A 113,649-nucleotide genomic window follows, 5' to 3' on the forward strand; every position below is an offset into this window, starting at 1 on the left:
AAGGCCACGGCCAAGAAGACCGCGCCGGCCAAGAAGGCCACCGCCAAGAAGGCGCCCGCCAAGAAGTCGACGGCGCGCAAGACGACCGCCAAGAAGGCCACGGCCCGCAAGAAGTAGGGGCACGAGGGCACTCACGCGCCGGGCCGGACTCCCACGGGGGAGCCCGGCCCGCGTCGTGTGTCCCCGCCTTCCCGGCTGTCCCGGCTTTCCCGGCCGGTTCCGCCGGTCCTAGAACGTCTGCAGGGTCACCAGGGTGATGCGGCGCGCCTCGCCCTCGCCGTCGACCTCGATGCGCACGCGCTGGCCCGGCCGCAGCAGCCGCAGCCCGCCCGCGTCGAACGCGGGCGCCCCGAAGGGCACGGGGGTGCCGTCGTCGAGCAGCACGCTGCCGCTGCGGGTCTCGGAGTCGTACGTGTACGCGGTGGCCTGCATGGGGAGCAGCGTACTCAGTCCGCGATGAGCAGCCGGGCCGCGGCCGCCGCGGTGCGCGGCCCCACGCCGAGCGCGAAGGCGGCCCGCAGGTCCTCGCCGGTGTCCACGTCCTGCCGTACGGAATCGACTCCGGCGAGTCGGAGTTCCACCGCTCCGGACGCCGCGTGCCGGGCCCGTGAGGCCGTACCGAACGCGGGGCGCAATTCCGTTCCGGCCTTCGCGCACAGCAGCGTCGTGCCGATTCCCGCGGCATCCGGCATGAATGCGCGGGGAAATGCGGCGGCCTCGTCGAGGGCACGCGCCAATTCCGGCGGGCGCAGGGCCGGCAGATCGGCGTTCAGGGCCGCGACGGGAGCCTCGGGGCGTTCGGCGCGCACCAGGGCCGCGCCGTGGGCCAGAGCGGCGTTGAGGCCGCCACCGGGGGCGTCGGGGACGACGCGGGCGCCCAGCGCCACCAGCTCGCGGCGCGCGAGGGCGTCGTCCGTGACGACCGCCACATCCCGCACCGCCGGGCACGCGAGCACCGCGGCCACGGTGTCCTGCGCGAACGCCAGGGCCAGGCCGGGGCGCAGCCCCTCACCGGAGGCGGCGGCGAGCCTGCTCTTGGCGCGCGCCAGCGGTTTCAGGGGGATGACCAGGGTCCACTGCACGGGCGCTCCGTCCTTCGCGTCGCGCCCATTGTGACCTGCTGAGGGGCCGGGACGCGGGGGAGCGGGGAGGGGGTGGTGCGCGGGGTCCGCACACAGGAGCGGTGGCGGAAGTCGGGTGGGCGTACGGTGTTCTCGACAGACCGGCAGCCTGGGGCGACACTTGTGCGGCCGAACAGGCTCATGGAGGAAGGTGTCCGCGTGTCCCGCCGCAGAATCGGCTTCTGGTACCGCCTTGCGGCGGTGATTGCAAAACCGCCGCTGGTGGTTCTGTTCAAGCGGGACTGGCGAGGAATGGAGCACATTCCTGCTGATGGTGGATTCATCACCGCGGTCAATCACAACTCCCATATCGACCCGTTCTCGTACGCGCACTTCCAGTACAACACCGGACGAGTGCCGCGTTTCCTGGCAAAGGACGGCCTTTTCAAGGGCGGTTTCGTCGCCAAGGTCATGAAGGGCACGGGCCAGATCCCGGTCTACCGCGAGACCACGAACGCGCTCGACGCCTTCCGTGCCGCGGTCGACGCCATCGAGCGCGGCGAGTGCGTCGCCTTCTACCCCGAGGGCACCCTCACCAGGGACCCCGACATGTGGCCGATGACGGCCAAGTCCGGGGCCGCGCGGGTCGCCCTGAAGACCCAGTGCCCGGTGATCCCCGTCGCCCAGTGGGGCGCCAACCTCGCGCTCGCGCCGTACAGCAAGAAGCCCTCCTTCTTCCCGCGCAAGACCCTCCAGGTGAAGGCGGGCCCGCCCGTCGACCTGTCGCGCTTCTACGGCAAGGAGCCGACGGCCGAGGTGCTGCGCGAGGTGACCGAGGCCATCATGGCCGCGATCACCGAACTCCTGGAGGAGGTCCGGGGCGAGAAGGCCCCCGAGACGCCGTACGACCCCCGCAGGGCGCGGCGGGAACAGCGACGCAAGGCAGCCGCCCGCAGCGCCGCGCAGGGCACGGCAGAGAGCACCCCAGAGAGCACCCCGGAGGACAGCAAGTGACGAACCCCGTGAACTCGGCGGGCCGCGTGAAGGCCGCCGTCTTCGGAACGGGCTCCTGGGGTACGGCCTTCGGCATGGTGCTCGCCGACGCGGGCTGCGACGTCACCCTGTGGGGCCGCCGCGCCGAACTCGTCGACGCAGTCAACTCCACGCGGACCAACCCGGACTACCTCCCCGGCGTCGCGCTCCCCGAGAACCTGCGGGCGACCACCGACCCCGCGGAGGCCGCCGCGGACGCCGACTTCACGGTGCTCGCCGTGCCCTCGCAGACGCTGCGCGGGAACCTCGCCGCATGGGCGCCGCTGCTGACCCCGCGAACCGTGCTCGTCTCCCTCATGAAGGGCGTCGAACTGGGCTCCGCGATGCGGATGAGCGAAGTGATCGAGGACGTCACCAAGGTCGCCGCGGACCGCGTCGCCGTCGTCACCGGGCCCAACCTCGCCCGCGAGATCGCCGCACGGCAGCCCGCCGCCGCCGTGGTGGCCTGCCGGGACGAGGCCATCGCCCGGCGCCTTCAGACGGCCTGCCACACGCCGTACTTCCGCCCGTACACCAACACCGACGTGGTGGGCTGCGAGCTCGGCGGGGCGGTCAAGAACGTCATCGGCCTCGCCGTCGGCATCGCGGACGGCATGGGCCTCGGCGACAACGCCAAGGGCTCGCTCATCACCCGCGGCCTCGCCGAGACCACCCGGCTCGGGCTCGCCATGGGCGCCGACCCGCTGACGTTCTCCGGACTCGCGGGGCTGGGCGACCTGGTGGCGACCTGTTCGTCGCCGCTGTCGCGCAACCACACCTTCGGCACCAACCTCGGCAAGGGCATGACCCTGCAGGAGACCATCGCGGTCACCAAGCAGACCGCCGAGGGCGTCAAGTCCTGCCAGTCCGTGCTGGATCTGGCCCGCAGGCACGGCGTCGACATGCCGATCACGGAGACGGTCGTCGGCATCGTGCACGAGGGCACGCCCCCCGTGGTCGCCCTCAAGGACCTCATGTCGCGCAGCGCCAAGCCCGAACGCCGCTGACGCCAGGCCTGACTCCGCACGGGCCAGCGGGTACCCTCAACGCGATATGAGCAGCGAGAACCTCCCCCAGAGCCCTGAGCCGCGCCCCGAGCCGAGCTCTGGGCAGCCGCTCCGCAAGCCGCGCGTGGCCGTCGTGTTCGGCGGCCGCAGCTCGGAGCACGGCATCTCCGTCGTCACGGCCGGCGCCATCCTCGGCGCCATCGACCGCACCAAGTACGACGTCCTGCCGATCGGCATCACCACGGACGGCCGTTGGGCGCTGACGGCCGACGAGCCCGAGCGGATGGCCATCGCCGACCGCAGGATGCCGAACGTCACCGAACTCGCCGACTCCGTGGAGGGCGGCGTCGTCCTGCCGGTCGACCCCGGCAACCGCGAGGTCGTCTACAGCGAGCCGGGCTCCGTGCCCAAGGCGCTCGGCGAGGTCGACGTCGTCTTCCCGATGCTGCACGGCCCCTACGGAGAGGACGGCACCCTCCAGGGGCTGCTCGAACTCTCCGGAGTGCCCTATGTGGGCTCCGGTGTCCTCGCCTCGGCCGTCGGCCAGGACAAGGACTACATGAAGCGGGTGTTCGCCTCCTTCGGGCTGAACGTCGGCCCGTACCTGGTGATCCGCCCCCGCGAGTGGCGCCAGGACGAGGCGGGCGCGCGGCAGCGCATCGCCGACTTCGCCGGTGAGCACGGCTGGCCGCTGTTCATCAAGCCCGCGCGCGCGGGCTCCTCGATCGGCATCACGAAGGTCGACTCCTTCGACGGCCTGGACGAGGCGATCGCCGAGGCGCAGCGCCACGACCCCAAGATCCTCGTCGAGGCGCTGCTGCGCGGCCGCGAGATCGAGTGCGGCGTCCTGGAGTTCGAGGACGGCCCGCGGGCGAGCGTCCCGGCCGAGATCCCGCCGGTGCAGACGCACGACTACTACGACTTCGAGGCCAAGTACATCGACTCGACGCCCGGCATCGTGCCGGCGCCGCTGACGCCCGAGGAGACCGCCGAGATCCAGCGGCTCGCGGTCGAGGCGTTCGAGGCGGCGTCCTGCGAGGGCCTGGTGCGCGCGGACTTCTTCCTCACCGAGGACGGCCGGTTCGTGATCAACGAGATCAACACGATGCCGGGCTTCACGCCCATCTCGATGTACCCGCAGATGTGGGAGAAGAGCGGCGTCGGCTACGCGGAGCTGGTGGACCGGCTCATCCAGTCGGCCCTGAACCGCTCCACGGGGCTGCGCTAGCGCGGGCCCGGGAGGCTCTAGGCGATCCCAGTGGGGATCGTCCTCCTGACGGGGGCGGCGAAGTCCGTGAGCGGGCCGAGGCCGTCCCCGGCCCGCTCCTCGGGCAGCGTCACCTCCACGTAAGCGAGCCGTGCCCCGGTGGTGAAGGTGTAGGAGCCGTCGTCGCGCTTCTGCAGGAGCCAGGCGACGCCGTTCACCTTCACGCTGTTCTGCGCGGCGTAGTCGGGGTCGATCATCTCCGGGGGCCGCGGCACACCGCAGCGCAGTATGATCGCCGGGTCTCCCCACCCGGCGGTCAGGTCCGACGTCGGCGCCGGATCGGTGCGCTCCAGCCCGTCGACTTCCCGCGGAAGGTGTTCGTGCAGATCCCGGCAGAGTCCGGCGGTCTTCGCGTCCGGGGAAGGAACCGCCACCGACGCCCCGTCGTCCGTAGAGGAGCAGGCTGTCGTGATCAACAGCGCGAGAGCGGACGTTCCCATGAGGAGGCGGCGCCGGCGACGGGGGATGTTCACCGGGCCAGGGTAGACGGGGGCTACAAGTGCACGACCGGGCAGGTCAGGGTTCGGGTGATGCCGTCCACTTGCTGGACCCTGGCGACCACCATGCGGCCGAGTTCGTCCACCGTGTCCGCCTGGGCGCGCACGATGACATCGTAGGGTCCGGTCACGTCCTCGGCCTGGATCACTCCAGCGATCTTGCCGATCAGCTCGGCGACGGTCGACGCCTTGCCGACCTCTGTCTGGATCAGGATGTACGCCTGTACCACGGAACCTCCAGGGCGGCCACGAGGATCATGTGGGGAGAAGGGACGCCACGGTACCGCGTCGCCGCTCGTCGCGGGGAGACCCGGGGGACCTGTGGCGCGCACATCGTGGTGGACGAAAAAGAGAAGCGGACGGTCATATCGACCGTACCGACGACAGACACGGCTCGCGACCGGGGGCCGCGCAGCGCGAAAGGGCATGGTGAGACTCGGTGAAGGGATCCGTGGGCGAGTTGGGGGAGTTCGGGCTCATCAGGGAGCTCACCTCGCGGCTCACCTCCACTCCGGCCGTACGGCTCGGCCCGGGGGATGACGCCGCGGTCGTGTCCGCTCCGGACCGCAGGGTCGTGGCGAGCACCGACATCCTCCTGGAGGGGCGGCACTTCCGCCGCGACTGGTCCACCGCGTACGACGTGGGCCGCAAGGCCGCCGCGCAGAACCTCGCCGACATCGCGGCCATGGGCGCCGTGCCGACCGCGCTGCTGCTCGGCCTGGTCGTCCCCGCCGAACTCCCCGCGAGCTGGCCCACCGAGCTGATGGACGGCCTCAGGGACGAGTGCCAGGTCGCGGGCGCCGCCGTGGTCGGCGGTGACGTCGTACGGGGCGACACCATCACCGTCGCGATCACCGCCCTCGGCGATCTGCGCAACCACGAACCGGTCACCCGCGCGGGCGCCCAGCCCGGCGACGTCGTCGCCGTGACCGGCTGGCTCGGCTGGTCCGCCGCCGGACACGCGGTGCTCTCCCGCGGCTTCCGCTCGCCGCGCGCCTTCGTGGAGGCCCATCGCAGGCCCGAGCCGCCGTACCACGCGGGCCCCGCGGCGGCCGGCCTCGGCGCGACCTCCATGACGGACGTCAGCGACGGCCTGATCGCCGACCTCGGGCACATCGCCGAGTCCAGCAAGGTGCGCATCGACATCCGCTCGGGAGATGTCGACGTGCCCTCGCAGATGAACGACATCGGGCAGGCCGTCGGCGTCGACCCGCTGCAGTGGGTGCTCAACGGCGGCGAGGACCACGCGATCGTGGCGACGTTCCCGCCGGACGTGAAGCTGCCCGCCCGCTGGAAGGTCATCGGCGAGGTGCTCAACCCCTCGGCGCTGCCCCAGGTGACCGTGGACGGCGCCCCCTGGACCAGCAAGGGCTGGGACCACTTCGGGGACAACGGGGACGCGGAGTGAGCGCGCCGCCGCGGGTCCTGACCGTCGCCGGGTCCGACTCCGGCGGCGGCGCCGGCATCCAGGCCGACCTGAAGACGATGCTCGCCCTGGGGACGCACGGCATGAGCGTCGTCACCGCCGTGACCGCACAGAACTCCCAAGGCGTCCAGGGCTTCTGGGAGCTTCCGGCGGAGGCGGTGCGGGCGCAGTACCGCAGCGTCGTCGACGACATCGGCGTCCAGGCCGTGAAGACCGGCATGCTCGCCTCGGCGGAACTGGTCGAGACGGTCGCGGACTTGCTCGCGGGCACGGACGCGCCGACGGTCGTCGACCCCGTCGGCGTCTCCAAGCACGGCGACTCGCTGCTCGCGGCGTCCGCGCTGGACTCCCTGCGCACCCGGCTGCTGCCGGTCGCCACCGTCGCCACGCCCAACCTCGACGAGGTGGCCCAACTCACCGGCATCGAGGTCGAATCGGAGGACGGGCTGCGACGCGCGGCGGACGCCGTCCTCGCGTACGGCCCCCGGTGGGTGCTCATCAAGGGCGGCCATCTGCGCGGCGACGCCGTGGACCTGCTCACCGACGGCTCCGAGGAGCACGTGCTGCGCGCGCCGCGCCACGACAACCGCCACACGCACGGCACGGGCTGCACCCTCGCCAGCGCCGTCGCCGCGCAGCTCGCCAAGGGACAGGACGTCCCGGAGGCGGTGGCGGCCGCCAAGGAGTACGTCACCGGGGCGATCGCCGCCGGGTTCGCACTCGGCGCCGGGATCGGGCCCGTGGACCACGGGTGGCGGTTCGCTCAGCCGTAGTCCTTGAGCGTGAGGCCGCTCGCCGCCCGGTCCGTCAGCCTCTTGAAGAGGCCGGCCAGCGGGCGGGAGCCGAGCAGACGGTACGCCCGGTCACGGCTGCGGATCTTCCGCCCGGTCGGCGGGGCGAGGAAGGGGCCGACGCGGTCCGAGGACTTCTGGCAGTTCCTGGCGTAGGCGCGGATCTCCGCCTCGTACGCGGCGAACCCGGCCCGGTGGTCGCCGCCCGCGGCCGCGAGCTCGCCGGCCAGGACGTACGCGGACACCAGGGCGGTGCCGGTCCCGATGCCGCCCATCGTGGCGCCGTACCCGGCGTCGCCGAGCAGCGCCACACGGCCCTGTGAGAGCCGGTCGACGTGGATCTGCGCGATGGCGTCGAAGTACAGGTCCGCGGCGCTCTCCAGGCCCGCCAGGGCCGTGGCGGCATGCTTCCACGCCAGACCGGCGAAGCGCTCCGCGAGGATCTCCTTGCGCCGGGCGGTGCCGTGCCGGTGGTGGTCGTCGCGGTCGGAGCCGAAGACGAGGACGACGCCCGCCCTGGTGGGGTCGCCGCCGTAGTTGTTGATCATCATGCTGCGGCCGGGCTCGGTGTAGATGCGGGCGGTGCGGTCGAGGCCGAGGTAATTGGGGATGCCGAAGGCCGCCACGTAGTGGCCGAGGTGGCGCAGGTACCGCGACTCGTCGCCGAAGACCAGGCGGCGGGTGCGGGAGTGCAGTCCGTCGGCGCCGACGACGAGGTCGAAACGGCGGGGCGCGCCCTGCTCGAAGGTTACGTCGACGCCTTCGGAGTCCTCGGTCAGCGAGGCGACGGAGTCCGCGAAGACGTACTCCACGTCGGCGCGGGTGCGCTCGTACAGGATCCGGGAGAGGTCGCCGCGGAGGATCTCCACGTCGCCGCTCATGAAGAACGCGGGCAGGTCCACCCGGTCCCGGTCGTCGGCCGCGACCACCGTCTGGCGGCCCATGTGTGTCTGGCGCCGGTGCACCTCGTCCCAGATGCCGGTGCGGCGCAGCACGGTGCGGTGCGTCGCGCCCCGGAAGTCGACGGCGAAGCCGCCCTCGCGCAGGGCGGGCGCCTTCTCGACGACGGTGACGCGGGCTCCGTACCGGGCCAGCCACAGGGCGAGCGCGGGTCCCGCGACGCCGGCGCCGGAGACCAGGACGGCCAGGTGGGCGAGGGGGCGGTCCGGGGTGGTGGGCGCGGGCGCCGTGCGGGGTGTCGGGTGAGGCGCTGTGCTGCCCCTCATGCGATGTGCCGTGCTGTCCGGCATGCGTTCTGTCATGCCGGGAGCTTCGGGGCGGCCGCTTACCGTACGCCTACCGTTCGCTGACCGCCGCCGCCCGCAGGGTCCGCCCCTGCTCGTAGGCCTCTGCGTACGCCGCGGGGGAGAGCCGTGCGCGGGCCGCCTCCTCCACGGGTACGACGTCGGGGTCGCCGGCGATCAGGAGGCCGCGCAGTCCGTGGGCGGCGCCCAGGAGCCGGGCGGCCTCCTCCGGATCCGCGGCCACGGCCGACGACGCCAACGCCTCGGCCACCTCCGCCAGTTCACCGCTGTCCGACACACGGGCGCCGCCGCCCGATGCCCGTACGTCGGCGCCGAAGGCCGAACCGCGGGCCTGCTCGAACCGGTCGGCGGCTTCCCGCGCGCGGGACTCGGCGAGCGCGGCGCGGCCGAGGCCGATCAGGATCCGCACCCGCTCCGCGCGGCTGAACCAGTTGGCGGCGCACGCCTGAAGAGCCGCGTCGTAGTGCACGCGCGCGCGTGCCGTGTCACCGGAGAGCCGGGCCACGTCGCCGAGCCCGCGCCGCGCGGTCGCCACCTTGTCGGGGATGCCGACGGCACGCGCGAGGGAGGCGGAGCGCGTGTAGTGGGCCGCCGCCGCCTCCAGGTCACCCCCGTGCAGCAGGACCGTGGCGCGCCGGTGCAGCAGGTCCGCGGTCTCCTCGGGCGCCGCCAACTCCCGTACGTGGACGAGACCTTCGTCGAGCAGCTCCAGGGCCCGCGCCCGGTCGCCCCGCCAGTCGGCGAACATGCCGAGCGGATCCAGGCAGTTGGCCATGCCCCAGCGGTCACCCGTCGTCCGGAAACCGGCGAGGGCACGCGCGAAGGCCGCCTCGGCCGCGTCCGCGCGGCCCGCGAACAGCTCCTGGAACCCGAGCCCGAGGTCCAGGAGGGCCGTCCCCCACGGGTCCGCGCCGACCTGGGCCCGCATCTGGTCCCGCATGGCCCGCGCGGGACCGCCGGCGATGGACCAGAGCACTACCAGGACGGGCAGCCGCAGCGGCCGTACGAGCGTGCCGAGCAGGCCGTCCGCGCGGGCGACGCGGGCGGGTTCGGCCGGGTCGGCGCCGTCCCCCGCGACGGTGTTGATCAGGCAGAGCAGGTACTCCTCGAAGAGGCCGTCCGGCGGTTCGGGGCCCACCGCCGCCAGCAACTCGACGGCGAGCGCGGTCCGCTCCCCGTACCGCCCGCGCAGCCGCCAGAACCAGGAGAGCGCGGCCATCAGGCGCAGCCCGTCGTGCGGTGCCGCGCGGGTCAGATGGCGCAGCGCGGCGTCCTGGTTCGGCTGCTCGGTGTTGAGCCGGGCCAGCCAGGGCAGCTGCCCGCCGCCGCGCAGCCGCGGCTCGGCCCGCTCGGCCAGGCGCAGGAAGTACGCGGCGTGCGCGTCCCGCAGCCGGTCCTCCTCGCCCGCGTCGGCGAGCTGGCGGGCGCAGTACGCGTGGATGGTCCGCAGCATGGCGTAGCGTCCCTCGACCACGTCGAGGAACGACTTCTCCGTGAGGGAGGCGAGCAGGTCCTCCGGGCGCCGGACCCCGCAGACCGCCTCGACGGCGTCGGAGGTGGCCCCTCCGGAGAAGACGGTCAGCCGCCGGGCGAGCTCCCGCTCCTCGGCGTCGAGCAGCTCCCAGCTCCACTCCACGACCGCGTGCAGCGTGCGGTGCCGGGGCGCCTTGGTGCGGTCCCCGCGCGAGAGCAGCCGGAAACGGTCGCCGATGCGGGCCGCGAGCTCGTCCAGGGTGAGGGTGCGCAGCCGGGCGGCGGCCAGCTCGATGGCGAGCGGCAACCCGTCGAGCGCCGCGCAGATCTCCTCGGTCAGCCGCCGGGCGTGCGCGTCCCGAGGGAGCGCCCGGTCGGGCCGTACGGCGGCCGCCCGGTCCGCGAAGAGCCGGGCGGCGGGCCCGGCGGCCAGCGGCGGCACCGGCCACAGCACCTCACCGGTGATCCCGAGCCCTTCCCGGCCGGTGGCGAGGACCCGCACCCGCGGGCAGGCGGCGAGCAGCAGCCCGGTGACCTGGGCGGCGTCGTCCACGAGGTGCTCGCAGTTGTCCAGGACGAGCAGCAGCTCCCGGTCGCGCAGCGCGGACAGCAGCCGCTCCGTGGCGTCGACGCCGTGCGGGTGGAAGCCGTCGCGCACGCCCAGGGCGGCGAGGACCGCGTGCGCCACCCGGGAGCCGTCGGCGAGCGGCGCCAGCTCCACGAAGCAGACGTCCAACAGCGGCCGGGCCACCTCGACGGCGAACCGCGTCTTGCCCGCGCCGCCGGGACCCGTGAGCGTGACCAGGCGCTCCTCGGACAGCAGCGCGCCGATCCGCGCGAGCGCCCCCTCACGCCCGACGAACCGCGTCAGCTGCGCGGGCACACCCCGCTGCCTGGCCGGTTCGCGGCCCCTCAGCAGCTCCAGGTGGAGCGCGGCGAGCTCCGGGGAGGGATCGGTGCCGAGCGCGTCCGCGAGGGCGTGCCGCGCCTCCTCGTACGCGGTGAGCGCCTCCGCGGGCCGCCCGCCCGCGTGCAGCGCCCGCATCAGCTGCCCGTGGAGCCGCTCGCTGAGCGGATGCCGGGCGAGCAGCCCGCGCACCTCCGGCACCAGCTCGGCGCCGCCGCCCAGCGCCAGCTCCGCCTCGACGCGGTCCTGCACGGCCGCGAGGCGCAGCTCGTCGAGGCGGACGAGGAGGGGCCCGGCCTCCGGCAGATCCACGAGAGCGGGCCCGCGCCACAGCCCGAGCGCCTCCCGCAGCAGAGCGGCGGCCCGCGCGGGGTCCCCGGCGTCCAGCGCCTCGCGTCCCGCGCGGGCCAGGCGCTCGAAGCGGTGCAGGTCCACGGCGCCGGGGGAGACGGCGAGGCGGTAGCCGCCGGGCGCGGCCTCGATGGCGAGGCCGAGCCGCCGCCGCAGCCGGGAGATCTGGGACTGCAGCGCGTTCGCGGCGCCGGCGGGCGGCTCGTCGCCGTAGAGCCCGTCGGTCAGCCGCCGTACGGAGACGGCGCGGCCCGCGTCCAGGAGCAGCAGGGTGAGGAGCGCGCGGGGGCGCGGCCCGCCCGGGTCCAGCGGGGTGCCGTCCGGGGCGCGGACGTCGAGCGGGCCGAGGATGCCGAAGCGCATCCGTCAGATTCTGGCAGCACGGCGGCCGGGGCCCGGTCCGCGCGTACGGGCAGACGAAAGAGCCGGCCCCCCTAGGGGGACCGGCTCTTTCAGCAACCAGCTAGGTGGCCGCGCTGACGTCAGCGCGAGACCTTGCCGGCCTTGATGCACGAGGTGCAGGCGTTGAGGCGCTTCGGCGTCCCGCTCACCACGGCACGCACACGCTGGATGTTCGGGTTCCAGCGACGGGGCGTACGGCGGTGCGAGTGCGAGATGTTGTTGCCGAAGCCCGGCCCCTTGCCGCAGACGTCGCAGTTGGCAGCCACGGGTCACTCCAAAGACTTCAGATGCACTTACGGTTAATCCCGGCATGCCGGGATCAGTGCAATGATCGGAGTGGCGTTGCCAGGAGGAATGGCCCGATGTGTATCGGGCAACCGGAGCAGCATACAACGACTGCTTCGATAGAACGAAACTACCACGGACGGCCCGGCCCCCGCCCCGGAGCCCGTGTTCACCCGGGGTCTACGCTGCGTCCATTCCGGATGGTCAAGGAGGCGAACAGGTGCCGCAGAACCTCGACGCGGTCGCGGTGCGCGCCTGGTCCCGACTGGCTCTGGACGCCCTCGGCAGGGCCCGCGAGGAGATCGACGCCATCAACGTCTACCCGGTCGCCGACGGGGACACCGGGACGAACCTCTACCTGACCGTGGAATCCGCCTCACAGGCGGTCGACGCGGCGTTCACGGGCCACGAACCCGCCCTGCCCTCGCTCGCCGAGACGGTGCGCGCGATGGCGCACGGGGCGCTCCTGGGGGCCCGGGGCAACTCCGGGACCATCCTGTCGCAGCTGCTGCGCGGGATGGCGCAGGTCATCGGTGGAGCCGAGGGTGATCCGGACGGCCGGCCCCGGGCCGGGGGTGAGGGAGATCACGCCGACGGCCGGGTCCTGGAGCGCGCGCTGCGCCGGGCCGCCGAATCCGCCTACCAGGCGGTCGCCCACCCCGTGGAGGGCACGGTCCTGACGGTGGCTACCGCCGCGGCCGACGCGGCCACCGCCGCCACCACCGACGGTGCCGGTGCCGGTGCCGACGACTGCGAGGTGGTGGCCCGGGCGGCGTACGAGGGGGCCCGCGCGGCTCTGGACGCGACGCCCGGGCAGCTCGCGGTGCTCGGCCGCGCCGGGGTCGTGGACGCAGGCGGCCGGGGGCTCGTGGCGGTCCTCGGCGCGCTCGTGGCCGCCCTCTCGGGCGAGACGGTGACCCGCAGGAGCGAAACGCACACCCGCGCGGAAGCCGCCAGGCACACGCGCGTGGAAGCCGCCCCGCCCGCACGCGCCGAAGCCGTCGAACCCACCTCCGCGGACGCGGAAGCCGTCGAGTGCGACGAACCGTCCGGCGACACCGGCGGCCCCGCCTTCGAGGTGATCTACCTCCTGGAAGCCGACGACGCCGCCGTGACCCGGCTGCGGGCCCGCCTCGACCGGCTCGGCGACTCGCTCGTCGTGGTCGGCGGCGACGGCCTCTGGAACGTCCACGTCCATGTCGACGACGCGGGAGCGGCCGTCGAGGCGGGCGTGGAGGCGGGCCGCCCGCACCGGATCCGGATCACCCACTTCGGGGTGGGCGACGCCCACACCACCGCGCAGCCGCCCCGGGAGCGCACACAGCGGGGCATCGTCGCCGTCGTACCCGGAGAGGGCCTCGTCGAGCTCTATGGCGAGGCCGGTGCGACCACTGTGCACGCGCGCGCGGGGGAGCCGCCCGCCAGCGGCGAGCTCGTGGAAGCGATCCGGCGGGCGCACGCACGCGAGGTCGTCCTGCTGCCGAACGACGCCGAGCTGCGCCACACCGCGGCCGCCGCCGCGGAACAGGCCCGCACGGAGGGCGTACGGGTCGCGCTGATCCCCACCCGCTCCGCGGTCCAGGGCATCGCGGCGCTCGCCGTGCACGAACCGGACCGGCGCTTCGACGAGGACGTCGTCGCCATGACGTCGGCGGCTGGCGCGACCCGGTACGGCGAACTGGCCGTCGCCGAGCGGCAGTCCTGGACCATGGCGGGCATCTGCCAGGCCGGCGACGTGCTCGGCCTGATCGACGGCGACGTCGCCGTGATCGGCTCCGAGGCGGCCCGCACCGCGGCCTCCGTCCTCGACCGGATGCTGTCCGCGGGCGGCGAGATGGTCACGCTGGTCCTCGGCGACTCCGTGCCCGACGCCGTCGCCGAGCACCTGGAGAAGCACGTGCGCGAGACGTACCTGGCCGTCGACACCGTCGTCTACCGCGGCGGCCGCCAGTCCCAGCTGATGCTGATCGGCGTCGAGTAGCGCCCGGACCGGCCGCCGCGGGACCCGTGCCGGACCCGTGCCGGGCGCGGATCCGGGGGACGTCACACGGATTGTCAGTGGCGTGGTGTGCAATGGATCTCGTGCCCGCGCTCGAAGAACCCCTGAAGAAAGTGGTCGGTCCCGCCACCGCGAAGGTGATGGCCGAGCACCTCGGCCTGCACACGGTCGGCGACCTCCTGCACCACTACCCCCGGCGGTACGCGGAGCGCGGCGAGCTCACCCGCCTCGCCGACCTCCCGCTGGACGAGCACGTCACGGTGGTCGCCCAGGTCGCGAGCGCACGCATCCTGAAGTTCAACGGCGGCCGGGGCCAGCGCCTGGAAGTCAGCATCACCGACGGCAGCGGCCAGCTCCAGCTCGTCTTCTTCGGCCGCGGCATCCACAAGCCGCACAAGGACCTGCTGCCCGGCACCCGGGCGATGTTCGCCGGCAAGGTGTCGGTCTTCAACCGCAAGATGCAGCTGGCCCACCCGGCGTACGAACTGCTGCGCGCCGAGGGCGACGAGGTGGGCGAGGCCGTCGGCTCCTGGGCCGGCGCCCTGCTGCCGATCTACCCGGCCACCGCCAAGCTGGAGTCCTGGAAGATCGCCAAGTCCGTCGACATGGTGCTGCCCAGCGCCCAGGAGGCCGCGGACCCGCTGCCGCCCGCCCTGCGCGACGGCCGCGGCCTCATCCCGCTCACCGAGGCCCTGCTCAAGATCCACCGGCCGCACTCGAAGGCCGACATCGCCGCCTCCCGCGACCGGCTGAAGTGGGACGAGGCCTTCGTCCTCCAGGTCGCCCTCGCCCGGCGGCGGTACGCGGACGCGCAACTGCCCGCCGTGGCCCGCAGGCCCAAGGAGGACGGCCTCCTCAAGGCCTTCGACGCCAAGCTGCCGTTCACCCTCACCGAGGGCCAGCAGAAGGTCTCCCAGGAGATCTTCGACGACCTCGCGACCGAACACCCGATGCACCGCCTCCTCCAGGGCGAGGTCGGATCGGGCAAGACGATGGTGGCCCTGCGCGCCATGCTCGCCGTGGTCGACGCGGGCGGGCAGGCCGCCATGCTCGCGCCCACCGAGGTCCTCGCCCAGCAACACCACCGCTCCATCGTGGAGATGATGGGCGAGCTCGCCCAGGGCGGCATGCTGGGCGGCGCCGAGCAGGCCACCAAGGTCACGCTGCTCACCGGCTCCATGGGCGTCGCCGCCCGCCGCCAGGCCCTGCTCGACCTGGTCACCGGCGAGGCCGGCATCGTCATCGGCACCCACGCCCTGATCGAGGACAAGGTGCAGTTCCACGACCTCGGCCTGGTCGTCGTCGACGAACAGCACCGCTTCGGCGTCGAGCAGCGCGACGCCCTGCGCGGCAAGGGCAAACAGCCGCCGCACCTCCTGGTCATGACGGCCACCCCCATCCCGCGCACGGTCGCGATGACCGTCTTCGGCGACCTGGAGACCTCGGTCCTCGACCAGCTCCCGGCGGGCCGCTCACCCATCGCCAGCCACGTCGTCCCCGCCCAGGACAAGCCGCACTTCCTCGCCCGCGCGTGGGAGCGCGTGCGCGAGGAGGTGGAGAAGGGCCACCAGGCGTACGTGGTCTGCCCGCGCATCGGCGACGGGGAGGACGAGCCCAAGAAGTCCGGCGCGGGCAAGAGCGCGGGCAAGAAGAAGTCGGCCGAGGACAAGGCCGAGGAGGAGGCCACCGCGGAGAAGCGGCCCCCGCTCGCCGTGCTGGACGTCGCCGAGCAGCTCGCGCACGGCCCCCTGCGGGGCCTGGAGGTGGAGGTCCTGCACGGGCGCATGCAGCCCGACGACAAGGACGCGGTGATGCGCCGCTTCGCCGCCGGGGAGACCCAGGTCCTGGTCGCGACGACGGTCATCGAGGTGGGGGTGAACGTACCGAACGCCACCGCCATGGTGATCATGGACGCCGACCGCTTCGGCGTCTCCCAGCTGCACCAGCTCCGCGGCCGCGTCGGCCGCGGTTCCGCCCCCGGCCTCTGCCTCCTGGTCACCGACATGCCCGAGGCGAGCCCGGCCCGCGCCCGCCTCGGCGCCGTCGCCGCCACCCTCGACGGCTTCGAGCTCTCCCGCATCGACCTGGAGCAGCGCCGCGAGGGCGACGTACTCGGGCAGGCCCAGTCCGGCGTCCGCTCCAGCCTGCGCATGCTCGCCGTCATCGAGGACGAGGAGATCATCGCCGCCGCCCGCGAAGAAGCGGTCGCCGTGGTCGCCGACGACCCCGAGCTGGAGCGCCTGCCGGCCCTGCGCACCGCCCTGGACGCCCTGCTCGACGCGGAGCGCGAGCAGTACCTCGACAAGGGCTGACGCCGCCGTACGCCATATCGTGGAATGACCACCGTCCAGCCAAAGGAACCAGATGACCCGCGTGATCGCCGGCGCCGCCGGCGGACGCCGCCTGACCGTCCCGCCGGGCAACGGCACCCGCCCCACGTCCGACCGCGCGCGCGAGGGCCTCTTCTCCACCTGGCAGGCCCTCCAGGGCACGCTCGACGGGACCCGCGTCCTGGACCTCTACGCGGGCTCCGGAGCCGTCGGCCTGGAGGCGCTCTCCCGCGGCGCCGCGCACACCCTGCTCGTCGAGGCGGACGCCAGGGCGGCGCGCACCATCAGGGAGAACGTGCAGGCGGTCGGTCTGCCCGGCGCCGAGGTCCGGGCGGGCAAAGCCGCCCAGATCATCCAGGGAGGGGCCCCCGCCACCCCGTACGACCTGGTCTTCCTCGATCCGCCGTACGCCGTCGGCGACGACGATCTTCGGGAGATCCTGCTCACACTCCGCTCGGGGGGCTGGCTCACGGACGACGCGCTCGTCACCGTTGAACGCAGTACAAGAGGCGGGGAATTCGGCTGGCCGGAGGGTTTCGAACCCCTCAGGTCCCGTCGCTACGGCGAGGGGACGTTTTGGTACGGTCGCGCCGCCTCTACGTGCGACGACCCAAGCGTCGCGCCATGACCGGACCGGAGAGCGAGGGACTCACGTTGCGCCGCGCCGTATGTCCGGGGTCTTTCGACCCCATCACCAATGGACACCTCGACATCATCGCCCGCGCCTCCAAGCTGTACGACGTGGTGCACGTCGCGGTGATGATCAACCAGTCGAAGAAGGGCCTCTTCGAGATCGACGAGCGGATCGAGCTGATCCGCGAGGTCACCGCCGACTTCGGCAACGTCGAGGTGGAGGCCTTCCACGGCCTGCTCGTCGACTTCTGCAAGCAGCGTGACATCCCGGCCATCGTCAAGGGTCTGCGCGCGGTCAGCGACTTCGACTACGAGCTCCAGATGGCCCAGATGAACAACGGCCTCTCGGGCGTCGAGACCCTCTTCGTGCCGACCAACCCCACTTACAGCTTCCTCTCCTCCTCGCTGGTGAAGGAGGTCGCGGCATGGGGCGGCGACGTCGCCCACCTGCTGCCGCCGGTCGTGCACGAGGCCCTGGTCGAACGCCTGGGCAAGAAGTGACGCGCACGCCGATCCACTGACGGCCCGTCACCCGGTGTCGGGCGGGCACCCGCTGGCCTTACAGTCGTCCCGTCCGTCTCCCAACCAGCTGTAGAGAGTGGCGAGCACACGGTGGACGTGCAGAAGAAGATCGACGAGATCGTGCAGGCGGTCGGCAGCGCCCGGTCCATGCCCATGTCGGCCTCGTGCGTGGTCAACCGCGCCGATCTGCTCTCGATGCTCGAAGAGGTGCGCCAGGCCCTGCCGGGGTCCCTGGCGCAGGCCCAGGAGCTCATCGGCGGCCGCGAACAGCTGGTCGAGCAGGCCCGCCAGGAGGCGGAGCGGATCATCGAGACCGCGCACGCCGAACGCGGCTCCCTGATCTCCGACACGGAGGTCGCCCGCCGCTCCCAGGGCGAGGCCGACCGCATCCTCGCCGAGGCCCGCCAGGCCGCCGAGGAGGTCCGCGGCGAGGCCGACGACTACGTGGACGGCAAGCTCGCCAACTTCGAGGTCGTCCTCACCAAGACCCTCGGCTCGGTGGGCCGCGGCCGCGAGAAGCTGCTCGGCGCCGGCCCCGGCCTGGACGAGAACGGCTACGAGGACGAGGACGCCCCCGAGCGCAGCCACGACCCCGAGACGCTGCGCCGCAACGCCGACGCGTACGTGGACGCCAAGCTCGGCGCCTTCGAGGCGGTCCTCGCCAAGACCCTGGAGGCCGTCGGCCGCGGCCGCCAGACCCTGCACGGCCGGGCCCCCGCCGACGAGCTCGGCACCCTGGGCGACGCCGCCACCGCCCAGGGCCACACCACCGACGCCGAGTACCTCGCGGACCTCGCGGGACCCGCGCCCGCCGCGGAGCCCGTACCGCAGCAGCCCGCGCAGGCCCCGCCGGTCCCGGCCCAGCAGCCCTACGCGCCCCCGCAGCAGCAGCCCGACCCCTACGGGTACCAGGACCAGTACGCGTACCAGCAGCCGTACGGCCAGCAGGACCCGTACGGCTACCAGCAGCAGCACGACCAGTACGGCTATCCGCAGCAGGGCTACGACCAGCAGCCGCAGCACGCCCAGCACCAGGATCCGCACCAGGACCCGCACCAGAGCGGGCAGCACCACGGGCAGCCGCAGCCGCAGCCGGCCGTGCTCGACGAGACCAGCCTCTTCGACACCACCATGATCAGCGCCGAGCAGCTGCGGGCGTACGAGCAAGGGCGATAGCGCACGTCAGGGGTGCCTCCCGGCCGGATTGGGCCGAGAGCGGAAGGTCAAGTATCCTGGCTCTTCGGTCGCGCATACGTCCGCGATCCCGGCTGCCCACCCGAGCGGCATGTTGCGGCATCGGTGTGGCGGCCCCCCTTTGAACTTCCCGGATTCGACAGCAGGAGAAGCCCTGAGCACGCGCCTCGACCACCGAAACCCCCTCGTGTTCGACACACACGAGCTGGGGCGGCGTCCTGGTGCCATGCAGCGGCTGACCCGTGAGATCGAGGCGCCCGGCCCGCCGAGCGCCCTCGGTATCGAAGGGGTCATCGGAGTGCCGCAGGGCGCCCCGGTCCAGCTGGAGATCCGCCTCGAGTCGGTCATGGAAGGGGTGCTTGTCACAGGCACCGCCCGTGCATCGGCCGAGGGGGAGTGCGTAAGGTGTCTGGAGCCGCTCGAGCTGGAGCTCGACGCGGACTTCCAGGAGATGTTCTCGTACCCTGACGCCGACGACCGGGGCCGCACCGCGGAACCGGCCGACGACGCCGGGGAATCCCCAGAGGACGAGGACAGGCTCTACCTCGAGGACGGCATGTTCGACCTCGAGCCCGTGCTGCGTGATGCGGTGGTGCTCGCACTGCCGATGCAGCCGGTGTGCCAGGACGACTGTCCGGGCCTGTGCTCCCAGTGCGGGGTGCGGCTCGCGGACGACCCGGACCACCACCATGACGCCGTCGACATCCGTTGGGCGGCTTTGCAGGGACTCGCTGGCACCATCCAGGACGGCGAGAAGGACGAGATGAGCGGCGCCGAAGCGGAAGCGGGCGTCGACGAGAAGCAGGAGAAGTAGCCGTGGCTGTTCCGAAGCGGAAGATGTCGCGCAGCAACACGCGCCACCGCCGGTCGCAGTGGAAGGCTGCGGTCCCCACCCTGGTTTCGTGTGAGCGTTGCCAGGAGCCCAAGCAGCAGCACATCGCGTGCCCGAGCTGCGGCACCTACAACAAGCGCCAGGTCCTCGAGGTCTGAGCGGCTGGTGAGAGGCACCGTGTCTAGCCCCAAGAAGGCGGAAGACGCCAAGAAATTGGCGGAGACAACGGCCTCGTCCCACACGCTTCTGGAAGGGCGGCTCGGGTACAAGCTCGAGTCCGCCCTTCTGGTGCGCGCGCTGACCCACCGTTCGTACGCGTACGAGAACGGCGGTCTGCCGACGAACGAGCGGCTCGAGTTCCTCGGGGACTCGGTGCTCGGTCTCGTCGTCACGGACACGCTCTACCGCACCCACCCCGACCTGCCCGAAGGCCAGCTGGCCAAGTTGCGGGCCGCGGTGGTCAATTCGCGTGCGCTGGCGGAGGTCAGTCGCGGCCTCGAACTCGGCTCCTTCATCCGGCTCGGCCGGGGCGAAGAGGGCACGGGTGGCCGGGACAAGGCATCCATCCTCGCCGACACCCTTGAAGCGGTGATCGGCGCGGTCTATCTGGACCAGGGTCTGGACGCGGCGGGTGAGCTGGTGCACCGGCTCTTCGACCCGCTGATCGAAAAGTCCTCGAACCTGGGCGCGGGCCTGGACTGGAAGACCAGTCTGCAGGAGCTCACCGCGACCGAGAGCCTCGGCGTGCCCGAGTACCTCGTCACGGAGAGCGGCCCCGACCACGAGAAGACCTTTACTGCTGCCGCCCGCGTCGGAGGCGTCTCGTACGGCACCGGCACCGGCCGCAGCAAGAAGGAAGCGGAGCAGCAGGCCGCTGAGTCCGCGTGGCGCGCCATCCGTGCCGCCGCGGACGAGCGGATCAAGGCGGCCGAGGCCGCCGCTGCCGCACAGTCCGAGGGGATCGCCGACACCCCCTCGGTCTGACGGCCGCCCATCCTTCGGTGCCGGCCGCCCTCTTCACGGGGGTGGCCGGCACTGTGCTTTCCCGAACGCCCGGCCCCCCGGGGCCGGCCTGCCCTTCCCCTGCGTCCCCCGGAGCGGACCATGCCCGAGCTGCCCGAAGTCGAAGTTGTCCGGCGCGGTCTGGAGCGCTGGGTCAGCGGTCGGCTCATCGGTGAGGTGCAGGTGCTGCATGCCCGTGCGGTACGGCGGCACGTGGCCGGCGGCGAGGACTTCGCAGCCCGGCTGACCGGGCACCGGATGGGGCTCGCGCAGCGGCGCGGCAAGTATCTGTGGCTGCCGCTCGCCGACTCCGCGCAGTCGGTCCTGGCCCATCTGGGCATGAGCGGCCAGCTCTTGGTCCAGCCCCAAGAGGCCCCGGACGAGAAGCACTTGCGGATCCGGATGCGGTTCGCGGACGCACAGGGCACCGAGCTCCGCTTCGTCGATCAGCGCACCTTCGGCGGGCTCTCGCTGCACGACAACACCGCCGACGGGCTCCCGGACGTCATCGCGCACATCGCCCGCGACCCGCTGGACGAGGCGTTCGACGACGACGCCTTCCACCGTGCGCTGCGCGCCCGGCGTACGACGATCAAACGGGCCCTGCTCGACCAGTCGTTGATCAGCGGCGTCGGCAACATCTACGCGGACGAGGCCCTTTGGCGGTCGCGGCTGCACTACGAGCGGCCCACCGGCACCTTCACCCGGCCGCGCACGGCCGAACTCCTCGGCCACGTACGGGACGTGATGAACGCGGCGCTCGCCGTCGGCGGCACCAGCTTCGACAGCCTCTACGTCAACGTGAACGGCGAGTCCGGCTACTTCGACCGGTCGCTGGACGCCTACGGCCGGGAGGACGAGCCGTGCCGCCGCTGCGGCACCGCGATGCGCCGCCGCCCCTGGATGAACCGGTCCAGCTACTTCTGCCCGCGCTGTCAGCGGCCGCCGCGCGCCTCGTCGTAACGCTCACGGGCCGCGAGCACCTCGTCCTGCCGGCCCTCCACGCAGTGGATCAGGGCCAGGAGCCGCTCGGCGATCTCGCGGCCCAGCGGGGTGAGGCGGTACTCCACGTGCGGCGGGTTGGTCGGGCGTGCGTCGCGGTGCACCAGCCCGTCGCGCTCCAGCGCGTGCAGGGTCTGGGAGAGCATCTTCTCGCTGACGCCGTCGACGCGGCGGCGCAGTTCGTTGAAGCGGAACGTGCTGTCGTGCAGCGCGCCGAGGGTGAGTGCTCCCCAGCGTCCGGTGACGTGCTCCAGCGTGCCGCGCGAGGGGCACTGCCGGGAGAACACGTCGTACGCCAGGTCGGAGGGGTCTGCCATACCGCCACCTTACGGGCGCGCAGCGCTTTCGAATAGTTAGCGCAGCCCCGGCCGGGACACGAGGCCGTGGATCAGAAGCCGAAGTCCTGCGTCCACCACGGGCCGCCCGGCGCGAAGTGCGCGCCGACGCCGATGGTCTTGTAGTCGCAGTTGAGGATGTTGGCGCGGTGGCCGGCGCTGTTCATCCAGGAGTCCATGACGGCCCGGGCGTCGGCCTGCCCGCGGGCGATGTTCTCCCCGCCCAGGTTGGAGATGCCGGCCTTCTCGGCGCGGTCCCACGGCGTCGCGCCGTCCGGGTCGGTGTGGTCGAAGAAGTCCCGCGCGGCCATGTCCGCGCTGAAGTCCCCGGCCAGATCCGCGAGCCGGTCGTCCGCCTCCACCGGCCGGCAGCCGGCCTTGGCCCGCTCCTGGTTGACCAGGGTGATCACTTCGGCCTCGGCCTTGGCCTCGTCGGAGCCCGCCGAGGAGGGCGCGCTCGCCGAGGGAGCCTGCGGCTTCTCCTCCGGCGTACGGGCGGGGGCCGGCGCCGACTTCTCGGGGGCCTTCGGCTTCGGGGCCGGGGACGACGGCTTCTCGGAGGGCGTCTTCGACGGCTTCGGATCGGCCTTGGACGGTGTCGGCGTCGGCTTCGGCGCGGGGGAGCGCTCGGTGTCACGGCTCGGCGAGGGCTCGGCGCGCCCGGCGTCACTGCTACGCCCGCCCTGGCCGTCCACCTCGGTCGGCGCGGCCGCGGAGCGCACCTTGCCGGAGTCGCCACCGCCGCCCAGCTGGAAGGTGTCACCGCCCGGGAGCACGCCCGCGGCGACCGCGACGGCACCCATCGCGACGGCGGCGGAGACCCCGAGCAGGCCCGCGCGGACCGGGGTGGAGGCGCGGCCCTTGCGGCGGTGCGACACCGTCCCCGGGTGGTTCTCCGGGGTGGTGGCGGCCGGTCCTGCGGCGGCCTGCCCAGCGCCGGAGCGTCGGTGGCGACCCATCTCCTGGCCTTTCGTCCTTTACGATCAACGTGCGACTCACCCATATGAGTGAGGCTCATCGAGTCGGGACTGTACGCGATGGCGCATGGGGACGAAGTGCTCACTGTGCAATTGGCCGGTTAGCGTGCACCCATGAACGAAGACGTACGACTCACCGCCTGGGTGCGCGGACGCGTGCAGGCCGTGGGATTCCGCTGGTTCACGCGGGCCAAGGCGCTCGAGATCGGCGGCCTGAGTGGTTTTGCTCTCAATCTGGAGGACGGCCGCGTCCAGGTCGTCGCCGAAGGCCCCCGGGCCGGCTGCCAGAAGCTGCTCGACTGGCTCCGCGAGGGCGACACACCCGGGCGGGTCGACGGAGTCACCGAGATCTGGGACACACCACGTGGCATATACGAGACCTTCGCCATCCGGTGAGGTGACCCGGACGGACGCGCGGGGACGGAGCCGCCACGGGGCGGGAGCAGTGTCGCGGGCAACTGCCTGGGGCAGAAAAAGCCTGGTGGTTGCCAAGAACGCCTTGTCGTGGCAGGCTCCGCAGGTAAGGATGATCTCCACGCCCCCAGGGCCCCGCAGGAGAAGCAGCGCCGCCCGTTCCGGGGCCGCGCGCCCCCGGGTCGCCCGCCAATACGGGGCGTGATCGTGTTGACCGTCAAACTTTTTGGTGAGACTCTGGAAGCCCCGCGCACCTTAGCTGTTTGGCATGTGAGAACGGCCAGCACGACCAGCAGAACAATGAGTGCCAAGCACCGCGGGTGCGATTCCCTCACGACCCACCACCGCTTCGGTCGGTCACTCATTGTGGAGGACCATCCATCATGGCAAAGGCGCTTCTCGGTTACGTCGGCGGCAGCGACCCGCGACTCCTCGCCGAGATGCGACGGCTCCAGCAGCGCGTCCAGGACCTGGAATCCGAGCTCGTTCGGATCCAGGCGGAGAATGACGCGCTCGCGGCTGCCGCTTCTCACGAATCGCTCCTGGAGAGCATCGACGTACCCCAGGCGGAGCCTGCGCTCACCTGACCCCTATCGATCACGACATCACAGGGCCTCGGAGCTTGTACGACCCTGCTGATGCGGCCCTGCTGAGCAATTCGGACCAGGCTGTCCGTGACAGCCGCTTGTTCCAAGATCTGCAAGGGACGCTACGGCGTCCCTTCTTTCTTTGCTCCCCCGAACGTCACGCCGCTTCCTTTACCGTCTGATGTGCCCTGCACCTTCATGGGTGAAACGGCCAGTGAAAGGTAGAGTCCGACGGCGTGCACCTCAAGGCCCTGACCCTGCGCGGTTTCAAATCCTTCGCGTCGGCCACGACGCTGAAGTTCGAACCGGGCATCACCTGCGTCGTCGGTCCCAACGGTTCCGGCAAGTCCAACGTCGTGGACGCGCTCAGCTGGGTCATGGGCGAGCAGGGCGCCAAGTCGCTGCGCGGCGGCAAGATGGAGGACGTCATCTTCGCCGGCACCACCGGGCGGCCCCCGCTCGGCCGCGCCGAGGTGTCCCTCACCATCGACAACTCCGACGGCGCCCTGCCCATCGAGTACGCCGAGGTCACCATCACGCGGATCATGTTCCGCAACGGCGGCAGCGAGTACCAGATCAACGGCGACACCTGCCGCCTCCTGGACATCCAGGAACTGCTCTCCGACTCCGGCATCGGCCGCGAGATGCACGTCATCGTCGGGCAGGGCCAGCTCGACGGCGTGCTGCACGCCGACCCGATGGGGCGGCGCGCGTTCATCGAGGAGGCCGCGGGCGTCCTCAAGCACCGCAAGCGCAAGGAGAAGGCGCTCCGCAAGCTCGACGCGATGCAGGCCAACCTCGCGCGCGTGCAGGACCTCACCGACGAACTGCGCCGCCAGCTCAAGCCGCTGGGCCGGCAGGCCGCCGTCGCCCGCCGGGCCGCCGTCATCCAGGCCGACCTGCGCGACGTCCGGCTGCGACTGCTCGCCGACGACCTCGTGACGCTGCGGGACGCGCTGAACGCGGAGGTCGCCGACGAGGCCGCGCTCAAGGAGCGCAAGGAGGGCGCCGAGGCCGAGCTGAAGGCCGCCCTGCACCGCGAGGCGCAGTTGGAGGAGGAGGTGCGCCGCCTCACCCCGCGGCTCCAGCGCGCCCAGCAGACCTGGTACGAACTCTCCCAGCTCGCCGAGCGGGTGCGCGGCACCGTCTCGCTGGCCGACGCCCGGGTCAAGAGCGCCACCGCCGCGCCTCCCGAGGAGCGGCGCGGGCGCGACCCGGAGGACATGGAGCGCGAGGCCGCCCGGATCCGCGAGCAGGAGGCCGAGCTCGAAGCCGCGCTGGAGGCCGCCGAGCACGCCCTGGACGACACCGTCGCCCACCGCGCCGAACTCGAACGGCAGCTGGCGGTCGAGGAGCGCCGGCTCAAGGACGTGGCGCGGGCCATCGCCGACCGGCGCGAAGGGCTCGCCCGGCTGCACGGGCAGGTCAACGCGGCCCGTTCGCGGGCGGCGTCCGCCCGCGCCGAGATCGACCGGCTCGCCCTGGCGCGGGACGAGGCCGCCGAGCGCGCCGTCGCCGCCCAGGAGGAGTACGAGCAGCTGAAGGCCGAGGTCGACGGGCTCGACGCGGACGACGCGGAGCTCGGCGAGCGGCACGACGCGGCGAAGCGGGACCTCGCCGAGGCCGAGGCCGCGCTCACCGCGGCGCGCGAGGCGGCGACCGCCGCCGAACGCAAGCGGGCCGCGGTCGCCGCCCGGCACGACGCCCTCGCGCTCGGACTGCGGCGCAAGGACGGCACCGGCGCGTTGATCGCCGCCAAGGAGCAGCTCACCGGGGTGCTCGGGCCCGCCGCGGGGCTGCTCACCGTGGCGCCCGGTTACGAGGTGCCGGTCGCGGCCGCGCTCGGCGCCTGCGCCGACGCCGTCGCGGTGAGCGGTCCGAGCACCGCCGCCGAGGCCATCCGGCTGCTGCGCAAACAGGACGCGGGCCGGGCGGCACTGTTGCTGGGCGGCGCCCCCGACGACGTACGGCCGCCGCGTTCCGACGGGCCGCCGCACGTCGCCGATCTCGTGCGCGGCCCCGAGGAGCTGATGCCCGCCGTGCGGCGGCTGCTGCGCGGGATCGTCGCCGTCGGCTCGCTGGAGGACGCCGAGGATCTGGTCTACGCGCACCCGGAGTTGACGGCCGTCACCGCCGAAGGGGACCTGCTCGGGGCGCACTTCGCCCAAGGCGGCTCCGCGGGCGCGCCGAGTCTGCTCGAAGTGCAGGCGTCCGTCGACGAGGCCGCCGCGGAGCTGGAGCAACTCGCGGCGCAGTGCGATGAGTTGGCAGCGGCGCAGCAGGGTGCGGGGGAGCGGCGCAAGGAATGTGCCGCGCTCGTCGAGGAGTTGGGGGAGCGGCGCAGGGCCGCCGACCGGGAGAAGTCGTCCGTCGCCCAGCAGTTGGGGCGGCTCGCCGGGCAGGCGCGGGGTGCCGCCGGGGAGGCCGAGCGCAGCACCGCGGCCGCGGGCCGGGCGCAGGACGCGCTGGACCGGGCCGTCGAGGAGGCCGAGGAGCTCGCCGAGCGGCTCGCCGTCGCCGAGGAGGCGTCCCCCGCCGGAGAAGAGGAGGAGCCCGACACCTCCGTACGCGACCGGCTCGCCGCCGACGGGGCCAACGCGCGGCAGACCGAGATGGAGGCCCGGCTCCAGGCACGCACCCACGAGGAGCGGGTGAAGGCGCTGGCCGGCCGCGCGGACTCCCTGGACCGCGCCGCGCGCGCCGAACGCGAGGCACGCGCGCGTGCCGAGCAGCGCAGGGCGCGGCTGCGCCACGAGGCCGCGGTCGCCGAGGCCGTCGCGTCCGGCGGGCGGCAGCTGCTCGCGCACGTCGAGGTCTCCCTCGTACGGGCCGATACGGAGCGGACCGCGGCCGAGCGGGCCAAGGAGGTACGGGAGCGGGATCTGGTCGCTGAGCGCGGCCGGGGCAGGGACCTCAAGGGCGAGCTCGACAAATTGACTGATTCAGTTCACCGCGGCGAGGTACTAGGTGCCGAGAAGCGGCTGCGGATCGAGCAGCTGGAGGCCAAGGCACTGGAGGAGCTCGGTGTGGAACCGGCGGGGCTCGTGGCCGACTACGGCCCGGATCAGCTCGTGCCGCCCCCGCCCGCCGCCGAGGGCGACGAGCGGCCCGACGACCCCGACGACCCGCGCAACAGGCCGGTGCCGTTCGTCCGCGCCGAGCAGGAGAAGCGGCTCAGGTCAGCCGAACGGGCGTATCAGCAGCTCGGAAAGGTGAACCCGCTGGCTCTTGAGGAGTTCGCGGCGCTGGAGGAACGCCACAAGTTCCTGAGCGAGCAGCTCGAAGACCTGAAGAAGACCCGGACCGACCTCCTCCAGGTGGTGAAGGAGGTCGACGAACGGGTCGAGCAGGTCTTCACCGAGGCGTACCACGACACGGCCCGCGAGTTCGAGGGCGTCTTCTCCCGGCTCTTCCCCGGCGGCGAGGGGCGGCTGATCCTGACCGACCCCGCCAACATGCTGACCACCGGCGTGGACGTCGAGGCCAGGCCGCCCGGCAAGAAGGTCAAGCGGCTCTCCCTGCTCTCCGGCGGCGAGCGGTCGCTGACGGCCGTGGCGCTGCTCGTGTCGATCTTCAAGGCGCGGCCCAGCCCGTTCTACGTGATGGACGAGGTCGAGGCGGCGCTCGACGACACCAACCTGCAGCGGCTGATCCGCATCATGCAGGAGCTGCAGGAGGCCTCGCAGCTCATCGTGATCACGCACCAGAAGCGCACGATGGAGGTCGCCGACGCGCTGTACGGGGTCTCGATGCAGGGCGACGGCGTCTCGAAGGTGATCAGCCAGCGCCTGCGGTAGGCGCGCGCGTGCCGCCGTCGGAAGCGTTCGCGCCGCCGGTCGGGCTTTCTTGATCACTTCAATACTTGAACGAGCGAAGCCTCAGAGTGCCCTCAAATTCACAGCAGTCCCCCTATTGACTTCGAAACTTGAAGGCATAGTCTCTGCAACGTTGCTTTTACCTTCAGGTGGTGGGCGGCGTGAAGTTGTGCGCCACTTGAAGAGCTCGCCCCCACCCCCGGCAACGCTGCCGGTGGCCCGAGGAGTACACGTGACCAGCACATCGCAGGCGCCTCAGTCCGGAGCCAGAGAGGCCCACCCGGACCATCTGGGACATGTCATCTTCATTACGGCGGCAGCCGCGATGGGTGGCTTCCTCTTCGGTTACGACAGTTCGGTGATCAACGGCGCGACCGTCGCGATCCAGCACCGCTTCGACGTCAACGCCAACATGCTCGGCTGGATCATCGCGACCGCGCTGCTCGGCTGCGCCGTCGGTGCCGCGGTGGCCGGACGCATCGCCGACCGCATCGGCCGCATCCGCTGCATGCAGATCGCCGCCGTCCTCTTCGCGGCCAGTGCCATCGGCTCCTCGCTGCCCTTCGCGGCCTGGGACCTCACCGTGTGGCGCCTCATCGGCGGCATCGGCATCGGCATGGCCTCGGTGATCGGTCCGGCCTACATCGCCGAGGTCGCGCCGCCCGCCTACCGCGGCCGGCTCGCCTCGTTCCAGCAGGCCGCCATCGTCATCGGCATCGCCGTCTCCCAGCTGGTCAACTGGGGCATCCTGAACATGGCCGACGGCGACCAGCGCGGCAAGCTGGGCGGCCTGGAGGCCTGGCAGTGGATGCTCGGCGTCATGGTCATCCCGGCCCTCATCTACGGGCTGCTGTCCTTCATCATCCCCGAGTCGCCGCGCTTCCTGATCTCGGCCGGACGGCACTCCGAGGCCAAGAAGGTGCTGGGCGAGGTCGAGGGCACCACCATCGACCTGGACGCCCGCGTCGACGAGATCGAGCGGGGCCTGCACCGCGAGCACAAGCCGTCGTTCAGGGACCTGCTCGGCAAGGTCGGCTTCCTGCCGATCGTCTGGATCGGCATCGGGCTCTCGGTCTTCCAGCAGCTCGTCGGCATCAACGTGATCTTCTACTACTCGAACCAGCTGTGGCAGTCGATCGGCAAGGACCCGTCCAGCTCGTTCCTGTACTCGTTCGAGACGTCGATCGTGAACATCATCGGCACGGTCATCGCGATGATCTTCGTCGACCGCATCGGCCGCAAGCCGCTGGCGATCATCGGCTCCGCGGGCATGGCGGCCGCCCTGTTCACCATGGCCTGGGCCTTCTCGTACAAGACCGGCTCCGGTGACAACGTCTCGCTGCCGAACGCTCAGGGCCTGACCGCGATCATCGCCGCCAACGCCTTCGTGCTCTTCTTCGCCCTGTCCTGGGGCGTGGTCGTCTGGGTGCTGCTCGGCGAGATCTTCCCCAACCGGATCCGCGCCGCCGCGCTCGGTGTGGCCGCCTCCGCGCAGTGGCTCGCCAACTTCGCGATCACCAAGACCTTCCCGAGCATGTCCGAGTGGTCGCTGACCGGCTCGTACATCATCTACGGCGCCTTCGCCGCCATCTCGATCCCCTTCGTCATGAAGTTCGTCAAGGAGACGAAGGGCAAGGCCCTGGAGGAGATGGGCTAAACCCCCGCTGCCCCCTCCTCTTCAGGAAGCTGCCCCGGCTGACGGACCCGTGAGTTCTCACTTGTCCTTGAGCCGGGGCAGTACGTTTTCGCAGAAGTGGTGCAGGCTGCGCCAGCCCTCGTCGACGGGCATCCCGCCGGAGAGCGGATGCAGGACCAGGCTGCTCGCGCCGTTCTGTGCGTACGCCACGCACGCGTCGGGCGTCAGGATGCGGTAGACGCCCTCGGCGCGCAGCTCGTCCACCGTCGTGGCCGCCGACCTCACCGCCGAGCGGATGTCCTTGGACTGCCAGGAGGCGTACGTACGCGCCTCGTGCAGGAAGTGTTCACCGTGTTCGGCCCAGGTGCGGTCGGGGTCGTCGGCGATGTGCAGGAGCGGGGTCTCGGCGGCGGGCATCATCGTCCAGCCCTCGGTGCCGTGCTCCGCGAGCTGCGCGGTGTAGTACGCCTCCAGCTCGGGCAGGTGCGCGCTCGGGAAGAACGGCAGGCCGAGCCGGGCCGCGCGGCGGGCCGCCGCCTTCGACGAGCCGCCGACCAGGAGCAGCGGGTGCGGCTGGGTGAAGGGGCGCGGCGTGACCCGCACCGTCCGGCCGCGGAAGTCGAAGGGCTCGCCCGTCCAGGCCCGCAACAGGGTCTCCAGGAGCTCGTCCTGCAGCTGTCCGCGGCGCTTCCAGTCGACCCCCGCCTGCTCGTACTCCTCGGGCCGGTAGCCGATCCCCGCGACCGTGACCAGGCGTCCCGCGCTCAGCAGGTCGAGGACGGCGATGTCCTCGGCGAGCCGGAGCGGGTCGTGCAGCGGGCCGATCACCGCCGACACCGTCACCGCAATGCGCCGGGTCGCGCCGAAGACGGCGCCCGCGAAGGTGAACGGCGAGGAGATCCAGTTGTTCGGGGCGCCGTGGTGCTCCTCGGTCTGGACGGTGGAGATGCCGCGGTCGTCGGCGTAGGCGGCCATCTCCAGGGCGGCCCGGTAGCGCTCGCTCAGGGAGGCGGGTGTGGCCGCGGGATCGACGAGGTTGAACCGTACGACTGTGGTGGGCATGAGAACGTCCCCCTTCACCGTGCGCGGGCTGCGGCGAAGGGGGACGTTAGTTGACGTTGCGTCAGATGGGTAGCCTCGTACGGGAGTCGGATCGACCGGGGTGGGGCCGGTCCGGGCCCGGCGGGGTGCGGGTCAGGCGGAGACCAGCTCGGTGTCGCCCTCGCCGGTGCCGGCCGCGGCGTCCCGCTCGACCAGCGGGGTCTTCGGCAGGAGCGCGTACAACGCGGCGGCGATGACGATCGTGGTCAGCCAGCCGAGCCCGTGGCGGCCGATCCAGGACGTGGCGAGCGGGCCGCTGAACCAGTCGACCTTGGTGAAGAGCAGGCCGGCCACCAGGGCGATCGCCCACGCCGTCATGGCCTGCCAGGCGAAGCCGGCCTTGTACCAGTAGGCGCTGGTGCGCTTGGTGTCCATCAGGGCCTCGCCGTCGTACGTCTTGCGGCGCAGCATGTCGATGCCGAAGACGCCGATCCAGGCGGAGAAGGCGACCGCGAGCAGGGTGAGGAAGGAGATGAACGAGCCCATGAAGCTCGTCGCCACGTTCATCAGGATGTAGCCGAAGATCAGGCTGATGACCGCGTTCACGCTGACCGCCCACGCGCGCGGGACCTTGATGCCGAGCGTCATGGCGGTGAAGCCCGCGGAGTACATCGACATCGAGTTGATCAGCAGCATGCCGATGAGCGCCATCAGCAGGTACGGCACCGCGATCCACATCGGCAGCAGTGCGCCGAGGAAGGAGACCGGGTCCTGCGCCGAGGAGAGCTTCGGGTCGGAGACCGCCATGACCGCGCCCATCAGGACCATCGGGACGACGACGATGCCGGCGCCGCCGATGGCGTGGCCGATGAGCGGCTTGTTCGAGGCGTTGCGCGGGAGGTAGCGGGTGAAGTCGGGGCCGGTGGGGACCCAGCTGATGCCGCCGGCGGCGATCGTGCCGACGCCCGCGACCATCATCGCGGTCGAGCCCGCGGGCTTGTCGAAGACGGCGGACCAGTCGGTCTCGGCGATCAGGTAGACCAGTACGAGCACGCTGAACGCGCCGAAGGCGTACGTCGACCAGGTGCTGCAGATGTGCAGGATCTTGCGGCCGAGGCCACTGATCAGGAAGGTGCAGCTGACGAACCCGATCAGGGTGACCACGGTCAGCCAGGTGCTCGACTCCACGCCGAAGCAGATGTTCAGGACCGTGATGATCGCGTACGCGCCGGTCACCGCGTTGATCGTCTCCCAGCCCCAGCGGGCGACCCAGATCAGCGCGCCCGGGAAGAGGTTGCCGCGCTGGCCGAAGACCGCGCGGGAGAGCGTCATGCCCGGGGAGCCGCCGCGCTTGCCGGCGATGGAGATCAGGCCGACCATGCCGTAGCTCAGCAGGGGCGAGACGAGCGCGACGACGAGGACCTGCCAGATGTTCAGGCCGTTGGAGACGATCAGGCCCGCACCCATGGTGAGCAGCAGAACGCTGATGTTGGCCGCTACCCAGGTGGGGAAGAGCTCACGGGTACGGCCCGTGCGCTCGGCGTCCGGTACGGGCTCGAGGCCGCGCGTCTCGAGGGCGCCTTCGGTTTCGGCGGTGGTGCTGCTCATGGGGGTGGGTCCGTGCCTCTCGCTCGGATCGCAACGCTGCGGTCCGTCGGTGGGGGTGATCGCGATGGACTCTACGCGCGTTGATGCGGAGACCTCCATCGTACTTTAGTCCGAGTAGTGCCCTCGTTGGGCATATGTTCTTTGGAGGAAGGCACGAAAAGGGCTGCTTTTGCGAGGTCGGCCGGGGTGGGGCGGACACTCTCTTGTGGTTACCCGGGAACTGCTGGAGAGTGACGGGCGACCTGCGAGAACGCCCTGTCGACGACCGAGGAATCCCATGGTGACCAAGCAACACCTCAAGGGCCTGCCCGAGGACGCCGACCTGCGGCGCGCGGACTCGCTGGCGCGGGAGATCTTCTCGGACGTCGCCAACAAATGGGCGCTGCTGATCATCGAGGCGCTCGGCGCGCGCACCCTGCGCTTCAGCGAACTGCGCGACGAGGTCGAGGGCGTCAGCCACAAGATGCTCACCCAGAACCTGCGCATGCTGGAGCGCAACGGCCTGGTCGACCGGAAGGTGTACCCCACCGTGCCGCCGAAGGTGGAGTACACCCTCACCGGGCCGGGCCGGGGGCTGCTCGCCGCGGTCGACGTCATCTGTGACTGGACCCACCGTCACCTCGGTCACATCGAGGGCGCGCGCGACCGCTTCGACACCTGAGCGAGCCGTCCGCCGGCGGCGCCTCGTGGAGCCCCCGGCCCGCTCGTACCGCCGTGTGGAGCGGGGCCGAAGGGGTAGGGGGTCGAAGGTGCGGCGGGCCGCCCCGGCGCCGCGCCGCCGTGCGCGCCTCGTCACGGTCCGCACTTCTGCGAATCCCCGCCTTTCATGGCCGATACTGGACGGGTTATGGAAATCGTCATCCTTGCTGTAGTCATCGCCGTGGTCGTGCTCGGCGCGCTCGGCGGGCTCGTGATCGGCAGCCGCAAGAAGAAGCAGCTGCCTCCGAAGTCCCCGTCCACCGCGCCCACCATCACCGCCCCTCCCGCCGAACCGAAGGTCGGCGAAGAGGCCGAGACGCCGCGCGACGAACCGCGCCGCACGATCGAGGAGGTGGAACTCCCGCTCGTCGAGCCGTCGGCCACGGCCCCGGTCGTCGTCGAGGAGCCGGCCGCGCCGGAGATCGAGACCCCCGAGCCCGCCGCCGGCCGCATGGTCCGGCTGCGCACCCGGCTCTCCCGCTCGCAGAACGCGCTCGGCAAGGGACTGCTCACGCTGCTGTCCCGCGAGCACCTCGACGAGGACACCTGGGAGGAGATCGAGGACACGCTGCTGACCGCGGACGTCGGCGTCGCGCCCACCCAGGAGCTCGTCGAGCGGCTGCGCGAGCGCGTCCGCGTGCTCGGCACCCGCACGCCGGACGAGCTGCGCACCCTGCTCCGCGAGGAGCTCCTGACGCTCGTCGGCGCGGACCTCGACCGCACCGTGAAGACCGAGTCCGGCCTGGAGACGCCGGGCATCGTGATGGTCGTCGGGGTCAACGGCACCGGCAAGACCACCACCACCGGCAAGCTCGCGCGCGTCCTCGTCGCCGACGGCCGCTCGGTCGTCCTCGGCGCCGCCGACACCTTCCGCGCCGCCGCCGCCGACCAGTTGCAGACCTGGGGCGAGCGCGTCGGCGCCCGCACGGTCCGCGGCCCCGAGGGCGGCGACCCCGCGTCGATCGCCTTCGACGCGGTCAAGGAGGGCATCGCGGACGGCGCGGACGTCGTCCTCATCGACACCGCGGGCCGGCTGCACACCAAGACCGGCCTCATGGACGAGCTCGGCAAGGTCAAGCGGGTCGTCGAGAAGCACGCCCCGCTGGACGAGGTACTGCTCGTCCTCGACGCCACCACCGGGCAGAACGGCCTGGTGCAGGCGCGGGTCTTCGCCGAGGTCGTCGACATCACCGGCATCGTCCTGACGAAGCTGGACGGCACCGCCAAGGGCGGCATCGTCGTCGCCGTCCAGCGGGAGCTGGGCGTGCCGGTCAAGCTGGTGGGTCTCGGCGAGGGCGCGGACGACCTGGCGCCGTTCGAGCCGGAGGCGTTCGTCGACGCGCTCATCGGGGACTGACGCACCCCTCGGGGGCGGGGCTTCGCCTGCCGCCCACGGCGTACGGACGCGGTACGGAAGCGGTACGGACGCGGTACGGACGCGCACAGTAGGCAAAGGGCCCCCTCGCACGGTGCAGGTGCGAGGGGGCCCTTCGCGGTCCCGAGGTGTACGGCCTCTACGGCGCGCGCCAAGCGGGCGCGCGGGCTAGGCCGGCGAGCGGTGCGCCCAGTACGCCAGGGTGCCCAGCACGAGCCGGGCCTGGGGCGGGTTCGTCGCCGTGTCCAGCGCGGGGGAGCGGAGCCAGCGGACCGGGCCGAGGCCGCCGCGGTCGGACGGCGGCGCCGTGATGTGCGTGCCGGGGCCCAGGCCGCGCAGGTCGAGGGCGGCGTCGTCCCAGCCCATCCGGTAGAGCAGCTGGGGGAGTTCGGCCGCGGCGCCCGGCGCGACGAAGAACTGCGCCCGGCCGTCCGGAGTGACCGCCACCGGCCCGAGGGGGAGCCCCATCCGCTCCAGGCGGACCAGGGCGCGCCGCCCCGCCGCTTCCGCCACCTCGATCACGTCGAACGCGCGCCCGACCGGCAGCAGCACGGCGGCACCGGGGAACTCCGCCCAGGCATCGGCCACCGCGTCGAGCGTGGCCCCGGCGGGGACCTCCGGGGCGAAGGCCAGCGGATGGGCGCCGGGCGTGGCGCAGTCGGCGTCACCGCACGAGCAGGCGCCGTCCAGGGCCCGGGCGCCGGGCACCACGTCCCAGCCCCACAGCCCGGTGTACTCCGCCACCGAGATGCACTCCGAGGCGCGGCCGCGCCGCCGTGATCCGGTCCGGGGCCGGTCGGTTCCCCGGATGCCGCCGATCGTGAAGCCCATGCCCCCTCCAACGGGTCGAGCGCGTCGTGGTTACGTGACGGAATCGGATCGTGGCCCACACTTCTGAAGACGGCGCTCGGTGGATTCACGGGTGGTGCGACCGGCGTCATGCGCCCCGGTGCGCTCCGCTGCGCCCACTTTCGTTCGTCCTATGTCAAGTGAATCGCTTGTGGCGGCCCGGGAGTTCATTCGAAGGGGTGGCGAATGGTGGCGTTTCCGGGATCGCCCTCGCGGGAGGGGTGATCGTAGGATTACTTTCGGTACATGGCCCTGGGAGTTCGAGCACTCGTGGGTATGCCGGAGGCAAGTCGGTTTCCTGTTCGACGGGTGACATTCTCCGGACGGACCGCCGCAGGACGCGGCATTCTGTTAGGGCTTGGCGTGGACAACGCACAAGTGGCTTGAGGGATGGGGGCGTTCCAGTGGGCGGCAACGGCGGAGGCGGCGCGAACGCTGAGAAGCGCCCGAACGAGATGCTCACGTCGTGGTTCGTGCGCAGCGGCTGGTCGAAGGGCGAGCTGGCGCGCCAAGTGAACCGCAGAGCGCGGCAGTTGGGCGCGCACCACATTTCCACGGACACCTCACGGGTGCGCCGCTGGCTGGACGGCGAGAATCCGCGCGAGCCGATTCCCCGCATCCTCTCCGAGCTGTTCTCCGAGCGGTTCGGCTGCGTCGTCGCCGTCGAGGACCTGGGCCTGCGCGCCGCGCACCGCACCCCCGCCTCCTCCGGCGTCGACCTGCCCTGGACCGGACCGCAGACGGTCGCGCTCATCAGCGAGTTCTCGCGCAGCGACCTGATGCTCGCCCGGCGGGGCTTCCTCGGCACCTCGCTCGCGCTCTCCGCGGGACCCGCCCTCATCGAGCCGATGCAGCGCTGGCTGGTCCCCCCGCAGTCCACCGCGCCGCCGCCGGAGGCCGACCCCGGATCCGCCCAGCGCCGCACGTCCCGGCTCTCCAAGCCCGAGCTCGACCTGCTCGAGTCCACCACGGTGATGTTCCGCCAGTGGGACGCCCAGTGCGGGGGAGGGCTCCGGCGCAAGGCCGTCGTCGGGCAACTGCACGAGGTGACGGACCTGCTGCAGGAGCCCCAGCCCGAGTCCACCTCCCGGCGCCTGTTCAAGGTCGCGGGCGAACTGGCCGAGCTGGCCGGGTGGATGAGCTACGACGTGGGCCTCCAGCCCACCGCCCAGAAGTACTTCGTCCTCGCCCTGCACGCCGCGAAGGAAGCCGGCGAGAAGCCCCTCGGGTCGTACATCCTCTCCAGCATGAGCCGCCAGATGATCCACCTCGGCCGGCCCGACGACGCGCTCGAACTCGTCCACCTCGCGCAGTACGGCAGCCGGGACTGCGCCAGCCCGCGCACCCAGGCCATGCTGTATGCGATGGAGGCCCGGGCCTACGCCAGCATGGGCCAGCCCGGCAAGTGCAAACGGGCCGTGCGGATGGCCGAGGACTCCTTCGCCGACGCCGAGGACTTCGGCGGCCCCGAGCCGGACTGGATCCGCTTCTTCTCCGAGGCCGAGCTGAACGGCGAGAACGCCCACTCCTACCGCGACCTGGCCTACGTGGCGGGCCGCAGCCCGACCTACGCCTCGCTCGCCGAACCCGTCATGGACCGCGCGGTGGAGCTCTTCGAGCGCGACGCCGAGCACCAGCGTTCGTACGCGCTGAACCTCATCGGCATGGCCACCGTGCACCTGCTCCAGCGCGAGCCCGAGCAGAGCACGGTCCTCGCCGGACAGGCCCTCGACATCGCCAAGAAGGTGCGGTCCGAGCGGGTCAACACCCGCCTGCGCAAGACCGTCGACACGGCCGTCCGGGACTTCGGGGACGTCGCCGAGGTCGTGGAGATCACCGAACGGCTCGCCATCGAGATGCCGGAGACCGCGGAGGCGGGCTGACCACCGGCACGACCGGCCCCGGCCGCGGCAGGACCATCCCGAACAGCCCGACTCGGCTCCCCCATGCCAGGTCATCCGGATGGCCGCCGCGGCCGGTTCTCGTGCGCCCCACCGGGGCGGCATCCGCACCCGCCGCGACCCGGCAGTTCATGACCGCGTAACACGCACGACCTCTTCGTCACTGCGGCGAAACACCGAGGGGCGCCCGCCGAAACGGCGCTGCGCCAATGTCTGGCCCACGACCGGCCCACAGCCCCGCGCTCCCCGAGCGGGGGCCCCTCGGCTCCGCACCCGCCTCGCCCGCACGGGCCGCATACGACGACGAGGAGACGCCGATGCCCCCAGGCATCACGATCGCCGCAGACGCCCCCGAGCTGTCTGCCGCCAACACCGGGTTCATGCTCATCTGCTCCGCCCTGGTGATGCTCATGACGCCGGGACTCGCCTTCTTCTACGGAGGCATGGTCCGCGTCAAGAGCACCCTGAACATGCTGATGATGAGCTTCATCAGCCTGGGGATCGTCACCCTTCTCTGGGTGCTCTACGGCTTCTCCGCCGCGTTCGGCACCGACCACGGCGGCCTCGTCGGCTGGGACGGCGACTACGTGGGGCTCAGCGGCCTCGGCATCAACCAGCTCTGGGACGGCTACACCATCCCCGTCTACGTCTTCGCCGTCTTCCAGCTGATGTTCGCGGTCATCACCCCGGCGCTGATCAGCGGCGCCCTCGCGGACCGCGTGAAGTTCTCGGCCTGGGCGCTGTTCATCGCCCTGTGGGCCACCGTCGTGTACTTCCCCGTCGCGCACTGGGTGTGGGGCGCGGGCGGCTGGGCCTTCGAGCTCGGCGTCATCGACTTCGCGGGCGGCACGGCCGTGCACATCAACGCCGGTGCCGCGGCGCTCGGCGTGATCCTCGTCATCGGCAAGCGCGTCGGCTTCAAGAAGGACCCGATGCGGCCGCACTCACTGCCGCTCGTGATGCTCGGCGCGGCCCTGCTGTGGTTCGGCTGGTTCGGCTTCAACGCCGGCTCGTGGCTGGGCAACGACGACGGCGTGGGCGCGCTCATGTTCGTCAACACGCAGGTCGCCACCGCCGCCGCCATGCTCGCCTGGCTCGGCTACGAAAAGCTCCGGCACGGCGCGTGCACCACGCTGGGCGCCGCCTCCGGCGCCGTCGCCGGGCTCGTCGCCATCACCCCGTCCGGCGGCTCCTGCTCGCCGCTCGGCGCCATCGCGATCGGGGCCGTCGCCGGCCTGCTGTGCGCCATGGCCGTCGGGCTCAAGTTCCGGTTCGGGTACGACGACTCGCTCGACGTCGTCGGCGTCCACCTGGTCGGCGGCGTCGTCGGATCCGTCCTCGTCGGCTTCTTCGCCACCGGCGGCGGGCAGTCGAAGGCGCAGGGCCTCTTCTACGGGGGCGGCCTCGACCAGCTGTGGAAGCAGCTCGCGGGGGTCGGCGCCGTCCTCGCGTACTCCCTGGTCGCCTCCGCGCTGCTCGCCCTCCTCATCGACAGGACGCTCGGGATGCGGGTCGCCGAGGACGACGAGGTCACCGGCATCGACCAGGTCGAACACGCCGAGACCGCCTACGACTTCGGCGGGGCGGGCGGCGGAACGGTCGGGCGTACGGCGGTGCCCGCCCCGCTCACGGACGGCGCCGGCGGCCTCGGCGGCACGGGAACCCAGGCTCAGGGCCACACGAACAAGAAGGTGGACGCATGAAGCTCATCACCGCGGTGGTCAAGCCGCACCGGCTCGACGAGATCAAGGAGGCGCTGCAGGCCTTCGGCGTCCACGGCCTGACCGTCACCGAGGCCAGCGGCTACGGACGGCAGCGCGGACACACCGAGGTCTACCGGGGGGCCGAGTACACCGTCGACCTCGTGCCGAAGATCCGTATCGAGGTCCTCGTCGGCGACGACGACGCCGAACAGCTCCTGGAGGTCGTGGTGAAGTCCGCCCGTACGGGGAAGATCGGGGACGGCAAGGTGTGGAGCGTGCCGGTCGACACGGCCGTCCGGGTGCGCACGGGGGAGCGCGGCCCCGACGCGCTGTGAGGCACGGGCGCCGGTGAGGGCGGCGCGCGGAACGAAACCGGGGGGCGGGGCGGGGCGGGACGGAACGGAACTGTGCGGGACCGAACGGGAGCTGCTGGGTGACGAGTGTGGACGCATCGACCGAGACGACACCGGAGGACTCCGGATCCGGCGGCTACGCGGCGGCCCGGCTGCGGCTCCTCCACGAGGAGTCGCGGTCCGGGCCGCCGCGCCGTGCCGCGCTCGCCGACCTCACCGACGAGTGGCTGGCCGGGCTCTTCTCGGCCGGCGCCCCCGCGGGCGCACCGCGGGGCGCCGCGCTCGTCGCGGTGGGCGGTTACGGACGGAGCGAACTGTCGCCGCGCAGCGACCTCGACCTGCTCCTGCTGCACGACGGCACGGCGGACGGCGCGGAGGTCGCGGCGCTCGCCGACCGCCTCTGGTACCCCGTCTGGGACCTCGGCATCGCCCTCGACCACTCCGTGCGGACGCCCGCGGAGGCCAGGAAGACCGCGGGCGAGGACCTCAAGGTGCACCTCGGGCTCCTCGACGCCCGCCACGTCGCCGGGGACCCGGCGCTGACCGCCGCGCTGCGCACGGACGTGTTCGCCGACTGGCGCGACCAGGCGGTGCGTCGCCTGCCCGAGCTGCGCGAACTGTGCGAGGAACGGGCCGAGCGGCAGGGCGAGTTGAGCCATCTCCTCGAACCCGACCTCAAGGAGGCCAGGGGCGGACTGCGCGACGCCACCGCGCTGCGGGCCGTCGCCGCCTCCTGGCTCGCCGACGCGCCCCGCGAGGGTCTCGCCGACGCCCGCGGGCAGCTCCTCGACGTGCGGGACGCGCTGCACCTGGCGACCGGCCGGGCCACCGACCGGCTCGCCCTCCAGGAGCAGGACCAGGTCGCCGCCGGACTGGGGCTGCTCGACGCCGACACCCTGCTGCGGCAGGTGTACGAGGCGGCGCGCGTCGTCGCGTACGCCGGTGACGTCACCTGGCGTGAGGTCGGGCGCGTGCTGCGGGCGCGGGCCGGGCGGCCGCGGCTGCGGGCCATGCTCGGCGGCCGGACCGGGGCAGGCGTACGGCGCGGGGGCGACGCCGGCGCCGAGAGGTCCCCGCTGGCCGAAGGGGTCGTCGAGCAGGAAGGCGAGGCGGTGCTCGCCCGGGCGGCCCGACCCGAGCGGGACCCCGTCCTGCCGCTGCGGGCCGCCGCGGCCGCCGCGCAGGCCGGCCTCCCGCTGTCCCTGCACGCCGTGCGCCGGCTGGCCGCCACGACGCGGCCGCTGCCCACGCCGTGGCCCGCGGAGGCGCGCGAGCAGCTCGTGACACTACTGGGCGCGGGGCGGCCGACCGTCGAGGTGTGGGAGGCGCTGGAGGCCGAGGGGCTGATCACGCGGATGCTGCCGGACTGGGAGCGGGTGCGGTGCCGTCCGCAGCGCAACGCCGTCCACACGTGGACGGTCGACCGCCACCTCGTGGAGACGGCGGTACGGGCCGCCGACCTCACCCGGCGGGTGGGGCGGCCCGACCTGCTGCTCGTGGCCGCGCTGCTGCACGACATCGGGAAGGGGTGGCCCGGGGACCACTCCGTGGCCGGGGAGGTCATCGCGCGGGACGTCGCGGCGCGGATCGGCTTCGACGCGGGCGATGTGGCGGTCGTCGCGTGTCTGGTCCGGCACCATCTCCTCCTGGTGGAGACGGCGACCCGGCGCGACCTCGACGATCCGGCGACGGTACGCGGCGTGGCCGAGGCGGTGGGCTCCGTCGGGACGCTGGAGCTGCTGCACGCGCTGACCGAGGCGGACGCGCTGGCCACCGGGCCGGCGGCCTGGTCGGCGTGGCGGGGTTCGCTGGTCGCGGATCTGGTCGAGCGGGTGGCGGGGGCGCTGAGCGGGGACGCGCCGGTGGAGCCGGAGCGGGAGGAGGCGGCGCCGACCGCGGAGCAGGAGCGGCTGGTGGTGGAGGCCTTCCGGACCAGCGGTCCCGTGGTGGGGCTGCGGGCGGAGGGCGGGGAAGCGCAGGCCGAGGGCGGCGCGGGGGCCGAGCCGCTCGGTGCGGAGCTGACGGTCGCCGTGCGGGATCAGCCGGGTGTGCTGGCGGCGGTGGCCGGGGTGCTGGCGGTGCACCGGCTGACGGTACGGGCGGCGGAGTTGCGGGAGGTGGGGGTGCCGTTGCCGTCGGGTGCGTCCGCCGGCGCGGAGTCGGTCCTGCTGCTGAGCTGGCGGGTCGCGGCGGAGTACGGGTCGCTGCCGCAGGTGACGCGGTTGCGGGCGGATCTGGCGCGGGCGCTGGACGGGGCGCTGGACATCGAGGCGCGGCTGGCGGAACGGGAGGCGGCGTACCCGCGCCGGCGCGGGACGGTGGCGCCGCCGGCGCGGGTGACGGTGGCGCGGGCGGGGTCGCGCTCGGCGACGGTGATCGAGGTGCGGGCCCGGGACGTGCCGGGGCTGCTGCACCGGATCGGGCGGGCGCTGGAGGCGGCGGGGGTGCGGGTGCGCAGTGCGCATGTGTCGACGCTGGGGGCGAACGCGGTGGACGCGTTCTATGTGACGGGGGTGGACGGGGCGCCGCTGGCGGGGGAGCGGGCCGCGGGTGTGGCGAGGGAGGTGGAGGGGGCGTTGCGGGGGCCGGCGGGGGCGTCTTAGGAGGGGGTCGCACGCCTCGGGGGACGCCCCCGCGTCGCGGGGTGGGCAGGAGGTGTCCACCGCGCACCGGCGGGGCTGTCGTGACCGTAGAGGGGAGACCGGGAAGCCCGAGGGACGGACAAGTCCGCCCACAGCCCCGGGCACCCGTGGGCGACCGATACTCTGGAAGGCGACCTGTCCCCTTTTCCCCGACCCGAGGATTCGCGACCGCCGTGTTCGATACTCTCTCCGACCGCCTCGCAGCGACATTCAAGAACCTCCGGGGCAAGGGCCGCCTGTCCGAGGCGGACATCGACGCCACGGCCCGCGAGATCCGCATCGCCCTGCTCGAGGCGGACGTCGCCCTGCCCGTCGTCCGCGCCTTCATCAAGCAGGTCAAGGAGCGCGCGGCCGGTGCCGAGGTCTCCCAGGCCCTCAACCCCGCCCAGCAGGTCATCAAGATCGTCAACGAGGAGCTCATCGGTATCCTCGGCGGTGAGACCCGACGCCTGCGGTTCGCCAAGACCGGCCCGACCGTCATCATGCTGGCGGGTCTGCAGGGTGCCGGTAAGACGACCCTCGCGGGCAAGCTCGGCCTCTGGCTGAAGGCGCAGGGCCACGCGCCGCTGCTCGTCGCCTGCGACCTCCAGCGCCCCAACGCCGTCAACCAGCTGAGCGTCGTCGCGGAGCGCGCCGGCGTCGGCGTCTACGCGCCCCAGCCGGGCAACGGCGTCGGTGACCCGGTCCAGGTGGCCAAGGACTCGATCGAGTTCGCCAAGACCAAGCAGTACGACGTGGTCATCGTCGACACCGCGGGCCGCCTCGGCATCGACCAGGAGCTGATGCGGCAGGCCGCGGACATCCGCGACGCCGTCAGCCCGGACGAGGTCCTCTTCGTCGTCGACGCCATGATCGGTCAGGACGCGGTCAACACGGCCGAGGCCTTCCGGGACGGCGTCGGCTTCGACGGCGTCGTGCTCTCCAAGCTCGACGGTGACGCCCGCGGTGGTGCCGCGCTGTCGATCGCGCAGGTCACCGGGCGCCAGATCATGTTCGCCTCGAACGGCGAGAAGCTGGACGAGTTCGACGCGTTCCACCCGGACCGCATGGCGTCCCGCATCCTCGGCATGGGCGACATGCTCACGCTGATCGAGAAGGCCGAGCAGACCTTCTCGCAGCAAGAGGCCGAGAAGATGGCCTCGAAGCTCGCCTCCAAGAAGGGGCAGGACTTCACGCTCGACGACTTCCTGGCCCAGATGGAGCAGGTCAGGAAGATGGGCAGCATCAGCAAGCTGCTCGGCATGATGCCCGGCATGGGGCAGATCAAGGATCAGATCAACAATCTGGACGAGCGGGACGTGGACCGTACCGCCGCCATCATCAAGTCGATGACGCCCGCCGAGCGTCAGGAGCCGACGATCCTCAACGGCTCGCGCCGCGCCCGTATCGCCAAGGGCTCCGGCGTCGACGTCAGCGCCGTGAAGAACCTCGTGGAGCGGTTCTTCGAGGCCCGCAAGATGATGTCCCGCATGGCCCAGGGCGGCGGCATGCCGGGTATGCCCGGGCTGCCGGGCATGGGCGGCGGCCCCGGCAAGCAGAAGAAGAAGCAGAAGCAGGCCAAGGGCAAGCGGAAGTCGGGCAACCCGATGAAGCGCAAGCAGGAGGAGCAGGAGGAGGCCGCCCGGCGCGAGCAGGCGGCTCAGGCCGGCGGCGCCTTCGGCCTCCCCGGCGGACAGCCCGGCAAGGACTTCGAGCTGCCGGACGAGTTCAAGAAGTTCATGGGCTGAGACCGGTCCGTGGGTCCCGCCGGTGCGCGGGAACCGTCGTGTCGTACGGGTGTGGGGCGTCCCTCCGGGAGGGACGCCCCGCGGCGTTCTGCCGCCGGGAGCAGCGGGTGCCCCTGCCGTACTTCTGACGTAACGTCCGGATATGAGCAACCCCGTGCCGCCGCGCCGGACGCCCGACCGGCCGTGGCGATCCGAGGGCGCGCCGCCGCCCGCCCCCACTCCGCCGCCGAGGAAGAAGATGCCGGGCGGCTGGGGAAGCCTCATCCTGACGGCGCTGATCGTCTACCTCATCGCCAACCTCGTCCTGTCCTTCTTCAACGACGGGGACGAGCCGACGATCTCGTACACGGAGTTCAGCAAGCAGGTCGACGCCGGCAACGTCACCAAGATCTACTCCAAGGGCGACGCGATCCAGGGGCAGCTCAAGAAGGAGCAGCCCAAGCCGGACGGCGACTCGGGGAAGTACACCAAGTTCACCACCCAGCGGCCCGCCTTCGCCGACGACAAGCTCTGGGACGACCTGACCGAGCACAAGGTCACGGTCACCGCCGAACCCGTGGTGCAGGAGCGCAGCTTCCTCTCCAACCTGCTCATCTCACTCGCCCCGATGCTGCTGCTCGTGGTGCTGTGGATCTTCATCGCCCGGCGGATGCGCGCCGGAATGGGCGGCGCCGGCGGCATGCTCGGGCGCAAGACGCCGCCCAAGCCGGTCGAACTGGAACCGGGTGGCCGGCGGACCACCTTCGAGGACGTGGCGGGCATCGACGAGGTCGAGGGTGAGCTCAACGACGTCGTCGACTTCCTGAAGAACCCCGACGCCTATCGCAGGATGGGCGCCAAGATGCCTCGCGGCGTGCTGCTCGCGGGCCCGCCCGGCACCGGCAAGACGCTGCTCGCGCGCGCCGTCGCGGGCGAGGCCGGCGTGCCCTTCTTCTCGGCCTCCGCCTCGGAGTTCATCGAAATGATCGTGGGCGTGGGCGCCTCGCGCGTACGGGAACTCTTCGCCGAGGCCCGCAAGGTCGCGCCGTCGATCGTCTTCATCGACGAGATCGACACCATCGGGCGCGCCCGCGGCGGCGGCAGCGGCATGGGCGGCCACGACGAGCGCGAGCAGACGCTGAACCAGATCCTCACCGAGATGGACGGCTTCTCCGGCGTGGAAGGCGTCATCGTGCTCGCCGCCACCAACCGCGCCGACGTCCTCGACCCCGCCCTCACCCGGCCCGGCCGCTTCGACCGCGTCGTCAACGTCTCGCCGCCCGACCGCGGCGGCCGCGAGGCCATCCTCAAGATCCACACGCGGTCCATCCCCCTGGCCGACGACGTCGACCTCGCCCAGGTCGCCCGTACGACACCGGGCATGACCGGCGCGGAACTCGCCAACCTCGCCAACGAGGCCGCCCTCGTGGCCGTCAAGCGCAAGCAGCACGCCGTCACCCAGTCCGACCTCTCCGAGGCCATGGAGAAGGTGCAGCTCGGCGCCGAGCGGCCGCTCGTGATGCCGCAGGACGAGCGCAGGCGCACCGCGTACCACGAGAGCGGCCACGCCCTGCTCGGCATGTTGCAGCCCGGCGCCGACCCGGTCCGCAAGATCACCATCGTCCCGCGCGGGCGCGCGCTCGGCGTCACGCTCTCCACCCCGGACTCCGACAAGTACGCCTACACCGAGGAGTACCTCCGCGGTCGCATCATCGGCGCCCTAGGGGGCATGGCCGCCGAACACGTCGTCTACGGAGTCATCACCACCGGCGCCGAGAACGACCTGGAGCAGGTCACCAACATCGCCCGCGGCATGGTCGGCCGCTGGGGGATGAGCGAGCTCGTCGGCCGCCTCTCCGCCCTGCCGAGCGACGCCCAGCAGGCGTACGGGCTCGCGGCCGCCCCCGGCACCCTCGACACCATCGACGGCGAGATGCGGCGGATCGTCGACGAGTGCTACGAGAGCGCCTGCCGGCAACTGCGCGAACACCGGGACCAACTGGACGCGCTGGCGGCGGCCTTGCTGGAGAACGAGACCCTGGAGGAGGCGCAGGCGTACCGGGTGGCGGGCATCACGCGGATGGCCAAGCAGGACGGCTGACGCCCGGACGGGGCTGGGCCCGACGGCCTTGGGCGGGGTTCTAAAGGACGCGGGCGATCAGGTAGCGGAAGATGTTCGGCATCCAGACGGTCCCGTCCCCGCGCCGATGCGGATGGAGCGCCTCCGTCAGCTCCTTGTCGACCTGCGCCTGGTCCGTCGCGCGTATCGCCGCGTCGAACAGCCCCGTCGACAGCAGCCCGCGCGCCGCGCTCGCCACGTCCGCGTACCCGAAGGGACAGGCCACCCGGCCCGAACCGTCCGGCCTGAGCCCGGCCCGGTGGGCCACCTCCTCCAGGTCGTCCCGGAGCGCGGGACGCCAGCTGCCGGTGCTCCGCAGGGGGTCGGCGAGCTTCGTCGCCACCCGCAGCACGGAGGACGTCGCACAGCGCTCCGGCGGCCCCCAGCCGACGAGCACCACCGGGCTGCCGTGCCCGGCGAGCGGCGCCGCCGCCTCCAGGAGGTCGGACAGCCCTTCGGAGTCACCGGCCGTGCACCCGATCGGCTGGAAGGCGGTGACGAGGTTGTACGTGGGCAGCTCCGAGTCCGCCGCGTTCGCGGGACCTCCTTCGACCAGGCGGGCGTCGGCGCGCGCGCGTGCGTCCTCCGCGGTGTCCGACAGCAGGCGTTCGCGCGCGAGAGCGAGCCGTTCGGGCTGCGCCGGGTCGACGCCGGTGACCCCGGCCCCGCGCGAGGCCGCCATCAGCAGGGCGAGTCCGGAGCCGCAGCCGAGGCTGAGCAGCCGGGACCCTGTGCCTACTTCGAGCCGTTCGTACACCGCTTCATAGAGCGGGACCAGCATCCGTTCCTGGATCTCCGCCCAGTCACGCGCGCGTGCACACCGGTCCACACGGGGCGCTGTGCCCGCGTGGGGGAGGTGCGTCTGCACGAGTGTTGGTGTCATCGAAAGCGCCCCAATCCAACGAGAGTTAAGTGCCGTGCCGGAATCCAACGGTTCATCCGCCCCCGTGCAGTGCGCTCGCACTCCCCCCGTATGCCAGAGAACTCCGCATCCGTCGTGGAGTCCAGGGGTTGTGTGGGGTTGTGTGCCAATGCTTGCGTGCCACCGTCGTGCGCCCCTGTGGAGGAAAAGGGTTCCCCCTCCCGCGAGGCCCGCCCCTACCATGCGCGCCATGCCCAAGACACCCGTGCTCACGCCCCGGGCGGACGATTTTCCGCGCTGGTACCAGGACCTGATCCACAAGGCCGAGCTGGCCGACAACGGGCCGGTGCGCGGCACCATGGTGATCCGACCGTATGGGTACGGCCTGTGGGAGCGGATGCAGCAGGACATGGACGCCCGCATCAAGGCGACGGGTACCCAGAACGCGTACTTCCCCCTCCTCATCCCGCAGTCGTACCTGACGAAGGAGGCGGAGCACGTCGAGGGCTTCGCCCCGGAGCTCGCCGTCGTCACCCACGGCGGCGGCAAGGAGCTGGAGGAACCGGTCGTCATCCGTCCCACCTCGGAGACGATCGTCAACGAGTACTTCTCCAAGTGGGTGCAGAGCTACCGCGACCTGCCGCTGCTGATCAACCAGTGGGCCAACGTGGTCCGCTGGGAGATGCGCCCGCGCCTGTTCCTGCGCACGTCGGAGTTCCTGTGGCAGGAGGGCCACACCGCCCACGCGACGTACGAGGAGGCCCGCGACTTCGCCGCCCGCATCCACCGCGACGTCTACGGCGACTTCATGCGCGACGTCCTCGCCATGGACTTCGTACTGGGCCGCAAGACCGCCAAGGAGCGCTTCGCCGGCGCCGTCAACACCCTCACCCTCGAAGGCATGATGGGCGACGGCAAGGCCCTCCAGCTCGGCACCAGCCACGAGCTCGGGCAGAACTTCGCCCGCGCCTTCGATATCCGGTACCTCTCCAGGGAGGGCAGCCAGGAGCTGGTCTGGCAGACCTCCTGGGGCAGTACGACGCGGATGGTCGGCGCCCTGGTGATGATGCACGGCGACGACAGCGGCCTGCGCGTGCCGCCCCGGCTCGCGCCCGTCCAGGTGGTCGTCATCGCGGTGAAGGGCGACGACGCGGTGCTCGCCGAGGTCCACGAGATCGGCCGGAGGCTGACGGCCGCGGGCGTCCGCGTCCAGGTCGACGACCGCGTCGACGTCCCCTTCGGGCGGCGGGTCGTGGACTGGGAGCTCAAGGGCGTTCCCGTACGCGTCGAGGTCGGCCCGCGCGACCTGGAGCACGGCACCGCCGTGCTGGCCCGCCGCATCCCCGGCCAGGACAAGCAGCCGGTCGCCCTGGACGCCCTCGCCGGCCTGCTGCCCACCTTCCTCGAGGAGGACCAGGCGCTGCTCCTGAGCCAGGCCAGGGCCCGCCGCGAGTCCCGTACGGCGGACGTCGGCACCGTCGAGGAGGCGGTGGAGGCCACCGCCGCCGGCGGCTGGGCGCGGCTGCCGTGGGCCGCGCTGGGTGAGGAAGGCGAGGCCAGGCTGGCCGAGCACGCCGTCACCGTACGGTGTCTGGTCGCCGCGGACGGGGCGGTGCCGGAGGCCGACGACGCCCCGGGTAACGTCGCTCTCGTGGCCCGCTCCTACTGAGGGACGCGGCGCCGCGTCCGGCGCACACCCCCGGACCGTCCGCCCGTCCGCGCACCATGCGCCCCGGCGTGAGGACATGACCTACGCGCTGGGGCGTACGCGCCACTACGTACCGGCTTGGTGTGAGCTGTGAGGCTTCTCCGCAGATCAGCGCACCCGCCCTCGTCTTGACGCATCAACGGCAACTGACGGGTACGTGCAAATTATTTGGGATGCCCCGGAATGGAACCCCGAGGGCACTCGGCTCGTTGTCACGACGTGAGCACGACACCACCTGTTCTCGCCGCAGAGCTGGCACAGGCGTGGGCCGACATTCAGCGGCACCACCCCGAGCTGCCCGACCTTGCCGCGCCCGAATCCCTGATCGGAGAGTCGTCGTCCGCCTGTGGCGCCGAGCTCTCCTTCGAGCGACTGCTGCACGAAGCAGTCCATGGCATCGCCGCCTCGCGCGGCGTACGCGACACCTCACGTGCCGGCCGATACCACAACCGCAGATTCCTCTCGATCGCCGAGGAGCTGGGCCTGGACCACCCCGAGGAACCGCATCCCAGCAGCGGCTTCTCGCTGGTCACGCTCAACCCCGAGGCCAAGAAGCGCTACCGCCCGACGATCGAACGCCTCCAGCGCGCGCTGAAGGCACACACCGCGGCGACGACGGCGGACACCGCGCGCAGCTTCCGTGGGCCGGCCGCACGGCACGGCTCCTCCGGGGGCGGCGTGCGCGTGAAGGCGGTCTGCGACTGCGGGCGCAACGTCCGCGTGGTCCCGTCGGTGCTCGCGCAGGCGCCGATCATGTGCGGCGGCTGCGGCAAGCCGTTCCGCATCCCCGACGTGGTCGGTGTGGGCGTGGGCTGAGCAGGCTCGGGGCGTCCGGACCGGGTTCGGGCGCCCCGCCGACGTATGGCACAATGGCTAGCTGTACTCGACAGTCGCACAGGACCCCTCTCTCCTCCGGCTGACGCGTCCATCGGGCACTCGAGTACCGCAACCCCACGCGGCATCACTGTTGTGCCCACCCACGTCAAGACCAGGAGACACCACTCCCGTGGCAGTCAAGATCAAGCTGAAGCGTCTGGGCAAGATCCGTTCGCCTCACTACCGCATCGTCGTCGCCGACTCCCGTACCCGCCGTGACGGCCGGGCCATCGAGGAGATCGGCCTGTACCACCCGGTGCAGAACCCCTCGCGCATCGAGGTCAACTCGGAGCGTGCCCAGTACTGGCTGTCCGTCGGCGCCCAGCCGACCGAGCCGGTCATGGCCATCCTGAAGCTCACCGGTGACTGGCAGAAGCACAAGGGCCTGCCCGCCCCGGCGCCGCTGAAGGTCGCCGAGCCCAAGGACAAGCGCGCCGCGTTCGAGGCCTTCACCAAGGGTCTCGAGGGCGACGACGCCAAGGGCGAAGCCATCACCCAGAAGGCCAAGAAGTCGGACAAGAAGGCGGACGAGGCCGAAGCCGCGTCCACCGAGTCCGCCGAGGCCTGAGCATGCTCGAGGAGGCTCTCGAGCACCTCGTGAAGGGCATCGTCGACAACCCCGACGACGTGCAGGTGGCCTCGCGCAACCTGCGCCGCGGGCGCGTACTCGAGGTCCGGGTCCACCCCGACGACCTCGGCAAGGTGATCGGTCGCAACGGCCGCACCGCGCGCGCCCTGCGTACGGTCGTGGGCGCCATCGGTGGCCGCGGCGTCCGCGTCGACCTCGTCGACGTGGACCAGGTTCGCTGAACCACAGCAGCACCGGCTCGGGCCGGGGAGGGCTCCAGGGCCTTCCCCGGCCCGTAGTCGTTGGATGAGGAGAAACGCAGTGCAGTTGGTAGTCGCCCGTATCGGCCGTGCCCACGGCATCAAGGGCGAGGTCACCGTCGAGGTCCGCACCGACGAGCCGGAGCTGCGGCTCGGCCCGGGCGCCGTCCTCGCCACCGACCCCGCCGCCACCGGCCCGCTGACCATCGAGACCGGCCGGGTGCACAGCGGCCGCCTCCTGCTGCGCTTCGAGGGCGTGCGTGACCGCACCGGCGCCGAGGCGCTCCGCAACACCCTGCTGATCGCCGAGGTGGACCCCGAAGAACTCCCCGAGGAAGAGGACGAGTTCTACGACCACCAGCTCATGGACCTCGACGTGGTCACCACGGACGGCACCGAGGTCGGCCGCATCACCGAGATCTCGCACCTGCCCTCCCAGGACCTCTTCATCGTGGAGCGGCCCGACGGCAGCGAGGTGATGGTCCCCTTCGTCGCGGAGATCGTCGTCGAGGTCGACCTGGAGGAGCAGAAGGCCGTCATCGACCCGCCGCCCGGGCTCATCGACGACCGCGCCGAGGTCGCCTCCACGCGGGACGAGGCGTAATGCGGCTGGACGTCGTCACGATCTTCCCGGAGTACCTGGAACCGCTGAACGTCTCCCTCGTGGGCAAGGCACGCGCGCGCGGACAGCTCGACGTCCGGGTGCACGACCTCAGGGAGTGGACGTACGACCGGCACAACACGGTCGACGACACCCCCTACGGCGGCGGCCCCGGCATGGTCATGAAGACCGACCCCTGGGGCGCGGCCCTCGACGACGTGCTCGCCGAGGGGTACGAGGCGGGGGCCCACGGGCCCGTACTGGTCGTCCCCACGCCCAGCGGCCGCCCCTTCACCCAGGAACTGGCCGTGGAGCTCTCCGAGCGCCCCTGGCTGGTCTTCACGCCCGCGCGCTACGAGGGCATCGACCGCCGCGTCACCGACGAGTACGCGACCCGCATGCCCGTCTACGAGGTCTCCATCGGCGACTACGTCCTCGCGGGCGGGGAAGCCGCCGTCCTCGTCGTCACGGAGGCCGTGGCCCGGCTGCTGCCCGGCGTGCTGGGCAACGCCGAGTCCCACCAGGACGACTCCTTCGCCCCCGGCGCCATGGCCAACCTCCTGGAGGGGCCGGTCTACACCAAGCCTCCCGAGTGGCGCGGGCACGGCATCCCCGACGTCCTGCTCAGCGGCCACCACGGCAAGATCGCGCGCTGGCGGCGGGACGAGGCGCTGCGCCGCACCGTCCGCAACAGGCCCGACCTCATCGAGCGGTGCGACCCCGGGGCCTTCGACAAGAAGGATCGCGAGATGCTCTCGATCCTGGGGTGGCGGCCGGGTCCGGACGGCCGATTTGGGCGAGACCCCGAGGCCATGGAAGAATAGGCCGCTGCTGTACGTCCAGCGTGCGCCCCTGCCACAGGGGGAATGACGCCCGCCCGACGCGATCAGCTACCGAATCCTCATCTCCCCGTACCGCTGATGACCTGTGGCATCAGTGAAGAAAGCAGACGATCATGGCTAACCTGCTCGACTCCGTCGACAGCGCGTCGCTGCGCAGCGACGTCCCCGCGTTCCGCCCGGGTGACACCGTCAACGTCCACGTCCGCGTCATCGAGGGCAACCGCTCCCGTGTGCAGCAGTTCAAGGGCGTAGTCATCCGCCGCCAGGGTGCCGGCGTGCGCGAGACCTTCACGGTCCGCAAGGTCTCCTTCTCCGTCGGCGTGGAGCGCACCTTCCCGGTGCACACCCCGATCGTCGAGAAGATCGAGCTCGTCACCCGCGGTGACGTGCGTCGCGCGAAGCTGTACTACCTCCGTGAGCTGCGCGGCAAGGCCGCGAAGATCAAGGAGAAGCGCGAGCGCTGAGCTCCCGCACGGGTCCACAGCGGAGCCGGATAACATCTGGCCCCGATGGACACCGAAGCACAGCACACGGAGCGCGACCGCTCCTCCCCACCCTCCGGCTCCGGAGACGTCCCGCACGTCGCCGAGGCAGCCGAGGAGCCGGAGGAACGGTCGCGCTCCGTTCTTGCGTGGCTGACCGACCGGCTGCCGGGCGGCGGACTCACCCTGACGTTCCTGCTGTGCGTGGGCATCCTGCTCCTCGTCGGCACCTTCGTGATGCAGCCCTTCCAGATTCCGAGCGGCTCGATGGAGCCCGCCTTCCGCTCCGGGGACCGGGTGCTCGTCAACAAGTTGGCGTACCGTTTCGGTTCCGAGCCGCAGCGGGGTGACGCGGTCGTCTTCGACGGGAACGGCTACTTCGGGGACGCCGACTACATCAAGCGGGTCGTGGGCACAGGGGGAGACCGGGTGGTCTGCTGCGACGATCGGGGGAGGATCAAGGTGAACGGCGAGCCCGTCGACGAGCCGTACCTCTACCCCGGCAACGCGCCCTCCCAGGTGCCCTTCGACGTCGTCGTCCCCGAGGACAGTCTCTTCCTCCTCGGCGACCACCGCAGCGACTCCCGGGACTCCCGGGACCACCTCGGCGAGCCGGGCGGCGGCATGATCCCGGTCGACGAGGTCATCGGCAGGGCCGACTGGATCGCCTGGCCGATCGGCCACTGGACCTCCCTGGAGCGGCCCGACAGCTACGCGCGCGTGCCGGACCCGGGCGGCGCGCATGGGTAACCGCGGACGGACACGCGCCTCCGGCCACCGGGCGGACACCCGGCTGCCCACCGGATCGAGGCCCACCGACGGACCCGTCCTGCCCGGCCGTGCCGACCGGCGCAAGCTCGCGCGGAAGGTCAAGCGGCGCAGACGACGCTCGGCGATCAAGGAAGTGCCGCTGCTCATAGGCGTGGCGCTGCTGATAGCCCTGGTCCTCAAGACCTTCCTGGTGCAGGCCTTCGTGATCCCGTCGGGCTCCATGGAGCAGACGATCCGCATCGGCGACCGGGTCCTGGTCGACAAGCTCACCCCGTGGTTCGGCTCGAAGCCGGAGCGCGGCGACGTCGTCGTCTTCAAGGACCCCGGCAACTGGCTCGAAGAGGAACAGGGCAAGAAGAAGGACGACCCGGTGGTCGTCAAGCAGCTCAAGGAGGGCCTGACCCAGATCGGTCTGCTGCCGTCCGACAGCGAACGGGACCTGATCAAGCGCGTGGTCGGCGTCGGTGGTGACACCGTCAAGTGTTGCGACAAGAACGGCAAGGTCACCGTCAACGGCGTCCCCTTGGACGAGCCGTACATCCACCCCGGGGACAAGCCGTCGGCCTTCGCGTTCGAGGTGAAGGTCCCCGAAGGCCGCCTCTTCATGCTGGGCGACCACCGCAGCGACTCGGCCGACTCCCGTTTCCACCGCACCGAGAAGTTCCACGGCACCGTCTCCGAGGACCAGGTGGTCGGGCGCGCGATGGTCATCGCCTGGCCCTTCGGCCACTGGCGCAAACTGGAGGAGCCGGAGACGTACGCGTCGGTACCCGACGCGCGTACGGCGTCGGACACCGTCACAGGTGCGTCGCATAGGGTGGCCCCCGGCGATCGATATGGATTGATCCGGCTCCCGACCCCTGCGGAACTCCCGCTCGTTATGGGAGTGGTGGGCCTGCATCGCATCTGGGGCAGGCAGCGGCACGGACTGAGGAGTGGATGTGGGGGATTTGGCGGTCGGCGCACGATCCGGACACGAGGGGCCCGAGGAGCGGCCGGAGCGATCCGACGAGCCGGGCGTCGCGGCCGCAGAGGGCGGTGCCACCCCCGGGAATGACGCCGCGGCCGGCGACGGCGCGGCGGACGAGCGGGACGGCAAGCGGCAGAAGAAGCCCCGCTCCTTCTGGAAGGAGCTTCCGCTCCTCATCGGTATCGCCCTGGTCCTGGCACTGGTCATCAAGACCTTCCTGGTCCAGGCGTTCTCGATCCCGTCGGACTCGATGCAGAACACGCTGCAGCAGGGCGACCGCGTCCTGGTCGACAAGCTGACGCCGTGGTTCGGCTCCGAGCCCGAGCGCGGCGAGGTCGTCGTCTTCAAGGACCCCGGCCACTGGCTGGACGGCGAGCCCACGCCGGATCCGAACGCGGTCCAGCGGGTCCTCGGCTGGGTCGGCCTGATGCCGTCCGCCGACGAGAAGGACCTCATCAAGCGCGTCATCGCCGTCGGCGGCGACACCGTGGAGTGCAAGGGCACCGGCCCGGTGAAGGTCAACGGCAAGGCGCTGAACGAGCCGTACGTCTTCGCGGGCAACACCCCCTGCAGCGTCGACGACCAGGGCGGCCAGTTCAAGGTGACGGTACCCAAGGGCAAAATCTGGGTCATGGGTGACCACCGGCAGAACTCCCTGGACTCCCGCTACCACCAGAACCAGCCCGGCGGCGGCGCCGTCCCGGTGGACAACGTCGTGGGCCGCGCCATCGTGATCGCCTGGCCGCCCACCCGCTGGGCGACCCTGCCCAAGCCGGACACCTTCGACCAGCCCGGCATCAACGCGCTCTCCAGCGCGGCGCCGGCCGCGCTCGGACTGGCCGGGGCCGTCCCGCTGGTGCTGTGGCGCAGGCGTCGGCTCACGGTGGCGGCCGCGCGCGACGCGAGGGTTTCTGACGGCAGTACCGCCGGGTAGGGTGCCGTCCCAGATCGCCGATCTTCCGCCGTCCGTACCGACGCGGCGGGGTCGTCTCCACAACGGGGGAGCACTGGGATGAGCAGGACACGTCGTACGGAAGAGGGCCACGGACGGCTCGGCAGCGTGCTGTCGGGTGTCGCCGTGGCCCTCGGCTGTGTGCTCTTCCTCGGAGGTTTCGCCTGGGGCGCCGTCCAGTACCAGCCGTACACCGTCCCCACGGGCTCCATGACGCCGACGATCGGCTCGGGTGACCGGGTGCTCGCGCAGCGGATAGACGGTGACGACGTGCGCCGCGGTGACGTCGTCGTCTTCAAGCAGAAGACCTGGGGCGACCTGCCGATGGTCAAGCGCGTCGTCGGCATAGGCGGCGACAAGGTGGCCTGCTGCAAGGACGGCAAGCTGACCGTCAACGGCAAGGAGATCGCAGAACCGTATCTCCCCGAGGGCCAGGGTGCCGCCGCCACCGGAATCCCCACCACCACGGTCCCCGAGGGCCACCTGTTCCTGCTCGGCGACGAGCGCAGCGGGTCCCTGGACTCCAGCGTGCACCTGGAGGACTCCCAGCACGGCTCGGTGCCGCGCAGCGCGGTGCGGGCGCGGGTCGACGCGGTGGCCTGGCCGATGGACGAGTTCGGCATGCTGGAGCGCCCCAAGGGCTTCGCGGACATGCCGGGGGGTCTCTCCGAGCCCGGCCCGCTGACCCTGGTGGTGAGCGCGATCGTGGCGGGCATGGTGCTGGTCCTGGGCGGTGCGGCGTACGGACCGGTGGCCAAGGTCCTGGGCCGCCGGCGCGGCAAGGACCGCACGCGGGAGACCGCCGGTGCCGTCTGAGGACGCGGCGGCCGGGAGGACCGCGCTCCCCGGGGAGGCCGGGGCATCCCTGGCGGGGCGGCCGCTGCGCCGGGTCGCGCGGGTGGTCCTGCTCGATCCGGACGACCGCGTCCTGTTGCTGCACGGCCACGAGCCCGGGGACGTGACGGACGACTGGTGGTTCACGCCCGGCGGCGGTCTGGAGGGCGCCGAGACGCGGGAGCAGGCGGCCCTGCGCGAGCTGCGGGAGGAGACGGGGATCACCGAGGTCGAACTCGGCCCCGTCCTGTGGCGGCGGGTCTGCTCGTTCCCCTTCGCGGGGCGGCGGTGGGACCAGGACGAGTGGTACTACCGGGCGCGCACGGCACAGACGGAGACCGTCGCCGAGGGCCTCACGGAGCTGGAAAGGCGCAGTGTCGCCGGAGCTCGTTGGTGGACGTGCCGAGAACTGACCGAGGCTCATGAGACGGTGTACCCGACCAGGCTCGCCGAGCTGCTTCGCAGACTGCTCGACGAGGGGCCCCCGGATCGGCCCGAGATCCTCGGCACGGAAATCGTGTAGGGGTTCGCGGGACTGACGCACAATAGGGGGACGCACGGCTGAAGGGGAACATGCCATGAGCGCCGAGGACCTCGAGAAGTACGAGACCGAGATGGAGCTGAAGCTCTACCGGGAGTACCGCGATGTCGTCGGTCTGTTCAAATACGTGATCGAGACCGAGCGGCGTTTCTACCTCACCAACGACTACGAGATGCAGGTGCACTCGGTCCAGGGCGAGGTCTTCTTCGAGGTGTCCATGGCGGACGCCTGGGTGTGGGACATGTACCGGCCCGCTCGGTTCGTCAAGCAGGTGCGAGTGCTCACGTTCAAGGACGTGAACATCGAGGAGCTCAACAAGAGCGATCTCGAGCTGCCGAGCAGCTAGCCGGCCGACGGGGCGCGGGGGATTTCACTCGCGGGGGTGGCGGAGTTTTCCACAACCGGTGAGTTGTGCACCAAGATCCAATAGGGATCGGCCGGTGCGTGACGGTGGGTGCCGGAGGTGGTGCCGACATGAACGCACGGGGAGCGATCGGCAGGTACGGCGAGGATCTGGCCGCGAGGCGGCTGGTCGAGTCGGGGATGACGGTTCTGGAGCGCAATTGGCGCGCGGGCAGAACCGGTGAGATCGACATCGTGGCCATGGACGGCGAGGCCCTGGTCGTCTGCGAGGTCAAGACGCGCAGGGCGGCCGGGCCGGGCGCCGTGCCGTTCGAGCATCCGATGGCGGCCGTGGGCCGGATCAAGGCCGAGCGGCTGCGCAGGCTCGCCGAGCGGTGGATCGAGGAGCGCGGCGGCCCACCGCCCGGCGGCGTCCGCATCGACTTGGTCGGCGTCCTGATCCCGCGGCGCGGGGTCCCCGTGGTCGAGCACGCGCGGGGGGTGGCCTGAGATGGGCTTCGCGCGTACGTGTTCCGTCGCCCTGGTCGGCGTCGAGGGCGTCGTCGTCGAGGTGCAGGCCGATCTGGAGCCAGGTGTCGCGGCGTTCACCCTGGTCGGGCTGCCGGACAAGAGCCTGAGCGAGAGCCGCGACCGGGTCAGGGCCGCCGTGGTCAACTCGGGCGGTGAATGGCCGCAGAAGAAGCTCACGGTCGGGCTCAGCCCCGCGTCGGTGCCGAAGGGTGGCAGCGGCTTCGACCTCGCGGTCGCCTGCGCCGTCCTCGGGGCCGCGGAGCGGATCGACCCCAAGGTCCTCGCCGACATCGTGATGATCGGGGAGCTCGGTCTGGACGGCCGGGTGCGGCCGGTCCGCGGAGTGCTGCCGGCCGTCCTCGCGGCGGCCGACGCGGGGTACGAACAGGTGGTCGTCCCCGAGTGCACGGCCGCGGAGGCGGCGCTGGTCCCCGGCGTCTCCGTCCTCGGTGTGCGCAGCCTGCGCCAGCTCATCGCGGTGCTCACCGACGAGCCGGTGCCGGAGGAGGAGCCGGACCAGACCGGGCGACCGGATCCGATGCTCGCCGGACTCTGTGTCCCCGGCACCGGTATCGGCACAGGGCTGGGCGAGGCCTTCGACGACGCCCACGCGCTGGACCTCGCCGACGTCGTCGGCCAGGCCTCGGCCCGGACGGCCGTCGAGGTCGCCGCGGCAGGCGCGCACCACCTCTTCCTGCAAGGACCACCGGGAGCCGGCAAGACGATGCTCGCGGAGCGGCTGCCCGCCGTCCTGCCCCGGCTGACCCGGGAGGAGTCCCTGGAGGTCACCGCGGTCCACTCGGTGGCCGGCATGCTGCCCCCGGGCAGGCCCCTGGTGGACGTCGCGCCGTACTGCGCGCCGCACCACTCCGCGACGATGCAGTCCCTCGTGGGCGGCGGCAAGGGAATCGCGCGGCCGGGAGCGGTGTCCCTCGCTCACAGAGGAGTGCTTTTTCTCGACGAGGCTCCTGAATTCAGCACCCAGACCCTGGACTCCCTGCGCCAGCCCCTCGAAGCGGGCCACGTGGTGATCGCGCGGAGCGCGGGGGTGGTGCGGCTGCCCGCGAAGTTCCTGATGGTGCTCGCCGCCAACCCCTGCCCGTGCGGCAGGCACACCCTGCTGGGCGACGGCTGCGAATGCCCGCCCGCCGTCATCCGCCGCTACCAGGCCCGCCTCTCGGGCCCGCTGCTCGACCGCGTCGACCTGAAGGTCGAGGTGGAGGCCGTCACCCGCTCCGAGCTTGCCGGGTACGGCACCCGCGGGGAGTCCACCCGGACCGTCGCCGACCGGGTGCGCGCCGCGCGGGAGAGGGCGGCGGCCCGGCTGGCCGGGACGGGCTGGCGGACCAACAGCGAGGTCCCCGGCCATGCGCTCCGCACCCGCTGGCCCGCCGCTCCCGGCGCGATGGACGCGGCCGAGCTGGACCTGGAGCGGGGCTTCTTGACCGCCCGCGGCCTGGACCGTGTTCTGCGGGTGGCCTGGACCGTCGCGGACCTGGCGGGACGCGACCGGCCCGACGCGCAGGACGTCGCCCTGGCCCTGCAACTGCGGACGGGCATCTCGCGCGGCGTGCCGATGGTGATCGGGGCGGCGACATGAAGGGTGAGCCGTCGGAGGGGGAGCGGCTCGCCCGGATCGCGCTGACGCGGGTGCTGGAACCGGGGGACACGACCGGTGGGCGCTGGTTGCGCGAGGTCGGGGCCGAAGAGGTGCTGCGCCGGCTCGGCGGTGCCGACGAGCGGCTGCCGGGGGCGAGCGCGCGACGGTGGGAGGGGTTACGGGCGAGGGCGGCCAAGGCGCGGCCGGAGCGGGACCTGGCTTCGGTGCGGGATGTCGGGGGGAGGTTCGTCTGCCCGGGGGACGCGGAGTGGCCGGCGACCCTGGACGACCTGGGGGACGCGCGGCCGGTCGGGCTCTGGGTGCGGGGGCGGCCGTCGCTGCGGATGTGGGGGCTGCGTTCGGTGGCCGTCGTGGGGGCGCGGGCCTGTACGCAGTACGGCGCGCACATGGCGGCCGGGCTCGCCGCGGGGCTCGCGGAGCGCGGCTGGGTCGTGATCTCCGGCGGGGCGTACGGCGTGGACGGGGCCGCGCACCGTGGGGCGCTGGGGGCCGGCGGTGCCACTGTGGCCGTGCTCGCCTGCGGCGTCGACCGGGCCTATCCGCGCGGGCACACCGAACTGATCGACAGGATCGCGGAACAGGGGCTGGTCGTCGGCGAGTTGCCGCCGGGAGAGCATCCGACGCCGAGCAGATTCATCCTGCGGAACAGGGTGATCGCGGCGTTGACCCGGGGGACAGTGGTGGTGGAGGCCGCGTACCGCAGCGGGGCGCTCGCCACGGCGCGCAGCGCTCAGGAGTTGGGGCGCTTCACCATGGGGGTGCCCGGGCCCGCGACCAGCGGGCTGTCGGCCGGGGTGCATGAACTGCTGCGGGGTGACGGTGTGCTGGTGACCGACGCCGCCGAAGTCGTGGAGCTGGTCGGCGACATGGGGGAGCTGGCGCCGGTCAGACGAGGGCCCGTCGTGCCGCGTGACCTGCTCGGTCCCGGTGTGCAGCGCGTCCTGGCCGCGCTGCCCGCGCGGGGTCGGGTGGCGGTACGGGATGTGGCGGTCGGCGCCGCGACCACCGAGGATGACGCGGTCGGGCGGCTGTACGAGCTTCAGTCGTTGGGGTTCGTCGAACGACACGGCGACGGCTGGCAGTTGACACGCCAGGTGAATCCGCCCGTGTCGGCCGACGAAGAGGGTTCGTGACCGAGCGTGTTCCGCCGGACGGATGACCCCCGACAACCTTGGGAAATCAGGCAGTTGATAGACCGGGACAGTCACGCTGAGCGATCGATCGCACACTCCGAGGCGTCAAGCGGAACGTATCTGCGCACGCGCGATCCCATACTCTTCGCACACTGCGACAGTTCAGTCACGCTACGCTCACGAGGATTCCGGCACGGACAGGCAATCAGGCGGACGACCTCATTCACCCCACGCACACTCCCCACCGCACCGACTCGAGCGACACCGGCGCCCCCACCGGCTCGCGCGACCTCCCCGAACCCCGCGACCCCACCGGTTCCCGCGACCTCCCCGGTCCGCGCGACCGCACGGGATCCCCCGACCTCACCAGTTCACGGCAGAACGGCTCAAGGCGACGAATGCCCCAGCACACCTCAGGGTCCGACCGGGCAGCGGTTCCCCCCGCCGCCCGTAGCGGCGAGCAGGAGCGGCCCCCCGCGCCCTCGTCGCTGGACGAGCTGTGGCGTTCGTACAAGGAGACGGGTGACGGGCGGCTTCGGGAGCAGCTGATCCTGCACTACTCACCGCTGGTGAAGTACGTGGCGGGGCGGGTCAGCGTGGGTCTGCCGCCCAACGTGGAGCAGGCCGACTTCGTCTCGTCCGGGGTGTTCGGGCTGATCGACGCGATCGAGAAGTTCGACATCGAGCGCTCCATCAAGTTCGAGACGTACGCGATCACCCGCATCCGCGGGGCGATGATCGACGAACTGCGGGCGCTCGACTGGATCCCCCGGTCCGTACGGCAGAAGGCGCGCAACGTGGAGCGGGCCTACGCCACCCTGGAGGCGCAGCTGCGGCGTACTCCCTCCGAGGGGGAGGTCGCCGCGGAGATGGGCATCGCGCTGGAGGAACTGCACGCGGTTTTCAGCCAGTTGTCGCTGGCGAACGTGGTGGCCCTGGAGGAGCTGCTGCACGTCGGCGGCGAGGGCGGCGACCGGCTCAGCCTGATGGACACGCTCGAGGACCACGCGGCTGACAACCCCGTGGAGGTGGCCGAGGACCGGGAGCTGCGGCGGCTGCTGGCCCGGGCGATCAACACCCTGCCGGAGCGCGAGAAGACCGTCGTCACGCTCTACTACTACGAGGGCCTCACCCTCGCCGAGATCGGCAACGTCCTCGGGGTGACCGAGAGCCGGGTGAGCCAGATCCACACGAAATCCGTGTTGCAGCTGCGGGCGAAGCTGGCGAGTTTTGGACGCTGACCTCGCTGAATCGTCCCTGCCCCGGTCGGTGCGCGCACGGTGGCGGCTCCCGTGCGCGGCGCCCCGTCCGTAAGGTGGAGCCGTGCCAAGGATTCGAGCGGCCTCAGTGGCCGAGCACCGGTCGATGCAGCGCGGCGCCCTGCTGGACGCCGCGCGTTCCCTGCTGTCCGAAGGCGGTACGGAGGCGCTGACCTTCCCCGCTCTCGCCGAGCGCACCGGGCTGGCCCGGTCGTCCGTGTACGAGTACTTCCGGTCGCGGGCAGCCGTGGTGGAAGAGCTGTGTGAGGTCGACTTCCCCGTCTGGGCGGCGGAGGTGTCGGCGGCGATGGAGCGCGCGGAGTCGGCCGAGGGCAAGGTCGAGGCGTATGTGCGGCGGCAGCTGGCCCTGGTGGGGGACCGGCGCCACCGCGCCGTGGTCGCCATCTCCGCGAGCGAGCTCGACGCGGGGGCCCGGGAGAAGATCCGTGCCGCGCACGGCGGGCTCATCGCGATGATCGTCGAGGCGCTCGCGAGCCTGGGGCACGAGCAGCCCCGGATGGCGGCGATGCTGCTGCAGGGGATCGTGGACGCCGCGGTGCGGCGGATCGAGCTGGGTGCCGCAGAGGACCCCACCGCCATCACCGAGGCGGCCGTGGCCATGGCTCTTCGGGGCGTCCGGGGCTGAGGCCTCGTCCGCCGGTGTGCACCGGCAGCAGCCGGGACGGGCCGTGGTGCCGCAGTCGGGGGGACAGCAGGCTCAGCGGGTCCAGATAGGTGCCTGCCCTGCGCAGGCCCCAGTGCAGACAGCTTCCCGGGCAGTGTCCCGTCGGGAACTCCAGGGTGCCCACCACCTCGCCGGCCGCCACCCGCGCTCCCTTCTTCAGCGACGCCGACCTCCGCACCGGCTCGTACGTCGTGCGCAGCGGCGGGTCGCCCGTGCCGTCCAGCTCCACCGAGACCACACCCCGGCCCGCCACCCGCCCCGCGAAGGCGATCCGGCCCGCGGCCACCGCCCGTACCGGACCGCCCGGTGGCGCGGTGAGATCCACGCCGCGGTGGCCCGCGCCGTACGGCGTCGCGGGCGGGTCCCAGGCGCGGACGACCGGCGGGCGGGTTCCGACCGGCCAGACGGTGGCCGACGGCGCGGGCACGGGCGGTGCCGCACGCGGGGTGAGGACGGTCGCGAGCAGGGCTGCCAGCGCGGGCAGCAACAGTTCCAGGCGCATGCGAGAACCGTCCTCCACCCGGCTCCGCCGTGGGGATCATGGTCCGGATCTGTGGACGGCCGGGCGGTTGTGGACAACGCCGTCACCCGGTCGTGGGCGGCAGGGCGGGCTCCCGGGCGGCAGCGCGGCGGCCGACCGTACGGCGGCGTCACCTGCCACCCCGTGGGTCCCGTACACTTCTGGTGGCGATCCGGGTCACCGGGTCGACTTCGCACGCCCCGCCACCTGGCCATGAAAAAGCCGGTGTCAGCGCCCCTCGGTCCCTCGTGGGCAAGGCGCACTGCGGGCGTCAGGCGCGAGTGCCGTCCGGCACACGCGGCACAACCGAGATTCTCAAGGAGAACGGCCATGGCCGTCGTCACGATGCGGGAGCTGCTGGAAAGCGGCGTCCACTTCGGTCACCAGACCCGTCGTTGGAACCCGAAGATGAAGCGCTTCATCTTCACGGAGCGCAACGGCATCTACATCATCGACCTGCTCCAGTCGCTGTCGTACATCGACCGCGCCTACGAGTTCGTCAAGGAGACCGTCGCCCACGGCGGCACGGTCATGTTCGTCGGCACGAAGAAGCAGGCGCAGGAGGCCATCGCGGAGCAGGCCACCCGCGTCGGCATGCCTTACGTCAACCAGCGCTGGCTGGGCGGCATGCTCACCAACTTCTCGACCGTCTACAAGCGTCTGCAGCGCCTCAAGGAGCTCGAGCAGATCGACTTCGAGGACGTCGCCGCTTCCGGTCTGACCAAGAAGGAGCTTCTCGTGCTCTCGCGCGAGAAGGCCAAGCTGGAGAAGACCCTCGGTGGTATCCGCGAGATGCAGAAGGTGCCCAGCGCCGTCTGGATCGTGGACACCAAGAAGGAGCACATCGCGGTCGGTGAGGCCCGGAAGCTCAACATCCCGGTCGTCGCCATCCTCGACACCAACTGCGACCCCGACGAGGTCGACTACAAGATCCCGGGCAACGACGACGCGATCCGCTCCGTCACCCTGCTCACCCGCGTGATCGCCGACGCCGTCGCCGAGGGCCTCATCGCCCGTTCCGGCGTTGCCACCGGTGACTCCAAGCCGGGCGAGAAGGCCCAGGGCGAGCCGCTGGCCGAGTGGGAGCGCGACCTGCTCGAGGGCGAGAAGAAGGCGGACTCCGAGGAGGCCAAGGCCGAGGAGCCGAAGGCCGCCGAGGCCGAGGCCGAGGTTCAGAAGTCCGCCGAGACGGAGAAGGCCGCCGACGCCGAGCAGGCCGAGGCCCCCGCCGCCGCGGACGCCGAGCAGGCCTGACCTCAGGTTCGGTAAGTGACGGCGGGGGCCCGATCGGCCCCCGCCGTTCACCCGTAGACCTTCGTAGATCTTTCAGACTCCGAGAGAGAAATTTCGATCATGGCGAACTACACCGCCGCTGACGTCAAGAAGCTCCGTGAGCTCACGGGCGCCGGCATGATGGACTGCAAGAAGGCGCTCGACGAGGCCGAGGGCGACGTCGACAAGGCCGTCGAGGCGCTCCGCATCAAGGGCCAGAAGGGCGTCGCCAAGCGCGAGGGCCGCTCCGCCGAGAACGGCGCCGTGGTCTCCCTCATCGCCGACGACAACACCTCCGGTGTCATCGTCGAGCTGAAGTGCGAGACGGACTTCGTCGCCAAGGGCGACAAGTTCCAGGCCGTCGCGAACAACCTCGCCGCCCACATCGCCAAGACCTCCCCGGCCGACCTCGAGGCGCTGCTCGCCTCCGAGATCGAGGCCGGCAAGACCGTCCAGGCGTACGTCGACGAGGCCAACGCCAACCTCGGCGAGAAGATCGTCCTGGACCGCTTCGCGCAGTTCTCCGGCGCCTACGTCTCCGCGTACATGCACCGCACGATGCCCGACCTGCCCCCGCAGATCGGTGTCCTCGTCGAGCTCGACAAGGCCGACGCCGACGTGGCCAAGGGCATCGCCCAGCACATCGCCGCCTTCGCGCCGAAGTACCTCTCCCGCGAGGACGTCCCGGCGGACGTCGTCGAGTCGGAGCGTCGTGTCGCCGAGGAGACCACGCGCGCCGAGGGCAAGCCCGAGGCCGCCCTCCCGAAGATCGTCGAGGGTCGCGTCAACGGCTTCTTCAAGGAGGCCACCCTCCTCGGTCAGCCGTACGCGCTGGACAACAAGAAGTCGGTCGAGAAGGTTCTCGCCGAGGCCGGTGTCACCCTGAAGCGCTTCTCGCGCATCAAGGTCGGCATCTGAGTCCGTACCGCGATCGACGGTAGACCCCGCTAGGGTCGACAGCGGTCGCCCGCGCACGGTCCTCGTGCGCGACGTACGACCGCAGGATCTGACGAGGAGGCCACTGCCGAGCATGGGATGCGAACACCCCGCCGGCAGTGGCCTTCTTCGCATGTGTGCCAAGTAAGAGAAGCGAGAACCACATGACCACCAAGGCCGACTCGAAGAGTGACGACGACAAAGTTGCCGGACGCTTCCTGCTGAAGCTCTCCGGCGAGGCGTTCGCCGGTGGAGGCGGCCTCGGGGTCGATCCCGACGTGGTGCACGCCATCGCCCGTGAGATCGCGGCCGTCGTACGGGACGGCGCGCAGGTCGCCGTCGTCATCGGCGGCGGCAACTTCTTCCGCGGCGCCGAGCTCCAGCAGCGCGGCATGGACCGGGCCCGTTCGGACTACATGGGCATGCTCGGCACCGTCATGAACTGCCTCGCCCTGCAGGACTTCCTGGAGAAGGAAGGCATCGACTGCCGCGTCCAGACCGCCATCACGATGGGCCAGGTCGCGGAGCCGTACATCCCGCTGCGTGCCGTGCGCCACCTGGAGAAGGGCCGTGTGGTCATCTTCGGCGCGGGCATGGGCATGCCGTACTTCTCCACCGACACCACCGCCGCGCAGCGCGCCCTGGAGATCGGCGCCGAGGCGCTGCTCATGGGCAAGAACGGCGTGGACGGCGTCTATGACTCCGACCCCAAGGCCAACCCCGACGCGGTGAAGTTCGACGCCCTCGGCTACGGCGAGGTCATCACGCGCGACCTCAAGGTCGCCGACATGACCGCGATCACGCTGTGCCGGGACAACAAGCTGCCCATCCTGGTCTTCGAGCTGCTCTCCACGGGCAATATCGCCCGGGCCGTCAAGGGTGAGAAGATCGGCACACTCGTGGGCGACCAGGGAAGCCGGGCCTGACCCCAGAGACCTGGGCCTGCCTCAAGCGACGGGCGCGAGACGTCACTTGAGAGGGATGGACAAAGCCCTGCCGGTCGGACACCGTGCAGGCAAGAGACGCGACGCAGCCGGCCGCCCCGTGCTAGCCGGGCCTACTCAAGACACGCAGGAGCAAGTGGTGATCGAAGAGACCCTCCTCGAGGCCGAGGAGAAGATGGAGAAGGCCGTCGTGGTCGCCAAGGAGGACTTCGCCGCGATCCGCACCGGCCGTGCGCACCCGGCGATGTTCAACAAGATCGTGGCGGACTACTACGGCGCGCTGACGCCGATCAACCAGCTGGCCTCGTTCTCGGTGCCCGAGCCGCGGATGGCCGTGGTGACCCCGTTCGACAAGAGCGCGCTGCGCAACATCGAGCAGGCGATCCGCGACTCCGACCTCGGCGTCAACCCGAGCAACGACGGGAACATCATCCGGGTGACGTTCCCGGAGCTGACCCAGGACCGCCGCAAGGAGTTCATCAAGGTCGCCAAGACCAAGGCCGAGGACTCCAAGATCTCGATCCGTTCGATCCGTCGCAAGGCCAAGGAGGCCCTCGACAAGGCGATCAAGGACGGCGACATCGGCGAGGACGAGGGCCGCCGCGGCGAGAAGGAGCTCGACGACACCACCGCGAAGTACGTCACGCAGGTGGACGAGCTGCTCAAGCACAAGGAAGCCGAGCTGCTCGAAGTCTGAGGCTCGAGTCCGAGGAATCAGGGAACCGATTCGTGAACGACTCTTCCTGGGGGGCGCCGCCCAGAGCCGGGTATTGGGGGCCGCCCGACCAGGGACCCGGTCAGGGGGCGACCCCGCCAGGTCCCGCGTACGATGCGCAGGACGCGCTGTTTCCGTCCGAGACGCAGCCCATGCCCATCGTGCCCGACGTACCCGTGACCGGCTCGGACCAGGACGACGGCCGGGGGGCCACTCGGATGGGCGGCCCCCTGTTCCGTGACGAGCCCTCGCAGGAGCCCATGCCCAGCGCACCACAGCCGCAGCCGGCCCCGGCCGCCCCGCAGAAGAAGAGCGCGGGCCGCGACCTCGGGGCGGCCATAGGAGTCGGTGTGGGACTCGGCGCGGTGATCATCGCGTCGCTGTTCGTCGTGAAGGCCGTCTTCATCGGCGTCATAGCGGTGGCCGTCGTCGTCGGCCTCTGGGAGCTCACCTCGCGGCTCGAGGAGCGCAAGGGCATCAAGGCGCCGCTGGTGCCGCTCGCGGTGGGCGGCGCGGGGATGGTCGTCGCCGGATACGTGCGCGGGGCCGAGGGTGCGTGGGTCGCGATGGCTCTCACCGCGCTCGCGGTCCTCGTCTGGCGGATGACCGAGCCGCCCGAGGGCTATCTGAAGGACGTCACGGCGGGGGTCTTCGCGGCGTTCTACGTCCCGTTCCTCGCGACGTTCGTGGCGCTGATGCTCACCGCCGACGACGGCCCGTACCGGGTGCTGACGTTCCTGCTCCTGACCGTGGTCAGCGACACCGGGGCGTACGCGATCGGCTGGCGCTTCGGCAAGCACAAGCTGGCGCCGCGCATCAGCCCCGGCAAGACCCGTGAGGGCCTGGTCGGCGCGGTCACCTTCGCGATGGCGGCGGGCGCGCTCTGCCTGCAGTTCCTCGTCGACGACGGCGCGTGGTGGCAGGGCCTGGTGATCGGCTTCGCGGTCGCGGCGAGCGCGACGCTCGGTGACCTCGGCGAGTCGATGATCAAGCGGGACCTCGGCATCAAGGACATGGGCACGCTGCTGCCGGGCCACGGCGGCATCATGGACCGCCTGGACTCGCTGCTTCCGACGGCGCCGGTGGTCTGGCTGCTGCTCGTTCTCTTTGTCGGGTCGGGCTGAGCCGCACACCGACTGACCTGCGTGTTCGTGGGTGAGGGGTCCGTTGTCCACAGGGCGGCGGGCCCCTCCTCGTATGTCTGCGACACTGGAAGGACCATGCCTAAGCCCGGAGAACTCACCTTCGTCGCGCCCCGCGGAGCCAAGAAGCCGCCGCGGCACCTCGCCGACCTCACGCCCGCCGAGCGGAAGGAAGCCGTCGCCGCCACCGGCGAGAAGCCGTTCCGCGCCAAGCAGCTCTCGCAGCACTACTTCTCGCGGTACGCGCACGACCCGGCCGAGTGGACCGACATCCCCGCCGGCGCGCGCGAGAAGCTGCGTGAGGCGCTGCTGCCCGATCTGATGTCCGTGGTGCGGCACATCAGCTGCGACGACGACACGACCCGCAAGACGCTCTGGCGGCTCTTCGACGGGACGCTCGTGGAGTCCGTCCTGATGCGCTACCCGGACCGGGTCACCATGTGCATCAGCTCCCAGGCGGGCTGCGGCATGAACTGCCCGTTCTGCGCCACGGGCCAGGCCGGCCTGGACCGGAACCTGTCGACCGGCGAGATCGTGCACCAGATCGTGGACGGCATGCGGGCGCTGCGGGACGGCGAGATCCCGGGCGGGCCCGCGCGGCTGTCCAACATCGTCTTCATGGGCATGGGCGAGCCGCTGGCCAACTACAACCGGGTGACCGGCGCCATCCGCCGGCTCACCGACCCGGAGCCCGACGGCCTCGGCCTGTCGCAGCGCGGGATCACGGTGTCGACGGTGGGGCTCGTGCCCGCCATCCACCGGTTCTCCGACGAGGGCTTCAAGTGCCGCCTGGCGATCTCGCTGCACGCGCCGGACGACGAGCTGCGCGACACCCTCGTCCCGGTCAACACCCGATGGCAGGTCCGCGAGGTGCTCGACGCCGGCTGGGAGTACGCCGCGAAGTCGGGCCGCCGCCTCTCCATCGAGTACGCGCTGATCCGCGACATCAACGACCAGGCATGGCGTGGTGACCGGCTCGGCCGGATGCTCAAGGGCAAGCCGGTGCACGTCAACCTGATCCCGCTGAACCCGACGCCCGGCTCGAAGTGGACCGCCTCGCGGCCCGAGGACGAGAAGGCGTTCGTGGAGGCCATCGCCGCCCATGGCGTGCCGGTCACCATCCGGGACACCCGCGGCCAGGAGATCGACGGCGCGTGCGGACAGCTCGCCGCCGCCGAGCGGTAGACCGGGCGCGAGGTACTCTGACCGGCGTACGGCTCGTACACACATCTGCATATTCCGACAGGGGAGCGCCACAGCGCTGAGAGTGCGGCACCTTGGACAGGTGGGCCGCAGACCCTCTGAACCTCGCCCAGGTCATTCTGGGTAGGAAGTTCGGGCATCACTCAAGCTGTAGCGTCCTGCCCGCGTGCCGCCCGGCCCGCGGGCGGGGCCGCGTCTCTTCCTGGTCACCCAGGAGGAAATCCAGTGAGTACCACCAAGAAGGTCACGTCCACCGCGGTGGCGGTGGGCATCGGGCTCGTCGCACTCACCGCGTGCGGCAGTTCCGACGGCGGCTCGGGGGCGTCCGGCTCCAAGACCGTGACGCTCGTCAGTCATGACTCCTTCAACGTCTCCAAGAGTGTGCTGAAGGACTTCGAGAAGCGCTCGGGGTACAAGGTCCACGTCCTCAAGGACGGGGACGCGGGCGCCGCCGTGAACAAGGCGATCCTCTCCAAGAACAATCCGCAGGGTGACGTCTTCTTCGGCGTCGACAACACGCTGCTCTCGCGGGCCCTCGACAACGGGCTCTTCCAGTCGTACCGGGTCAAGGGCGCGGAGAAGATCAAGCCGGAGTTCCTGGCCGACGGGGACAGGAGCCGGGTGACGCCCGTCGACAGCGGCGACATCTGCGTGAACTACGACAAGAAGTACTTCGTCGACAAGAAGCTGGCGCCGCCGAAGTCCTTCGAGGACCTGACGAAGCCGGCCTACAAGAACCTGCTCGTCACCGAGAACACCTCGACGTCCTCGCCCGGCCTCGGCTTCCTGCTCGGCACCGCCGCGAAGTACGGCGACAAGGGCTGGGAGGGCTACTGGAAGAAGCTCAAGGCCAACGGCGTCAAGGTCGTCGACGGCTGGGAGCAGGCCTACAACGAGGAGTTCTCCGGTTCGGCCGGCGGCAAGAAGGCCAAGGGCGACCGGCCGCTCGTCGTCTCCTACGCCTCGTCGCCGCCCGTCGAGGTGCTCTACGGCAAGCCGCGGCCCAAGGAGGCCCCGACCGGCGTCGCGACCGGCACCTGCTTCCGTCAGGTGGAGTACGCGGGCCTGCTCAGCAACGCCGGCAACACCAAGGGCGGCAAGGCGCTCCTGGACTTCCTCGCGGGGCAGAAGTTCCAGGAGGACATGCCGCTGAACATGTTCGTGAACCCGGTGCGCGAGGGCGTGAAGCTGCCCGCGCTCTTCACCGAGCACGGCGTGACGGTCGACGACCCGCAGACCATGGATCCGAAGAAGATCGCCGACAACCGCGAGCCGTGGATCAAGTCGTGGACCTCGCTCGTACTGAAGTAGCGGCCGAGGCGAAGGCCCGCGGGGGCCCCGGCCCGGGGAGTGCGGCGCGGCTCGGCCTGATGGCCCTGCCCGTCGCGTTCTTCGCGCTCTTCTTCGCCTACCCGGTCACGGCGATCGTCGCGCGCGGGCTGCACATCGACGGCGTCTGGCGATTCGGCCGGATCGTGGACGTCCTCGGGCAGTCCGACATCCGGCACGTGCTGTGGTTCACCACCTGGCAGGCGCTCGCCTCGACCGCGCTCACGCTGCTGATCGCGCTCCCCGGTGCGTATGTCTTCGCGCGCTTCGACTTCCCCGGCAAACAGGTGCTGCGGGCGGTCGTCACCGTGCCGTTCGTGCTGCCCACGGTCGTCGTCGGGACCGCCTTCCTCGCGCTGATCGGGCGGGGCGGGCTCTTCGACGAGCTGTGGGGGCTACGGCTGGACACCACGGTCTGGGCGATCCTCCTCGCGCACGTCTTCTTCAACTACGCGGTCGTCGTGCGCACCGTCGGCGGGCTCTGGTCCCAGCTCGACCCGCGCCAGGAGGAGGCCGCGCGGATGCTCGGCGCCTCGCGCTGGAGAGCGTGGCGGACCGTGACGCTGCCCGCGCTCGGCCCCGCGGTGGCCGCCGCCGCGCTCATGGTCTTCCTCTTCACCTTCACCTCCTTCGGCGTCGTGCAGATCCTCGGCGGTCCCGCGTACTCGACGCTCGAAGTGGAGATCTACCGGCAGACCGCCCAACTGCTCGACCTGCCGACGGCCGCCGTCCTGACCATCGTGCAGTTCGTCGCGGTGGGCCTGATCCTCGCGATCCACGCCTGGACGGTGCGGCGGCGCGAGAGCGCGCTGAAGCTCGTCGACGCGTCCACGGTGGCGCGCCGACCGCGCGGCGCCGGACAGTGGACGCTGCTCGGCGCCGTCATGGCGACGGTCGCCCTGCTGATCCTGCTGCCGCTCGGGGTGCTGATCCAGCGCTCCCTCGACGGCCCCGACGGCTACGGATTCACCTACTACCGGGAGCTGACCTCGGCGGACGGCGGCGCCTTCCTCGTGCCGCCGATCGAGGCGATCGGGAACTCCCTGCGGTACGCGGTCGTGGCCACCGCCATCGCCGTCGTCATCGGAGGGCTCGCGGCCGCTGCCCTCACCCGCCGCGCCGGGCGGCTCGTGCGCGGCTTCGACGCGCTGCTCATGCTGCCGCTCGGGGTCTCCGCGGTGACCGTGGGCTTCGGCTTCCTGATCACCCTGGACAAGCCGCCGCTCGACCTGCGGGCCAGCTGGATCCTGGTGCCGCTCGCGCAGGCCCTGGTCGGCGTGCCCTTCGTCGTACGGACCATGCTGCCCGTGCTGCGCGCGGTGGACGGGCGGCTGCGGGAGGCCGCGGCCGTGCTCGGGGCGTCGCCGCTGCGGGCGTGGCGGGAGGTCGACCTGCCGATGGTGCGGCGGGCGCTGCTGATCGCCGCCGGGTTCGCCTTCGCCGTCTCCCTCGGTGAGTTCGGGGCGACCGTCTTCATCGCGCGGCCCGACAACCCGACGCTGCCGGTCGCGGTGGCGCGGCTGCTCGGCCGGGCCGGCGACCTCAACTACGGCCAGGCGATGGCCCTTTCGACGATCCTCATGGTGGTGTGCGCGGTGTCCCTGCTGCTCCTCGAACGCGTCCGGACCGAGCGCACGACAGGGGAGTTCTGATGGCGACCGCCGCGGGGAAGGTCTCGAAGCAGGACTCCGCCTCGTCCGCGCTACTGGGGCTGCGGGAGGCGACGGTACGTTTCGGGGCGCGGGCCGCGCTCGACGCCGTGGACCTCGATGTCGCCGAGCACGAGATCGTCTGCGTCCTGGGGCCGAGCGGCAGCGGGAAGTCGACGCTGCTGCGCGCGGTGGCCGGGCTCCAGGGGCTCGACGCGGGGCAGGTGCTGCTCGCCGGGCGCGACCAGCGCGGGGTGCCCGCGCACAAGCGGGGCGTCGGCCTGATGTTCCAGGACCACCAGCTCTTCCCGCAGCGCGACGTGGCGGGGAACGTCGCCTTCGGGCTGCGCATGCACGGTGCGTCGCGGGGCGAACAGGCCGGCCGGGTCGCCGAGTTGCTGGAGCTCGTCGGCCTGCCGAACGCGCAGCGCCGCGCGGTGGCCTCGCTGTCCGGCGGCGAGCAGCAGCGGGTGGCGCTCGCGCGGGCGCTGGCCCCGCGGCCGCGGCTGCTGATGCTGGACGAGCCGCTGGGCCAGCTCGACCGCTCGCTGCGGGAGCGTCTCGTCGTCGAACTGCGGGAGCTCTTCGGCGAGTTGGGTACGACGGTGCTCGCCGTGACGCACGACCAGGGCGAGGCCTTCGCGCTCGCCGACCGCGTCGTCGTCATGCGCGAGGGGCGCATCGCCCAGTCCGGCACACCGCTGGAGGTGTGGCGGCATCCGGCGGACGAGTTCGTGGCGCGCTTCCTCGGCTTCGACAACGTCATCGAGGCGACGGTGACCGGCGCGTCCGCCGCCGCGGCGTGGGGCGCGGTCCCGGTGCCGGCGGGGACGCCCGCCGGACGGCACACGATCCTGGTGCGGCCTGCCGGGGTGCGGCTCGTCCCCCTCGGCGAGGGGCTGCGGTGCGAGGTGGTGGCCCGTACGTTCCGCGGCACGCACGTCGCCGTGCGACTGCAGCCGAAGGAGGGCCCACGCCTGGAGGCGGCGTGCGCCCTGCGCCAGGCACCGGAGGTGGGAGAGACGGTGGGGGTCGCGTTCGACGCGGACGACGTGGTGGTGCTCGACTGAGGCGGCGGCCGCCAGGCGGATGCGTGATGTGGGTGGGTCACGCGGGTGCGTCATGCGGGCGCGAAATGCGGGTGCCATCCCGCGGCAGTCGATCTACTGTTCGCCCATGACGTCACTGAGTCACGAGCGGTACTGCGACGAAGTCGCCCGGCAGATCGACCTCTTGAGGGCCACGCTGAAGGGAGCCGACCTCTCGGTCACCGTACCGACCTGCCCCGACTGGACGCTGGCGGAGCTCGCCCGGCACACCGGCGGCGCGGTCCGCTGGAGCGAGCGGCTGGTCGCGACGCGCGCCGAGCGGGACATCCCGGAGGAGGACATCCCGGAGTGCGGGGGCCCCGAGGGTGACGACCCGGCCGCCCTCGACGCCTGGCTGGCCCGGACCGCCGAGCTCGGCGCCGAGACCTTCCGCGCCGCAGGACCCGACGCCTCCGTCTGGTCCTGGAGCGGTGACCACCGGGCCGGTTTCTGGGCCCGGCGCATGACGCACGAGCTGGCCGTCCACCGCGCGGACGCGGCGCTGACCGCCGGGGTGGCGTACGAGATCGAACCGGACGTCGCGGCCGACGCGATCGACGAGTGGCTGGACCTCGTCGCCCTCGCCCAGCGCACCGACCCGGAGGACAGCGCGGCCGAACTCAAGGGCGCGGGCCGCAGCATCCACCTGCACGCCACCGATGCCCCCGACGGCCTCGACGCCGAGTGGCTCATCGAGTTCGGCGAAGACGGTTTCGCCTGGCGGCGCGGGCACGCGAAGGCGGACGTGGCCCTGCGCGGCCCGCTCACGGAGGTGCTGCTCGCCTTCTACCGCCGACGGCCGCTGGACAGCGGTCTGGTGGAGGTGCTGGGGGAGCGGGAGTTGCTGGACTTCTGGCTGGAGCGGGCGTCCTTCGGGTGATGTCTCGCCCTGCGTGGCCGCCCCCGCGCCCGGGTCGTCCGTCAGTTCGCCGGTGCTGATCCGCCCAGTTCGCGCAGCGCCTCCGGTGCGTCCTCCACTCGGTCGACCAGGGCGATCCGTGACGCCATCGGACGGTCCTCGGCCAGTGACCGCAACAGGGGCCATACCGGGAGGTGTTCGGTCCAGTGGGTGCGGTCGACCAGGACCATGGGGGTGGGTTCGCCGCGCGACCCGTAGTAGTTGGGGGTCGCGTTGTCGAAGACCTCCTGGACCGTGCCCGCCGCGCCCGGCAGAAAGACGACGCCCGCGTTCGAGCGGGCCAGGAGCCCGTCCTCGCGGGTGGCGTTGGCGAAGTACTTGCCCAGGTGCGAGGCGAACGCGTTCGGCGGCTCGTGGCCGTAGAACCAGGTGGGGATGCCCACCGACGAGCCGCCGGCCGGCCAGCGCTCGCGGACGGCGAAGGCCGCCCGCGCCCAGTCGGTGACCGAGGGCGTGAACGAGGGCGCCTTGGCGAGGAGTTCGAGGGACTCGTCCAGCATCGCCTCGTCGAAGCCGGCCGCGTAGGCGCCGAGGTTCGCCGCCTCCATCGCGCCGGGACCGCCGCCCGTCGCGACGGTGAACCCCGTGCGGGCCAGCGCCCGGCCGAGCCGCGCCGCCTCCGCGTAGGCGTCCGTGCCGCGGGCCATCGCGTGGCCGCCCATGACGCCCACCACCCGCGCGCCGACGAGGTGTTCGTCGAGGGCGTCGGAGATGGAGTCGTCGTGGATGGCGCGCAGCATCGACGAGAAGACGTCACCGTCGGCCTTGGTCCGCTGGAACCAGGCGTACGCGTGGGCGTCCGGCGTCGCCTCGTAACCCCCGTCGGCGAGGCCGGTGAACAGGTCCTCGGGGGAGTACAGGAGCCCGCGGTAGGGGTTGAACGGCAGACCGGGGACCGGCGGGAAGACGAGCGCGCCACCGGCCCGTACCTTCGCCGCCGCGTCCTCGCGCATCGGACAGCCGAGGAAGACGGCGCCCGCGACGTTCGCCGCGAGGAGCGCCGAGGTGCGCTCCGTCAGGTCGACGGCCTGGACGCGGCAGCCCGCGAGGGCGCCGCGGCGGCAGACGTCGTCGAACTCGGCGAGGGTCTCGATCTCACGGTCCCCGCCGGGGAGTTGCGGGGCGGATGCGTGTTCGGGAGTCGGCTGCATCCGCCCATGCTAAGCAGGGGCACCCACCGGGGGCTCGCTCAGCCCTGGACCTGCGAGGGGTCCATCCACATGATCTCCCAGGTGTGGCCGTCCAGGTCGTCGAAGGCGCGGCCGTACATCGTGCCGTAGTCCTGGACCTTGCCGGCCGTGCCGCCCGCGGCGACGGCCGCGTCGACGAGCTCGTCGACCTTCTCCCGGCTCTCGGCGCTCAGACAGAGCAGCGTCTCACTGGTCTTCGTGGCGTCCGCGATCTCCTTCTGCGTGAAGTTCGCGTAGTGCTCCTTGCTCAGCATCATCGCGATGATGGTGTCGCTGATCACCACACAGGCGCACTCGTCGGTCGTGAACTGCGGGTTGATCGCGTACCCGAGCTCCGTGAAGAACTTCTTCGACGCGGCGACGTCGTCCACGGCCAGGTTCACGAAGATCATCTGCTGGTACATGAGTGTCTCTCCCGGTGAGTGCGTGTGCCTTACGGAGGGGTAGACACCCGTTCGACGCGGAACTCATCGCCGGTCGCGCACTTTTCTCCGACGACTTGTCATGGAGCTCCGCGACACCGTCCGCCGGCCGTCAGCGGGCCAGCGGGACCGCCGCCAACTCCGCGATGATCCAGGTCAACGGGACGAACACGGCGGCGAGCGCGCCCGCGCGGAGCGCCGCGGAGCCACGCAGCAGTGTCGCCGGCGCCCCGAGCCGCAGCAGCGCGTCCGTCGTCTGCGTACGGGACTGCCGTGCCTCGACGGCGGACGTGGCGAGGGTCAGCGCGGCGCAGCCCGCGACGAGCAGCCCGCCGAGCGCGGTGAGCGGCCCGACCTCGGGGCTCGGCCCCGCGTACAGCACGATCGAGGCGTACGCGCCGGACGCCACCGCGCACAGCACACCGAGCGGCCGGCCGATGCGCCGCGCCTCCTCCTGCAGGACGCGCCCGGCGAGCAGCCGCAGCGCGCCGGGGCGTGCCGCCTGCAGGATCCGTCCGCTGAGATACGTGAGGCCGGGGCCGGCCAGCACGAGGCCGAGGGCGGTCAGCGCCCAGCCGGCGAGGACGCCGGCCGGACTGCCGTCGGCGCCGCCCGGCATGGGGAACCCGGTGCGCGGCCGGACGTCGGAGCGGCTCGCGTACGTCTCGACGGCGAGGCCCGCCGCGAGCAGCGCGACCCCCCAGGGCAGGCCGCCCGGCGGCCGGGCCGGAGCGTCCGGTTCCCCGACGGGCTCCGTCCCCGCCTCCGCGCCGGTGGCCTTGACGGGCCGGGGCCGCAGCACCACGGCGCTGGCGACCGACGCGGCGACCGGGACGAGGGAGAGCAGGGTGAGCGCCCCGGCGAGCGGCAGCGGGCGGCCGCCCGCGAGCAGGTCGGTCGCGGCCCCGTCGAAGGGCAGACCGCTGATGTCGCCGCGCAGATGCAGGAAGAAGAGCAGCGCCACCATCGAGCCGAGGACGCAGGAGACGGCGGTGGAGACCGCGGCGAGCACCATCAGGCGGCCGGGGCCGAGGCCGACCGCGGAGAGTCCGCTGCGCGGCCGGGTGGCGGGGTCGGTACGGGCCACGGCGACGGCGAAGTACACGGTGGCGGCGATCGGCGCGACGCACCAGGCGAGCCGCAGGACGGCCCCCGCTCCGGGGTGCTCCATCGCGTACGCCAGGGTGCACAGCAGCAGGAAGCCGGTGCCGGCGGACGCGGCGGCCACGAGGAGGCGCCGCAGCTGGACGAGCGGGTGGGCGCCGCGGGCTAGACGGAGAGCGAGCACGCGGCCCGACCTTCCGTCGTCGGGGCGGCGGAGGTGGCGGTGGCGGCTGCGGCGCCGAGGGCCTGGACGGCGGCGGCTGCCGGTCCGGAGGCACCGGTGGCAGGTGGTGGGTCGGTGGTGCCTGTGGCGCCTGTGGTGGCTTCGGCGCCGGGGGTGGGGGCGGGGGCCGTGGAGGTGGGGCCCGGGGTGTCGTCCGTGACCCGCACGGTGGCGGCGCTGACCGGGTGGTCGCCACCCGCCGTACCTGTACTGGCCGTGCGCGCCTCACCCGTACTGGCCGTGCGCGCCTCACCCGTACGGGCCGTACCCGCCGTCCGCACGGCATCCGCACCGGCACCGGCACCGGCCCCGGCCCCGGCATCCGCACGTGCACCGACATCCGCGCCGGCACGGGCATCCGCATCCGCACCCGCCTCGGCGCCGCCGCCCACGGCGATCGCGTTACCCTCATCGGCCGCGCCGGCCCCCGCCGGAGCCGGCGCCGCCGCGGTGGCCGTGTCCCTGGTCCCGCCCGCGTCCTGGCCCCGTACGACGCCCGCGAGCCCCTCCGCCCCCGGCAGGTGGAGCGTGTTGACCCGGCGGCCGTCGAGCAGGGTGACCGTGCGGTCGGCGAGGGTGGCGACCTCCGCGTCGTGCGTGGCGAGGACGACGGTGATGCCGTGCGAGCGGGCCGCCGTCGTCAGCGTGCGCAGCGCGTGCGCACGGTCCGCGCGGTGCAGCGTCGCGGTGGGCTCGTCGGCGAAGAGCACGTCCGGCGTGGTGACGAGGGCGCGGGCGATGGCGACGCGCTGCCGCTCGGCCTGGAGCAGGGCGTGCGGACGCTTGCGGGCGCACCCGCCGATGTCGAGGCGTTCGAGCCACTCCAGGGCGGCGGGCTTGGAGACCCGGTGCGACGCGCCGCGCAGCATCAGCGGCAGGGCGACGTTCTCCCAGGCGGTGAGCTCGGGCACGAGCTGCGGCTCGGGGTCGATCCAGCCGAAGCGGTCGCGGCGCAGCCGTTCGCGCACGAGCGCGCCCATCGTGTGGACGGGGGTGCTGTTGAACCAGACCTCGCCCTGCTGGGGCAGCCGCTGGCCCGACAGGCACTGCAGGAGCGTCGTCTTGCCGCAGCCGCGCGGGCCGTTGACGGCGAGGATCTCGCCCTCGCGGACACCGAGCGAAACGCCGGTGAGGGCGGGGGAGCCGTTGTGTGTGACGTGCAGTGCGCGTGCCCACAGCACGTCGTTGTCCGGCGGGGCCACCATGGCGTACACCTCGGTTCAGATCAGCTCGACTCCCCCGTACGGGGGAACGAAGGCGGGGCCGATCGGTCACTGGGCACGCTATGGATTCGGGCGGACATGCCCGGAAACGACGCGGCCCGGGGGCGCCCGTTCTCACTCGAACGGACGCCCCCGGGGCCGGTGTTGATCACTCGATCACACGACAACACAGGTCGGCGACGAGCGGTGCCTGGCGGCTCAGAGCTTGGTCCACGCCTCCGTGAGGACCTGCCGCAGCACGCCCTCGATCTCGTCGAAGGTCTCCTGGGTGGAGATCAGCGGCGGGGCGAGCTGGACGACCGGGTCGCCGCGGTCGTCGGCACGGCAGTACAGGCCGTTGTCGTAGAGCGCCTTGGAGAGGAAGCCGTACAGGACGCGCTCGGTCTCCTCGTCGTTGAAGGACTCCTTGGTGTCCCGGTCCTTCACCAGCTCGATGCCGTAGAAGAAGCCGTTGCCTCGGACGTCGCCGACGATCGGCAGGTCGAGCAGCTTACGGAGGGTCTGGTAGAACGCGTCCTCGTTGTCCAGGACGTGCTGGTTCAGGCCCTCCTTCTCGAAGATGTCGAGGTTGGCGAGGCCGACCGCGGCCGACACGGGGTGGCCGCCGAAGGTGTAGCCGTGCAGGAAGGTGTTGTCGCCCTTGTAGAACGGCTCGGCGATCTTGTCGGAGACGATGCACGCGCCGATCGGGGAGTAGCCCGAGGTCATGCCCTTGGCGCAGGTGATCATGTCCGGTACGTAGCCGAACTTGTCGCAGGCGAACATCGTGCCGAGCCGGCCGAAGGCGCAGATGACCTCGTCCGAGACGAGCAGCACGTCGTACTTGTCGCAGATCTCGCGCACGCGCTGGAAGTAGCCGGGCGGGGGCGGGAAGCAGCCGCCCGCGTTCTGCACCGGCTCCAGGAAGACGGCGGCGACCGTCTCCGGGCCCTCGAAGAGGATCTCCTGCTCGATCTGGTCGGCGGCCCAGCGGCCGAAGGCCTCGGGGTCGTCGCCGTGGATCGGGGCGCGGTAGATGTTGGTGTTCGGCACCTTGTGCGCGCCGGGGACCAGCGGCTCGAAGGGGGCCTTGAGGGCCGGCAGGCCGGTGATGGACAGGGCGCCCTGCGGGGTGCCGTGGTAGGCGACCGCGCGGGAGATGACCTTGTACTTCGTGTGGTTGCCGGTGAGCTTGTGGTACTGCTTCGCCAGCTTCCACGCGGTCTCGACGGCCTCGCCGCCACCGGTGGTGAAGAAGACCTTGTTGAGGTCGCCCGGCGCGTAGTCCGCGAGGCGCTCGGCGAGCTCGACGGCCTTCGGGTGGGCGTAGCTCCACACCGGGAAGAAGGCCAGCTCCTGGGCCTGCTTGTAGGCGGTCTCCGCGAGCTCGTGGCGGCCGTGGCCCGCGTTGACGACGAAGAGGCCGGACAGGCCGTCCAGGTACTTCTTGCCCTTGTCGTCGAAGATGTAGGTGCCCTCGCCACGCACGATGGTGGGGACGGGCGCGTTCTCGTACGACGACATGCGGGTGAAGTGCATCCACAGGTGGTCGTAGGCGGTCTGGCTGAGGTCCTTGCTCACGGCTATCGGGTTCCCCACATATAGGTCTGCTTCTTGAGCTTGAGGTAGACGAAGCTCTCGGTGGAGCGCACGCCGGGGAGGGCGCGGATGCGCTTGTTGATGACTTCGAGCAGGTGGTCGTCGTCTTCGCAGACGATCTCCACGAGGAGGTCGTGCGAGCCCGCGGTCATCACCACGTACTCGGCCTCCGGCATGGCGGCCACGGCGTCCGCGACCGGGTCCACATCGCCCTCGACGTCGATGCCGACCATCGCCTGCCTGCGGAAGCCCACGGTGAGCGGGTCCGTGACGGCGACGATCTGCATGACGCCCTGGTCGAGCAGCTTCTGGACGCGCTGGCGCACGGCCGCCTCCGACAGGCCCACGGCCTTGCCGATGGCGGCGTACGGGCGGCGCCCGTCCTCCTGGAGCTGCTCGATGATCGCCAGAGAGACGGCATCCACGGGGGGAGTGCCGTTCCCATTGCCGCTTCCGCCCGGGTTTCCGGTGCGGGAGCCGCGGGGGCTGCTGGGGTCTGCGCTGCGACTGGCCACAACTTCACTGTGCACGACGTCTCGTCACTTCCGCAAGGCCAGATCGATGAAATTCGTTGTCTGAGTCTTCAATCATCACGGATTCCGCAGTTCTGGGCCGCTGGGTATGTTGAAAGCGTCGGTATAGCGACTAGGGTGGGTGTCTCATCCACTGGACATCTGACTGGAGGGCCGGAAGTGACCACCGAGCTGCGCCGTCTGCGCAACTACATCAACGGAGAATTCCGGGACGCGGCCGACGGACGGACCACCGAGGTCATCAATCCGGCGACCGGCGAGGCCTACGCCACCGCGCCGCTGTCGGGTCAGGCCGACGTGGACGCCGCCATGAAGGCCGCCGCCGACGCGTTCCCCGCCTGGCGCGACCTGACGCCCGCCGAGCGGCAGAAGGCCCTGCTCAAGATCGCCGACGCGTTCGAGGAGCGGGCCGAGGAGCTCATCGCGGCCGAGGTCGAGAACACGGGCAAGCCGATCGGACTCACCCGGTCCGAGGAGATCCCGCCCATGGTCGACCAGATCCGCTTCTTCGCGGGCGCGGCCCGGATGCTCGAAGGCCGCGCGGCCGGCGAGTACATGGAGGGGCTGACCTCCATCATCCGCCGTGAGCCGATCGGTGTCTGCGCGCAGGTCGCGCCGTGGAACTACCCCATGATGATGGGCGTCTGGAAGTTCGCCCCGGCGCTCGCCGCGGGCAACACGGTCGTCCTGAAGCCGTCGGACACGACGCCCGCCTCGACCGTCCTGATGGCCGAGATCATCGGCTCCATCGTGCCGCCCGGCGTCTTCAACGTCGTCACCGGCGACCGCGACACCGGCCGCGCCATGGTCGAGCACCCCACCCCCGCGATGGCCTCCATCACCGGCTCCGTGCGCGCCGGCATGCAGGTCGCCGAGTCCGCCTCCAAGGACCTCAAGCGGGTCCACCTGGAGCTGGGCGGCAAGGCGCCGGTCGTGGTCTTCGAGGACACCGACATCGCCAAGGCCGTCGAGGACATCTCGGTCGCGGGCTTCTTCAACGCGGGCCAGGACTGTACGGCCGCCACGCGCGTGCTCGTCCACGAGTCCATCCACGACGAGTTCGTGACGGCGCTCGCCAAGGCCGCCGCCGACACCAAGACCGGTCAGCCGGACGACGAGGACGTGCTGTACGGGCCGCTGAACAATGCCAACCAGCTCAAGCAGGTCTCCGGCTTCATCGACCGTCTCCCGGCTCACGCCAAGGTCGAGGCGGGCGGCCAGCGCGTCGGCGAGAAGGGCTACTTCTACGCGCCGACCGTCGTCTCGGGCCTCAAGCAGGACGACGAGATCATCCAGAACGAGGTCTTCGGCCCCGTCATCACCGTGCAGTCCTTCACGGACGAGGCGCAGGCCGTCGAGTACGCGAACGGCGTCGAGTACGCCCTCGCGTCCTCGGTGTGGACCAAGGACCACGCGCGCGCGATGCGGATGTCCAAGGTGCTGGACTTCGGCTGCGTGTGGATCAACACCCACATCCCCCTCGTCGCCGAGATGCCGCACGGCGGCTTCAAGAAGTCCGGTTACGGCAAGGACCTCTCCTCGTACGGGTTCGACGACTACACGCGCATCAAGCACGTGATGACGTCCATCGAGGGCTGAGCCCTCCACCCCCGCGTGGTGTGACCTCGCGACCGCCCCCACGTACCGTCGGGTACGTGGGGGCGGCCGTGTGTGGTCGTCCTCGACGCCGAACTTCCGCGATCGAAGCCGAACTCCCGTGCCCGCGCAGCCTTCCGCGGCTCGCCGAGGTGGGTCGGGGCCGGGTCCGATCGACAAGGTGTCGGCTCCCGGCGGCGGGGCTCGACGCTGCGTCCATTGCGGGTGTCCCGCGCGCGGGCGCATGCTGCCGGGGTGCGAGCGAACCCCGGCCCCATAGCCTCCCCCGTGTCCCGCCGTTCCCTGCTGCGTGCCCTCGGCGGCGGGGCGGCCGTCAGTACGCTCGCGGGGTGCGGGGTGCCCGCCGCGTACATCGCGCCGGGGGACCGGTCGGCGGGCGACCGCTCGGCGCGCGACGGGAAGCTGACGTTCGCCAACTGGCCGCTGTACATCGACACCGACGACGAGAACAAGACCAAGCGCCCCTCGCTGGACGCCTTCGAGAAACGGACCGGCATCGACGTCCGCTACACGGAGGAGATCAACGACAACGACGAGTTCTTCGGCAAGATCAGCCCGTCCCTGATGAACCACCAGGAGACCGGCCGCGACCTCATCGTCATCAGTGACTGGATGTGCGCACGGTTCGTGCGGCTCGGCTGGGTCCAGGAGATGGACCGGACACGCCAGCGGAACGTCACCGAGCACCTGGACCCGCTGCTGCGCTCACCGCACTTCGACCCGGGCCGGAAGTTCACCGTGCCGTGGCAGTCGGGCATCACCGGCATCGCGTACAACAAGCGCAAGGTCGGCCGGGAGATCAAGCACGTCTCCGACCTGTGGGCGGACGACCTCAAGGGCCGGGTCACCCTCCTCTCCGGCCTGGACGAGGCGTTCGCGCTGCTGCTCCAGGGCGACGGCGTCGACATCACGAAGTGGACGGCGGACGACTTCCACCGGATGTGCGACAAGGCCGAGAAGATGGTGCACTCCCACCACATCCGCCGCTTCACCGGCAACGACTACATCAAGGACCTCTCCAGCGGCGACGTCCTGGCCTGCCAGGCCTACAGCGGCGACGTGATCCAGCTGCAGGCGGACGACCCGGACATCGCGTTCGTCGTCCCCGAGGAGGGCGCGGAGCTGTGGGCGGAGTCCCTGATGATCCCCAACCTGGCCCGCCACAAGCGCAACGCGGAGAAGCTCGTCGACTACTACTACGAGCCGGAGGTCGCGGCGGAGCTCGCGGCCTGGGTCAACTACGTCTGCCCGGTCCCCGCCGCCCGCGACATCCTCGCCTCCTCCAAGGACAAGGAGCGCGCGGCGCTGGCGGAGGACCCGCTGATCTTCCCGGACGACGCGATGCGGGGGCGCCTGGCCATCGCCCGGGACATCACGTCGAAGGAGCGGACGGAGTTCGCGAAGCGGTGGAATGCGTTGGTGGGGCTGTAGGAGGCGCCGGTCAGGAGGCGCCGGTCAGGGGCGGTGCCGGCGCAGGGCGCTCCACGCGTCCTGGGCGGCGTACGTGGCGCTGAGCCGCCAGGCGTCCAGCTTGTCCGTCACCATGACGCGCACGTGGCTCCTCTTGAACCACGGAGGCAACGCGCGGAACGGAACGAACGTCAGCGTGTCCCTGATGGCGTCATCGGCGACGCCACCGAGGCCCTCGGCGCGCAGCGCCGCGTACAGCTCGGGCGTCAGTTCGGCGTTGAGGCGGGCCGCGGCGCCTGCCGCGGTGAACGCGAAGCCACGCTGGCCCGGGTCGGGCAGCCGCAGGGCACGGACGATGCGGGGCGAGGCCTCGGCGAGCGGGCAGTTGAAGGCCAGGCCGATGACGGCCGTGCCGAGGTGATGCGCGCCGCGCTCGTACGCGGCGTCCCACTCGGCGGGATCGTCGAGGCGCAGCAGGCTCGCACCGCTCTCCCAGTCGTACGTGGGCTCCCTGCCGGACACGTGATCCCCCCTCTCTTCCCGCTCGTCTCTTCCCGTCTCTTCCGGCGCGGTTGACCGGGAACAAGACCCCAGGCCGCCCCGGCCTACGCCCGTACCCGCCCCCCGACCAGCCCCTTCATCGTCTCCGCCGCCCGCACCGCCGCGTCCCCGCAGCAGTTGTTGAACAGGACGTGGACCTCGTCCGCGCGCTCCGCCATCGCGCGGATGCGGGGGAGCCACTCGGTGAGTTCGGCTTCCGTGTAAGTGTGGCGGAACTTGTCCTCCTTGGAGCCGGTGCCCCACGCCTCGCTGCGGCCGTGGAAACGGATCACCGCGTGGCGCGAGGAGGTGACCGGGGCCGCCGGGGGCATCGAGCGCGCCAGGCCCTGCACCGTGTCGACCGCCACCGCCGACATGTCCGACTCCGTGAGGAGCGCCGTCGTACGGGACCGGTGACGCTCGTGCCACCAGTCCGGGTGGCGGAACTCCACCGCCACCGGCCAGCCCGCCGTGCGCCGCGCGCACTCCTTGAGCGCGCTCTCCGCGCGGGGCCCCGGCGCGAACCACGGCGGGAACTGGAAGAGCAGGGTCCCGAGCCGGTCCGCCGCGCGCAGCGGTTCGACGGCGTCGCGGAAGCGGTGCCAGACGGTGTCGAGGAGTTCGGGGCCCATCGGCAGGCCGCGCAGGTCGGGCGGAAGCGCCGTTTGCCGGGTCGGATGGCCGGTGAGCAGCGAGAACGCCTTCACGTCGAAGCGGAAACCGTCCGGCGTGCGCTCCGCCCACAGCCGGCAGGTGCGGCTCTGCGGGAGCGCGTAGTACGTCGAGTCGGCCTCCACCACCGGGAAGTGGTCGGCGTAGTGCCGCAGTCTGCCCTCCGCGTCCTTGCGCCCCCGCGGATACCAGCCGCCGGCCACCAGCGCGCGGTCCGTCCACGAACAGGTCCCCACCAGAATCTCGCTCATCCGGCCCGGGTACCCCGAAGTCTCAGGGAGTGCGCAGGGCGGCCAGGACGTCGACGCGGTTGGTGGTGACCGAGTCGACGCCCGCGTCGAGCAGGCGCCGCATCGAGCGGCGGGTGTCCGGGGTCCACGCCGAGACGAGCATGCCCTGCCGGTGCACCTGGCGGACCAGGTCGCGGGAGACCAGCGGGAAGCGGTAGTTGAGCCAGCGCGGCTTCACCGCGTCCAGCAGGACGGGGCGGGGCGGCGCGAGGGTCGTCCAGGTCAGCGCGATCTCGGCGGCCGGTTCCGCCTCGCGCACGGCCAGCATCGTCCGTCCGCCCGCGCAGTAGTACACGCGGTCCGCCGCGCCGCTCTCCGCGACGACGCCGACGACCGTGCGGACGTCCTCGTACGTCGCGCCCGGCAGATCGATCATGAGCCGGTGCCCCGCGGTCGCCGCGAGGGCCGCCACCAGGGTCGGCACACCGCCCTCGGTCAGGCCGTCGACCTCGGCGGCGGAGAGCGCGGCGAGCGGCCGCGCGTACCCCCACAGGCGCTCCAGCGTCGCGTCGTGCAGCAGCACGGGCACGCCGTCGCGGGTCAGGCGGACATCGACCTCCACCGCGTCCGCGCCCCGGTCGAGCGCGGAGCGCAGGGAGGGCAGGGTGTTCTCGCGGACGCGATAGGGGTCGCCTCGGTGGGCCACAGCAGTCATGGTGCGCATGGGGCCCATTGTGGTGCCGCTGTTCCTAGCGGGCGAGCCACGCCTGCGTGTACGTGTCGATCTCCCCGGCGATCCTGGCCTTGCCGGCCGGGTCGAGGAAGGACGCCTCGACGGCGTTCTTCGCCAGCTCCGCGATGCCGCGCTCGTCGAGACCGAGGAGGCGGGCGGCGACCGCGTACTCGTTGTTCAGGTCGGTGCCGAACATGGGCGGGTCGTCGGAGTTGACCGTCACGAGCACTCCGGCCTCGGCGAACCGCCGGATCGGGTGCTCGTCGAGGGTGCGCACGGCGCGGGTCGCGATGTTCGAGGTCGGGCACACCTCCAGCGGGATGCGGTGCTCGGCCAGGTGGGCGAGGAGCTTCGGGTCCTGGGCGGACGTGGTGCCGTGCCCGATCCGCTCGGCGCGCAGGTGGGTGAGGGCGTCCCAGACCGTCTCGGGCCCCGTGGTCTCGCCGGCGTGCGGGACGGAGTGCAGGCCCGCCGCGATGGCACGGTCGAAGTACGGCTTGAACTGCGGGCGCGGCACGCCGATCTCGGGCCCGCCGAGCCCGAAGGAGACCAGGCCCTCGGGGCGCAGCGCGTCGGTGGTGGCGAGCCGCACCGTCTCCTCGGCCGATTCGAGCCCGGCCTCGCCGGGGATGTCGAAGCACCAGCGCAGTACGGTGCCGAACTCCGCCTCGGCGGCCTTGCGGGCGTCCTCGATGGCGGCCATGAAGGCGCGGTCGTCGATGCCGCGGCGGACGGAGGAGTACGGGGTGATGGTCAACTCGGCGTAGCGGACGTTCTGCCGCGCCATGTCGCGGGCCACCTCGTAGGTGAGCAGGCGGACGTCGTCCGGGGTACGGATCAGGTCCACGACGGAGAGGTACACCTTGACGAAGTGCGCGAAGTCCGTGAACGAGAAGTAGTCGGCGAGCGCCTCGGGGTCGGTCGGCACCTCGGAGTCGGGGTGCCGGGCGGCGAGCTCGGAGACGATGCGGGGGGAGGCCGATCCCACGTGGTGCACGTGCAGTTCCGCCTTGGGCAGGCCTTCGATGAAGGCGTGCGGGTCTGTGGCGGGCGCGGCTGCGGTCTGCTGGTCGGTCATGGTTTCCTCCCCAGGAACGGGCTTGATCGGCTGATCGATGGGTCGGGATCATCGTAGGCGGCGGGCCGGACGGGGCAGGCAGGGGCCGTAGCATGACGGAGCGTAGGAAAACGGATGAAAGAGGTGACTCGTGATGTCCGCCGGTTCCGAGGGCGACAACGAGGGCGGCGCGGGGGCGCCGGAAGGACGGGATCCGTGGGCGCCGCCGGCTGACGATGCGAAGGCGCCGGGTCGGGGGTCGGGTGCGGCCGGTGGTTCCGCGTCCGTGCACGACCAGTGGACGGTCACGTCGATGCCGGGGGCTTACCCCCCTCCGGTTCAGGGGCCGGGCCCGCACGCGGGGCCTCCCGTCGGCAACCCCTTCGCCACGCCCGGCGAGCCCGTGCCGCCGCCCCCGATCTCGCCGGACGGACCGGGCCGGATGCCGTACGGGTATGAGTACGGGCACGGGTACGGGTATCCGGGGCCGCCCGGCGGCGCTCCGGGGTACGGCTACCCGGGTCAGCAGGGGTACCCCGGCTACCAGGGAGCCCCCGGCGCGCCCGGGTACGGGTGGCCCGCCCTGCCGATGGCGCCCGCGAACGGCATGGGCGTGGCCGGACTCGTCCTGGGGATCATCGCGGCGGTCGGCTTCTGCCTGTGGCCCCTGGCGATCGTCGTCGGCATCCTCGCGGTGATCTTCGGCGCGGTGGGGCGCGCGAAGGCGCGGCGCGGCGAGGCGACGAACGGGGGACAGGCGCTCGCGGGCATCATCTGCGGGGCCGCGGGGATCGTCCTGAGCGTCGCCGTCCTGGTGATCCTTCTGGTGGTGCCGGACGAGGACTCGGACGCGGCGCGCCCCGAGGCCCCGGTCGTCGCCGCCCCGTCTGTCGCGGGGCGCTAGGGTCTTTCGTCTGGATCAGGCTCCGGTCACCCGAGCCGCCCCCGCGCCTCCATCAGCGCGAAGCCGAGCAGGTTCGGCCCGAGCCAGCGGGCCGGGTCCGGTATCCGTGGGTCGTCCGCCGCCAGGCCCACGCCCCAGACGCGGTCGAGGGGGCTCGCCTCGACCAGGACGCGGCTCCCCGTCCCCCGCAGGAACGCACCGAGCGCCGGGTCCGACGTGAACTTGTGGACGCTGCCCTCGACCACGATCCCGTACCGCTCACGCGCCCAGGTCGCCTCGTCGAAGTCCCGCACCAGCCGCCCCGCCTTCTTCGCCTCCGCGGGGGTGCGGGCCGCGCGCGCCGCGCGCTCCGCGTCCGCGTCGCCGAAGAGGCGGGCCTTGGCGGCCATCATCCAGTGCTCGGCCGTCGCGTACGCCACGCCGTCCACCGTGAACGGCGCCGGCCACCACTGGCTGAGACAGCTCGCGCCCAGGGTGCCGTCTCGACGCGGGGTGTGGCCCCAGAAGTGCAGGTACTTCACCTTCTCGCCGGCGCGCACCGCCTGGACCAGCGCCTCCTTCGAACGGATCGCGTCGGTCTTCGTCATGCACGCGAGTCTGGCACGCACCACGGACACTCCGTCCTGGGTTTTCCGGGATGACTCGACACCTGGTCCGACAGAATTCGTCGCGTAACCAAAAGGCAACAACGGAATCACTTGTTGGGCTATCACGGCTCTGTCAGGATCGGCACTCAAATCGATCTGGAGCTACGCCGACCCCCGCGGGACGGGGAGGGCGGCGGAGGAGAGCGTCATGCACAACTTCCAGGCGCAGGACCACTTCGCGGACGGCGCGCAGTACATCGCCGGGCGGCTGACCAAGGGAACCTCGGGTCGTACCCATGCCGTCGTCGACCCCGCCACCGGCGACGAGGTCCTCTCGTACGAGCTCGCCGGGAGAGACGACGTGGACGCCGCCGTCGCCGCGGCCGCCGAGGCCTTCCCCGGCTGGGCGGGCGCCACCCCGGGCGAGCGCTCCGACGCCCTGCACCGCTTCGCGGGCGTGCTCGCCGACCGCGCCGAGGAGTTCGCGCAGGCCGAATCGGTGCAGTGCGGCAAGCCGATCAAGCTGAGCCGTGAGTTCGACGTCCCCGGGACGGTCGACAACGCCGCCTTCTTCGCGGGCGCGGCCCGCCATCTCCAGGGCCAGTCGGCCGGCGAGTACACCGGCGACCACACCTCCTACGTGCGCCGCGAGCCCATCGGCGTCGTCGGCTCCATCGCGCCCTGGAACTACCCGCTCCAGATGGCCGCCTGGAAGGTCCTGCCGGCCATCGCCGCGGGCAACACCATCGTCCTGAAGCCCGCCGAGCTCACCCCCTTCACCTCGCTCCTCTTCGCGCAGGCCGCGACCGAGGCCGGCATCCCCGACGGTGTCCTCAACATCGTCTCGGGCGCGGGCAAGGACGCCGGGGAGCACCTCGTGGGCCACCCCGACGTCGCCATGACCTCCTTCACCGGCTCCACCGGCGTCGGCAAGCGCGTCGCCGAGATCGCCACCGCCACCGTCAAGCGGCTGCACCTGGAGCTCGGCGGCAAGGCGCCCTTCGTGGTGTTCGACGACGCCGACCTGGAGGCCGCCGTGCACGGCGCCGTCGCCGGCGCGCTCATCAACTCCGGGCAGGACTGCACGGCCGCCACGCGCGCGTACGTGCAGCGTCCGCTGTACGACGCCTTCGTGCAGGGCGTCGCCGACCTCATGGAGACCGTGCGGCTCGGCGACCCGTTCGACCCGGGCACCGACATGGGGCCGCTCATCTCGCACACGCACCGCGACCGCGTCGCCGGGTTCGTCGACCGGGCCCGCTCCTACGCGCGCGTGGTGACCGGCGGCGAGGCGCTCACGCACCCCGGCGCGTACTACAAGCCCACCCTCATCGCCGACGCCGCGCAGGACAGCGAGATCGTGCAGTCCGAGATCTTCGGACCGGTGCTCGTGGTGCTGCCCTTCGACTCCGACGACGAGGGCATCCGGCTCGCCAACGACACCCCGTACGGCCTCGCCGCCTCCGCCTGGAGCCGGGACGTCTTCCGCGCCAACCGTGCCACCCGCGAGATCAAGGCCGGCTGCGTCTGGGTCAACGACCACATCCCGATCCTCAGCGAGATGCCGCACGGCGGTTACAAGGCGTCCGGTTACGGCAAGGACATGTCGGCGTACTCGTTTGAGGAGTACACGCAGGTCAAGCACGTCATGTTCGACAACACCGCGGTGGTCCGCAAGGACTGGCACCGCACGATCTTCGGGGACCGGTAGTCAGGCAGCCACGTCGACCCAGGCCGCGTGACCGGCGGCCGCCTCCTTCCCGAAAGGGCAACCACGCGCATGGAGCAGTACGAGCCCGAACGCCTCTCCCCGGCCCAGCGGGCCGCCATGCACCGCAGCCTCACCAGCGGCAGGGCGGCCCTCACCCGCCGCTCCCTGCTGCGCGCCTCCACGGGCGGCGCGCTCGCCGTCGGCGGACTCGGGGCGCTGAGCGCCTGCGGGATCCCCGCGGCGGGCAAGAGCCAGGGCGAGGTGTCGTCCGAGGACCACTCGGCCCGGGAGAAGCGGATCGCGTTCTCCAACTGGACCGAGTACATGGACGTCGACGAGAAGGACAAGAACCGGCGGCCCACCCTGGCGGCGTTCACCGAGCGCACCGGGATCGACGTCAAGTACACCGAGGACATCAACGACAACGTCGAGTTCTTCGGGAAGCTGAAGCCGCAGCTCGCGGCGGGCCAGGACACCGGGCGCGACCTCATCTGCGTCACCGACTGGCTGGCGGCCCGGCTGATCCGCCTCGGCTGGGTCCAGAAGCTGGACCCGGCCAACCTGCCGCACGCGTACAGCAACCTCTCCGCCCAGTTCCGCGACCCCGACTGGGACCCAGGACGCGCCTACTCCTACCCCTGGACGGGCATCTCCACGGTCATCGCGTACAACAAGAAGGCGACCGGCGGGAAGAAGATCACCTCGGTCTCCCAACTGCTCGACGACCCGAAGCTGAAAGGGCGCGTGGGGTTCCTCTCGGAGATGCGCGACAGCGTCGGCATGACCCTCATCGACATGGGCAAGGATCCCGCGGACTTCACCGACGACGACTTCGACGCGGCCATCGCCCGCCTCCAGAAGGCCGTCGACAAGAAGCAGATCCGCCGTTTCACCGGCAACGACTACACCTCCGACCTCGCCAAGGGCGACATGGCCGCCTGCCTCGGCTGGGCCGGTGACATCGTGCAACTGCAGGCCGACAACCCCGACATCGGCTTCCACATCCCCGACCGGGGCTACGTCACGTCCACCGACAACCTGCTGGTCCCCGTCAAGGCGCGCCACAAGCGCAACGCCGAACGGCTCATCGACTACTACTACGAGCCCGAACCGGCGGCCCGCCTCGCGGCCTACATCAACTACGTCTGCCCGGTGGACGGGGTGCGCGACGCGCTCGCGAAGATCGACCCGGACGCCGCCGCGAACCCGCTGATCCTCCCCGACAAGGAGATGAAGGAGAAGTCCCGTGCCTTCCGCTCGCTGACGTCGAAGGAAGAGACCGCCTATGAAGAGAAGTTCGCGAAGCTGACGGGAACGTAGGCGGCTGCGCTGAGGTCGGCTTCGTCTGCGGGCCCGTCGTGGCTTGTCGCGCAGTTCTCCGCGCCCCTTGTGCGCCCCTTGCGGGGCAGCCCTCCCTCTCCCCTCGACTCTCCCTGGACCCACCATGACCACTGCTCAAGAACACGGCGGCGATGTCCGCCTCAACGGGATCAGCAAGACGTACGGCTCCTTCACCGCCGTGCAGCCGCTCGACCTCACCGTGCCGCAGGGCTCCTTCTTCGCGCTGCTCGGCGCCTCCGGCTGCGGCAAGACCACCACCCTCCGCATGATCGCGGGCCTGGAGGAGCCCAGCTCCGGGACGGTCCACCTCGGTGACCAGGACGTCACGGCGCTGCCGCCGTACAAGCGGCCGGTGAACACCGTCTTCCAGTCCTACGCGCTCTTCCCGCACCTCGACATCTTCGAGAACGTCGCCTTCGGCCTGCGCCGGCGCGGCATCAAGTCGGTCAAGGGCAAGGTCGGCGAGATGCTCGACCTCGTCCAGCTCGGCGAGCAGGCCCGCAAGAAGCCGCACCAGCTCTCCGGCGGTCAGCAGCAGCGCGTCGCCGTCGCCCGCGCGCTCATCAACCACCCCAAGGTGCTCCTCCTCGACGAGCCGCTGGGCGCCCTCGACCTGAAGCTGCGCCGCCAGATGCAGCTGGAGCTCAAGCGCATCCAGACCGAGGTCGGCATCACCTTCGTGCACGTCACGCACGACCAGGAGGAGGCCATGACGATGGCCGACACCGTGGCCGTGATGAACGGCGGCCGGGTCGAACAGCTCGGTGCCCCCGCCGACCTGTACGAGAACCCGCGCACCACCTTCGTCGCCAACTTCCTCGGCACCTCCAACTTCATCGAGGCGGAGGTGCAGGGCGGCGCCGCGGCGAGCGGAGACGACCTCGTCGTCAAGGCGGGCGACTGCAAGCTGACGCTGCCCGCCGCCCGATGTACCGGCCCCACCACCACCGGCGCGAAGGTCCTCGTCGGCATCCGCCCGGAGAAGATCTCCCTCACCCACGCCGACGACGCCGGGCAGATCCCCGACGGCCGCAACCGCATCACCGGCCGCATCGCCGACTCCAGCTTCATCGGCGTCTCCACCCAGTACGTCGTCCGCAGCCCGCTCTGCCCCTCCTTCGAGGTGTACGCGCAGAACGTCGAGCGTGACGGCCGGCTCACCCCCGGCGCCGAGGTCGTCCTGCACTGGAACCCCGCGCACACCTTCGGCCTGGACGCCGCCCAGGACGTCCAGGCGGGCGTCGAGAAGGTCGAGGAGGACACCTCCGCATGACCACCGTGACCGACGCACCACCGCCGACGGCGCCCGCTCCACAGGAGCCACCCGCACGCAAGCCCCGCAAGCGCGGCCGCCTCGTCCCCTACTGGCTGCTGCTCCCCGGCATCCTCTGGCTGATCGTCTTCTTCGCGCTGCCGCTGGTCTACCAGGCGTCGACCTCCGTGCAGACCGGCTCGCTCGAAGAGGGCTTCAAGGTCACCTGGCACTTCGCCACCTACTGGGACGCCCTCACCGACTACTGGCCGCAGTTCCTGCGCTCGGTGCTCTACGCGGGCGCCGCCACGGTCCTGTGCCTGCTGCTCGGCTATCCGCTCGCCTACCTCATCGCGTTCCGCGCGGGCCGCTGGCGCAACATCATCCTCGTCCTGGTCATCGCGCCGTTCTTCACCAGCTTCCTCATCCGCACGCTGGCCTGGAAGACGATCCTCGCCGACGGCGGCCCGGTGGTGGGCGCCCTCAACTCGCTGCACGTCCTGGACGTCACCAGCTGGCTGGGCGTCACGGCCGGCGACCGGGTCCTCGCCACACCGCTCGCGGTGATCTGCGGCCTCACGTACAACTTCCTGCCGTTCATGATCCTGCCGCTCTACACCTCGCTGGAGCGCATCGACGGGCGGCTGCACGAGGCCGCGGGCGACCTGTACGCCACGCCCGCCACGACCTTCCGCAAGGTGACCTTCCCGCTCTCCATGCCGGGCGTCGTCTCCGGGACGCTGCTCACCTTCATCCCGGCGGCGGGCGACTACGTGAACGCCGACCTCCTCGGGTCCACCGACACACGCATGGTCGGCAACGTCATCCAGACGCAGTTCCTGCGCATCCTGGACTATCCGACGGCCGCCGCGCTCTCCTTCATCCTCATGGCCGCCATCCTCTTCATGGTGACCTTCTACATCCGCAAGTCCGGGACGGAGGATCTCGTCTGATGGCCGCCTTCTTCCGCTGGCTGCGACGCAATGCCGTCGTCATGGCGGGCCTGTTGACGCTCGCTTATCTGCTGCTTCCCAATGTCGTCGTGACGGTGTTCTCCTTCAACAAGCCGAAGGGGCGCTTCAATTACTCCTGGCAGGAATTCTCGCTCGACGCCTGGAAGAATCCGTGCGGTGTCGCCGACATGTGCGGCTCGCTCTCGCTGAGCCTGCAGATCGCCACCTGGGCGACGATCGGCGCGACCGTGCTCGGCACGATGATCGCCTTCGCCCTCGTGCGCTACCGCTTCCGGGCGCGCGGCACGGTGAACTCCCTGATCTTCCTGCCGATGGCGATGCCCGAGGTCGTGATGGCCGCCTCGCTGCTCACGCTCTTCCTCAACATGGGCGCCCAGCTGGGCTTCTGGACGGTCCTCATCGCCCACATCATGTTCTGCCTCAGCTTCGTGGTGACCGCCGTCAAGGCGCGCGTCATGTCGATGGACCCCCGCCTGGAACAGGCCGCGCAGGACCTCTACGCCGGTCCCGTGCAGACGTTCCTCAGGGTCACGCTGCCGATCGCCGCGCCCGGCATCGCGGCGGGCGCGCTGCTCGCCTTCGCGCTCTCCTTCGACGACTTCATCATCACGAATTTCAACGCGGGCTCGACTGTGACGTTCCCCATGTTCGTCTGGGGATCAGCGCAGCGGGGCACGCCCGTTCAGATCAATGTGATCGGTACGGCGATGTTCCTCGTCGCCGTCCTGCTCGTCCTCTCCGGAATGCTCATCGGCAAACGCCGCAACAAGCAGTCCCGGTAACACCCTGAAGGAGTGGAAATCATGGCCCCTGGTGCCATGACCCGTTTCACCGAGTCCCTTTCCGACGCCAAGCCGGTGTCCTTCTGGCTCGACGACCCCGGCCGGCCGGCCCCCGAGCCCGCCCTCACCGGCGACGAGCGGTGCGACCTGCTCGTCGTCGGCGGCGGGTACAGCGGCCTGTGGACCGCGCTCATCGCCAAGGAGCGCGACCCGCACCGCGACGTCGTCCTCGTCGAGGGCAAAGAGGCCGGCTGGGCCGCCTCCGGCCGCAACGGCGGCTTCTGCGCCGCCTCCCTCACCCACGGCATCGGCAACGGCCTGTCCCGCTGGCCCGGCGAGATCGCGAAGCTGGAGGAGCTCGGCGCCCGCAACCTCGACGCGATCGAGGCGGCCGTCAAGCAATACGCGATCGACTGCGACTTCGAGCGCACCGGCGAGATCGACGTCGCCACCGAGCCGCACCAGCTGGCCGAACTCCACGAGATGTACGCGGAGATGGCCGAGCACGGCCTGGCGGACGGCTCCGAGCTGCTCGACGCGGACGCGCTGCGCGAGCACGTCGACTCGCCGACGTTCCTCGGCGGCCTCTGGGACCGCGACGGCGTCGCCATGCTCAACCCGGCGAAGCTGGCGTGGGGCCTGAAGCGGGCCTGTCTGGCACAGGGGGTGCGCGTGTACGAGCACACGCCCGCCCTCGAACTGGCCTCCTCCGGCGCCGGGATGGCGGTCCGCACCCCCTACGGACGGGTCTTCGCCCGCCAGGTCGTGCTCGCCACGAACATCTTCCCCTCGCTGGTCAAGCGGCTGCGCCCGTACACCGTCCCGGTCTACGACTACGCGCTGATGACCGAGCCGCTGACCGACGAGCAGCTGGCGGCCGTCGGCTGGAAGAACCGCCAGGGCCTCGGCGACAGCGCGAACCAGTTCCACTACTTCCGGCTCTCCGCCGACAACCGCATCCTGTGGGGCGGTTACGACGCGATCTATCCGTTCGGCGGGAAGGTGCGGGCGGAGTACGACGACCGGCCCGAGACCTACGCGAAGCTGGCCGGGCACTTCTTCACCTGCTTCCCGCAGCTGGAGGGGGTGCGCTTCACGCACGCGTGGGGCGGCGCGATCGACACGTGCTCGCGCTTCTCGGCGTTCTTCGGCACGGCCCGCCAGGGCCGCGTCGCCTACGCCGCCGGGTACACGGGCCTCGGCGTCGGGGCCACCCGGTTCGGCGCCGACGTCATGCTGGACCTGCTCTCCGGCGAGCGCACGGAGCGCACGGAGCTGGAGATGGTCCGCACGAAGCCGCTGCCGTTCCCGCCCGAGCCCTTCGCGTGGACCGGCGTCGCCCTGACCAAGTGGTCCCTCGCCCGGTCCGACGCCAACGGCGGCAAGCGCAACCTCTGGCTCAAGACGATGGACAAGCTGGGCCTCGGCTTCGACAGCTGAGTGCCGTCGGCCGAGCGCCGACGGCCCGAGGGGTGGCGTGGCCGAAGGGCCACTGAGCGGGGTGTGATCGACCGGCGCACGCCCCGCCCGCCTCTCGTGCCCCGTTTCACTACCAACTGGTAGCCCGAACCCGCGTAATGCCCGGCCCCGGAACCTCTCTCCCTTGTGACGCGCGCTGTTGCGCACCGTTGCCGCGAAGGAGAGAGGTTCTGTCATGACTGGCTCGGGTGGCTCGAGTGGGTTCGGTGGCTCAGGTGGGGCCGGTGGCCCCGGGATGAAGGCGGCCCTCGAATGGCTCGTGTCGGTGGCGCCGGACCCGGAGGCCTGCCGCTGGGAGTGGGAGCGCCATCCCCTCGGGGTCGCGCTGCTGCCGGCCGGACGGCGCTGGGACGTGCTGATCCTGCCCGGCGGCCTCGGCTACGCCACGCTCGACGTGCTGACCCGCTGCGTGGACCGGCCCGGCCCTGTCCTCGTGGGCCCCGGTGACGAACGCCTGGGCTTCTTCGTGCCGCCGGGCACCGCGTCCCGCTGGCTGGCCACGGGCGTACGGGGCGCCGGCGACGGCACCTGGATCGTCGTGCCCTATCCCGGGCGGGCCGCGGGGGGCGTGCGCTGGCTGGTCCTGCCCGACGGCTCCGGCACGCTCACGGATCCGGCGCTGCTCGAACGCGCGATGCACGAGGCGGCCGCGCGGCTGGCGCGCGAAGGCAGGCAGGGCTGGGAGGGCAGGGAGGCCCGGGAGGGCAGGACGGGCCGAGGGGGCCGGGAGGACGGGGAGAACGACGAGTGAGGCGTCGGACATCTTGACAACTCGATTGGTCTGGACCAAGTTGAGCGCGATCCGCCCTCCAATCCCCCCATGCCCGGAGGCAGTTGTGGACCGCACCTCGTTGCCCCCCACCCGCCGAGCAAGCCGCATCGGACGCCTCGCCGCGGTAGCCGTCGCGGCCTGCGCGCTCACCGCGTCCGGCCTGCTCTCCACCCGCGCGACGGCCGCCCCCGAACAGCCCGCCGCCCCCGCCGGCCACGCCCTGGTCGGCTATCTGCACACCAGCTTCGCCAACGGCTCCGGCTACACCCGCCTCGCCGACACCCCCGACAGCTGGGACATCATCGACCTCGCCTTCGGCGAGCCGACCTCCGCGACCTCGGGGGACATCCGCTTCGCCCTCTGTCCCGCGTCCGAGTGCCCGAACGTCGAGACCGAGGCGGAGTTCAAGGCCGCGGTCAAGGCCAAGCAGGCGGCGGGCAAGAAGGTGCTGATCTCCATCGGCGGCCAGAACGGCCAGGTGCGGCTCGCCACGACGCAGGCCCGCGACACCTTCGTCTCGTCCGTCTCCGCGATCATCGACCGGTACGGACTCGACGGCCTGGACATCGACTTCGAGGGCCACTCGCTCTCCCTGAACGCCGACGACACGGACTTCAAGCACCCGAAGACCCCGGCGATCGTCAACCTCATCTCCGCGGTGAAGACCCTCAAGGCGAAGTACGGCTCCGGCTTCACGCTCACCATGGCGCCCGAGACGTTCTTCGTGCAGCTCGGGTACCAGTTCTACGGCACCGGGAAGTGGGGCGGCCAGGACCCGCGGGCGGGCGCGTACCTCCCGGTCATCCACGCCCTGCGCGACGACCTCACGCTGCTGCACGTCCAGGACTACAACTCCGGCCCCATCATGGGCCTGGACGGCCAGTACCACTCCATGGGCGGCGCGGACTTCCACATCGCCATGACCGACATGCTGCTCACCGGATTCCCGGTGGCGGGCGACAAGAACAACGTCTTCCCGCCCCTGCCGCCGCAGAAGGTCGCCATCGGCATGCCCGCCTCGGTCAACGCGGGCAACGGCCACGTCTCCACGGCGGAGGTCGACAAGGCCCTGGACTGCCTGACCAAGGGCGCCTCCTGCGGCGCGTACCGCACCCACGGCACCTGGCCGGACCTGCGCGGCCTGATGACCTGGTCGATCAACTGGGACCGTTTCAACGGCTGGGAGTTCTCGAAGAACTTCGACGCGTACTTCGGCTGATCACCAGCAGCATGACCTGGAGCAGCGCCACGGAGAGGAACCAACTGGCCGCGACGTCCAGCGGCCAGTGGTACCCCCGGCGCACCAGGCCGAAGCCGACCGCGACGTTCAGCAGACAGCAGCCGATGAGCAGTTCGCGGCGGCCGTACGCGCCGCGGAGCAGCGGCAGCAGGAGCAGGGCCGCCGCACCGTAGGCGACGGAGGCCGTCGCCGTGTGCCCCGAGGGGAAGTAGCCGTCGCCCGCCATGCCGGGCGGTCCCGTGCGGGCGACCACCACCTTCAGCGGGACCACGAACAACGGCACCGCGGCCATGGCGGCGAGCGCGGCCGTCGCGGGCAGCCACCAGCGGTACGCGCCGCCGCGCCGCGCGCGCCACGCGGTGTACGCGGCGACGGCGGCCAGGACCGGCACCGCCACCATGGCGTTGCCGAGATCGGCGAGGAGCTCCGCGGCGCGGTCCGGGAGCCGGCTGGCGCCGAGGGCGCGCCCGGCGCGTTCGTCGGCGCGGAGCAGCGGCCCGCCGACGACGACCTGCCAGGTGAGCAGCGCGAAGGCGAGGGCGCAGAGGGAGACGACCAGGGCAGGGCGGCGCGGCGCGGGCGGCCGGCCCTCCGGCGGGGCGGGTACGCCCCGGGAGGCGGGGGACGGGGATGCGGACATGGCCCCCAGCCTTCCAGGGATGATCGCCCGGGGGTGCGCGCGGGACGGGGCGGCGCGCGGCGCCGCACGGCGGCGACCTCCGCCCGACCGCGTGCCCAGCCCCGGCGCCCGGTCTCAGTGGCCGTGCCCCGCCCCGGGGTGGGGACTCAGTGCCCGTGCTCGCAGCACCGGTTCCGCAGCTTCTCGCCCGTGCGCGCCCAGTGCTTCCGGTCGCGCGCCGCGACCGCCACCGCCGGAACCGCGGAGACGAGGTCCCGCACCCGGTACGGAACGCCGCCCCGCATGACCGACACCGTCCGCACCAGCGTGTCGAAGTCGGTGAAGGGGTCCCCGTCGACGACCGCCAGGTCGGCGAGCTTGCCCACCTCCAGCGTGCCGAGGTCGCGGTCCAGACCGAAGATCCGCGCGGGGGCGAGGGTCGCCGTGCGCAGCGTCTCGGCCGTCGACAGGCCGCCGCGCCGCAGGGCGCGCAGGGCGAGGTGGACGCCCAGGCCGGTGGGGATGCCCGGCGAGTCCGTGCCGACGGCGAGCAGCCCGCCGGCCGCCGCGATGCGGCGGTAGATGTCGATCTCCCGGTTCAGGGTGGCCAGTTGGGCGTCGGTGGGCGGCCGCGCCGCCAGGTCCCGCACCTGGAAGGTCTCCCAGGGCGGCATCAGCCGGGTGACCCGCTCGTCGTCGGCGAGGGCGGGCGCCGCGCCGATCAGCGGAGCGGCCGAGAAGGGCGTGGCGATCAGATGGAAGTCGCCGGTGGCGGTGTAGATCTCCGTGACGTCCTGGTAGGCGAACTCGCCGATGGAGGTCGCGTGGCCGAACTCGGCGCGCTGCGTGGCCTGCAGATGGGTCGTCAGGTCCTGGCCGAGCTGGATGCCGGGCGAGAGGTTGTGGCTGCCGCAGCGCACGCCCATCTCCTCGTGGGCGAAGCGCGCGGCCTCCTCCATCACCCAGGCCGGGGCCCGCACATAGGTCTTGACGAAGTCCCAGTCGAGGGCCTTGCCGCGGGAGAGGGTCCGGCGCAGGCCCTCCCGGGTGGCGTGCACGCGGTTGTCCCAGGCGATGCGGCTCCCGTCGAGCACCTCGCTCGCGGTGACGAGCCGGGGCCCGGCCATCTCACCGGAGGCGACGGCCTCGCGCAGCCGGGCGCCCTCGTAACCGGCGCCGCCCATCGACATCGCGCTGGTCACGCCGTAGGACAGGAACAGGGCGGCCTGCCTGCCGCCGTACAGACCGGGCTGCGGATGCATGTGCGCGTCCCACAGGCCGGGGAGCACGGTCTGCTCCGAGGCGTCGACGCGGCGGGCCGCGCCGCGTCCCGGCCGGTGCGGGCCGACGGCGGCGACGCGGCCGCCGCGCAGGGTGATGTCGACGTTCTCGCGCACGGAGTCGTCGCCGCCGCTGCCGTCCCAGAAGCGGCCGGCGTGGATGACGGTGTCCGCGGGCGCGGGGGGCCGGTGGTCGAGCGGCACCCTGACCGTGCGGACGCTCCCGTCGGCGACGGTGCGCAGCCGCAGCCGGCCCGCCGAGAGGTAGAGGACGTGGCGGCCGTCGCCCGACCAGGTGGGGTGGTCGGCGGCCTCGGCGGGGAAGGTGCGGGGCTCGCCGTCGGGCGTGCCGTCGGCGCGCACCGGCAGCAGCCACAGCGCGGACTCGACGACGACGGCCATGTGCCGGCCGTCGGGCGACCAGACCGGGCCGTTGCTGTTGCGGTCGGAGATGGAGGCGTGCGGCGCCACCGCGTGGGTGGTGGCGGAGCCGTCGGCGGTGTCGATCACCCGGATGAGGTTGTGGCCCTCGCGGAAGCGCTGGTTGATCCGGTTGCGGAAGCTGACCGCCACGTACCGGCCGTCCGGCGACCAGCTGGGCCGGCCGGACAGCTCGCCGCCGGGCGGGCTGGTGGCCAGCACCTTCTCCTCGCCGCTCCGCAGGTCCCGGATCAGCAGGTTGGTGGCGAGGTCGAAGCAGGCGAGGCGGTGGCCGTCGGGGGAGAGGGCCGCCTGGATGCGCCCGCCGGGGGCGATCACCGTCTCCTTGCCGTCCGCGAGCTCCCGGCGGCGGACGGCGGGCATGCCGTCGCGGTCGTCGGAGTACAGCAGCGCCGTGCCGTCGGGCGTCCACGCGGCCGCGTAGAGGTACCCGGTCGCCTTGGCCCGGGTGACCCGGCGCGGCGCCCGGCCGCCCGAGATCTCGCCGACCCAGAGGGAGTTGAGGGCGGTGAAGGCCACCTGTCTGCCGTCGGGGGAGAGCACCGGCAGGTCGTAGGCGCGCACGGGCCGGCGGGCGGCGCCGTCCAGGTCGAAGGACTTCAGCCGGTAACCCGGGCGGTCGACGGGCAGGGGCGCGGTGAAGGGGATCTTCTCGCGGTCTCCCGGGTCCGCGGGGCGTACGACGGTGAAGTGGCCGTCCACCGTCAGGAGCAGCTCCTTGGCGGAGATCCAGCGGGGCGGCGCGGCCTCGATGTCACCGCCCACCGCCACCGGCTCACCGGCCACGACGAGGGCGCAGCCGGCGTTCGGCGCGGGCGTCGACCGCAGATAGGCGAGCGTGCCGTCCGGGGAGAGCGCGGGCGCGAACAGCTGGGCGGTGCCGGTGTCGGTGTGCTGCACGGTGACGGGGCCGCTGCCGTCGGCGGCCACGGAGGCGATCGTACGGGCGTCGAGCGCGCCTCCTTCGAGCGCGGCCCGGACGAACAGCACCCGCCTGCCGTCCGGCGACCAGGTGGGGTCGAAGTCCTCCCACGCGCCGTCCTGCGCGGGCCCCTCCTGGTCCGGCAGGCCGGTCAGCCGGGTCAGCTCGCCGGTGGCCAGCTCCAGCGTCCAGATGCGGAAGGGGGCGCCCGTCACCGGGTCGCCGCCGCGCTCGGAGGCGAACGCGATCCGCTTGCCGTCGGGCGACCAGGCGGGGCCGCGGGCGTCCCACGGGCCTTCGGTGCGCTGGGTCAGCTCGGAACCGTCCGGCTTCAGCGTCCAGATGTGGAAGGTGCCGGTACGGAACGCGCAGACGGCGATCAGCCGGCCGTCCGGGGAGTGCACCGGACGCGACGGCTCCAGGTCCGCCGGGGTGATCGGCGCGGCCTCGCCCCCGGCGCGCGGCAGGGACCACAGCACGCCCTGCACCTCGGCGATCAGCCGGTCACCGGCCAGTGAGGCGGCGCCGTTGGTGGTCGCGGTGAAGCGCAGGGCGGCGCCGGCCGCTCTGGTGCCGGTCGCTCTCGTGCCGGCCAAGGCGGGGCCGGTGGCGGGCGCCGCGTGGGCGACGGTGGTCCCGGTGAGCGCGCCCGTCGTGGCCGCGGCGCCGGCCGCCGACGTCGTCTGCAGGAACCTGCGGCGTGACATGTGCGGAATGGACATCTGACTTCCCCCGTCAGCGAGTTGGGAGGGCCGCCGTGCGGGGCGGCCTCGCCCCGGGATCTTCGTGCAGGCGCCGGGCGGCGCGGGGCGCGGTGCAGGATCCGGACGAAAATGATCTGCGCCCCGCAGGAAGGCGCGTTATACAGGGCGTTGTGAGCACCGATGCGCCGACGGCAGGCGAAGACGTCGGCCCCGTAACGGAGTTCGGGGTCGATGGCCTGGACCGGCGCATCGTCAACGCCCTGCAGATCGAGCCGCGGGCCTCATGGGCCAAGGTCGGCGCCGTGCTCGGCGTGGACGCCGTCACCGCCGCGCGCCGCTGGGCCCGGCTGCGGGCCGCGGGCCTGGCCTGGGTGACGGCGTACGAACCGGGTCCGGGCCCGGGGCGGATGGCCGTCGTGGAGGTGGAGTGCGCGGGCCACCCCCTGGAGGTCGCCGGGACGCTCGTCGACGACCCGCAGTGCCTCACGATCGATGTCGCGTCGGGCGGGCGCGACCTGCTGCTCGGGGTGGGCGCGGCCGACGAGGCGGCGCTCGCCGACTACGTCCTCGGGCGGCTCGGCATCCTGCCGCAGGTCCGCTCGGTGCGCACCCAGCTCATCACCTCGTTCGTCAAGGAGGCGGTCGACTGGCGGCTCGGGGAGCTCGGCCCGGACCAGCTCGAACGGTTCACCGGCCCGGGCCCCCGCGGCCCGGCCGCCGTACGACCGCTGAGCGCGCCGGACCGTGCGGTGCTCGCCGTCCTGCGCGAGGACGGGCGCGCGTCCGCCCCCGAGATCGCCGCCCGCACCGGCGTGCCCGTGCGGCGGGCCCGCGACGTGGTGCACCGCCTGCTCGCCCGGCACCGGGTGGCGCTGTGGACGGACGTCTCGCGCGCGCTCGCCGGGCGGCCCGTGCAGGCCTGGTACTTCCTCCAGGTCCCCGCCGGGCGGCTGGCCGGGGTCGCCGCGCGCCTTGCCCGCCTGGACGAGGCGCGCCTGGTGCTCTCCACCATCGGCACGTACAACCTGGTGGTCTGCGTCTTGATGCGGGACCTGACCGAGGTCGCCCGCCTGGAGGCGCAGATCGAGGACGGCCTGGAGGGCGTGCGGACCGTGGACCGCTGCGTGACGCTGCGGACGGTCAAACGCTCGGGGAACCCGCTCGACGCCCGGGGCGGCAGGTTCCCGCCGCGCACCAGGTGAACCAGGTGCACCAGATGAACCAGGCGGACACGCCGAAGGGCCGGCACAAGGGGGGGGAGTGTGCCGGCCCTTCGGTGGCCGACCGGCCACGGCCTGTCCGCGCCGGCCTGCTGACGCGGGTCCGGCGGGTGAGGCGCCGAGGCGGCCTTCCGGATCGGGGTCCGCGCGCCCCGGGGGGTTTGGGGCGGGCGGCCGTCCGATCGGTGAGGATCTCCGGATCCGAGGACTCCGGGTGTGTGCGCAAGGGCACGACCAGGGCGGGGCTGGGGAGGCTCCGCCGAGGCGCCGCCCACGGTCCCCCATGGGCGGGGTGTTCCTCTCAACTGCGGAAACCGTACGGCAGGTCGGCCGCGGCCCGACAGCGGGAACGGCAACCCGACATGGGGCCCGCACACCTTCTTCACACGCCCCGACGGTCACGCGTGGCCCCGATCGCCCCACCGGGCGGCATCCGCGCAGCTCACACCGGGTACCGGGGCCACGGTGACCGCACGACGGAGGCCCGTACGGAATCCGTACGGGCCTCGGGTGCCGGGTCGGCCACGGGCGTCAGACGCCCGCGAAGGCGCCCTCGATGATGTCGAGGCCCTCGTTCAGCAGGTCGTCGCCGATGACCAGCGGGGGCAGGAAGCGCAGGACGTTGCCGTACGTGCCGCAGGTCAGCACGAGCAGGCCCTCCGCGTGGCAGGCCTTGGCCAGGGCGGCGGTGGCCTCCGGGTTGGGCTCCTTGGTCGCGCGGTCCTTGACCAGCTCGATGGCGATCATGGCGCCGCGGCCGCGGATGTCGCCGATGACGTCGAACTTCTCGGCCATAGCGGAGAGGCGGGCCTTCATGGTCGCCTCGATGTGCTTCGCCTTGGCGTTGAGGTCGAGCTCCTTCATGGTCTCGATGGCGCCGAGCGCGCCGGCGCAGGCCACCGGGTTGCCGCCGTAGGTGCCGCCGAGGCCGCCCGCGTGCGCGGCGTCCATGATCTCGGCGCGGCCGGTGACGGCGGCGAGCGGCAGACCGCCCGCGATGCCCTTGGCGGTGGTGATCAGGTCCGGGACGATGCCCTCGTCCTCACAGGCGAACCACTGGCCGGTGCGGCAGAAGCCGGACTGGATCTCGTCGGCGACGAAGACGATGCCGTTGTCGTTCGCGAACTTCACGATGTCCGGCAGGAAGCCCTTGGCCGGCTCGATGAAGCCGCCCTCGCCGAGCACGGGCTCGATGATGATCGCGGCGACGTTCTCCGCGCCGACCTGCTTGTTGATCATGTCGATGGCCTGCTTGGCGGCCTCGGGGCCGGCGTTCTCGGCGCCGGTCGGCCAGCGGTAGCCGTAGGCGACCGGCACGCGGTAGACCTCGGGGGCGAACGGGCCGAAGCCGTTCTTGTACGGCATGTTCTTGGCGGTCAGCGCCATCGTCAGGTTGGTGCGGCCGTGGTAACCGTGGTCGAAGACGACGACGGCCTGGCGCTTGGTGTGCGCGCGGGCGATCTTGACGGCGTTCTCGACGGCCTCGGCGCCGGAGTTGAACAGCGCGGACTTCTTCTCGTGGTCACCCGGCGTGAGCTCCGCGAGCGCCTCGGCGACGGCGACGTAGCCCTCGTACGGCGTGACCATGAAACAGGTGTGGGTGAACTCCTCCAGCTGCGCGGACGCCCGGCGCACCACGGCCTCGGCGGAGGCGCCGACGGAGGTCACGGCGATGCCGGAGCCGAAGTCGATCAGACGGTTGCCGTCGACGTCCTCGATGATCCCGCCGCCCGCGCGCGCGGCGAAGACGGGCAGCACGGAGCCCACGCCGCCGGCGACCACGGCGGTACGGCGGGCCTGCAGCTCCTGCGACTTCGGGCCGGGGATGGCGGTGACGACGCGGCGCTCCTGCGGAAGGGCGGTCATGGGGGCTCCTGGGGGGTGGGGCGGCGATACGGACGCTTCACTGCTTTCTTCGCAGGTTAGGGGCGGCGCCGGGGAGCGGGCATGCTCCATCGGGGAGTCGTCGGACGCGGCGGTTGTCCGTGGTGGACATAGCGAGCGGTTCGGCTCCGCGGGCGCGCGAGGCGGACACCCGGGGGCAGGCACCCGCGGCAGGCACCGGGTCCGGTCGGTGGCGTCGCAGGCGCGGATCGCCGCAGGCCCGGGCGCGTATACGGTGAACTCCCCCTGCTGGGGCACTAGATTGACCCGCGAAACGACAGATCGGCTGGTCAGGGGGCAAGGGGCATGGACTCCGACGGCACGCACGACGCTCGCGGCACTCACGCCACACCGGTGCCGCGCCCGGCGGCGCCTCCGCCCGGGTCCGCGGCGCCGCGGGGCGGTCCCCCGTCACCAGGGCTGCCGCCCCGGCCCGCGCAGGCCCCGGGGGCGGCGCCGCTGCCCGACGGGGCCGCCTTCCTCGCCTGGCTGCGGGCGCCCCGGCCCGCCGCGCCGCCCGGCGTCTGGCGGTTCGCGCACCGGCCACGCCCCGAGCAGGAGCCCGAGGTCATCCCGACCCGGCAGCTGCTCAGCGGCGCGCTGATCGCCTTCCTCGTCGGCTGGCTCCTGTGGTCCCTGCTCTGGAACGGCTACCTGGGCGGCTGGTGGGTGCTGCCGCTCGAACTGTTCCTGCCCGACGCCTGGATCTACACGAGCGACCGGATCGGCAACGCCGTCGTCTGGTACGGCTACTACACCGTCATCGTGGTCGCCATCATGATCGGCGTCGGCCGGCTCGGCCGCTGGTCCGAGGTGTGGCGCCGCTTCGTCGCCCCCCGGCTGCGGCGCCCCGACGCGCCCCCGCCGCCGCCCGCCCCCGAGGAGGACCCCGCCCGCTGGCCCCAGCTGCGGGCCGCGGGTGCCGAGGCCGCCGCCGACCGGCTCGCCGCCGACGCCGGGGCCGGGCTGATGCGGGACGTGGACCACGCCCGGATCGCCCGCGCCTGGCGCTCCGTGCGCGCCGGCCGCAGCCCGCTCGCCGTCTTCAGCGACGCGGTCGTCCGGGACGGGGCCGGCGCCTGCATGCACCCCTCGGGCGACCGGGACCTGCCGCAGCGCGCCGCGCGGCATGACCTCGCCACGGCGCAGGTGCGGATCGGGACGACGGTCGACGACCCCCGTAACCCCTACGCCTACCGGTCCACCGGGCTCGCGCTCGGACCCGACCTGCTCGGCACCTCGCTGCTCGCCGTCGGGCCCGGTGGCTCCGGGAAGACCGCCCGGGTGGTCTGGCCGCTCGCCGAGTCGCTCTGTCTGGGGGCCCTCGCGGGACGGGCCGCCGTGGTGGTCGTGGGCGCGGCGGGCGCGGGTCTCGGGCCCGCCGAGGACTACGACGTCGTGGTGCGGGTCGGCCAGCCCGACTCGCTGTACGACCTCGACCTGTACGGCGGCACGAGCGACCCGGACGAGGCCGCCGCCGTGCTCGCCGAGGCACTCGTGGGCGACCTCGTCGACCCGCACCCGAGCGGCGACAGCCGCCGCTCCACGACCTGCCTCGCCCAGCTCCTCGGCCCCTACCGGGCCGTGCACCGACGCTTCCCCTCCGTACCGGAACTGCGCGCCCTGCTCGACGGCTCGCCCGCCCCCCTGGACGCGCTGCGCAAGGCGCTGCAACAGGCCGGGCAGGACGGCATGATCCGCGAACTCGACGCCCGCGAACGCCAGTTGGGTCACCCCGGCGACCCCGGCGCGGTCCTCGCCGACCGCATCGCGCTGCTCGACCGCCCCGCCTTCGCCCCGTTCTTCGACACCTCGGGCCAGACCACGCCGTTCTCGCTGCGCGCCCTGGACCACCCCGTGCGCGTCCGCATCGACCTGCCCGAACGGGGCCACGCGGACGCCTCACGGATCCTGGCCAGGCTCGTCCTCGCCCAGTTCACGGCGAGTGCCGCGGCGCGCGAGGACCGCTCGCTCTTCGCCTGCCTCGTCCTGGACGACGCGTCCGGCACCATCACCCCCGAGGCCGTACGCCGCATCCAGCGCCTGCGGTCCGCCAACGCGGGCGTCGTCATGACCCTGCGTACGCTCGACGACGTACCGCGCCCGCTGCGCACTCCGCTGCTCGGCGCGATCGGCTGCCGCATGGCGCTGTCCGGCCTCACCCCGTGGGACGGGCAGGACTTCGCGGAGGTGTGGGGCAAGGAGTGGACCGAGGCGCGCGACGTCACCGACCGGCAGATCATCGCCGAGACCCCGCTGGGCAAGACCGTGCACGTCCTGCGCCGCGTCATCACCGGCAACGCCCCGACCGCCCGCGCCGTCACCGTCCGCCAGGTCGAGCGCGAGCGGTGGTCCGCCTCCGAGCTGGCGCACGGGGTGCCGCCGGGGCACGCGGTGCTCTCGCTGACCGACGTACGAGGGGAGTACGCGCCCCCGCTCCTCGTGGACCTGCGGGCCTGAGGCGGCGGGGCGGGGGTGACCCGGCGGGTCCGGCGGCGGACGGGCATCCGGATCGTCACGTACGTGGTGTTCGGTCCCGAGCGCACCGTACGGTGAGGCAGAATCGACACAGGTCGTTCATACGGACCGGCCAAAAGATCCACACCGCGAAGAACCACGCCCCGGCGCCCGCACCCCCGGGGGCCGGACCGCCCGCCCGCCCCGCCCGCCGCAGACCTGAAGGTCCCATGCCGCCCACGCTCGCCTCGCTCGTCCACCACTCCGCGCTCAAGCTGACCGTGCGCGCGGGTGAGGGACATCTGGACGCCCCGGTCCGCTGGGCGCACGCCAGTGAGCTCGCCGACCCCGTGCCCTACATGGAGGGCGGCGAACTGCTCCTGATCACCGCGCTGAAGCTGGACGCGGAGGATCCGGAGGCCATGCGGCGCTACGTGAAACGGCTCGCGGGCGCCGGCGTCGTCGGGCTCGGCTTCGCCGTCGGCGTGCACTACCCGGACATCCCCAAGGCCCTCCTCGACGCGGCCACCGACGCGGAGCTGCCGCTCATCGAGGTGCCCCGGCGCACCCCCTTCCTCGCCATCAGCAAGGCCGTCTCCGCCGCCATCGCCGCCGAGCAGTACCGCGCCGTGACGGCCGGCTTCGCCGCCCAGCGCGAACTGACCAAGCAGGCGCTGAGCGCGGGCCCCGAGGGGCTGCTGCTCGCCCTCGCCGGGCAGGTCGACGGGTGGGCCGCGCTGTACGACGCGTCCGGCGCCGTCGTCGCCTCGGCCCCCGACTGGTCCACCCGGCGGGCCGCCCGGCTCACCGCCGACGTCGAACGGCTCAGGGAGCGCCCGGCGCCCGCCAGTTCCGTCGTCGCGGGCGCCGAGGACCGCGTGGAGCTGCACTCGCTCGGCACCGGACGCAGACCGCGCGCCGCGCTCGCCGTCGGCACGGCCTCGACCCTCGGCACCGCCGAGCGGTACGCGGTGCACTCCGCCATCGCCCTGCTCACCCTCACCACGGAACGCTCCCGCTCGCTGCACGCCGCCGAGCAGCGGATCGGCGCGGCCGTGCTGCGGATGCTGCTCGCGGGCGAACCCGACCACGCGCGGACCGTCGCCGGGGATCTGTACGGCCGGCTCCTGGACGCCCCCTTCCGGCTCATCGTGGCGGAGGTCGCGTCGGCCTCGGCGGCGCGGGTGCGGGTGGGCGCCGAGGCCGCGTCGGCGTCGGGGGAGGGGGCCGCCGCGGAGGCCGGACCCGGCAGCGCGTCCGCGGCGGTGCGTGCCGCGGTGGCCGACGCCTCGGCCGGCGGCGACCCGCTGGCCGCGCTCGTCGACGTCGTCGAGGCGGCGGCCGCGCGCTCCGGCGAGGCACTGCTCGTCGTGCCGTACGGCCAACGGCTGGTGCTGCTCGTGGTGGACGGCGGCTCGGGCGTGCGGGCCTGCGCGGAGTACGCGGCGGCCCTGGAGGCGGGGCGCGGCGCCGCGGGGCGCGAGCCCGCCGCCTCCGGCGAGGAGGCCGAGCTGGTGATGGGGCTCTCCGCGCCGGCCGGGCCGATCGCCGCGGCCACCGCGTACAAACAGGCCGAACAGGCGCTGTCCGTCGCGCGGCGGCGCGGCCGTGCGCTGGTCGAGCACGAGGAGCTGGCCGCGGGATCGGTGCTGCCGCTGCTCGCGGACGACGCGGTGCGGGCCTTCGCGGACGGGCTGCTGCGGGCGCTGCACGAGCACGACGCGACCGGCCGCGGCGACCTCGTCGCCTCGCTGCGGGCGTGGCTCTCGCGGCACGGGCAGTGGGACGCGGCGGCGGCGGACCTCGGTGTGCACCGGCACACGCTGCGGTACCGCATGCGCCGGGTCGAGGAGATCCTCGGCCGCTCCCTCGACGACCCGGACGTCCGCATGGAGCTGTGGCTCTCGCTGAAGGCGACGTCGATGGGGTCGGACTGACCGAACCCCGCCGACCGCGCGGGGCGCGGGCCGGGTGCACGCCGGTGCCGGGGTCTGCCCGGCGGGCCTGGATCGGAGCCCTGTCAGGGGCGCGGGGAACTGCGCGCTCAGCCCCCGGGGCCCGCGGCCGGGGGACAGACCCACGAGGCCCCCAGCGCCCAGGCGCGGGACAAGTACAAACCGGTGCGAGGCCCCCGGCCAGTACTCCGCGTCGGACAAACGCCAGCGACTCCGGCTGCCTCTACGGTGAGGGACGTACCCCCAGACACACCTCCGCGGAAGGGCCGGGAATCCACATGACTTCCATCCACGCCTTCTGGCTCGCCGGTCGCCAGACCACCGGCGAGACCACCCTCGACGTCACCTCGCCCTGGGACGGACGGCTCGTCGCCAAGGCCGCCGTCCCGACCGACGCCCAGGTCGAGGAGGCCGTCGCCGCCGCGTACGCCGTGCGCGAGGAGTTCGCCGCGACCCCGGCCCACGTCCGCGCCGCCGCCCTCGCCCACGTCTCCGACCGGCTTGTCGAGCGCACCGAGGAGATCGCCCAGCTGATCTCCGCCGAGAACGGCAAGCCGATCAAGTGGGCCCGCGGTGAGGTCGGCCGCGCGGTCTCCGTCTTCCGGTTCGCCGCGGAGGAGGCCCGCCGCTTCAACGGCGGCGAGGCCCAGCGCCTGGACACCGACGCGGGCGGCCAGGGCCGTCTCGCCCTCACCCGCCGCTTCCCCAAGGGCGTCGTCCTCGGCATCGCGCCGTTCAACTTCCCGCTGAACCTCTGCGCGCACAAGATCGCCCCGGCGATCGCCGTCGGCGCGCCGATCATCCTGAAGCCGGCGCCGGCCACCCCGCTCTCGGGCCTGATCATCGGCGAGCTGCTGGCCGAGACCGAGCTGCCCGCCGGCGCGTGGAGCATCCTGCCGGTCGCCAACGACAAGATGCCCGCCCTCGTCCAGGACGAGCGGATGCCGGTCATCTCCTTCACCGGCTCCGAGAAGGTCGGTTACGCGATCATGGACTCGGTGCCGCGCAAGCACTGCACGCTGGAGCTCGGCGGCAACGGCGCGGCCGTGGTCCTCGCCGACTACGCCTCCGACGAGGACCTCGACTGGGCGGCCTCGCGCATCGCGACGTTCTCCAACTACCAGGGCGGCCAGTCCTGCATCTCCGTGCAGCGGGTCATCGCGGACGCCGCGGTGTACGACCGGCTGGTGCCGCGCGTGGTCAAGGCCGTCGAGGCCCAGGTCACCGGCGACCCGTCCGACCCGGCCACCGAGGTGGGCCCGCTGGTCAGCGAGGACGCCGCCAAGCGTGTGGAGTCCTGGGTCGACGAGGCCGTCAAGGCGGGCGCGAACCTGCTCGTCGGCGGTGAGCGGGTCGGCGCGTCGTACGCGCCGACCGTCCTCGCCGACGTCCCGGCCGACGTCACGATCTCCTGCGAGGAGGTCTTCGGCCCGGTCCTCACCCTGAAGAAGGTCGAGGGCGAGACCGAGGCGTTCGACGCGGTGAACGACTCCAAGTACGGCCTCCAGGCGGGCGTCTTCACCCACGACCTGCAGACCGCCTTCCGCGCCCACCGCGCCCTGGAGGTCGGCGGCGTGGTCATCGGCGACGCCCCCTCCTACCGCGCCGACCAGATGCCGTACGGCGGCGTGAAGCAGTCCGGAGTGGGCCGCGAGGGCGTCCGCTTCGCGATGGACGACTACACCTACGAGCGCGTGATGGTCCTGACGGGCCTCGCCCTGTAAACACCCCGAAGACCAACGGCCGGAGCCCACTGTGCGGGGGCTCCGGTCGTTCTCGTGCGCGGGGACCCGTCCCACCGATCGGGGAGCCCTCTGCGCCGAACGCTGCGCGAGGACTGGTGAGGTCGGGGCGGATCGGGTACCAACGATCCAGTAGCACCAGTCAGTAACCGACCGGGCACGGTCGGGGCAGGCGCCCCGGCGGCCCCACTTCGCGGCGAGGTGAGCTCCTCATGACCGCACCAACCTCCCAACCGTCCGTGAGCGAACGCGAGGCCCGGCAGGTCGCCGAGGCCGCCCGTGAGCAGGACTGGCGCAAGCCCAGCTTCGCCAAGGAACTCTTCCTCGGCCGATTCCGGCTCGACCTGATCCACCCGCACCCGATGCCGCCCGACGAGGACGCGCAGCGCGGTGAGGAGTTCCTCGCCAAGCTGCGCGACTTCTGCGAGACGAAGATCGACGCGGCCCGCATCGAGCGCGAGGCGAAGATCCCCGACGAGGTGATCAACGGGCTCAAGGAGCTCGGCGCGCTCGGCATGAAGATCGACACGAAGTACGGCGGGCTCGGGCTCACGCAGGTCTACTACAACAAGGCCCTCGCCCTCGTCGGCTCCGCGAGCCCCGCCATCGGCGCACTGCTCTCCGCGCACCAGTCCATCGGCGTGCCGCAGCCCCTGAAGATCTTCGGCACCCAGGAGCAGAAGGACGCCTTCCTGCCCCGGTGCGCCCGCACCGACATCACCGCGTTCCTGCTCACCGAGCCGGACGTCGGCTCCGACCCGGCCCGCATGGCCATGGCGGCCGTCCCGGACGGCGACGACCACTACGTCCTGGACGGCGTGAAGCTGTGGACCACCAACGGCGTCGTCGCGGACCTGCTCGTCGTCATGGCCCGCGTCCCGAAGTCCGAGGGGCACAAGGGCGGCATCACCGCCTTCGTGGTCGAGGCGTCCTCCGAGGGCATCACCGTGGAGAACCGCAACGCCTTCATGGGCCTGCGCGGCCTGGAGAACGGCGTGACCCGCTTCCACCGGGTCCGCGTCCCGGCCGCGAACCGCATCGGCCCGGAGGGCGCGGGCCTGAAGATCGCCCTCACCACCCTCAACACCGGGCGCCTCTCGCTGCCCGCGATGTGCGTCGGCGCCGGCAAGTGGTGCCTGAAGATCGCCCGCGAATGGTCCGGCGCCCGCGAACAGTGGGGCAAGCCCGTCGCGTACCACGAGGCCGTCGGCCAGAAGATCTCCTTCATCGCGGCGACCACCTTCGCCCTGGAGGCCGTCCTCGACCTCTCCTCCCAGATGGCCGACGAGGACCGCAACGACATCCGCATCGAGGCCGCCCTCGCCAAGCTGTACGGCTCCGAGATGGCCTGCCTGATGGCCGACGAGCTCGTCCAGATCCGCGGCGGACGCGGCTTCGAGACCGCGGAGTCCCTCGCGGCCCGCGGCGAACGCGCCGTCCCCGCCGAACAGATCCTGCGCGACCTGCGCATCAACCGCATCTTCGAGGGCTCCACCGAGATCATGCACCTGCTCATCGCCCGCGAGGCCGTGGACGCCCACCTGAAGGTCGCGGGCGACCTCATCGACCCGGACAAGACGCTGTCCGACAAGGCCAAGGCGGGCGCCCGGGCCGGCGGCTTCTACGCCCGCTGGCTGCCCAAACTGGTCACCGGCCCCGGCCAACTCCCGCGCTCGTACGCCGAGTTCCACCCCGACGGCCACCCGGACCTCTCCGGCCATCTGCGCTACGTCGAGCGCGGCGCCCGCAAGCTGGCCCGCTCCACCTTCTACGCCATGTCCCGCTGGCAGGGGAAGATGGAGACCAAGCAGGGCTTCCTCGGCCGCGTCGTCGACATCGGCGCCGAACTCTTCGCGATGAGCGCGGCGTGCGTACGGGCCGAACTCCTGCGCACCACCGAGGCCCACGGCCGCGAGGCCTACCAACTGGCCGACGTCTTCTGCCGCCAGTCCCGCATCCGGATCGACGCGCTCTTCGACCGCCTGTGGACCAACACCGACGAACTGGACCGCACCGTGGTCAAGGGCGTCCTCTCGGGCACGTACACCTGGCTGGAGGAGGGCGTCGTCGACCCGTCCGGCGAGGGCCCGTGGATCGCGGACACCAGGCTCCCGAAGAAGCCGCGCCCGGATGTGCGCAGGGTGATCAAGGAGGGGTGAGCGGCCCGCGACCCCGGTCGGCACCGGCCACCCGCCGGGGGGCACGCCGTGCCCCGGCAGGGCTTTCGCGGGGGTCTCCGACGTACGCGCCGTGTGGACGAACGACCTCCGCGAGCGCCCCGCGCGCCCCCAACCGGGCACGCCCTGTCGGAGCGGAGGCGTGTTGCGGCCACAATGGGGGGATGAGCGACAGCCCATCCCCCCTCGCCGACCCGCATCTCGTCTTCGACCCCGTGACCCTCGGGGACGGAGAGGGACCGCGGGACATCGTGATCCTCGGCTCCACGGGATCGATCGGCACCCAGGCCATCGACCTCGTCCGGCGCAACCCCGACCGCTTCCGCGTCACCGCGCTCTCCGCCGCGGGCGGCCGCGTCGGCCTCCTCGCCGAGCAGGCACGACAGCTGCGGGTCAGCACCGTCGCGGTCGCCCGCGAGGACGTCGTACCGGCGCTGCGCGAGGCGCTGCGCGCGGAGTACGGCGCGGGGGAGCCGCTGCCCGAAATCCTGGCCGGACCCGACGCCGCGACCACGCTCGCCGCGTCCGAGTGCCACACGGTCCTGAACGGCATCACCGGCTCCATCGGCCTCGCGCCCACCCTCGCCGCCCTGGAGGCGGGCCGCACTCTCGCGCTCGCCAACAAGGAGTCGCTGATCGTCGGCGGCCCGCTGGTGAAGGCCCTCGCGAAGCCCGGCCAGATCATCCCGGTCGACTCCGAGCACGCGGCCCTCTTTCAGGCGCTGGCCGCCGGCACCCGCGCGGACGTGCGCAGGCTCGTCGTCACCGCGTCCGGCGGCCCCTTCCGGGGACGGACCAAGGCCGACCTCGCGCACGTCACCCCCGAGGACGCGCTGGCGCACCCCACCTGGGCGATGGGCCCGGTCATCACGGTGAACTCCGCGACCCTGGTCAACAAGGGCCTGGAGGTCATCGAGGCGCACCTCCTCTACGACATCCCCTTCGACCGCATCGAGGTCGTCGTCCACCCCCAGTCGTACGTGCACTCCATGGTCGAGTTCACCGACGGCTCGACCCTCGCGCAGGCGACCCCGCCCGACATGCGCGGCCCGATCGCCATCGGCATCGGCTGGCCCGAAAGGGTCCCCGACGCGGCCCCGGCCTTCGACTGGACGAAGGCGTCGAGCTGGGAGTTCTTCCCCCTCGACAACGACGCGTTCCCGTCGGTCGGCCTCGCCCGGCACGTCGGCGAGCTCGCGGGCACGGCCCCGGCGGTGTTCAATGCCGCCAACGAGGAGTGCGTGGACGCCTTCCTGAAGGGCGCGCTGCCGTTCAACGGCATCATGGAGACCGTGACGAGGACCGTGGAGGAACACGGCACCCCGGTCTCCGCCGGGTCGGGAACCTCCCTGACCGTCGCGGACGTCCTCGAAGCGGAGACCTGGGCGCGTGCCCGGGCGCGTGAACTGGCAGGCAAGACGACCGCGGAGGCTCGTGCATGACGACCTTGATGATGATCCTCGGGATAGTCGTCTTCGTGATCGGGCTGCTCTTCTCGATCGCCTGGCACGAGCTGGGCCACCTGTCGACCGCCAAGATGTTCGGCATCCGGGTGCCGCAGTACATGGTCGGCTTCGGCCCGACCCTCTTCTCGCGCAAGAAGGGCGACACCGAGTACGGCGTCAAGGCCATCCCCCTCGGCGGCTACATCCGCATGATCGGCATGTTCCCGCCGGGCGCGGACGGCCGCATAGAGGCACGGTCGACGTCGCCCTGGCGCGGCATGATCGAGGACGCCCGCTCGGCGGCGTTCGAGGAGCTCCAGCCCGGCGACGAGAGCCGCCTCTTCTACACGCGCAAGCCGTGGAAGCGCGTGATCGTGATGTTCGCGGGCCCCTTCATGAACCTCGTCCTCGCCGTCGCGATCTTCCTCGGCGTGATGATGACGTTCGGCATCAGCAGCCAGACCACCCAGGTCGGCAAGGTCTCCGACTGCGTCATCCAGCAGAGCGAGAACCGCACCAAGTGTGAGAAGGGAGACAAGGCCGCGCCCGCCAAGGCCGCGGGCCTGAAGCCGGCCGACAAGATCGTCGCCTTCCAGGGCAAGCCCGTCGACGACTGGTCCACGCTCCAGACGAAGA

Annotated in this window: 98 protein-coding genes and 2 pseudogenes (1 of these 100 running past the window's edge); 72 read left to right on the top strand and 28 right to left on the bottom strand. The window is 72.0% G+C overall.

Annotated elements, in window-relative coordinates; all coding sequences use genetic code 11:
• Positions 1 to 228: 228 nt before the first annotated feature.
• Both ACZ6B8_RS33810 and cofC read right to left on the bottom strand, forming a co-directional pair.
• Positions 229 to 432: a hypothetical protein gene (locus ACZ6B8_RS33810; RefSeq protein ID WP_358709463.1), complete on the bottom strand. Its 204-nt coding sequence runs from the start codon at positions 430 to 432 to the stop codon at positions 229 to 231.
• A 14-nt stretch (positions 433 to 446) separates the two neighbouring features.
• On the bottom strand, positions 447 to 1,082 hold the full coding sequence (cofC, locus tag ACZ6B8_RS33815; RefSeq protein WP_471609651.1) for a 2-phospho-L-lactate guanylyltransferase: 636 nt from the start codon (positions 1,080 to 1,082) through the stop codon (positions 447 to 449).
• A 198-nt stretch (positions 1,083 to 1,280) separates the two neighbouring features.
• Here cofC and ACZ6B8_RS33820 point away from each other — a divergent pair, with 198 nt between their 5' ends.
• The 3 genes from ACZ6B8_RS33820 (at position 1,281) to ACZ6B8_RS33830 (ending at position 4,328) form a co-directional block, all read left to right on the top strand.
• A complete protein-coding gene (locus tag ACZ6B8_RS33820; RefSeq protein ID WP_471086442.1) occupies positions 1,281 to 2,075 on the top strand; it encodes a lysophospholipid acyltransferase family protein in 795 nt (264 codons plus the stop codon).
• Positions 2,076 to 2,149: 74 nt separating this feature from the next.
• Entirely contained in the window at positions 2,150 to 3,100 is a 951-nt protein-coding gene (locus ACZ6B8_RS33825) for an NAD(P)H-dependent glycerol-3-phosphate dehydrogenase (protein WP_471609719.1), read from the top strand.
• A 46-nt stretch (positions 3,101 to 3,146) separates the two neighbouring features.
• Complete coding sequence (locus ACZ6B8_RS33830; RefSeq protein WP_471609652.1) at positions 3,147 to 4,328, top strand: D-alanine--D-alanine ligase family protein; 1,182 nt, start codon at positions 3,147 to 3,149, stop codon at positions 4,326 to 4,328.
• A gap of 17 nt (positions 4,329 to 4,345) precedes the next feature.
• On the opposite strand, the gene ACZ6B8_RS33835 is transcribed toward ACZ6B8_RS33830, so the two are convergent.
• Both ACZ6B8_RS33835 and ACZ6B8_RS33840 read right to left on the bottom strand, forming a co-directional pair.
• Positions 4,346 to 4,840: a DUF3515 domain-containing protein gene (locus ACZ6B8_RS33835; RefSeq protein ID WP_471609653.1), complete on the bottom strand. Its 495-nt coding sequence runs from the start codon at positions 4,838 to 4,840 to the stop codon at positions 4,346 to 4,348.
• Positions 4,841 to 4,860: 20 nt separating this feature from the next.
• On the bottom strand, positions 4,861 to 5,094 hold the full coding sequence (locus tag ACZ6B8_RS33840; RefSeq protein WP_356388917.1) for an Lrp/AsnC ligand binding domain-containing protein: 234 nt from the start codon (positions 5,092 to 5,094) through the stop codon (positions 4,861 to 4,863).
• 209 nt (positions 5,095 to 5,303) lie between these two features.
• Between ACZ6B8_RS33840 and ACZ6B8_RS33845 the strand changes: the two genes are divergently transcribed.
• Together ACZ6B8_RS33845 and thiD are read left to right on the top strand one after the other, a co-directional pair.
• On the top strand, positions 5,304 to 6,272 hold the full coding sequence (locus ACZ6B8_RS33845) for a thiamine-phosphate kinase (RefSeq protein ID WP_355811650.1): 969 nt from the start codon (positions 5,304 to 5,306) through the stop codon (positions 6,270 to 6,272).
• Complete coding sequence (gene thiD, locus ACZ6B8_RS33850; RefSeq protein WP_471086452.1) at positions 6,269 to 7,063, top strand: bifunctional hydroxymethylpyrimidine kinase/phosphomethylpyrimidine kinase; 795 nt, start codon at positions 6,269 to 6,271, stop codon at positions 7,061 to 7,063. Before ACZ6B8_RS33845 ends, thiD begins: the two co-directional genes overlap by 4 nt.
• Here thiD and ACZ6B8_RS33855 read toward each other — a convergent pair.
• From ACZ6B8_RS33855 to rpmB, 3 genes are all read right to left on the bottom strand, one after another.
• Positions 7,054 to 8,307 (bottom strand): FAD-dependent monooxygenase, encoded by a 1,254-nt coding sequence (locus tag ACZ6B8_RS33855; protein ID WP_471609654.1) that lies wholly within the window; start codon positions 8,305 to 8,307, stop codon positions 7,054 to 7,056. The genes thiD and ACZ6B8_RS33855 overlap by 10 nt on opposite strands.
• A gap of 70 nt (positions 8,308 to 8,377) precedes the next feature.
• A complete protein-coding gene (locus tag ACZ6B8_RS33860) occupies positions 8,378 to 11,440 on the bottom strand; it encodes an AfsR/SARP family transcriptional regulator (protein ID WP_471609655.1) in 3,063 nt (1,020 codons plus the stop codon).
• A 119-nt stretch (positions 11,441 to 11,559) separates the two neighbouring features.
• On the bottom strand, positions 11,560 to 11,745 hold the full coding sequence (rpmB, locus tag ACZ6B8_RS33865) for a 50S ribosomal protein L28 (protein WP_016642993.1): 186 nt from the start codon (positions 11,743 to 11,745) through the stop codon (positions 11,560 to 11,562).
• A gap of 239 nt (positions 11,746 to 11,984) precedes the next feature.
• Between rpmB and ACZ6B8_RS33870 the strand changes: the two genes are divergently transcribed.
• From ACZ6B8_RS33870 to mutM, 9 genes are all read left to right on the top strand, one after another.
• Complete coding sequence (locus ACZ6B8_RS33870; RefSeq protein WP_471609656.1) at positions 11,985 to 13,745, top strand: DAK2 domain-containing protein; 1,761 nt, start codon at positions 11,985 to 11,987, stop codon at positions 13,743 to 13,745.
• A gap of 92 nt (positions 13,746 to 13,837) precedes the next feature.
• A complete protein-coding gene (gene recG, locus ACZ6B8_RS33875; RefSeq protein ID WP_471609657.1) occupies positions 13,838 to 16,075 on the top strand; it encodes an ATP-dependent DNA helicase RecG in 2,238 nt (745 codons plus the stop codon).
• A gap of 52 nt (positions 16,076 to 16,127) precedes the next feature.
• A complete protein-coding gene (gene rsmD / locus ACZ6B8_RS33880) occupies positions 16,128 to 16,721 on the top strand; it encodes a 16S rRNA (guanine(966)-N(2))-methyltransferase RsmD (RefSeq protein ID WP_471086466.1) in 594 nt (197 codons plus the stop codon).
• Positions 16,722 to 16,747: 26 nt separating this feature from the next.
• Positions 16,748 to 17,227 carry a pantetheine-phosphate adenylyltransferase gene (coaD, locus tag ACZ6B8_RS33885; RefSeq protein ID WP_362374256.1) on the top strand — a complete coding sequence of 160 codons (480 nt, stop codon included), beginning with the start codon at positions 16,748 to 16,750 and terminating at the stop codon, positions 17,225 to 17,227.
• 111 nt (positions 17,228 to 17,338) lie between these two features.
• Positions 17,339 to 18,424: a cell division initiation protein gene (locus tag ACZ6B8_RS33890; protein WP_471609658.1), complete on the top strand. Its 1,086-nt coding sequence runs from the start codon at positions 17,339 to 17,341 to the stop codon at positions 18,422 to 18,424.
• A gap of 109 nt (positions 18,425 to 18,533) precedes the next feature.
• Positions 18,534 to 19,256: a YceD family protein gene (locus ACZ6B8_RS33895; protein ID WP_471609659.1), complete on the top strand. Its 723-nt coding sequence runs from the start codon at positions 18,534 to 18,536 to the stop codon at positions 19,254 to 19,256.
• 2 nt (positions 19,257 to 19,258) lie between these two features.
• Entirely contained in the window at positions 19,259 to 19,432 is a 174-nt protein-coding gene (gene rpmF, locus ACZ6B8_RS33900) for a 50S ribosomal protein L32 (protein WP_026165248.1), read from the top strand.
• Positions 19,433 to 19,439: 7 nt separating this feature from the next.
• Positions 19,440 to 20,258 (top strand): ribonuclease III, encoded by an 819-nt coding sequence (rnc, locus tag ACZ6B8_RS33905; RefSeq protein WP_359348848.1) that lies wholly within the window; start codon positions 19,440 to 19,442, stop codon positions 20,256 to 20,258.
• A 120-nt stretch (positions 20,259 to 20,378) separates the two neighbouring features.
• Positions 20,379 to 21,239 carry a bifunctional DNA-formamidopyrimidine glycosylase/DNA-(apurinic or apyrimidinic site) lyase gene (gene mutM / locus ACZ6B8_RS33910; RefSeq protein WP_471609660.1) on the top strand — a complete coding sequence of 287 codons (861 nt, stop codon included), beginning with the start codon at positions 20,379 to 20,381 and terminating at the stop codon, positions 21,237 to 21,239.
• Here mutM and ACZ6B8_RS33915 read toward each other — a convergent pair.
• Positions 21,212 to 21,595: a winged helix-turn-helix transcriptional regulator gene (locus ACZ6B8_RS33915; protein WP_471086478.1), complete on the bottom strand. Its 384-nt coding sequence runs from the start codon at positions 21,593 to 21,595 to the stop codon at positions 21,212 to 21,214. The two genes, mutM and ACZ6B8_RS33915, sit on opposite strands and share 28 nt — an antisense overlap.
• A 71-nt stretch (positions 21,596 to 21,666) precedes the next feature.
• Positions 21,667 to 22,572 (bottom strand): CAP domain-containing protein, encoded by a 906-nt coding sequence (locus ACZ6B8_RS33920; protein ID WP_471609661.1) that lies wholly within the window; start codon positions 22,570 to 22,572, stop codon positions 21,667 to 21,669.
• Positions 22,573 to 22,704: 132 nt separating this feature from the next.
• Here ACZ6B8_RS33920 and ACZ6B8_RS33925 point away from each other — a divergent pair, with 132 nt between their 5' ends.
• The 4 genes from ACZ6B8_RS33925 to ACZ6B8_RS33940 all read left to right on the top strand — a co-directional run bounded on the left by ACZ6B8_RS33925 (position 22,705) and on the right by ACZ6B8_RS33940 (position 29,063).
• Positions 22,705 to 22,986, top strand: coding sequence for an acylphosphatase (locus ACZ6B8_RS33925; RefSeq protein ID WP_361173901.1), 282 nt, complete (start codon positions 22,705 to 22,707; stop codon positions 22,984 to 22,986).
• Positions 22,987 to 23,387: 401 nt separating this feature from the next.
• The gene (locus ACZ6B8_RS33930; protein ID WP_098245029.1) at positions 23,388 to 23,591 is read left to right on the top strand and encodes a hypothetical protein; all 204 of its coding nucleotides are present in this window, start codon (positions 23,388 to 23,390) and stop codon (positions 23,589 to 23,591) included.
• A 236-nt stretch (positions 23,592 to 23,827) separates the two neighbouring features.
• A complete protein-coding gene (gene smc / locus ACZ6B8_RS33935) occupies positions 23,828 to 27,388 on the top strand; it encodes a chromosome segregation protein SMC (RefSeq protein ID WP_471609662.1) in 3,561 nt (1,186 codons plus the stop codon).
• A 250-nt stretch (positions 27,389 to 27,638) separates the two neighbouring features.
• Positions 27,639 to 29,063, top strand: coding sequence for a sugar porter family MFS transporter (locus ACZ6B8_RS33940; protein WP_471609663.1), 1,425 nt, complete (start codon positions 27,639 to 27,641; stop codon positions 29,061 to 29,063).
• A 57-nt stretch (positions 29,064 to 29,120) separates the two neighbouring features.
• Here ACZ6B8_RS33940 and ACZ6B8_RS33945 read toward each other — a convergent pair whose 3' ends face one another.
• Together ACZ6B8_RS33945 and ACZ6B8_RS33950 are read right to left on the bottom strand one after the other, a co-directional pair.
• Complete coding sequence (locus ACZ6B8_RS33945) at positions 29,121 to 30,104, bottom strand: LLM class flavin-dependent oxidoreductase (protein WP_471086491.1); 984 nt, start codon at positions 30,102 to 30,104, stop codon at positions 29,121 to 29,123.
• Positions 30,105 to 30,236: 132 nt separating this feature from the next.
• Positions 30,237 to 31,691 (bottom strand): purine-cytosine permease family protein, encoded by a 1,455-nt coding sequence (locus tag ACZ6B8_RS33950; protein ID WP_471609664.1) that lies wholly within the window; start codon positions 31,689 to 31,691, stop codon positions 30,237 to 30,239.
• A 277-nt stretch (positions 31,692 to 31,968) separates the two neighbouring features.
• Between ACZ6B8_RS33950 and ACZ6B8_RS33955 the strand changes: the two genes are divergently transcribed.
• Positions 31,969 to 32,352 carry a winged helix-turn-helix transcriptional regulator gene (locus ACZ6B8_RS33955; RefSeq protein WP_471086496.1) on the top strand — a complete coding sequence of 128 codons (384 nt, stop codon included), beginning with the start codon at positions 31,969 to 31,971 and terminating at the stop codon, positions 32,350 to 32,352.
• 186 nt (positions 32,353 to 32,538) lie between these two features.
• Positions 32,539 to 33,747 carry a signal recognition particle-docking protein FtsY gene (ftsY, locus tag ACZ6B8_RS33960; RefSeq protein ID WP_471086499.1) on the top strand — a complete coding sequence of 403 codons (1,209 nt, stop codon included), beginning with the start codon at positions 32,539 to 32,541 and terminating at the stop codon, positions 33,745 to 33,747.
• 186 nt (positions 33,748 to 33,933) lie between these two features.
• On the opposite strand, the gene ACZ6B8_RS33965 is transcribed toward ftsY, so the two are convergent.
• Positions 33,934 to 34,596 carry a bifunctional DNA primase/polymerase gene (locus ACZ6B8_RS33965; protein ID WP_471086502.1) on the bottom strand — a complete coding sequence of 221 codons (663 nt, stop codon included), beginning with the start codon at positions 34,594 to 34,596 and terminating at the stop codon, positions 33,934 to 33,936.
• A 422-nt stretch (positions 34,597 to 35,018) separates the two neighbouring features.
• Here ACZ6B8_RS33965 and nsdA point away from each other — a divergent pair, with 422 nt between their 5' ends.
• From nsdA to ftsH, 6 genes are all read left to right on the top strand, one after another.
• Entirely contained in the window at positions 35,019 to 36,497 is a 1,479-nt protein-coding gene (gene nsdA / locus ACZ6B8_RS33970; protein WP_471609665.1) for a transcriptional repressor NsdA, read from the top strand.
• Between the two features lie 335 nt (positions 36,498 to 36,832).
• Positions 36,833 to 38,218 carry an ammonium transporter gene (locus ACZ6B8_RS33975; protein WP_471609666.1) on the top strand — a complete coding sequence of 462 codons (1,386 nt, stop codon included), beginning with the start codon at positions 36,833 to 36,835 and terminating at the stop codon, positions 38,216 to 38,218.
• On the top strand, positions 38,215 to 38,553 hold the full coding sequence (locus ACZ6B8_RS33980; RefSeq protein ID WP_471086511.1) for a P-II family nitrogen regulator: 339 nt from the start codon (positions 38,215 to 38,217) through the stop codon (positions 38,551 to 38,553). Before ACZ6B8_RS33975 ends, ACZ6B8_RS33980 begins: the two co-directional genes overlap by 4 nt.
• A gap of 98 nt (positions 38,554 to 38,651) precedes the next feature.
• A complete protein-coding gene (locus ACZ6B8_RS33985; protein ID WP_471609667.1) occupies positions 38,652 to 41,174 on the top strand; it encodes a [protein-PII] uridylyltransferase in 2,523 nt (840 codons plus the stop codon).
• 212 nt (positions 41,175 to 41,386) lie between these two features.
• Positions 41,387 to 42,940, top strand: coding sequence for a signal recognition particle protein (gene ffh, locus ACZ6B8_RS33990; protein ID WP_471086517.1), 1,554 nt, complete (start codon positions 41,387 to 41,389; stop codon positions 42,938 to 42,940).
• Between the two features lie 142 nt (positions 42,941 to 43,082).
• The gene (gene ftsH, locus ACZ6B8_RS33995; RefSeq protein WP_471086519.1) at positions 43,083 to 45,020 is read left to right on the top strand and encodes an ATP-dependent zinc metalloprotease FtsH; all 1,938 of its coding nucleotides are present in this window, start codon (positions 43,083 to 43,085) and stop codon (positions 45,018 to 45,020) included.
• 40 nt (positions 45,021 to 45,060) lie between these two features.
• Here ftsH and ACZ6B8_RS34000 read toward each other — a convergent pair whose 3' ends face one another.
• Positions 45,061 to 45,921: a class I SAM-dependent methyltransferase gene (locus ACZ6B8_RS34000; RefSeq protein ID WP_471609668.1), complete on the bottom strand. Its 861-nt coding sequence runs from the start codon at positions 45,919 to 45,921 to the stop codon at positions 45,061 to 45,063.
• Between the two features lie 229 nt (positions 45,922 to 46,150).
• Here ACZ6B8_RS34000 and proS point away from each other — a divergent pair, with 229 nt between their 5' ends.
• The 18 genes from proS (at position 46,151) to ACZ6B8_RS34090 (ending at position 60,837) form a co-directional block, all read left to right on the top strand.
• On the top strand, positions 46,151 to 47,569 hold the full coding sequence (gene proS, locus ACZ6B8_RS34005; protein ID WP_471609669.1) for a proline--tRNA ligase: 1,419 nt from the start codon (positions 46,151 to 46,153) through the stop codon (positions 47,567 to 47,569).
• Between the two features lie 258 nt (positions 47,570 to 47,827).
• The gene (locus ACZ6B8_RS34010; RefSeq protein WP_471086525.1) at positions 47,828 to 48,424 is read left to right on the top strand and encodes a hypothetical protein; all 597 of its coding nucleotides are present in this window, start codon (positions 47,828 to 47,830) and stop codon (positions 48,422 to 48,424) included.
• A gap of 190 nt (positions 48,425 to 48,614) precedes the next feature.
• The gene (gene rpsP / locus ACZ6B8_RS34015) at positions 48,615 to 49,052 is read left to right on the top strand and encodes a 30S ribosomal protein S16 (RefSeq protein WP_471086527.1); all 438 of its coding nucleotides are present in this window, start codon (positions 48,615 to 48,617) and stop codon (positions 49,050 to 49,052) included.
• 2 nt (positions 49,053 to 49,054) lie between these two features.
• The gene (locus ACZ6B8_RS34020) at positions 49,055 to 49,294 is read left to right on the top strand and encodes an RNA-binding protein (RefSeq protein WP_014176063.1); all 240 of its coding nucleotides are present in this window, start codon (positions 49,055 to 49,057) and stop codon (positions 49,292 to 49,294) included.
• A gap of 79 nt (positions 49,295 to 49,373) precedes the next feature.
• Complete coding sequence (rimM, locus tag ACZ6B8_RS34025; protein ID WP_471086530.1) at positions 49,374 to 49,916, top strand: ribosome maturation factor RimM; 543 nt, start codon at positions 49,374 to 49,376, stop codon at positions 49,914 to 49,916.
• Entirely contained in the window at positions 49,916 to 50,737 is an 822-nt protein-coding gene (gene trmD / locus ACZ6B8_RS34030) for a tRNA (guanosine(37)-N1)-methyltransferase TrmD (protein ID WP_471086533.1), read from the top strand. The genes rimM and trmD overlap by 1 nt, the downstream gene beginning before the upstream one ends.
• 131 nt (positions 50,738 to 50,868) lie before the next feature.
• A complete protein-coding gene (rplS, locus tag ACZ6B8_RS34035; protein ID WP_355811736.1) occupies positions 50,869 to 51,219 on the top strand; it encodes a 50S ribosomal protein L19 in 351 nt (116 codons plus the stop codon).
• 45 nt (positions 51,220 to 51,264) lie between these two features.
• A complete protein-coding gene (gene lepB, locus ACZ6B8_RS34040; RefSeq protein ID WP_471086537.1) occupies positions 51,265 to 51,987 on the top strand; it encodes a signal peptidase I in 723 nt (240 codons plus the stop codon).
• Positions 51,980 to 53,065: a signal peptidase I gene (gene lepB / locus ACZ6B8_RS34045; RefSeq protein ID WP_471609670.1), complete on the top strand. Its 1,086-nt coding sequence runs from the start codon at positions 51,980 to 51,982 to the stop codon at positions 53,063 to 53,065. The genes lepB (ACZ6B8_RS34040) and lepB (ACZ6B8_RS34045) overlap by 8 nt, the downstream gene beginning before the upstream one ends.
• The gene (gene lepB, locus ACZ6B8_RS34050; protein ID WP_471086543.1) at positions 52,950 to 53,912 is read left to right on the top strand and encodes a signal peptidase I; all 963 of its coding nucleotides are present in this window, start codon (positions 52,950 to 52,952) and stop codon (positions 53,910 to 53,912) included. Before lepB (ACZ6B8_RS34045) ends, lepB (ACZ6B8_RS34050) begins: the two co-directional genes overlap by 116 nt.
• A 78-nt stretch (positions 53,913 to 53,990) precedes the next feature.
• The gene (lepB, locus tag ACZ6B8_RS34055; protein ID WP_471086546.1) at positions 53,991 to 54,746 is read left to right on the top strand and encodes a signal peptidase I; all 756 of its coding nucleotides are present in this window, start codon (positions 53,991 to 53,993) and stop codon (positions 54,744 to 54,746) included.
• Positions 54,736 to 55,287: an NUDIX hydrolase gene (locus ACZ6B8_RS34060; protein WP_471609671.1), complete on the top strand. Its 552-nt coding sequence runs from the start codon at positions 54,736 to 54,738 to the stop codon at positions 55,285 to 55,287. The genes lepB (ACZ6B8_RS34055) and ACZ6B8_RS34060 overlap by 11 nt, the downstream gene beginning before the upstream one ends.
• Positions 55,288 to 55,342: 55 nt before the next feature.
• Positions 55,343 to 55,651, top strand: a complete 309-nt coding sequence (locus ACZ6B8_RS34065; RefSeq protein WP_055510545.1) for a DUF2469 domain-containing protein — start codon at positions 55,343 to 55,345, stop codon at positions 55,649 to 55,651.
• Positions 55,652 to 55,749: 98 nt separating this feature from the next.
• Positions 55,750 to 56,157, top strand: a complete 408-nt coding sequence (locus ACZ6B8_RS34070) for a YraN family protein (RefSeq protein ID WP_471086553.1) — start codon at positions 55,750 to 55,752, stop codon at positions 56,155 to 56,157.
• Between the two features lies 1 nt (position 56,158).
• Positions 56,159 to 57,778: a YifB family Mg chelatase-like AAA ATPase gene (locus tag ACZ6B8_RS34075; protein WP_471609672.1), complete on the top strand. Its 1,620-nt coding sequence runs from the start codon at positions 56,159 to 56,161 to the stop codon at positions 57,776 to 57,778.
• Positions 57,775 to 58,932: a DNA-processing protein DprA gene (gene dprA, locus ACZ6B8_RS34080; protein WP_471609673.1), complete on the top strand. Its 1,158-nt coding sequence runs from the start codon at positions 57,775 to 57,777 to the stop codon at positions 58,930 to 58,932. Before ACZ6B8_RS34075 ends, dprA begins: the two co-directional genes overlap by 4 nt.
• A gap of 398 nt (positions 58,933 to 59,330) precedes the next feature.
• The gene (gene whiG / locus ACZ6B8_RS34085) at positions 59,331 to 60,173 is read left to right on the top strand and encodes an RNA polymerase sigma factor WhiG (RefSeq protein WP_471086561.1); all 843 of its coding nucleotides are present in this window, start codon (positions 59,331 to 59,333) and stop codon (positions 60,171 to 60,173) included.
• A gap of 106 nt (positions 60,174 to 60,279) precedes the next feature.
• Positions 60,280 to 60,837 (top strand): TetR/AcrR family transcriptional regulator, encoded by a 558-nt coding sequence (locus ACZ6B8_RS34090; RefSeq protein WP_471609720.1) that lies wholly within the window; start codon positions 60,280 to 60,282, stop codon positions 60,835 to 60,837.
• Here ACZ6B8_RS34090 and ACZ6B8_RS34095 read toward each other — a convergent pair.
• A complete protein-coding gene (locus ACZ6B8_RS34095) occupies positions 60,791 to 61,378 on the bottom strand; it encodes a murein hydrolase activator EnvC family protein (protein WP_471086563.1) in 588 nt (195 codons plus the stop codon). The two genes, ACZ6B8_RS34090 and ACZ6B8_RS34095, sit on opposite strands and share 47 nt — an antisense overlap.
• 348 nt (positions 61,379 to 61,726) lie before the next feature.
• Here ACZ6B8_RS34095 and rpsB point away from each other — a divergent pair, with 348 nt between their 5' ends.
• The 10 genes from rpsB (at position 61,727) to ACZ6B8_RS34145 (ending at position 72,554) form a co-directional block, all read left to right on the top strand.
• Positions 61,727 to 62,650, top strand: a complete 924-nt coding sequence (gene rpsB, locus ACZ6B8_RS34100; RefSeq protein ID WP_471086565.1) for a 30S ribosomal protein S2 — start codon at positions 61,727 to 61,729, stop codon at positions 62,648 to 62,650.
• 99 nt (positions 62,651 to 62,749) lie between these two features.
• The gene (tsf, locus tag ACZ6B8_RS34105) at positions 62,750 to 63,586 is read left to right on the top strand and encodes a translation elongation factor Ts (RefSeq protein ID WP_471086568.1); all 837 of its coding nucleotides are present in this window, start codon (positions 62,750 to 62,752) and stop codon (positions 63,584 to 63,586) included.
• Positions 63,587 to 63,768: 182 nt separating this feature from the next.
• Positions 63,769 to 64,530, top strand: a complete 762-nt coding sequence (gene pyrH, locus ACZ6B8_RS34110) for a UMP kinase (RefSeq protein WP_471086571.1) — start codon at positions 63,769 to 63,771, stop codon at positions 64,528 to 64,530.
• Between the two features lie 157 nt (positions 64,531 to 64,687).
• On the top strand, positions 64,688 to 65,245 hold the full coding sequence (frr, locus tag ACZ6B8_RS34115; protein WP_355811774.1) for a ribosome recycling factor: 558 nt from the start codon (positions 64,688 to 64,690) through the stop codon (positions 65,243 to 65,245).
• Positions 65,246 to 65,277: 32 nt separating this feature from the next.
• Positions 65,278 to 66,387 (top strand): phosphatidate cytidylyltransferase, encoded by a 1,110-nt coding sequence (locus tag ACZ6B8_RS34120; protein ID WP_471086575.1) that lies wholly within the window; start codon positions 65,278 to 65,280, stop codon positions 66,385 to 66,387.
• Between the two features lie 96 nt (positions 66,388 to 66,483).
• Positions 66,484 to 67,590: a dual-specificity RNA methyltransferase RlmN gene (gene rlmN, locus ACZ6B8_RS34125; protein WP_471086584.1), complete on the top strand. Its 1,107-nt coding sequence runs from the start codon at positions 66,484 to 66,486 to the stop codon at positions 67,588 to 67,590.
• Between the two features lie 243 nt (positions 67,591 to 67,833).
• Positions 67,834 to 68,919: a thiamine ABC transporter substrate-binding protein gene (locus ACZ6B8_RS34130; protein WP_471609674.1), complete on the top strand. Its 1,086-nt coding sequence runs from the start codon at positions 67,834 to 67,836 to the stop codon at positions 68,917 to 68,919.
• Positions 68,895 to 70,589: an ABC transporter permease gene (locus ACZ6B8_RS34135; protein WP_471086591.1), complete on the top strand. Its 1,695-nt coding sequence runs from the start codon at positions 68,895 to 68,897 to the stop codon at positions 70,587 to 70,589. The genes ACZ6B8_RS34130 and ACZ6B8_RS34135 overlap by 25 nt, the downstream gene beginning before the upstream one ends.
• Entirely contained in the window at positions 70,589 to 71,656 is a 1,068-nt protein-coding gene (locus ACZ6B8_RS34140; protein WP_471609675.1) for an ABC transporter ATP-binding protein, read from the top strand. The genes ACZ6B8_RS34135 and ACZ6B8_RS34140 overlap by 1 nt, the downstream gene beginning before the upstream one ends.
• Positions 71,657 to 71,762: 106 nt before the next feature.
• A complete protein-coding gene (locus ACZ6B8_RS34145; RefSeq protein ID WP_471609676.1) occupies positions 71,763 to 72,554 on the top strand; it encodes a maleylpyruvate isomerase family mycothiol-dependent enzyme in 792 nt (263 codons plus the stop codon).
• A 41-nt stretch (positions 72,555 to 72,595) separates the two neighbouring features.
• On the opposite strand, the gene ACZ6B8_RS34150 is transcribed toward ACZ6B8_RS34145, so the two are convergent.
• The 6 genes and pseudogenes from ACZ6B8_RS34150 to ACZ6B8_RS34175 form a co-directional block, all read right to left on the bottom strand.
• Positions 72,596 to 73,744, bottom strand: coding sequence for an LOG family protein (locus ACZ6B8_RS34150; RefSeq protein WP_471609677.1), 1,149 nt, complete (start codon positions 73,742 to 73,744; stop codon positions 72,596 to 72,598).
• 38 nt (positions 73,745 to 73,782) lie between these two features.
• On the bottom strand, positions 73,783 to 74,187 hold the full coding sequence (locus ACZ6B8_RS34155; RefSeq protein ID WP_471086603.1) for a VOC family protein: 405 nt from the start codon (positions 74,185 to 74,187) through the stop codon (positions 73,783 to 73,785).
• 130 nt (positions 74,188 to 74,317) lie between these two features.
• Positions 74,318 to 75,493, bottom strand: coding sequence for a hypothetical protein (locus ACZ6B8_RS34160; protein ID WP_471086606.1), 1,176 nt, complete (start codon positions 75,491 to 75,493; stop codon positions 74,318 to 74,320).
• 533 nt (positions 75,494 to 76,026) lie between these two features.
• Positions 76,027 to 76,737 (bottom strand): annotated as a pseudogene (locus tag ACZ6B8_RS34165) (ABC transporter ATP-binding protein); the annotation flags it as partial.
• Positions 76,738 to 76,953: 216 nt separating this feature from the next.
• Positions 76,954 to 78,333, bottom strand: coding sequence for an aspartate aminotransferase family protein (locus ACZ6B8_RS34170; protein ID WP_471086609.1), 1,380 nt, complete (start codon positions 78,331 to 78,333; stop codon positions 76,954 to 76,956).
• Positions 78,318 to 78,863, bottom strand: a complete 546-nt coding sequence (locus ACZ6B8_RS34175; protein ID WP_355811804.1) for an Lrp/AsnC family transcriptional regulator — start codon at positions 78,861 to 78,863, stop codon at positions 78,318 to 78,320. Before ACZ6B8_RS34175 ends, ACZ6B8_RS34170 begins: the two co-directional genes overlap by 16 nt.
• Before the next feature lie 162 nt (positions 78,864 to 79,025).
• Between ACZ6B8_RS34175 and ACZ6B8_RS34180 the strand changes: the two genes are divergently transcribed.
• Positions 79,026 to 80,465 carry a gamma-aminobutyraldehyde dehydrogenase gene (locus tag ACZ6B8_RS34180; RefSeq protein WP_471609678.1) on the top strand — a complete coding sequence of 480 codons (1,440 nt, stop codon included), beginning with the start codon at positions 79,026 to 79,028 and terminating at the stop codon, positions 80,463 to 80,465.
• A 285-nt stretch (positions 80,466 to 80,750) separates the two neighbouring features.
• A complete protein-coding gene (locus ACZ6B8_RS34185) occupies positions 80,751 to 81,914 on the top strand; it encodes an ABC transporter substrate-binding protein (RefSeq protein WP_471609679.1) in 1,164 nt (387 codons plus the stop codon).
• 24 nt (positions 81,915 to 81,938) lie between these two features.
• On the opposite strand, the gene ACZ6B8_RS34190 is transcribed toward ACZ6B8_RS34185, so the two are convergent.
• The 4 genes from ACZ6B8_RS34190 to ACZ6B8_RS34205 all read right to left on the bottom strand — a co-directional run bounded on the left by ACZ6B8_RS34190 (position 81,939) and on the right by ACZ6B8_RS34205 (position 85,146).
• Positions 81,939 to 82,415 (bottom strand): hypothetical protein, encoded by a 477-nt coding sequence (locus ACZ6B8_RS34190; RefSeq protein WP_471609680.1) that lies wholly within the window; start codon positions 82,413 to 82,415, stop codon positions 81,939 to 81,941.
• Positions 82,416 to 82,498: 83 nt separating this feature from the next.
• On the bottom strand, positions 82,499 to 83,356 hold the full coding sequence (locus ACZ6B8_RS34195; RefSeq protein ID WP_471609681.1) for a DUF72 domain-containing protein: 858 nt from the start codon (positions 83,354 to 83,356) through the stop codon (positions 82,499 to 82,501).
• A gap of 22 nt (positions 83,357 to 83,378) precedes the next feature.
• The gene (locus ACZ6B8_RS34200) at positions 83,379 to 84,059 is read right to left on the bottom strand and encodes a glycerophosphodiester phosphodiesterase (protein ID WP_471609682.1); all 681 of its coding nucleotides are present in this window, start codon (positions 84,057 to 84,059) and stop codon (positions 83,379 to 83,381) included.
• A 25-nt stretch (positions 84,060 to 84,084) separates the two neighbouring features.
• Positions 84,085 to 85,146, bottom strand: a complete 1,062-nt coding sequence (locus tag ACZ6B8_RS34205; protein WP_471609683.1) for an adenosine deaminase — start codon at positions 85,144 to 85,146, stop codon at positions 84,085 to 84,087.
• Between the two features lie 133 nt (positions 85,147 to 85,279).
• On the opposite strand from ACZ6B8_RS34205, the gene ACZ6B8_RS34210 reads away from it, so the two are divergent.
• Positions 85,280 to 86,029: a DUF4190 domain-containing protein gene (locus tag ACZ6B8_RS34210; protein WP_471609684.1), complete on the top strand. Its 750-nt coding sequence runs from the start codon at positions 85,280 to 85,282 to the stop codon at positions 86,027 to 86,029.
• 26 nt (positions 86,030 to 86,055) lie between these two features.
• Here the strand turns inward: ACZ6B8_RS34210 and ACZ6B8_RS34215 are convergent, their stop codons facing one another.
• Positions 86,056 to 86,616, bottom strand: a complete 561-nt coding sequence (locus ACZ6B8_RS34215) for an NADAR family protein (protein WP_471609685.1) — start codon at positions 86,614 to 86,616, stop codon at positions 86,056 to 86,058.
• Between the two features lie 208 nt (positions 86,617 to 86,824).
• On the opposite strand from ACZ6B8_RS34215, the gene ACZ6B8_RS34220 reads away from it, so the two are divergent.
• From ACZ6B8_RS34220 to ACZ6B8_RS34255, 8 genes and pseudogenes are all read left to right on the top strand, one after another.
• Entirely contained in the window at positions 86,825 to 88,327 is a 1,503-nt protein-coding gene (locus ACZ6B8_RS34220) for a gamma-aminobutyraldehyde dehydrogenase (RefSeq protein WP_471086638.1), read from the top strand.
• Between the two features lie 69 nt (positions 88,328 to 88,396).
• Positions 88,397 to 89,647 (top strand): polyamine ABC transporter substrate-binding protein, encoded by a 1,251-nt coding sequence (locus ACZ6B8_RS34225; protein ID WP_471609686.1) that lies wholly within the window; start codon positions 88,397 to 88,399, stop codon positions 89,645 to 89,647.
• A gap of 124 nt (positions 89,648 to 89,771) precedes the next feature.
• On the top strand, positions 89,772 to 90,941 hold the full coding sequence (locus tag ACZ6B8_RS34230; protein ID WP_471609687.1) for an ABC transporter ATP-binding protein: 1,170 nt from the start codon (positions 89,772 to 89,774) through the stop codon (positions 90,939 to 90,941).
• Positions 90,938 to 91,873 carry an ABC transporter permease gene (locus tag ACZ6B8_RS34235; RefSeq protein ID WP_355811836.1) on the top strand — a complete coding sequence of 312 codons (936 nt, stop codon included), beginning with the start codon at positions 90,938 to 90,940 and terminating at the stop codon, positions 91,871 to 91,873. Before ACZ6B8_RS34230 ends, ACZ6B8_RS34235 begins: the two co-directional genes overlap by 4 nt.
• Complete coding sequence (locus ACZ6B8_RS34240) at positions 91,873 to 92,676, top strand: ABC transporter permease (RefSeq protein WP_471086648.1); 804 nt, start codon at positions 91,873 to 91,875, stop codon at positions 92,674 to 92,676. The genes ACZ6B8_RS34235 and ACZ6B8_RS34240 overlap by 1 nt, the downstream gene beginning before the upstream one ends.
• Before the next feature lie 21 nt (positions 92,677 to 92,697).
• Entirely contained in the window at positions 92,698 to 94,116 is a 1,419-nt protein-coding gene (locus ACZ6B8_RS34245) for an NAD(P)/FAD-dependent oxidoreductase (protein ID WP_471609688.1), read from the top strand.
• 274 nt (positions 94,117 to 94,390) lie between these two features.
• Entirely contained in the window at positions 94,391 to 94,906 is a 516-nt protein-coding gene (locus ACZ6B8_RS34250; RefSeq protein ID WP_471609689.1) for a hypothetical protein, read from the top strand.
• A 235-nt stretch (positions 94,907 to 95,141) separates the two neighbouring features.
• Positions 95,142 to 96,146, top strand: a pseudogene (locus ACZ6B8_RS34255) (chitinase); the annotation flags it as partial.
• Here the strand turns inward: ACZ6B8_RS34255 and ACZ6B8_RS34260 are convergent.
• Both ACZ6B8_RS34260 and ACZ6B8_RS34265 read right to left on the bottom strand, forming a co-directional pair.
• Positions 96,100 to 96,807 carry a phosphatase PAP2 family protein gene (locus tag ACZ6B8_RS34260; RefSeq protein ID WP_471609690.1) on the bottom strand — a complete coding sequence of 236 codons (708 nt, stop codon included), beginning with the start codon at positions 96,805 to 96,807 and terminating at the stop codon, positions 96,100 to 96,102. The pseudogene ACZ6B8_RS34255 and the gene ACZ6B8_RS34260 overlap by 47 nt on opposite strands.
• Positions 96,808 to 96,953: 146 nt before the next feature.
• Entirely contained in the window at positions 96,954 to 100,151 is a 3,198-nt protein-coding gene (locus ACZ6B8_RS34265) for an amidohydrolase family protein (protein ID WP_471609691.1), read from the bottom strand.
• A gap of 152 nt (positions 100,152 to 100,303) precedes the next feature.
• Between ACZ6B8_RS34265 and ACZ6B8_RS34270 the strand changes: the two genes are divergently transcribed.
• On the top strand, positions 100,304 to 101,335 hold the full coding sequence (locus ACZ6B8_RS34270; RefSeq protein ID WP_471609692.1) for an AsnC family transcriptional regulator: 1,032 nt from the start codon (positions 100,304 to 100,306) through the stop codon (positions 101,333 to 101,335).
• A gap of 549 nt (positions 101,336 to 101,884) precedes the next feature.
• On the opposite strand, the gene gabT is transcribed toward ACZ6B8_RS34270, so the two are convergent.
• Positions 101,885 to 103,219: a 4-aminobutyrate--2-oxoglutarate transaminase gene (gene gabT, locus ACZ6B8_RS34275; RefSeq protein WP_471609693.1), complete on the bottom strand. Its 1,335-nt coding sequence runs from the start codon at positions 103,217 to 103,219 to the stop codon at positions 101,885 to 101,887.
• A gap of 324 nt (positions 103,220 to 103,543) precedes the next feature.
• Here gabT and ACZ6B8_RS34280 point away from each other — a divergent pair, with 324 nt between their 5' ends.
• The 6 genes from ACZ6B8_RS34280 to ACZ6B8_RS34305 all read left to right on the top strand — a co-directional run.
• Positions 103,544 to 105,697 carry an ATP-binding protein gene (locus ACZ6B8_RS34280; RefSeq protein WP_471086669.1) on the top strand — a complete coding sequence of 718 codons (2,154 nt, stop codon included), beginning with the start codon at positions 103,544 to 103,546 and terminating at the stop codon, positions 105,695 to 105,697.
• A 227-nt stretch (positions 105,698 to 105,924) separates the two neighbouring features.
• Positions 105,925 to 107,631, top strand: coding sequence for a PucR family transcriptional regulator ligand-binding domain-containing protein (locus ACZ6B8_RS34285; RefSeq protein ID WP_471086672.1), 1,707 nt, complete (start codon positions 105,925 to 105,927; stop codon positions 107,629 to 107,631).
• A gap of 296 nt (positions 107,632 to 107,927) precedes the next feature.
• Entirely contained in the window at positions 107,928 to 109,373 is a 1,446-nt protein-coding gene (locus ACZ6B8_RS34290) for an aldehyde dehydrogenase family protein (protein ID WP_471609694.1), read from the top strand.
• A 230-nt stretch (positions 109,374 to 109,603) separates the two neighbouring features.
• Positions 109,604 to 111,550, top strand: coding sequence for an acyl-CoA dehydrogenase family protein (locus ACZ6B8_RS34295; RefSeq protein WP_471609695.1), 1,947 nt, complete (start codon positions 109,604 to 109,606; stop codon positions 111,548 to 111,550).
• Between the two features lie 182 nt (positions 111,551 to 111,732).
• Positions 111,733 to 113,010 carry a 1-deoxy-D-xylulose-5-phosphate reductoisomerase gene (dxr, locus tag ACZ6B8_RS34300; protein ID WP_471086681.1) on the top strand — a complete coding sequence of 426 codons (1,278 nt, stop codon included), beginning with the start codon at positions 111,733 to 111,735 and terminating at the stop codon, positions 113,008 to 113,010.
• Positions 113,007 to 113,649 carry the 5' end (the start) of a M50 family metallopeptidase gene (locus ACZ6B8_RS34305; protein ID WP_471086684.1) on the top strand. 659 nt of this gene lie beyond the right edge of the window, so only the first 643 of its 1,302 coding nucleotides appear in the window; it begins with the start codon at positions 113,007 to 113,009; its stop codon lies beyond the right edge, outside the window. Before dxr ends, ACZ6B8_RS34305 begins: the two co-directional genes overlap by 4 nt.

Source organism: Streptomyces sp. NPDC041122, from assembly GCF_055592445.1.

What these genes read in the sequence shown, in the direction of transcription:
- trmD (WP_471086533.1), top strand. Translation starts at nt 49,916, where the DNA reads ATGCGGCTGGACGTCGTCACGATCTTCCCGGAGTACCTGGAACCGCTG.
- lepB (WP_471086537.1), top strand. Translation starts at nt 51,265, where the DNA reads ATGGACACCGAAGCACAGCACACGGAGCGCGACCGCTCCTCCCCACCC.
- ACZ6B8_RS34205 (WP_471609683.1), bottom strand. Translation starts at nt 85,146, where the DNA reads ATGACCGACCAGCAGACCGCAGCCGCGCCCGCCACAGACCCGCACGCC.
- ACZ6B8_RS34230 (WP_471609687.1), top strand. Translation starts at nt 89,772, where the DNA reads ATGACCACTGCTCAAGAACACGGCGGCGATGTCCGCCTCAACGGGATC.
- ACZ6B8_RS33975 (WP_471609666.1), top strand. Translation starts at nt 36,833, where the DNA reads ATGCCCCCAGGCATCACGATCGCCGCAGACGCCCCCGAGCTGTCTGCC.
- whiG (WP_471086561.1), top strand. Translation starts at nt 59,331, where the DNA reads ATGCCCCAGCACACCTCAGGGTCCGACCGGGCAGCGGTTCCCCCCGCC.
- rlmN (WP_471086584.1), top strand. Translation starts at nt 66,484, where the DNA reads ATGCCTAAGCCCGGAGAACTCACCTTCGTCGCGCCCCGCGGAGCCAAG.
- ACZ6B8_RS34075 (WP_471609672.1), top strand. Translation starts at nt 56,159, where the DNA reads ATGGGCTTCGCGCGTACGTGTTCCGTCGCCCTGGTCGGCGTCGAGGGC.
- ACZ6B8_RS34240 (WP_471086648.1), top strand. Translation starts at nt 91,873, where the DNA reads ATGGCCGCCTTCTTCCGCTGGCTGCGACGCAATGCCGTCGTCATGGCG.
- ACZ6B8_RS34155 (WP_471086603.1), bottom strand. Translation starts at nt 74,187, where the DNA reads ATGTACCAGCAGATGATCTTCGTGAACCTGGCCGTGGACGACGTCGCC.
- ACZ6B8_RS34000 (WP_471609668.1), bottom strand. Translation starts at nt 45,921, where the DNA reads ATGACACCAACACTCGTGCAGACGCACCTCCCCCACGCGGGCACAGCG.
- ACZ6B8_RS34150 (WP_471609677.1), bottom strand. Translation starts at nt 73,744, where the DNA reads ATGCAGCCGACTCCCGAACACGCATCCGCCCCGCAACTCCCCGGCGGG.
- ACZ6B8_RS34225 (WP_471609686.1), top strand. Translation starts at nt 88,397, where the DNA reads ATGGAGCAGTACGAGCCCGAACGCCTCTCCCCGGCCCAGCGGGCCGCC.
- ACZ6B8_RS33830 (WP_471609652.1), top strand. Translation starts at nt 3,147, where the DNA reads ATGAGCAGCGAGAACCTCCCCCAGAGCCCTGAGCCGCGCCCCGAGCCG.
- rsmD (WP_471086466.1), top strand. Translation starts at nt 16,128, where the DNA reads ATGACCCGCGTGATCGCCGGCGCCGCCGGCGGACGCCGCCTGACCGTC.
- mutM (WP_471609660.1), top strand. Translation starts at nt 20,379, where the DNA reads ATGCCCGAGCTGCCCGAAGTCGAAGTTGTCCGGCGCGGTCTGGAGCGC.
- ACZ6B8_RS34265 (WP_471609691.1), bottom strand. Translation starts at nt 100,151, where the DNA reads ATGTCCATTCCGCACATGTCACGCCGCAGGTTCCTGCAGACGACGTCG.
- ACZ6B8_RS34200 (WP_471609682.1), bottom strand. Translation starts at nt 84,059, where the DNA reads ATGCGCACCATGACTGCTGTGGCCCACCGAGGCGACCCCTATCGCGTC.
- ACZ6B8_RS33920 (WP_471609661.1), bottom strand. Translation starts at nt 22,572, where the DNA reads ATGGGTCGCCACCGACGCTCCGGCGCTGGGCAGGCCGCCGCAGGACCG.
- ACZ6B8_RS34195 (WP_471609681.1), bottom strand. Translation starts at nt 83,356, where the DNA reads ATGAGCGAGATTCTGGTGGGGACCTGTTCGTGGACGGACCGCGCGCTG.
- ACZ6B8_RS34260 (WP_471609690.1), bottom strand. Translation starts at nt 96,807, where the DNA reads ATGTCCGCATCCCCGTCCCCCGCCTCCCGGGGCGTACCCGCCCCGCCG.
- ACZ6B8_RS33925 (WP_361173901.1), top strand. Translation starts at nt 22,705, where the DNA reads ATGAACGAAGACGTACGACTCACCGCCTGGGTGCGCGGACGCGTGCAG.
- lepB (WP_471086546.1), top strand. Translation starts at nt 53,991, where the DNA reads ATGAGCAGGACACGTCGTACGGAAGAGGGCCACGGACGGCTCGGCAGC.
- rpsB (WP_471086565.1), top strand. Translation starts at nt 61,727, where the DNA reads ATGGCCGTCGTCACGATGCGGGAGCTGCTGGAAAGCGGCGTCCACTTC.
- pyrH (WP_471086571.1), top strand. Translation starts at nt 63,769, where the DNA reads ATGACCACCAAGGCCGACTCGAAGAGTGACGACGACAAAGTTGCCGGA.
- ACZ6B8_RS33810 (WP_358709463.1), bottom strand. Translation starts at nt 432, where the DNA reads ATGCAGGCCACCGCGTACACGTACGACTCCGAGACCCGCAGCGGCAGC.
- dxr (WP_471086681.1), top strand. Translation starts at nt 111,733, where the DNA reads ATGAGCGACAGCCCATCCCCCCTCGCCGACCCGCATCTCGTCTTCGAC.
- ACZ6B8_RS34250 (WP_471609689.1), top strand. Translation starts at nt 94,391, where the DNA reads ATGAAGGCGGCCCTCGAATGGCTCGTGTCGGTGGCGCCGGACCCGGAG.
- ACZ6B8_RS33955 (WP_471086496.1), top strand. Translation starts at nt 31,969, where the DNA reads ATGGTGACCAAGCAACACCTCAAGGGCCTGCCCGAGGACGCCGACCTG.
- ACZ6B8_RS34215 (WP_471609685.1), bottom strand. Translation starts at nt 86,616, where the DNA reads ATGACGAAGACCGACGCGATCCGTTCGAAGGAGGCGCTGGTCCAGGCG.
- ACZ6B8_RS34235 (WP_355811836.1), top strand. Translation starts at nt 90,938, where the DNA reads ATGACCACCGTGACCGACGCACCACCGCCGACGGCGCCCGCTCCACAG.
- gabT (WP_471609693.1), bottom strand. Translation starts at nt 103,219, where the DNA reads ATGACCGCCCTTCCGCAGGAGCGCCGCGTCGTCACCGCCATCCCCGGC.
- ACZ6B8_RS34285 (WP_471086672.1), top strand. Translation starts at nt 105,925, where the DNA reads ATGCCGCCCACGCTCGCCTCGCTCGTCCACCACTCCGCGCTCAAGCTG.
- ACZ6B8_RS33950 (WP_471609664.1), bottom strand. Translation starts at nt 31,691, where the DNA reads ATGAGCAGCACCACCGCCGAAACCGAAGGCGCCCTCGAGACGCGCGGC.
- ACZ6B8_RS34020 (WP_014176063.1), top strand. Translation starts at nt 49,055, where the DNA reads ATGCTCGAGGAGGCTCTCGAGCACCTCGTGAAGGGCATCGTCGACAAC.
- ACZ6B8_RS34065 (WP_055510545.1), top strand. Translation starts at nt 55,343, where the DNA reads ATGAGCGCCGAGGACCTCGAGAAGTACGAGACCGAGATGGAGCTGAAG.
- ACZ6B8_RS33945 (WP_471086491.1), bottom strand. Translation starts at nt 30,104, where the DNA reads ATGCCCACCACAGTCGTACGGTTCAACCTCGTCGATCCCGCGGCCACA.
- ACZ6B8_RS34210 (WP_471609684.1), top strand. Translation starts at nt 85,280, where the DNA reads ATGTCCGCCGGTTCCGAGGGCGACAACGAGGGCGGCGCGGGGGCGCCG.
- ACZ6B8_RS33915 (WP_471086478.1), bottom strand. Translation starts at nt 21,595, where the DNA reads ATGGCAGACCCCTCCGACCTGGCGTACGACGTGTTCTCCCGGCAGTGC.
- rplS (WP_355811736.1), top strand. Translation starts at nt 50,869, where the DNA reads ATGGCTAACCTGCTCGACTCCGTCGACAGCGCGTCGCTGCGCAGCGAC.
- ACZ6B8_RS33980 (WP_471086511.1), top strand. Translation starts at nt 38,215, where the DNA reads ATGAAGCTCATCACCGCGGTGGTCAAGCCGCACCGGCTCGACGAGATC.
- ACZ6B8_RS33825 (WP_471609719.1), top strand. Translation starts at nt 2,150, where the DNA reads ATGGTGCTCGCCGACGCGGGCTGCGACGTCACCCTGTGGGGCCGCCGC.
- ACZ6B8_RS33965 (WP_471086502.1), bottom strand. Translation starts at nt 34,596, where the DNA reads ATGGGCTTCACGATCGGCGGCATCCGGGGAACCGACCGGCCCCGGACC.
- ftsY (WP_471086499.1), top strand. Translation starts at nt 32,539, where the DNA reads ATGGAAATCGTCATCCTTGCTGTAGTCATCGCCGTGGTCGTGCTCGGC.
- ACZ6B8_RS34220 (WP_471086638.1), top strand. Translation starts at nt 86,825, where the DNA reads ATGCACAACTTCCAGGCGCAGGACCACTTCGCGGACGGCGCGCAGTAC.
- dprA (WP_471609673.1), top strand. Translation starts at nt 57,775, where the DNA reads ATGAAGGGTGAGCCGTCGGAGGGGGAGCGGCTCGCCCGGATCGCGCTG.
- ACZ6B8_RS33860 (WP_471609655.1), bottom strand. Translation starts at nt 11,440, where the DNA reads ATGCGCTTCGGCATCCTCGGCCCGCTCGACGTCCGCGCCCCGGACGGC.
- ACZ6B8_RS34140 (WP_471609675.1), top strand. Translation starts at nt 70,589, where the DNA reads ATGGCGACCGCCGCGGGGAAGGTCTCGAAGCAGGACTCCGCCTCGTCC.
- ACZ6B8_RS34145 (WP_471609676.1), top strand. Translation starts at nt 71,763, where the DNA reads ATGACGTCACTGAGTCACGAGCGGTACTGCGACGAAGTCGCCCGGCAG.
- lepB (WP_471609670.1), top strand. Translation starts at nt 51,980, where the DNA reads ATGGGTAACCGCGGACGGACACGCGCCTCCGGCCACCGGGCGGACACC.
- ACZ6B8_RS33930 (WP_098245029.1), top strand. Translation starts at nt 23,388, where the DNA reads ATGGCAAAGGCGCTTCTCGGTTACGTCGGCGGCAGCGACCCGCGACTC.
- tsf (WP_471086568.1), top strand. Translation starts at nt 62,750, where the DNA reads ATGGCGAACTACACCGCCGCTGACGTCAAGAAGCTCCGTGAGCTCACG.
- recG (WP_471609657.1), top strand. Translation starts at nt 13,838, where the DNA reads ATGGATCTCGTGCCCGCGCTCGAAGAACCCCTGAAGAAAGTGGTCGGT.
- ACZ6B8_RS34280 (WP_471086669.1), top strand. Translation starts at nt 103,544, where the DNA reads ATGGACTCCGACGGCACGCACGACGCTCGCGGCACTCACGCCACACCG.
- ftsH (WP_471086519.1), top strand. Translation starts at nt 43,083, where the DNA reads ATGAGCAACCCCGTGCCGCCGCGCCGGACGCCCGACCGGCCGTGGCGA.
- ACZ6B8_RS33855 (WP_471609654.1), bottom strand. Translation starts at nt 8,307, where the DNA reads ATGAGGGGCAGCACAGCGCCTCACCCGACACCCCGCACGGCGCCCGCG.
- ACZ6B8_RS34295 (WP_471609695.1), top strand. Translation starts at nt 109,604, where the DNA reads ATGACCGCACCAACCTCCCAACCGTCCGTGAGCGAACGCGAGGCCCGG.
- ACZ6B8_RS34245 (WP_471609688.1), top strand. Translation starts at nt 92,698, where the DNA reads ATGGCCCCTGGTGCCATGACCCGTTTCACCGAGTCCCTTTCCGACGCC.
- ACZ6B8_RS34290 (WP_471609694.1), top strand. Translation starts at nt 107,928, where the DNA reads ATGACTTCCATCCACGCCTTCTGGCTCGCCGGTCGCCAGACCACCGGC.
- ACZ6B8_RS34095 (WP_471086563.1), bottom strand. Translation starts at nt 61,378, where the DNA reads ATGCGCCTGGAACTGTTGCTGCCCGCGCTGGCAGCCCTGCTCGCGACC.
- proS (WP_471609669.1), top strand. Translation starts at nt 46,151, where the DNA reads ATGCCCAAGACACCCGTGCTCACGCCCCGGGCGGACGATTTTCCGCGC.
- ACZ6B8_RS33895 (WP_471609659.1), top strand. Translation starts at nt 18,534, where the DNA reads ATGTTGCGGCATCGGTGTGGCGGCCCCCCTTTGAACTTCCCGGATTCG.